Annotated in this window: 90 protein-coding genes; 45 read left to right on the forward strand and 45 right to left on the reverse strand. The window is 72.5% G+C overall.

Translation table 11 applies throughout. The features are described from left to right. Positions 1-1130: hypothetical protein (locus Aau02nite_RS21485; protein WP_212990410.1), on the reverse strand; the 1130-nt coding region annotated here is incomplete at its 3' end. A gap of 55 nt (positions 1131-1185) precedes the next feature. Continuing rightward, positions 1186-1638: an SRPBCC family protein gene (locus Aau02nite_RS21490; protein WP_212990325.1), complete on the reverse strand. Its 453-nt coding sequence runs from the start codon at positions 1636-1638 to the stop codon at positions 1186-1188. A 295-nt stretch (positions 1639-1933) separates the two neighbouring features. On the opposite strand from Aau02nite_RS21490, the gene Aau02nite_RS21495 reads away from it, so the two are divergent. Further along, entirely contained in the window at positions 1934-3619 is a 1686-nt protein-coding gene (locus Aau02nite_RS21495; protein WP_212990326.1) for a sensor histidine kinase, read from the forward strand. A gap of 7 nt (positions 3620-3626) precedes the next feature. Continuing rightward, positions 3627-4295, forward strand: a complete 669-nt coding sequence (locus Aau02nite_RS21500) for a response regulator transcription factor (protein WP_023359837.1) — start codon at positions 3627-3629, stop codon at positions 4293-4295. 528 nt (positions 4296-4823) lie between these two features. Here Aau02nite_RS21500 and Aau02nite_RS46575 read toward each other — a convergent pair. The 6 genes from Aau02nite_RS46575 to Aau02nite_RS21530 form a co-directional block, all read right to left on the reverse strand. Continuing rightward, positions 4824-5585 carry a TlpA family protein disulfide reductase gene (locus tag Aau02nite_RS46575; protein ID WP_246595335.1) on the reverse strand — a complete coding sequence of 254 codons (762 nt, stop codon included), beginning with the start codon at positions 5583-5585 and terminating at the stop codon, positions 4824-4826. Between the two features lie 42 nt (positions 5586-5627). Beyond that, complete coding sequence (locus Aau02nite_RS21510; RefSeq protein WP_212990327.1) at positions 5628-7643, reverse strand: ABC transporter ATP-binding protein; 2016 nt, start codon at positions 7641-7643, stop codon at positions 5628-5630. 79 nt (positions 7644-7722) lie between these two features. After that, entirely contained in the window at positions 7723-8871 is a 1149-nt protein-coding gene (locus tag Aau02nite_RS21515) for a glycosyltransferase family 4 protein (RefSeq protein ID WP_212990328.1), read from the reverse strand. Further along, the gene (locus Aau02nite_RS21520) at positions 8871-10127 is read right to left on the reverse strand and encodes a M48 family metallopeptidase (protein WP_212990329.1); all 1257 of its coding nucleotides are present in this window, start codon (positions 10125-10127) and stop codon (positions 8871-8873) included. The genes Aau02nite_RS21515 and Aau02nite_RS21520 overlap by 1 nt, the downstream gene beginning before the upstream one ends. 21 nt (positions 10128-10148) lie before the next feature. Beyond that, entirely contained in the window at positions 10149-10370 is a 222-nt protein-coding gene (locus tag Aau02nite_RS21525) for a hypothetical protein (RefSeq protein WP_212990330.1), read from the reverse strand. Positions 10371-10477: 107 nt separating this feature from the next. Further along, positions 10478-12127 carry an NYN domain-containing protein gene (locus Aau02nite_RS21530; RefSeq protein ID WP_307857931.1) on the reverse strand — a complete coding sequence of 550 codons (1650 nt, stop codon included), beginning with the start codon at positions 12125-12127 and terminating at the stop codon, positions 10478-10480. Between the two features lie 103 nt (positions 12128-12230). Between Aau02nite_RS21530 and Aau02nite_RS21535 the strand changes: the two genes are divergently transcribed. The 5 genes from Aau02nite_RS21535 to Aau02nite_RS21555 all read left to right on the forward strand — a co-directional run bounded on the left by Aau02nite_RS21535 (position 12231) and on the right by Aau02nite_RS21555 (position 17682). After that, on the forward strand, positions 12231-14030 hold the full coding sequence (locus Aau02nite_RS21535) for a DEDD exonuclease domain-containing protein (RefSeq protein WP_212990331.1): 1800 nt from the start codon (positions 12231-12233) through the stop codon (positions 14028-14030). Positions 14031-14139: 109 nt separating this feature from the next. After that, complete coding sequence (locus Aau02nite_RS21540) at positions 14140-15933, forward strand: RelA/SpoT family protein (RefSeq protein ID WP_212990332.1); 1794 nt, start codon at positions 14140-14142, stop codon at positions 15931-15933. Between the two features lie 54 nt (positions 15934-15987). Beyond that, positions 15988-16503 carry an NUDIX domain-containing protein gene (locus tag Aau02nite_RS21545; protein WP_212990333.1) on the forward strand — a complete coding sequence of 172 codons (516 nt, stop codon included), beginning with the start codon at positions 15988-15990 and terminating at the stop codon, positions 16501-16503. Next, positions 16500-17330: a nucleotidyltransferase family protein gene (locus Aau02nite_RS21550; protein WP_212990334.1), complete on the forward strand. Its 831-nt coding sequence runs from the start codon at positions 16500-16502 to the stop codon at positions 17328-17330. The genes Aau02nite_RS21545 and Aau02nite_RS21550 overlap by 4 nt, the downstream gene beginning before the upstream one ends. A gap of 64 nt (positions 17331-17394) precedes the next feature. Then, on the forward strand, positions 17395-17682 hold the full coding sequence (locus tag Aau02nite_RS21555) for an Lrp/AsnC family transcriptional regulator (protein ID WP_212990335.1): 288 nt from the start codon (positions 17395-17397) through the stop codon (positions 17680-17682). A gap of 253 nt (positions 17683-17935) precedes the next feature. On the opposite strand, the gene qcrB is transcribed toward Aau02nite_RS21555, so the two are convergent. The 4 genes from qcrB to ctaE are packed head-to-tail and all read right to left on the reverse strand — an operon-like array spanning position 17936 to position 22158. Then, complete coding sequence (gene qcrB, locus Aau02nite_RS21560) at positions 17936-19555, reverse strand: cytochrome bc1 complex cytochrome b subunit (protein ID WP_212990336.1); 1620 nt, start codon at positions 19553-19555, stop codon at positions 17936-17938. Beyond that, the gene (qcrA, locus tag Aau02nite_RS21565) at positions 19552-20670 is read right to left on the reverse strand and encodes a cytochrome bc1 complex Rieske iron-sulfur subunit (RefSeq protein ID WP_212990337.1); all 1119 of its coding nucleotides are present in this window, start codon (positions 20668-20670) and stop codon (positions 19552-19554) included. The genes qcrB and qcrA overlap by 4 nt, the downstream gene beginning before the upstream one ends. Next, complete coding sequence (qcrC, locus tag Aau02nite_RS21570; protein ID WP_212990338.1) at positions 20667-21515, reverse strand: cytochrome bc1 complex diheme cytochrome c subunit; 849 nt, start codon at positions 21513-21515, stop codon at positions 20667-20669. Before qcrC ends, qcrA begins: the two co-directional genes overlap by 4 nt. A 46-nt stretch (positions 21516-21561) precedes the next feature. After that, entirely contained in the window at positions 21562-22158 is a 597-nt protein-coding gene (ctaE, locus tag Aau02nite_RS21575; protein WP_212990339.1) for an aa3-type cytochrome oxidase subunit III, read from the reverse strand. Between the two features lie 124 nt (positions 22159-22282). Between ctaE and Aau02nite_RS21580 the strand changes: the two genes are divergently transcribed. From Aau02nite_RS21580 to Aau02nite_RS21595, 4 genes are all read left to right on the forward strand, one after another. After that, on the forward strand, positions 22283-23284 hold the full coding sequence (locus Aau02nite_RS21580; RefSeq protein ID WP_212990402.1) for a cytochrome c oxidase assembly protein: 1002 nt from the start codon (positions 22283-22285) through the stop codon (positions 23282-23284). Between the two features lie 51 nt (positions 23285-23335). Then, entirely contained in the window at positions 23336-23782 is a 447-nt protein-coding gene (locus tag Aau02nite_RS21585) for a hypothetical protein (protein ID WP_212990340.1), read from the forward strand. Between the two features lie 82 nt (positions 23783-23864). Continuing rightward, on the forward strand, positions 23865-24929 hold the full coding sequence (gene trpD, locus Aau02nite_RS21590; RefSeq protein WP_212990341.1) for an anthranilate phosphoribosyltransferase: 1065 nt from the start codon (positions 23865-23867) through the stop codon (positions 24927-24929). 133 nt (positions 24930-25062) lie between these two features. Beyond that, positions 25063-25269 (forward strand): hypothetical protein, encoded by a 207-nt coding sequence (locus Aau02nite_RS21595; protein ID WP_212990342.1) that lies wholly within the window; start codon positions 25063-25065, stop codon positions 25267-25269. A gap of 102 nt (positions 25270-25371) precedes the next feature. Here the strand turns inward: Aau02nite_RS21595 and Aau02nite_RS21600 are convergent, their stop codons facing one another. Together Aau02nite_RS21600 and ctaC are read right to left on the reverse strand one after the other, a co-directional pair. Further along, complete coding sequence (locus tag Aau02nite_RS21600) at positions 25372-25797, reverse strand: cytochrome c oxidase subunit 4 (RefSeq protein WP_212990343.1); 426 nt, start codon at positions 25795-25797, stop codon at positions 25372-25374. A gap of 9 nt (positions 25798-25806) precedes the next feature. Beyond that, positions 25807-26670, reverse strand: a complete 864-nt coding sequence (gene ctaC, locus Aau02nite_RS21605) for an aa3-type cytochrome oxidase subunit II (protein ID WP_212990344.1) — start codon at positions 26668-26670, stop codon at positions 25807-25809. Between the two features lie 238 nt (positions 26671-26908). Between ctaC and Aau02nite_RS21610 the strand changes: the two genes are divergently transcribed. Next, entirely contained in the window at positions 26909-28057 is a 1149-nt protein-coding gene (locus Aau02nite_RS21610; protein WP_212990345.1) for a cysteine desulfurase family protein, read from the forward strand. Further along, positions 28054-28266, forward strand: coding sequence for a sulfurtransferase TusA family protein (locus Aau02nite_RS21615; RefSeq protein ID WP_212990346.1), 213 nt, complete (start codon positions 28054-28056; stop codon positions 28264-28266). The genes Aau02nite_RS21610 and Aau02nite_RS21615 overlap by 4 nt, the downstream gene beginning before the upstream one ends. Here Aau02nite_RS21615 and Aau02nite_RS21620 read toward each other — a convergent pair. The 4 genes from Aau02nite_RS21620 to Aau02nite_RS21635 all read right to left on the reverse strand — a co-directional run bounded on the left by Aau02nite_RS21620 (position 28242) and on the right by Aau02nite_RS21635 (position 31467). Further along, on the reverse strand, positions 28242-28754 hold the full coding sequence (locus Aau02nite_RS21620) for a P-loop nucleotide/nucleoside kinase family protein (protein ID WP_212990347.1): 513 nt from the start codon (positions 28752-28754) through the stop codon (positions 28242-28244). The two genes, Aau02nite_RS21615 and Aau02nite_RS21620, sit on opposite strands and share 25 nt — an antisense overlap. Before the next feature lie 5 nt (positions 28755-28759). Continuing rightward, positions 28760-29746, reverse strand: a complete 987-nt coding sequence (locus tag Aau02nite_RS21625; protein ID WP_212990348.1) for a carbohydrate kinase family protein — start codon at positions 29744-29746, stop codon at positions 28760-28762. Positions 29747-29878: 132 nt separating this feature from the next. Then, a complete protein-coding gene (erpA, locus tag Aau02nite_RS21630) occupies positions 29879-30253 on the reverse strand; it encodes an iron-sulfur cluster insertion protein ErpA (RefSeq protein ID WP_212990349.1) in 375 nt (124 codons plus the stop codon). 101 nt (positions 30254-30354) lie between these two features. Beyond that, positions 30355-31467 carry a glycerate kinase family protein gene (locus tag Aau02nite_RS21635; RefSeq protein WP_212990350.1) on the reverse strand — a complete coding sequence of 371 codons (1113 nt, stop codon included), beginning with the start codon at positions 31465-31467 and terminating at the stop codon, positions 30355-30357. Between the two features lie 49 nt (positions 31468-31516). On the opposite strand from Aau02nite_RS21635, the gene Aau02nite_RS21640 reads away from it, so the two are divergent. The 4 genes from Aau02nite_RS21640 to Aau02nite_RS21655 all read left to right on the forward strand — a co-directional run bounded on the left by Aau02nite_RS21640 (position 31517) and on the right by Aau02nite_RS21655 (position 35186). Further along, on the forward strand, positions 31517-31666 hold the full coding sequence (locus tag Aau02nite_RS21640) for a hypothetical protein (protein WP_212990411.1): 150 nt from the start codon (positions 31517-31519) through the stop codon (positions 31664-31666). 61 nt (positions 31667-31727) lie between these two features. After that, a complete protein-coding gene (gene nadA / locus Aau02nite_RS21645) occupies positions 31728-32897 on the forward strand; it encodes a quinolinate synthase NadA (protein WP_212990351.1) in 1170 nt (389 codons plus the stop codon). Between the two features lie 217 nt (positions 32898-33114). After that, a complete protein-coding gene (gene murA, locus Aau02nite_RS21650) occupies positions 33115-34470 on the forward strand; it encodes a UDP-N-acetylglucosamine 1-carboxyvinyltransferase (RefSeq protein ID WP_212990352.1) in 1356 nt (451 codons plus the stop codon). 80 nt (positions 34471-34550) lie between these two features. Beyond that, positions 34551-35186, forward strand: coding sequence for a DUF3043 domain-containing protein (locus Aau02nite_RS21655; RefSeq protein ID WP_212990353.1), 636 nt, complete (start codon positions 34551-34553; stop codon positions 35184-35186). Positions 35187-35400: 214 nt separating this feature from the next. Here the strand turns inward: Aau02nite_RS21655 and Aau02nite_RS21660 are convergent, their stop codons facing one another. Together Aau02nite_RS21660 and Aau02nite_RS21665 are read right to left on the reverse strand one after the other, a co-directional pair. Further along, complete coding sequence (locus tag Aau02nite_RS21660; RefSeq protein ID WP_212990354.1) at positions 35401-35709, reverse strand: AzlD domain-containing protein; 309 nt, start codon at positions 35707-35709, stop codon at positions 35401-35403. Further along, entirely contained in the window at positions 35703-36464 is a 762-nt protein-coding gene (locus tag Aau02nite_RS21665; RefSeq protein WP_212990355.1) for an AzlC family ABC transporter permease, read from the reverse strand. Before Aau02nite_RS21665 ends, Aau02nite_RS21660 begins: the two co-directional genes overlap by 7 nt. A 66-nt stretch (positions 36465-36530) precedes the next feature. Here Aau02nite_RS21665 and Aau02nite_RS21670 point away from each other — a divergent pair, with 66 nt between their 5' ends. After that, positions 36531-37088: a helix-turn-helix domain-containing protein gene (locus Aau02nite_RS21670; RefSeq protein WP_212990356.1), complete on the forward strand. Its 558-nt coding sequence runs from the start codon at positions 36531-36533 to the stop codon at positions 37086-37088. On the opposite strand, the gene Aau02nite_RS21675 is transcribed toward Aau02nite_RS21670, so the two are convergent. Genes Aau02nite_RS21675 through Aau02nite_RS21685 form a run of 3 tightly spaced genes read right to left on the reverse strand, consistent with a single transcriptional unit; the run spans position 37085 to position 39702 of the window. Further along, positions 37085-38038: an ABC transporter ATP-binding protein gene (locus Aau02nite_RS21675; RefSeq protein WP_212990357.1), complete on the reverse strand. Its 954-nt coding sequence runs from the start codon at positions 38036-38038 to the stop codon at positions 37085-37087. The two genes, Aau02nite_RS21670 and Aau02nite_RS21675, sit on opposite strands and share 4 nt — an antisense overlap. Before the next feature lie 10 nt (positions 38039-38048). Further along, on the reverse strand, positions 38049-38849 hold the full coding sequence (locus Aau02nite_RS21680; RefSeq protein WP_212990358.1) for an ABC transporter permease: 801 nt from the start codon (positions 38847-38849) through the stop codon (positions 38049-38051). Continuing rightward, positions 38842-39702 (reverse strand): ABC transporter permease, encoded by an 861-nt coding sequence (locus Aau02nite_RS21685; protein ID WP_212990359.1) that lies wholly within the window; start codon positions 39700-39702, stop codon positions 38842-38844. Before Aau02nite_RS21685 ends, Aau02nite_RS21680 begins: the two co-directional genes overlap by 8 nt. 2541 nt (positions 39703-42243) lie before the next feature. Here Aau02nite_RS21685 and Aau02nite_RS21690 point away from each other — a divergent pair. Together Aau02nite_RS21690 and Aau02nite_RS21695 are read left to right on the forward strand one after the other, a co-directional pair. After that, a complete protein-coding gene (locus tag Aau02nite_RS21690; protein ID WP_212990360.1) occupies positions 42244-45624 on the forward strand; it encodes a WG repeat-containing protein in 3381 nt (1126 codons plus the stop codon). A 21-nt stretch (positions 45625-45645) separates the two neighbouring features. After that, positions 45646-46644, forward strand: a complete 999-nt coding sequence (locus tag Aau02nite_RS21695; RefSeq protein WP_212990361.1) for an aldo/keto reductase family protein — start codon at positions 45646-45648, stop codon at positions 46642-46644. Positions 46645-46686: 42 nt separating this feature from the next. Here Aau02nite_RS21695 and Aau02nite_RS21700 read toward each other — a convergent pair whose 3' ends face one another. After that, the gene (locus Aau02nite_RS21700) at positions 46687-47514 is read right to left on the reverse strand and encodes a site-2 protease family protein (protein WP_212990362.1); all 828 of its coding nucleotides are present in this window, start codon (positions 47512-47514) and stop codon (positions 46687-46689) included. Beyond that, positions 47511-47708: a hypothetical protein gene (locus tag Aau02nite_RS21705; RefSeq protein WP_106126848.1), complete on the reverse strand. Its 198-nt coding sequence runs from the start codon at positions 47706-47708 to the stop codon at positions 47511-47513. The genes Aau02nite_RS21700 and Aau02nite_RS21705 overlap by 4 nt, the downstream gene beginning before the upstream one ends. A gap of 138 nt (positions 47709-47846) precedes the next feature. Here Aau02nite_RS21705 and Aau02nite_RS21710 point away from each other — a divergent pair, with 138 nt between their 5' ends. Together Aau02nite_RS21710 and cobS are read left to right on the forward strand one after the other, a co-directional pair. Continuing rightward, a complete protein-coding gene (locus Aau02nite_RS21710; RefSeq protein WP_212990363.1) occupies positions 47847-49793 on the forward strand; it encodes a bifunctional adenosylcobinamide kinase/adenosylcobinamide-phosphate guanylyltransferase in 1947 nt (648 codons plus the stop codon). Positions 49794-49884: 91 nt separating this feature from the next. Continuing rightward, positions 49885-50607 (forward strand): adenosylcobinamide-GDP ribazoletransferase, encoded by a 723-nt coding sequence (gene cobS, locus Aau02nite_RS21715; protein ID WP_212990403.1) that lies wholly within the window; start codon positions 49885-49887, stop codon positions 50605-50607. Positions 50608-50616: 9 nt separating this feature from the next. On the opposite strand, the gene gcvT is transcribed toward cobS, so the two are convergent. After that, entirely contained in the window at positions 50617-51720 is a 1104-nt protein-coding gene (gene gcvT, locus Aau02nite_RS21720; RefSeq protein WP_246595336.1) for a glycine cleavage system aminomethyltransferase GcvT, read from the reverse strand. A gap of 141 nt (positions 51721-51861) precedes the next feature. On the opposite strand from gcvT, the gene Aau02nite_RS21725 reads away from it, so the two are divergent. Next, positions 51862-53412: a leucyl aminopeptidase gene (locus Aau02nite_RS21725; RefSeq protein WP_212990365.1), complete on the forward strand. Its 1551-nt coding sequence runs from the start codon at positions 51862-51864 to the stop codon at positions 53410-53412. A 20-nt stretch (positions 53413-53432) separates the two neighbouring features. Here Aau02nite_RS21725 and Aau02nite_RS21730 read toward each other — a convergent pair whose 3' ends face one another. Beyond that, entirely contained in the window at positions 53433-53756 is a 324-nt protein-coding gene (locus Aau02nite_RS21730) for a hypothetical protein (protein WP_212990366.1), read from the reverse strand. A 163-nt stretch (positions 53757-53919) separates the two neighbouring features. Here Aau02nite_RS21730 and lpdA point away from each other — a divergent pair, with 163 nt between their 5' ends. The 6 genes from lpdA to Aau02nite_RS21760 all read left to right on the forward strand — a co-directional run bounded on the left by lpdA (position 53920) and on the right by Aau02nite_RS21760 (position 60944). Beyond that, complete coding sequence (lpdA, locus tag Aau02nite_RS21735) at positions 53920-55305, forward strand: dihydrolipoyl dehydrogenase (protein WP_212990367.1); 1386 nt, start codon at positions 53920-53922, stop codon at positions 55303-55305. A 44-nt stretch (positions 55306-55349) separates the two neighbouring features. Next, positions 55350-57242: a 2-oxoglutarate dehydrogenase, E2 component, dihydrolipoamide succinyltransferase gene (gene sucB / locus Aau02nite_RS21740; RefSeq protein ID WP_212990368.1), complete on the forward strand. Its 1893-nt coding sequence runs from the start codon at positions 55350-55352 to the stop codon at positions 57240-57242. Positions 57243-57323: 81 nt separating this feature from the next. Next, the gene (locus tag Aau02nite_RS21745; protein WP_212990369.1) at positions 57324-58247 is read left to right on the forward strand and encodes a TIGR01777 family oxidoreductase; all 924 of its coding nucleotides are present in this window, start codon (positions 57324-57326) and stop codon (positions 58245-58247) included. Positions 58248-58273: 26 nt separating this feature from the next. Further along, positions 58274-60136 (forward strand): DUF6311 domain-containing protein, encoded by a 1863-nt coding sequence (locus Aau02nite_RS21750; protein ID WP_212990370.1) that lies wholly within the window; start codon positions 58274-58276, stop codon positions 60134-60136. 17 nt (positions 60137-60153) lie between these two features. Then, entirely contained in the window at positions 60154-60783 is a 630-nt protein-coding gene (gene lipB / locus Aau02nite_RS21755) for a lipoyl(octanoyl) transferase LipB (RefSeq protein WP_212990371.1), read from the forward strand. Next, on the forward strand, positions 60780-60944 hold the full coding sequence (locus Aau02nite_RS21760) for a peptide ABC transporter substrate-binding protein (protein WP_212990372.1): 165 nt from the start codon (positions 60780-60782) through the stop codon (positions 60942-60944). Before lipB ends, Aau02nite_RS21760 begins: the two co-directional genes overlap by 4 nt. 66 nt (positions 60945-61010) lie before the next feature. Here Aau02nite_RS21760 and aspS read toward each other — a convergent pair whose 3' ends face one another. Next, positions 61011-62324: an aspartate--tRNA(Asn) ligase gene (gene aspS / locus Aau02nite_RS21765; RefSeq protein ID WP_212990373.1), complete on the reverse strand. Its 1314-nt coding sequence runs from the start codon at positions 62322-62324 to the stop codon at positions 61011-61013. 380 nt (positions 62325-62704) lie between these two features. On the opposite strand from aspS, the gene lipA reads away from it, so the two are divergent. The 3 genes from lipA to Aau02nite_RS21780 all read left to right on the forward strand — a co-directional run bounded on the left by lipA (position 62705) and on the right by Aau02nite_RS21780 (position 64981). Then, the gene (gene lipA / locus Aau02nite_RS21770) at positions 62705-63601 is read left to right on the forward strand and encodes a lipoyl synthase (protein ID WP_212990404.1); all 897 of its coding nucleotides are present in this window, start codon (positions 62705-62707) and stop codon (positions 63599-63601) included. Between the two features lie 79 nt (positions 63602-63680). Next, positions 63681-64175 (forward strand): SigE family RNA polymerase sigma factor, encoded by a 495-nt coding sequence (locus tag Aau02nite_RS21775; RefSeq protein ID WP_212990374.1) that lies wholly within the window; start codon positions 63681-63683, stop codon positions 64173-64175. After that, a complete protein-coding gene (locus Aau02nite_RS21780) occupies positions 64172-64981 on the forward strand; it encodes a hypothetical protein (RefSeq protein WP_212990375.1) in 810 nt (269 codons plus the stop codon). Before Aau02nite_RS21775 ends, Aau02nite_RS21780 begins: the two co-directional genes overlap by 4 nt. Positions 64982-64984: 3 nt before the next feature. Here Aau02nite_RS21780 and Aau02nite_RS47705 read toward each other — a convergent pair whose 3' ends face one another. Together Aau02nite_RS47705 and Aau02nite_RS21790 are read right to left on the reverse strand one after the other, a co-directional pair. Then, entirely contained in the window at positions 64985-67081 is a 2097-nt protein-coding gene (locus Aau02nite_RS47705) for an RNA polymerase sigma factor (RefSeq protein ID WP_212990376.1), read from the reverse strand. After that, the gene (locus Aau02nite_RS21790) at positions 67078-67401 is read right to left on the reverse strand and encodes a YciI family protein (protein ID WP_212990377.1); all 324 of its coding nucleotides are present in this window, start codon (positions 67399-67401) and stop codon (positions 67078-67080) included. Before Aau02nite_RS21790 ends, Aau02nite_RS47705 begins: the two co-directional genes overlap by 4 nt. A 147-nt stretch (positions 67402-67548) precedes the next feature. Here Aau02nite_RS21790 and Aau02nite_RS21795 point away from each other — a divergent pair, with 147 nt between their 5' ends. Then, the gene (locus tag Aau02nite_RS21795; protein ID WP_212990378.1) at positions 67549-68181 is read left to right on the forward strand and encodes a DUF998 domain-containing protein; all 633 of its coding nucleotides are present in this window, start codon (positions 67549-67551) and stop codon (positions 68179-68181) included. Positions 68182-68185: 4 nt separating this feature from the next. Here Aau02nite_RS21795 and Aau02nite_RS21800 read toward each other — a convergent pair whose 3' ends face one another. Together Aau02nite_RS21800 and Aau02nite_RS21805 are read right to left on the reverse strand one after the other, a co-directional pair. Continuing rightward, positions 68186-71044 (reverse strand): helix-turn-helix transcriptional regulator, encoded by a 2859-nt coding sequence (locus tag Aau02nite_RS21800; protein ID WP_246595337.1) that lies wholly within the window; start codon positions 71042-71044, stop codon positions 68186-68188. A gap of 53 nt (positions 71045-71097) precedes the next feature. Beyond that, positions 71098-71280, reverse strand: a complete 183-nt coding sequence (locus Aau02nite_RS21805) for a hypothetical protein (protein WP_212990379.1) — start codon at positions 71278-71280, stop codon at positions 71098-71100. A gap of 156 nt (positions 71281-71436) precedes the next feature. Between Aau02nite_RS21805 and Aau02nite_RS21810 the strand changes: the two genes are divergently transcribed. From Aau02nite_RS21810 to Aau02nite_RS21825, 4 genes are all read left to right on the forward strand, one after another. Then, positions 71437-72129: a DUF4191 domain-containing protein gene (locus Aau02nite_RS21810; RefSeq protein ID WP_212990380.1), complete on the forward strand. Its 693-nt coding sequence runs from the start codon at positions 71437-71439 to the stop codon at positions 72127-72129. A 50-nt stretch (positions 72130-72179) separates the two neighbouring features. Beyond that, on the forward strand, positions 72180-72695 hold the full coding sequence (locus Aau02nite_RS21815) for a P-loop NTPase family protein (protein WP_246595338.1): 516 nt from the start codon (positions 72180-72182) through the stop codon (positions 72693-72695). Positions 72696-72700: 5 nt separating this feature from the next. Next, entirely contained in the window at positions 72701-73096 is a 396-nt protein-coding gene (locus Aau02nite_RS21820; RefSeq protein ID WP_212990381.1) for a hypothetical protein, read from the forward strand. A 95-nt stretch (positions 73097-73191) separates the two neighbouring features. Continuing rightward, positions 73192-73494, forward strand: coding sequence for a hypothetical protein (locus Aau02nite_RS21825; RefSeq protein ID WP_212990382.1), 303 nt, complete (start codon positions 73192-73194; stop codon positions 73492-73494). A 6-nt stretch (positions 73495-73500) separates the two neighbouring features. On the opposite strand, the gene Aau02nite_RS21830 is transcribed toward Aau02nite_RS21825, so the two are convergent. Continuing rightward, a complete protein-coding gene (locus tag Aau02nite_RS21830) occupies positions 73501-74088 on the reverse strand; it encodes a hypothetical protein (protein WP_212990383.1) in 588 nt (195 codons plus the stop codon). Between the two features lie 73 nt (positions 74089-74161). Here Aau02nite_RS21830 and Aau02nite_RS21835 point away from each other — a divergent pair, with 73 nt between their 5' ends. From Aau02nite_RS21835 to Aau02nite_RS46585, 5 genes are all read left to right on the forward strand, one after another. Continuing rightward, positions 74162-74359, forward strand: a complete 198-nt coding sequence (locus Aau02nite_RS21835; protein WP_212990384.1) for a hypothetical protein — start codon at positions 74162-74164, stop codon at positions 74357-74359. Positions 74360-74411: 52 nt separating this feature from the next. Next, entirely contained in the window at positions 74412-74660 is a 249-nt protein-coding gene (locus Aau02nite_RS21840; RefSeq protein WP_212990385.1) for a hypothetical protein, read from the forward strand. Between the two features lie 550 nt (positions 74661-75210). Next, positions 75211-75525, forward strand: a complete 315-nt coding sequence (locus Aau02nite_RS21845; RefSeq protein WP_212990386.1) for a hypothetical protein — start codon at positions 75211-75213, stop codon at positions 75523-75525. 417 nt (positions 75526-75942) lie between these two features. Next, positions 75943-76371 carry a hypothetical protein gene (locus Aau02nite_RS21850; protein ID WP_246595339.1) on the forward strand — a complete coding sequence of 143 codons (429 nt, stop codon included), beginning with the start codon at positions 75943-75945 and terminating at the stop codon, positions 76369-76371. Between the two features lie 196 nt (positions 76372-76567). Then, the gene (locus Aau02nite_RS46585; RefSeq protein ID WP_246595340.1) at positions 76568-76720 is read left to right on the forward strand and encodes a hypothetical protein; all 153 of its coding nucleotides are present in this window, start codon (positions 76568-76570) and stop codon (positions 76718-76720) included. A gap of 71 nt (positions 76721-76791) precedes the next feature. Here Aau02nite_RS46585 and glnA read toward each other — a convergent pair whose 3' ends face one another. Next, the gene (gene glnA, locus Aau02nite_RS21860) at positions 76792-78216 is read right to left on the reverse strand and encodes a type I glutamate--ammonia ligase (RefSeq protein WP_212990387.1); all 1425 of its coding nucleotides are present in this window, start codon (positions 78214-78216) and stop codon (positions 76792-76794) included. A 233-nt stretch (positions 78217-78449) separates the two neighbouring features. Here glnA and Aau02nite_RS21865 point away from each other — a divergent pair, with 233 nt between their 5' ends. Further along, positions 78450-78872, forward strand: coding sequence for an RDD family protein (locus Aau02nite_RS21865; RefSeq protein ID WP_212990388.1), 423 nt, complete (start codon positions 78450-78452; stop codon positions 78870-78872). A 19-nt stretch (positions 78873-78891) separates the two neighbouring features. Here Aau02nite_RS21865 and Aau02nite_RS21870 read toward each other — a convergent pair whose 3' ends face one another. Then, positions 78892-79566, reverse strand: a complete 675-nt coding sequence (locus Aau02nite_RS21870) for a pentapeptide repeat-containing protein (protein ID WP_212990389.1) — start codon at positions 79564-79566, stop codon at positions 78892-78894. Between the two features lie 56 nt (positions 79567-79622). Here Aau02nite_RS21870 and Aau02nite_RS21875 point away from each other — a divergent pair, with 56 nt between their 5' ends. Further along, on the forward strand, positions 79623-82706 hold the full coding sequence (locus Aau02nite_RS21875) for an AfsR/SARP family transcriptional regulator (protein ID WP_212990390.1): 3084 nt from the start codon (positions 79623-79625) through the stop codon (positions 82704-82706). 1 nt (position 82707) lies between these two features. Here the strand turns inward: Aau02nite_RS21875 and Aau02nite_RS21880 are convergent, their stop codons facing one another. The 10 genes from Aau02nite_RS21880 to Aau02nite_RS21925 all read right to left on the reverse strand — a co-directional run bounded on the left by Aau02nite_RS21880 (position 82708) and on the right by Aau02nite_RS21925 (position 97044). After that, positions 82708-84843, reverse strand: a complete 2136-nt coding sequence (locus tag Aau02nite_RS21880) for an esterase-like activity of phytase family protein (protein ID WP_212990391.1) — start codon at positions 84841-84843, stop codon at positions 82708-82710. A 62-nt stretch (positions 84844-84905) separates the two neighbouring features. After that, positions 84906-86111, reverse strand: coding sequence for a glycosyltransferase 87 family protein (locus Aau02nite_RS21885; RefSeq protein ID WP_246595341.1), 1206 nt, complete (start codon positions 86109-86111; stop codon positions 84906-84908). Beyond that, entirely contained in the window at positions 86108-87475 is a 1368-nt protein-coding gene (mptB, locus tag Aau02nite_RS21890; protein ID WP_246595342.1) for a polyprenol phosphomannose-dependent alpha 1,6 mannosyltransferase MptB, read from the reverse strand. The genes Aau02nite_RS21885 and mptB (Aau02nite_RS21890) overlap by 4 nt, the downstream gene beginning before the upstream one ends. After that, positions 87472-88890, reverse strand: a complete 1419-nt coding sequence (gene mptB, locus Aau02nite_RS21895) for a polyprenol phosphomannose-dependent alpha 1,6 mannosyltransferase MptB (RefSeq protein ID WP_212990392.1) — start codon at positions 88888-88890, stop codon at positions 87472-87474. The genes mptB (Aau02nite_RS21890) and mptB (Aau02nite_RS21895) overlap by 4 nt, the downstream gene beginning before the upstream one ends. A 66-nt stretch (positions 88891-88956) precedes the next feature. Continuing rightward, positions 88957-90555, reverse strand: a complete 1599-nt coding sequence (locus Aau02nite_RS21900) for a hypothetical protein (RefSeq protein ID WP_212990393.1) — start codon at positions 90553-90555, stop codon at positions 88957-88959. Continuing rightward, entirely contained in the window at positions 90548-93583 is a 3036-nt protein-coding gene (locus Aau02nite_RS21905) for a bifunctional [glutamine synthetase] adenylyltransferase/[glutamine synthetase]-adenylyl-L-tyrosine phosphorylase (protein ID WP_212990394.1), read from the reverse strand. Before Aau02nite_RS21905 ends, Aau02nite_RS21900 begins: the two co-directional genes overlap by 8 nt. A 91-nt stretch (positions 93584-93674) precedes the next feature. Further along, positions 93675-94460, reverse strand: coding sequence for a type 1 glutamine amidotransferase (locus tag Aau02nite_RS21910; protein WP_212990395.1), 786 nt, complete (start codon positions 94458-94460; stop codon positions 93675-93677). Positions 94461-94582: 122 nt separating this feature from the next. Then, positions 94583-95029: a GNAT family N-acetyltransferase gene (locus tag Aau02nite_RS21915; protein WP_212990396.1), complete on the reverse strand. Its 447-nt coding sequence runs from the start codon at positions 95027-95029 to the stop codon at positions 94583-94585. A gap of 153 nt (positions 95030-95182) precedes the next feature. Then, entirely contained in the window at positions 95183-95608 is a 426-nt protein-coding gene (locus Aau02nite_RS21920) for a DUF350 domain-containing protein (RefSeq protein ID WP_212990397.1), read from the reverse strand. Between the two features lie 83 nt (positions 95609-95691). After that, positions 95692-97044, reverse strand: a complete 1353-nt coding sequence (locus Aau02nite_RS21925; RefSeq protein WP_212990398.1) for a glutamine synthetase family protein — start codon at positions 97042-97044, stop codon at positions 95692-95694. Positions 97045-97178: 134 nt separating this feature from the next. On the opposite strand from Aau02nite_RS21925, the gene Aau02nite_RS21930 reads away from it, so the two are divergent. Beyond that, on the forward strand, positions 97179-98965 hold a 1787-nt coding region (locus tag Aau02nite_RS21930; protein WP_212990399.1), incomplete at its 3' end, for an NAD+ synthase.

The following is a 98965-nucleotide window of genomic DNA, read 5'->3' on the forward strand; positions in this document are numbered from 1 at the left end:
CCTGTTCCGGGACCGGTCGCGTCGGTCTGGGTGGCCGCCTGGTCGGCCGCTGCCCGGGTTGTCGGGTCCTGCGGGGCTGCTGCTCGTGCTGCCGGCCGGGGGCGGGAGGTGCGGGTGGCGGCTGTCCACGGGTCGTCGCCCTCGCGGACCTCGTAGCCGGGCGGGGTGGCGCCGGCCGGCGCGCTCCTGCGGGTGGCCGCCGACCACGCCTGGTCCGGCGTCGTCGTCGGGCGCGGCGGCGGCTTGCGGTGGGCCGACGTGCCGGTCGTGCCGGTCACGGTGGAGAAGGCCCGGAGCAGACCCGCCACCCCGCTGGCGAAGTCACCCGCCCCGGTCGCCAGGCGTTCCGCCTGCTCGGGAGTCGGGTTGCGCACCCCGGCGATCGCCCGGCAGATCGGGCAGACACAACACTCCGCACTGCCCGTGGACCAGCCCCCGAACCGCGTGACACCCGCCCACAACTGCCGCCCGGCGGCCTGCCGCGCCTGCGCACCCAGCGAGTCGAGCGTGTGCTGATAAGCTTCACGCCAGTCGAAACCCAGCTGATCACCACCGAATCCCCCGGCACCGCGGCCCTCTGCGCCCTCCGGACCGGAACTCCACCAGCCGGCGCTCCGCGGATCCCCGCCTCCTGGACCAGCGCCTTGCGGCTCGCTGCCGCCCCGCGCACCCGCACTCTGCGATCCGTGTCCGCGCTCGGCCGCGCCCGGCGCACCGGCCTCCGGCGCGCCGGTGGCAGATAGATCATCGGCACCGGAACCGGCTTCCCGCCGGTCGGCGGCATACTCGCTGCCCGCTCCCCGCCAACCAGCGGCACGCTCTTCCCCCGCGCCCGAGCGAGCTCCCCGCCCACCCGCGGCACGCTCGCCGCCCGAGCCGGCCTCGCGCCGGTCGGTGGGATTGTCGGGGTCGGTGGGTTCGCTCGGCGGGGCCGGTGGGTTGTCCGGGGTGCCGCCCAGGAACTGGTCCATCAGGCCGGAGAGCTTGTCGGTCAGGCCGGTCAGGCCGGTCGCAGCGGCCGGGTCGCGGTCCTTCGGCGGGCCACCCAGGCCCGCCTGGGACGCCATGGCGAGCACCGTCGCGACCAGCTTCTCGGCCTCCTGGCGTGCCGTTCCTGTGGGCTCTGCCATGTCCTGCTCCCCTGCTCGCGGCCGCGTGTGCGGCGCGGCCGGACGTGCTGCCCGGCTACGCCTTGGCGAGGCTCTCGACGCGGCGCTTGAGCTCCTTCAGCGCCGTGTCCATGATCATTTTCTCGGCCTTGCGGCGGAACATGCCGAGCATGCCGATGGAGAGCTCCACCTCCAGCATGTACGTCACTGTCGTGGTTCCGTCGCCGTTGTCGGCCAGGTCATACGAGCCGTTCAGGGTGCGCTGCATCTTCGAGGGGGCGACCAGGTGCCACTCGATGCGCGACAGGTCCTCCGCGTACGCGTAGTCCAGCGTGTAGTCGTCGGCGAGCGGTCCCGCGTCGATGACGAACCGGACCTGGGCGGCGTACCCGTCCTCGTACTCCTCGAGCACCTCGACCTGTTTCATCGCGTCCGCCCACTCGGGGTAGCGCGGAAAATCGCAGATCACCGCGGCCACCTGAGCGAGGGGCGCATGGACCTGGATCGACTGCGTCGAGGTGTCCGCCATGGCTCGCAGGCTACCCGGTACGAGCCCGCATCCGGGCCACCGGGCACCGCCCGGCGCGGACCCGTTCCGGCCCGCCGCGGACCCCTCGGCCGCCCCGCGGCCCGGCGCCGGACCGCCGGGCCCGGCCACACCGGTCTGCCCCATGCAATCAGGCCGTTCTCGGCGGGAGCGACGGTCCGGGCCATGCACGGACCTACGACCGGAACCTCTTGATCCTGCTCCTGACCTTGCGGGCACCGATCTCCGCCGGGTCGCGGATGCGCTGCTGTCAGGGGGTACGGCTACGATCCGTCACGTGCCAGCCTCAGCCAGCGTCCCCGCGCGCGTCCATCCGCTCGCGGTGGCGGCCCGCCTCATCGTGCTCGCCCTGGTCGCGGCGCTCACGCTCATCGCCACCCGGGATCCCGGTCAGCTCCGCTGGATCGCGTTGCTGCTGGTCGCAGCCCTGCCGGCGTTCTTCGCCCCGGACCACCGGATCGCCGCGCCGATCGGGCGCTTCGCCGAGGCCGCGGTCGTCGGCCTGGCCGCCGGGTCCGTCGCCGTGGCTGCGAACGGGACCATCGCCGCCGGCTTCGGCGCCGAGGCGATCCTGCCGTACCTCGTCGTTCCGCTGCTCACCGCCGGGCTGCAACGCCGGGCCACCGAGGGCGCCGCGCTGCTGGGGGTCGCGACCGTCGCGATGGTCGCCGGCGGGCTCGTGGTCGGCGACGGCGACACGGTCATCCTGCAACCCGGCTATCTCGCCGCGTGCGGGCAGTGGCTGGTCCTGGGCGCGATCATCACCTTCGCGGCCGACACCATGCGCCAGCTCATGACCCCGGTGGAGAACAAACCGCAGCCGTACGCGGAAGCGACCCGCCTGCTGACCCAGCTGCGCAGCGTCGCCCGGTCGCTGCCCGGCGCCACGCTCGACCCCGGCGGCATCTCCGAGCATCTGCTGGAGGAGCTCCGCCAGGTCGCCCCCGGTCACCGCGCCGCCGTGCTGTCCGCCAGCGGTGGCGGGCGGCTGGTCGTGCTGGCGCAGACCGGCGCCGAACGGGTCGACTGGGAGGTCACCCTCGACGCCGACTCGGCGATCGCCGACGCGTGGGCCTCGCAGCAGCCGCAGACCGCTTCGCGCTCGCAGGCCCGGTCGCATCAGGGCGGGGACGCCTCGTCGCTGGTCGTGCCGCTGGTCGCCGGGGTGCGCACGATCGGCCTGGTGATCCTCGAGGCCGACGTGCCCAGCGCGTACCCGTCGGCGGTCGTCGCCCAGGTCACCGAGGTGACCGGCCCGGCCGCGCTGCGGCTGGAGGCCGCGCTGCTCTTCGACGACGTGCGGTCGCTGGCGACCAATGAGGAGCGTCAGCGGCTGGCCCGGGAGATCCACGACGGGGTGGCGCAGGAGCTGGTCATGGTCGGGTACGGCATCGACAACGCCCAGGCGACCCTGCCCGAGGGCGCCGACGAGACGGCCGAGGAGCTGCGCACGCTGCGCGGCGAGGTCACCCGGGTGATCACCGAGCTGCGGCTGAGCCTGTTCGAGCTGCGTTCCGAGGTGGATCGCAACGGCGGCCTGGCCGCGGCCATCGCCGAGTACGCCCGCACCCTGGGCACGTCGGCCGGGCTGCGGGTGCACTTCACGTTCGACGAGTCCACCGCCCGGCTGCCCGCCGCGACGGAGGCCGAGCTGCTGCGCATCGCCCAGGAGGCGATCACCAACGCCCGCAAGCACGCCGGCGCGTCCAATCTGTGGGTCACGTGCACCGTCGACCCGCCGTACGCGCAGATCGAGGTCACCGACGACGGCAAGGGATTCGCCGATGACCGCCCGGACGGCCGCTACGGCCTTGCGATCATGGCCGAGAGGGCGGAACGTATCCGGGGCCGACTGGAGATCCGGCCGCGACACCCCAGCGGGACAACCGTTGCGGTAGTGCTCGGAACCTCCGCTCGGCGCGATAGCGTGCGGGATAGCGTTTCCGCACCAGAAGGGGAGTAACCCGAGCATGTCGACCAGTCCGATGCCGACGACCCGCACCAAGGTGCTGCTCGTCGACGATCACGACCTGATCCGTAAGGGGCTGCGGCACGCGTTCGAGCGGGACCGGCAGTTCGAGGTCGTCGGTGAGGCGGCCACGGCCGCCGAAGCAGTCCGGCAGGCCGGTGCTTTGCAGCCCGACGTGGTCATCATGGACCTGCGGCTGCCCGACGGCAGCGGCCTCGAGGCCACCCGCGCGCTGCGCAAGAACAACGCCAACATGGGCATCGTGGTGCTCACCATGTACGCGGGCGACGACCAGCTCTTCGGCGCGCTCGAGGCCGGGGCCAGCGCATTCGTGCCCAAAACGGCCCCCGCCGACGAGGTGGTGGCGGCCGCGCGGCACGCCGCCTCGGCACCGAGCGCCTTCACCGCGGCGGACCTCGCCGAGGCCATGAAGCGGCGCCTGGCGCCGTCGGGTCCGCAGCTCTCGCCCCGCGAGGGACAGGTGCTGCGCCTGCTGGCCGACGGTATGAGCGTCGCCGGCATCGCCAAGCAGCTGTTCGTCAGCGAGTCCACGGCCAAGACCCACATCTCGAAACTGTACGAGAAGCTGGGCGCGGCGAACCGGGCCCAGGCGCTGATGACGGCGCTGCGGCTGGGTCTGCTCGAGGCTCCGGACGCTCCCAAGTTCTGATCTGCTCACGGCATCCGCCCGTCACCCTCGCTGAGGGTGGCGGGCGGATCTGTCTTTCCGGGCATGGAAGTGGCATCTTGGGCGTTTCCGGGCGCTACTTATTTTCAGCCCTATCGAGCTAGGGCGGCTTCACCGGGGTGGGCGATATGTCTACTCAATTGATGGGTGGAGTGGTGGGGGTTCGGCGTGGGGTCGGATGGGGCCGGTGCGTTGCTACGGGACGGCCGGGTCGCGCTGGACGGTGGCGGGCCGGGCGGATGCGCTCGGGTTGGGCCTCCCGCGGAGGGCGACGCGCCGGGCGGTGACGACCATGTTCAGCATCAGGCACGGCCGGCGGTCAGCCGACGGGCGGCGAGGTAGGCCCCCGAGGCGCGGCGCGACGAGGAAGCGGTAAAGCAGGGCGTACGGCCCACGGCGCGGATCAGCGGCGGTGAGGGCGAGCCGCTGGCGACCCGGTGAGTCCCATCACCGCCGTGGAGGTACAGATTCCCAGGTCAGGACGCATGGCCGGGGATCGGGTCGGCCACTTCAGGCGGCGGGGAGCAGTTCGCCGAGCACGGCGATGAGTTGCGCCTTCCCCGGTACGCCGGTGGCGCGCTTGGCGACCCGGCCTTCGGCGTCCAGGACCAGCAGCGTGGGGGTACGCCAGATGCCCAGCGCGCGAACCGCGTCCAGGTGGCTCTCGGCGTCCACCTCGACGTGCCGCACGCCGGGGAGCAGGTCGGCGACCTCGCCGCTGACCCGCCGGACGGCCCGGCACGGCGCGCAGAAGGCCGACGAGAACTGCAGCAGCGTGGCCTGGGCGGGCTCGACCCCCAGTTGCGCCAGCAGGGCAGGATCGATCCACTGACCGGCGGCCCCGGCATCCGCGGCCCCGATCTCCCCCGCCCCAACGTCACGCCCACCCGAGCCGTCATTCCCAGGCGGAACAGCGCCACGCCCACCCGAGCCGGCCTCACGCCCAGAAGAGCCGGCATCGGGCCCACCCGAGCCGGCATCGAGCTCAGAAGAATCAGCGTCGCGCCCACCCGAGCCGGCCTCACGCCCAGAAGAGCTGGCGACATGGCCCGCCGCCACGCCTGCGGCCGACCGCTCAGCAGCCGCCCCCGGCGCAGCCGGGCCCGATCCCCCATCGACCACCGTGGCAAAAGCCGTCGTGCCCGGCGCGACCGAGCCCGCCACCGGACCCGCCGCCGGGACGAACCGGCCATCGGTCCGGCGCCGCCACAACCCGGCCACCGTGCCCAGCACGAGCACCGCCGCGACGACGATCAGCCCGGTGGTCTCCATGCCGCCAACTCTGGCACGCCCGGCACTCGGCCGCGATGTGACCTACGACGCCGACTGGTACGCACTCGCCTGCAACGAGAACAGCTGCGCGTAGATCCCCTCGGCCGCCATCAGCGTCTCGTGGTCGCCCTCCTCCACCACCGCGCCGTGGTCCAGGACGAAGATCCGGTCCGCTTCCCGGACGCTGGCCATCCGGTGGGTGATCAGCACGACGGTACGGCCCGCGGCCAGCTCCCGGAGCCGCTGGTAGACGTCGTGCTCGGCGCGGGCGTCGAGGTTCGCGGTCGGTTCGTCGCAGATCAGCAGCGGGGCGTCGCGGTAGAACGCCCGGCTGACCGCGAGCCGCTGCCACTGCCCGCCGGAGAGGTCGGCGCCGTCGGTGAAGTGCCGGGACAGCAGCGTGTCGTACTGGCGGGCGAGTTCCATCACGAAGTCGTGGGCGTCGCCGGCCCGGGCCGCGCCGAGCACCCGTTCCGGTTCGACGCTGTGGTCGTACCGTCCGATGGTGATGTTGGCCCGCGCGGAGAGCGGCCACCGGGTGGGTTCCTGCATGACGACCGCGACCTGGCCGCGGACGGTCTCCGGGTCGTAGCGGGTCAGGTCGACGCCGTCCCAGGTGATGCTGCCGCTCTGCGGCTGGAAGAGCCCGGCCAGCAGGCCGGCCAGCGTGGACTTGCCCGACCCGTTCTCGCCGACCAGCGCGACGATCTCGCCGCGGCGCAGCGTCATACTGACGTCGCGGACAGCCGGGCGTTCGGCGTCGGGATAGCTGAACGTGACGCCGTCGAGCCGGATGTCGCGGGACAGCGCCGGCACGGCGGCGCCGGAGGTCGATTCGGTACGGGTCAGGGACAGGTCACAGAATCCCTGGAAGTCGGCGAAGTACAGGCCCTGCTCGAAGACCCGGTTGGCGCTGTGCGCGAGCTCGGTGAGCTTGCCGATCCCCATGCTGATCGCGTACGCGGCCGCGCCGCCGACCGCCAGCTCCATCCGTCCGGTCCACAGCAGCCAGAGCAGCGTGACGTAGGTGAGCCCGGTGGCCACGCTGCTCAGCGCGGTGCCGGCCAGGTTGGTGCGGACCTGCCGGGTGGTGATCCGGATCTCCTCGTTGGTGGAGACGGCCAGCAGCCGCCGCACCTCGGCCAGCAGGTACTCCCGCACGGTGAACGCGCGCAGCTCGGGCGCGGGCTCGCGGGCGGCGAGCAGCTCGGCGAGCATCCGCTGACGCCGCCAGACAGCGATGAGCCGCAGCATCCGCCGGTACCGCAGCCGGGCGGAGCGCACGGCCGCCCACCCGATCGGCAGCACGGCCAGCACGAGCAGCGGCAACAGGACCGGGTGCAGCACCGCGAGCACACCCGCCGCCGCGGCCAGGCCGATCAGGTTGGTGCCGAGCTCGATGGCCCGGTCGACGAGCTGCTGAGCGGCGTCGATGCCCCGGTCCCGGGCCCGTTCCATGGCGTCGCGCCAGCCGGGGTCGTCGAAGGTGGACAGGTCGACGCGGGTGGTCAGATCGAGCAGCCGCATCTGGGCGGCCTGCGAGACCTTGGGAGACAGCCGGCCGTTGGCCGCCGCACCGGCCGAGGTGAGCACGCTGCGGACGACGGCCGAGCCGACGAGCAGGAGCAACGAGGGTACGGCGGCCCGTACGCGTTCGGGCGTCGGCCCGTCCCGCAGCAGCCCGTCGAAGACACCGACGACGCTGATGAGCCCCACCGCGCTGGCCACTCCCGCGGAGAGCTGGAGCGCCACCACGGCGATGGTCGTCCGGCGGCTCGCCTGCCAGGCCAGCGACCAGGCGGACCGCAACAGCCGGGGCAGCCGCCGGAGCATCCGCAGGAACGTGGTGTTGGCGGCCTCTTCGGTGCTGGTCAGCCAGTACGGCAGCGCGAGCTCAGCATCGTCGGACCACTCACCGTCCCCACCGGAGTCCTGCCCGACGTTCGGCACCCGCCCGTCACCGGGCCCGGCTCCCCCGGGCCCCGGCGCGGCCGGTTCGGTCTCCTCCTTCGGCGGGTCCTGCTGCTGGATGGCGTCCTGCCGGATGGCGTCCTGCATCGACGGCTCCCGTCCCGTGGGCTCTCAGCCGTTCCTACGCCCACCGAACGCACTGTGTCCATCCGTATACCAGGAGTGATTACTCATTCACGCCACTTCGGGCACCCCGCTCCAGCAGCTCGGTCAGCTGAGCCGCCTTGGTCTCCCAGCGCCATTCCTGCTCCACCCAGGCCCGGCCGGCCGCGCCCATCGCCCGGGCCCGCGCCGGGTCGGCCAGCAGCTCCGCCAGCCGGCCGGCGATCGCCGGCACGTCGCTGCCGCCGACCACATAGCCCGTCTCGCCCTCGCGGACCGCGTCCGGCGCTCCCCCGGAGTCACCGGCCAGCACGGGCAGGCCGGTCGCCGAAGCCTCCAGGTAGACGATGCCGAGCCCTTCCACGTCCAGGCCGGCGTTGCGGGTGCGGCACGGCATCGCGAACACGTCGCCGGCCGCGTAGTGCTCCGGCAACTCCTCCCAGCGGACCGAGCCGGTGAACACCACGTCCGGCTCGACGCCCTCGGCCCGGGCGAGGGCCTGCAGCTTGTCGCGGTACGGCCCGCCGCTCACGATCAGCAGGGCCGCGCCCGGGACCCGGCGGCGGATCGTGGGCAGCGCGCGAATCAGCGTGTCCTGGCCCTTGCGCGGGACCAGCCGCGACACACAGACGATGACCGGCCGGTCGCCGAGACCGTGCCGGGCACGCACCTGCGCCCCGTCCACCCCCGGGTGGTACGCGTCGACGTCCACCCCCGGCGTCAGGCGCTCCAGCGCGGTCAGCCCGTGCAGCGCCCGGTCCAGGCGCACCCGCTGGTACTCCGTCAGGTACGTGATCACGTCGTTGCCCCGGGCGATACGGCGCAGCAGCTGACGCGCCCCGGGCAGCGCGGCCCAGCCGATCTCGTGGCCGTGGGTCAGCGACACCGCCCGCTCGATGCCCGCCCGCCGGCGCAGCCCGTCCGCGAGCAGCCCCAGCGGGGCACCCGCCCCGAACCAGACGCTGTCGCAGCCGTGCGACCGGGCGATCTCGGCGGCCCGCCGGGCGACGGCCGGGGTCGGCAGCAGCACCCCGGTCTCCTCGCGGACGACCTCGAAGGGCTGCTCGGCGTCGAAGGCCCCCGCGCCCTTCCAGGTGGACGCGTAGGCCACCACCGAACCGGGCGGCCGGCGCACGGCGAGGTTGTGCACGAACTGCTGGATGCCACCCGGGCGCGGCGGGAAGTCGTTGGTGATCAGCAGCGTGCGGCCCATCAGCGTTCCCCGCGGGCGTACGCGCGGGCGGCGGCCATCCGCTCCACCGTGGACGGGTGCGAGGCGAACATGACGTACTCCCAGGTCGGCGGGTCGGGGTCGGAGAGGTTCACGGAGCCGAGCCGGCGTTGCATCGCCTCGAACGTCGCCGCGTCGCCGGTCAGCTCGAGAGCGTGCGCGTCGGCCCGGGCCTCGATGCGCCGCGAGATCAGCGCCTGGGCGGGCCCGCCCACCAGCCCGGCCAGGCTCACCAGGGCCAGCAACAAGGCGATCGTGCGCGGCTCGCCCATCGACTCCGTGCCGGCCAGCCGCAGCAGCCAGCCCAGCGAGCCGAGCAGATACAGCGCGATCACCGCCGCCGCGGCGCCCAGCGCGCCGATGATCGTGCCGGTCAGCACGTCGCCGCGCTCGGCGTGGCCCAGCTCGTGGGCGGTCACCGAGACGACCTCTTCGGGCGTGGCCTCGGTGAGCATCGTGTCGTAGACGACGATCCGCCGGGTCGGCCCGAAGCCCGACACGTACGCGTTCACCGCGCGGGTGCGGCGGGAGGCGTCGGCGACCAGGACATCGCGCACCGGCACGCCGTCGCGGGCGGCCAGGCTCATCAGCTCGGTGCGCAGCGGCCCCTGGGCCATCGGGGTGAACTTGTTGAAGATGGGCTCGACCAGCACCGGCAGCACGAAGGACAGGAGCACCACCAGCGCCGCCGCGCCGGCCGCCCCGAACGCCCACCACCAGCGCGGGGCGAGCCGGGTCACGGTGAAGAAACCGAGCAGGGCCAGCCCGCCGATGACCGCGCCGACCGCATAGGACTTGGCCAGGTCGACGGCCCACGGGCCCCAGGTCTGGGTGGAGATGCCGTAGCGGACCACGACGGTGTGCCGCCAGGCCGCGAACGGCAGGGTGAGCACCTCCACCACGAGCACGATCACGAGACCGCCGAGGACGGCCTGGGCGATCCAGTGGTCACCGAACGGGCGCCCGGCCAGCGACACCAGGCGCGCGCCCAGCGGCGTGAGCCCGAGCACGAGCGCCGCCAGGATGCTGACCGCCATGGCGCCGTACGAGCCCGGGCGCAGGTCGGCGTGGAAGGCGCGGGCCCGCTGCACCTGGTCGCCGGGCAGGCCGCGCAGGGCGTCGAGCTGGTCGGCCCGGGGCGCCGGCGGCCGGTGCCACGGAATGACCACCGCCGCGTACGCGATCAGCGCCACGACGAGCACACCGAGCGCGCACGCCGCCCAGAGCCGGGGAGTCATCGGGCCATCCTAGAGAGCTGATCACGCCACGTGGCGGCGGCGCGGAAAGAGCGGGACGGAGACCGGCGGATCCGGGGTCTCCAGCAGCTCCACCTCGAAGCCGGCCAGCTCGAACGTCTCGATCGCCCGCAACTCGCCGGGGGTCAGGTCGGCGATGCCGTCGGGAGTGTCGTACAACGTGCTGACCAGGCATCCGTTGCATTCATCGGTCCGCTCGGCGCAGCGCCCGCAGTCGATGATCATCATTTCCTCCGCATCGTGGGGGGTGCGGCCCGCGCAGGGGGAAGTAGAGCTGTCGCGGACCGACCACCATCGGTGACAGTCACGCTAAGGAAGGGGTATGACAAAAATCAGGTGCGGGCGAGCCGGCGCAGAAGTGAGTCGGCTCCCATCGGGTACGCGCCGTGCCGGCGTACCCCGTCGGCGACCTCGCGGTCCGACGAGATGACTACCAGCGGCCGGCCAGCCGGCTCGGCCCGCACGAGCTGGCGGATGAGCTCGTCGGCGGTGTCGCCCTTGTGCGAGAAGAGCACGCGGACACCGCGCGGGGCCGGCGGCAGCCCGTGCACCCGCTCGGCGCCGTCGAAGACGACCGTGACCTCGTCGCCGGTCTGCGCGGCGATCCCGCCGAGCCCGGTGATCAGGCGCTTGCGCTGCTGCTCGAGCGACATCTCGGCGAAGCCGCGCTTGGTGACGTTGTAGCCGTCCACGATCAGGTGCGCCCGGGGCAGCGCCAGCAGCTGATCCAGCCGGCCGGGGTCGTCGGTGTCCTGGGCGCGCGGGCGGGACCGTTCCAGCGCACCGGGCCGGTCCGCCGCGGTGTCCGCCACGAAGTCGGCCGGGAGCTTGTCGGTCGGGCCCAGGGCCAGCTCACGCCGCAGCCCGGACGCCGCCTGCCCGATCGTCTCGAGCAGCAGCCAGAGGCGGGTCTCGTCGGCGGCCCGGGCGTCCTTGGCGCTCTGCTTGCCGGAGGCAGCCGCCGCCTCGGCCTCGGCGAGCCGGGTCTTCAGCCGCCGTACCTCGGCCTCGTGATCGGCCGTCACCTTGGCCTGCCGGCCCTTCTCGGTGGCCAGCAGGTCGGCGGCCCGCTTGTGGGCCGCCTGGGTCTCGCGCAGCGCGCGGGAGGTGGAACGGGCCTCCTCGCGCAGCTGGCCGAGCTCCTCACGGACCCGGGCCAGCTCGTCGCGCAGCTTGTCGGCCTCGACCTTGGCGACCGCCCGGTCGTGCTCGGCGCGGGCGGCGCGCAGCTCGGCGTCGCGGATCTGGCCGGCGATGGCGGCGACGTCGGCCTCGGCGCGGACCGACTCCCCGGCGGCCTCGATCAGCTCGCGCCAGCCCTCCGGCCTGGCCAGATAGGCCAGGGCGGCGACCTCGACGGGGTCGGCGGCGGCGGGCGCCATCCCGCCGGCCACGGCAGCGCCCAGGTCGCCGGCGTCGGTGACGATGCGGCCGCTGATCCGCTGCCGGAACAGCGGGTCGGCGGCGAGCTGGGCGGCGATGGCGGGCCCGCCGAGGCGGGCCCGGCGGTTCGGGGCGAAACGGGCGACCCGGCGCAGCGGTACGGGCGTCTCGTCGGCCGGCAGCCCGGTCAGCGCGGCCGCGGCGAGCACGGTGATCCGCTGCCGGACGGCCTCGGGCAGGGTGGGCTCAGGTCCGTGATCCTCGTCCGACCCGTCGGCGGAACCGGGCTCGGCATCACACCCGGCGGCCGGCTCGCGTCCCGCGGCAGCGCCGAGGTCAGCGCCCAGGTCGTGATCGACGTCGCCGGCGACGCCCGGGCCGGCATCAGCGCCCGGGCCGAGGTCCGCACCCGGGGCAAGGTCCGCGGACGGGTCGAGGCCCTGGTCAGAGACGTGGGAAGCGTCGGCGCCGGCCGCGTCGGACACGTCCGGGCCGCGGCTGTGCCCGGCGCCGTCGTCGCCGGCCGCGTCCGGAGCACCGTCAGTCCCACGAGCCGCCTCCTCGAAGGGGCGGTCGTCGAACGGCGGCGGCGCGGACATTTCTCTATTCTCCCACCGTGGGCAGCGGAAAAGCTTGCGGTAGCAAGTGATCTTTTCCCGCCGCGGCCGGAGTTTGTCATACCCCCTCTCTAAATTGCCCGTCGTGGCACAACCGGCATACGTGCAGGGCACTCTGGACACCCTCCTGAGCGCCGACGGCTCCGTCGATCCGGCGGCGCTGTCCCTGCGGGACACGACCTTCGTCGTGCTCGACCTGGAGACGACCGGCGGGGCGCCGGACGGCGGCGGCATCACCGAGATCGGCGCGGTCAAGGTGCGCGCCGGCGAGGAGCTGGGCGTGCTCGGCACCCTGGTCAACCCCGGTGAGCGCATCCCGCCGTTCATCACCGTGCTGACCGGCATCACCGAGGCGATGCTGGCCCCGGCGCCGCCGATCGAGGCGGTGCTGCCGAGCCTGCTGGAGTTCCTGCGCGGGGCCGTCCTGGTCGCGCACAACGCGCCGTACGACGTCGGTTTCCTCAAGGCCGCCTGCGCCCGGCACGGGCACCCCTGGCCGCAGGTGCGGGTGCTCGACACCGCGGCGCTGGCCCGCCGGGCCCTGACCAAGGACGAGGTGCCCAACCGCAAGCTCGGCACCCTCGCCCAGTTCTTCCGGGCCGCCGTCCAGCCCACCCACCGGGCCCTGGACGACGCCCGGGCCACGGTCGACGTGCTGCACGGGCTGATCGAGCGGCTGGGCAGCTACAAGGTGCACACCCTGGGTGACGCCATCGAGTTCGCCAAGGCGGTCACCCCGACCCAGCGGCGCCAGCGGCACCTCGCCGACGGCCTGCCGCACGTCCCGGGGGTCTACGTCTTCCGCGCCGCCGACGAGCGCCCGCTCTACGTCGGCACCTCGGTCGACATCGCGACCCGGGTGCGCAGCTACTTCACGGCCAGTGAGAAGCGGGCCCGGATGTCGGAGATGATCGGCGCGGCGGTCCGGGTGGAGGCGGTGGAGTGCGCCCACTCGCTGGAGGCCGAGGTGCGCGAGCTGCGGCTCATCGCGGCCCACGCGCCGCCGTACAACCGCAGGTCGAAGTATCCCGAGCGGGTCGTCTGGCTGAAGCTGACCGCGGAGGCGTACCCCCGCCTGTCCGTGGTCCGGTCGCTGGCCGACGACGACGCGGCCTATCTCGGCCCGTTCTCCTCGCGCCGCACCGCCGAGCTGGCCGCCGCCGGGGTCTACGACGCCGTGCCGCTGCGCCAGTGCACCCACAAGCTCTCGGTCAAGACCCGCACGCCGGCCTGCGCGCTGGCCGAGCTGGGCCGGTGCCCGGCACCCTGCGAGCACGAGATCACCCCGGAGGAGTACGCCCACCGAGCCGCCCTGCCGTTCCGCACGGCCACCTACGGCGACCCGCAGCCGCTGGTGGACGCCCTGCTGGCCCGCATCGAGGCGCTGTCCGACCGGCAGCGCTACGAGGAGGCGGCGGTGATCAGATCCCGGCTCGTGGCGCTGTTGCGCGCCACCGTCCGGATGCAACGCCTCGGCGCGCTCACCGGTATCAGCGAGCTGGTGGCGGCCCGGCGCAACGACGCGTACGGGTGGGAGATCGTCGTGGTCCGGCACGGCCGGCTCGCCGCCGCGGCGACCTCACCGCCCCGGCTGCATCCCCGGCCGACCCTGGACATGGCCCGCGCCACCGCCGAGACGGTCCTGACAGGACCGGGTCCGGTTCCGGCCGCCTCCGCCGAGGAGACCGAGCGGATTCTCGCCTGGCTGGAACGCCCCGACACCCGGCTGGTGGAAACTTCTGGCGACTGGGTGTCACCGGCGCGTGGCGCTGCGCGCTTCACTACGCTGCTCACCAGGGCGGAAGCCGCGGCGTCGAGAAGAGACTCGTCCGTTCGCTCATCGGTAACTGACCGTTCGGATGACGCTCGCTCGCTTAGGCTGTAAGGAACACGGCGCACGAAGCCGTGAAAATCGGTGGGATCCGTGCGTACCGTTCGGGGTAAGTGGAGCGGGCCGGGCAGATCGTGCGGTAGATCGGTGAGGGGGTGTCCGAGTGGACGTCGACGCCGGCCACGGCGCCGCCCTTGGACGTGCCCTGTCTCCAGCACCGACGGAGATCCCGCTTTCGCGCCGGCTGCGCTCGTTCCTCAGTTTTCAGGGCAACGACGACGACCCCGTCACCACGCTCACCCGCACCCACCGCCACATCCACCCCTCCGCCGACGCGGGCGTGCTGCGCCGCAGCTACGCCGTCGCGGAGAACATGCACCGGGGCCAGTTCCGCAAGAGCGGCGACCCGTACATCACGCACCCGCTCGCGGTCGCGCAGATCTGCGCCGAGCTCGGCATGGACACCACGACCCTGGTCGCCGCGCTGCTGCACGACACGGTCGAAGACACCAGCTACACGCTGGAGACGCTGCACGGCGACTTCGGCCCCGAGGTGACCCACCTGGTCGACGGCGTGACGAAGTTCGACAAGGCGTTCTACGGCAAGGTCGCCGAGGCCGAGACGATCCGCAAGATGATCGTGGCCGCCGGCAAGGACGTCCGGGTGCTGGTGATCAAGCTGGCCGACCGCCTGCACAACATGCGTACCCTCGACGCCCGCTCCCCTGCCTCCCGGGCCCGGATCGCGACCGCGACCCTCGACGTACTGGTCCCGCTCTGCGACCGCCTCGGCATCCAGGCCCTCAAGCGCGACCTCGACGACGTGGTGCTCTACCACCTGGAGCCGGAGTCCTACGCCCGCATCGACGAGCACGTGAAGAACCGCCCGGGCTGGGCCGAGTACCTCGACGACGTCAAGGCCAAGGCCCAGGTCGCGCTGCGCCGCTCGCGGGTGGACGCCAAGGTCATGCCCCGCCCCCGGCACTACTACTCGATCTGGAAGGACACCGTCGCCGGCGGCCATGCGGTCCCGCTGGACCTGCCCCGCATCGCGGTGATCGTCGACGGGCCCGAGACCGACTGTTACGCGGCGCTCGGCGCGATCCACGGCCAGTGGCGCCCGGTCGCCGGCCGCTTCAAGGACTTCATCGCCTCCCCGAAGAACAACCTCTACCGCTCGCTGCACACCACGGTGACCGGCCCCGAGGGCCGCCTGGTCGAGGTGCTGATCCGCACGGTCTCGATGCACCGCTGCGCCGAGTACGGCGTCGCCACCGGCTACCGCTACCCCAAGTCGACCGAGGGCGCCGAGGCCGCGGGCGCCGACCAGCTGACCTGGCTCAAGCGGGTGCTGGACTGGCAGGAGGACACCACCGACGCCGGGCAGTTCCTCGCCTCGCTGCGCTGCGACCTCGCCGAGGGCCAGATCCAGGTGTTCGCCCACGGCAACACGTTCGACCTGCCCGCCGGCTCGACCCCGGTCGACCTGGCGTACGAGCTGAGCGCCGACAAGGGCGACGAGACGCTGGCCGCGACCATCAACGGCCGGCTGGCCCCGCTGAGCTCGCCCCTGCACGACGGCGACGTGGTGGAGATCTTCACCGAGACCGACGGCCCCGTCGAGGTGGAACGGGGCACGGCGCCGCGCGGCCCCCGCAAGGAATGGCTCGGCTTCGTGAAGTCGACCCAGGCGCAGATGCAGATCAACCGCTACTTCGCCGAGGAGAATTCGCCCGGCATCAGCATCGCCGACAAGGTCCGGCTGGGCCGCGCGACGATCGGGCTCACCCTGCGCAAGCACGACCGGGGCCTGGCCAGCGAGGTCCCGCTGCGCCGGCTGGCCGAGGAGCTCGGCTATCCCGACCTGGAGACCATGCTGGTGGCGGTCACCGAGCGCAATCTGGAGCCCGACCAGGTGGTCGAGCAGCTCATCGCCCTGGTCGACCACCCCGACTGAGCCCCGTCGACCACCCCGGCTGAGCCCATCGCGCCCGGCCGATAGCCTGGCGGGGTGAATATCCACCGGCGGTTGCGTGGCGTCGCGTACCAGACGTTCTACCGGCTGCCGCACCCCGTGCGCCGCCGCATCGTCCGCCTGGTCGTCCCGAAGTACCTCGTCGGCGCCGTCACGATCATCCGCGACTCCGAGGCACCGGAGCCCGGCCGGTTGCTGCTGCTGCGCCAGCCGCCCGGTCGCAGCTGGGGCCTGCCGGCCGGCCTGCTGAAGAAGGCGGAGGCCCCGGCGGTGGGCGCGGCCCGGGAGCTGTCCGAGGAGTCGGGCGTGGTCATCGCCCCGGAGGACCTGGTCCCGGCGGTGCCGAACGCGATCGTGCACGCCAAGGGCTGGGTGGACACGATCTTCATGGGCTCGGTGCCGGCGTCGACCACGCCGCTGGTGGTGGACGGCGGGGAGGTCCTGGAGGCGGGCTGGTTCCCGCTGGACGACCTGCCCCGGCTGACCCCGAACACGGCTATCGTCCTCGGCGTCTACGGCATGGGCCCGCACGCGGCCCACAGCCCGTCATGACGCCGGCGTTCGCCGCGGTGGTGCTGGCAGCCGGCGAGGGCCAGCGGCTGCGCCCGCTGACCGAGCTGCTGCCCAAGGCCCTCTGCCCGGTCGGCAACGTCGCCCTGCTGGACCGGGCGCTGGCCCGGATCGGCGGTCTGGGCCTGAGCGGACCGTCCGAGGTGGCCGTCAACGCCGCGTACCTCGCCGGTCAGGTCGTCACCCACACCGGCGACCGCGCGCACCTGTCCGTGGAGCCTGACGGCCCGCTGGGCACGTCCGGCGGCCTGGGCCGCCTCCGGGACTGGATCGACGGCCGGGGCGCGCTGGTCGGCAACGCGGACGCCTACCTGGCGGACCCGCGGCGCGAGCCCGGCAAGGACATCGCGGCGCTGCTGGAGGGCTGGAGCGGCGAGACGGTACGGATGCTGACCCGTCCCCTGCCCCCGGGCACGACCGGCGGCTTCAGCGGCCACCGGTTCGCCGGTTTCTCGCTGCTGCCGTGGCGCTACCTCCGCGACCTCACCGACCAGCCGTCCGACCTGGTCCGTACCGTCTGGCGCCCGGCTGAGGCGGCCGGCGAGCTGGAGCTGGTCACCTACGACGGCGTCTACATCGACACCGGCACCCCGGCGGACTATCTGGCGGCGAACCTGCACGCTGCGGCCGGCCTGACCGATCCCACGGCCACGCTGACCGGCCGGGCGAGCGAGTCGGTGATCGGCGCCCACGCCGAGGTCCACGGCAGCGTCACCCGCTGCGTGATCTGGCCGGGCGCGACGGTACGCGAGGGCGAGTCGCTGCGGGACGTCGTCCGGGCCGGCAAAGACCTCACCGTCCCCGCCTGACCGCCGGCCGCCCCGTGGATAGCATGAACAGACTCATCCGCCTCACCGCCGAGGAGACGACAGCGTGAACACCGCGATCGTGCACATCGAGTGCGCCACCGACTCCATCCCGGAGGTCGCCGAGGCGCTCGCCGCGCTGCCCGGCGTCAGCGAGGTCTACTCGGTGGCCGGCAACGTCGACCTGATCGCGATCGTCCGGGTCGCCCGGTTCGACGAGATCGCCGAGGTCATCGCGGGACGGATCTCCAAGACCCCGGGCGTGCTCAACACGGAGTCGCACATCGCCTTCCGCGCCTACTCCAAGCACGACCTCGAGGACGCCTTCGCCATCGGCCTCCCCGACGCCGACTGATCACCGCCCGGCCGCCGAGCACCGCCGGCAGCGGTCTGAGCACCGTCCAGGCGCCCGCCTCTACACCCCGCACAAGGCCATCCGCCGGGTCACCGACCACCTCATCGACCATCTGGCCGAGATCGAGGCCCGCGTCGCCGGGGAGCCGACGATCCCGGACGCCTGGCACGCCTCGGCCACCACCGTGGGCAGCCTGCGCACATGAAGAAGGGGACCCCGTGGGGTCCCCTTCGCCGTGCTGTGCACCAAGCGACTAGCGGCCGGAGGTGATCTCCTCGCGCTCCTCGCGGGCGGTCACCGGCGGCATGCCCGGCGACACCGGCGCCTCGGCCGGCTTCTCGACCGGGAAGAAGAAGCCCTTCACCGCGGGCGCCAGGGCGCCGAGGCGGTTCATCTTCTTCGGGACGACCCAGCCCGCGTAGTCCAGCGGCAGCGGGTGGCCGTGGTCGTCGACCGGGCCGAGCGGCTGGTGGACTTCGTAGAAGCGGCCGTCGGGAGCCCGCTTGATGATGCCGGTCTCCACGCCGTGGGCCAGGACCTCGCGGTCGTGCTGCTGCAGGCCCAGGCAGATCCGTACGGCCAGCCAGTAGGCCAGCGGCGGGAGGATCACCAGGCCGATGCGGCCGCCCCAGGTCATCGCGTTCAGGCTGATGTGGAACTTGTCGGCGATGACGTCGTTGCCGCCGGAGATGGTGGCGATGACGAAGAACGTGAAGGCCATCGCGCCGACGCCGGTGCGCTCGGGTGCGTCCCGCGGGCGCTGGAGCAGGTGATGGGACTTGTTGTCCTTCATCCGCCGGGCCTCGATGAAGGGGTACATCATCGGGACCGTGAACAGCGCGCCCAGGCCGACCACGGCCGGCCAGAACAGCGGCGGGATCACGTAGCCTTCGCCGATCGGAAGGGTGATCTCCCAGGCCGGCATGAGGCGGACCAGGCCGTCCATGAACATGACGTACCAGTCGGGCTGGCTCGCCGAGGAGACCTCGGAGGCCCGGTACGGCCCGAACAGCCAGATCGGGTTGATCTGGAACAGGCCGGCCATCAGCGAGATGACACCGAAGACGGCCATGAAGAAGCCGCCCTGCTTGAGCGCGTACCGCGGGAACATGCGCTCGCCGACGACGTTCGAGTTGGTCCGGCCGGGGCCGGGCCACTGGGTGTGCTTCTGCTTGAAGACCAGGCCCAGGTGCACGCTGATCAGCGCCAGCAGACCGCCCGGGATGAGCAGCACGTGGGCGATGTAGAAGCGGCCGATGATCAGCTCGCCGGGGAACTCGCCACCGAAGATCGACGCCGAGACCCAGGTGCCGACGACCGGGATGGACAGCATGATCGCCGAGGCGATGCGCAGGCCGGTACCGGACAGGCCGTCGTCCGGCAGGGAGTAGCCGGTGAAGCCGGCCAGGAAGCCCAGCAGGAACAGCGCGATGCCGATGATCCAGTTGGCCTCACGCGGCTTGCGGAACGCGCCGGTGAAGAAGACGCGCGCCATGTGCACGATCATGGAGGCCATGAAGAGCAGGGCCGCCCAGTGGTGCATCTGGCGCATGAACAGACCACCGCGAACCTCGAACGACAGGTCCAGCGATGACGCGTACGCGGTCGACATCTCGGTGCCGCGCAGTGCCGGGTAGGCACCGTCGTACGCGATCTCCTTCATCGACGGGTCGAAGAACAGGGTCAGGAAGACGCCACTGAGCAGCAGGACGATGAACGAGAAGAGCGCGATCTCGCCGAGCAGGAAGGACCAGTGGTCGGGGAACACCTTGTTGAGCAGGCCGCGAAGGGGGGTGGCGACCTGCAGACGCTCGTCGAGACCCTTGGCTGTCTTACCCGGTACGGCTGCTAGATCGAATTTCCGGCGCTTCATGGCCGCTCCCAGAAGTCTGGCCCTACGGCCTCTCGATAGTCCGACGTTGCCACGAAGTAGCCTTCCTCGTCCACCGTGATGGGCAGCTGGGGCAGGCGGCGGCTCGCGGGACCGAAGATCGGCCTGGCGTTTTCCGTGATCAGGAACTGCGACTGGTGGCACGGGCAGAGGAGCCTGTTGGTCTGCTGCTCGTACAGGCTGGCGGGGCAGCCGGCGTGGGTGCAGATCTTCGAGTATGCGACGTAGTTACCCCACATCGCACCCTTGTTCTTGGCATCGCCGTCGGTCGCGGCGCGGGCCGCTGCGGCGTCACCGGCGCGCAGGTGGATGAGCAGAGTGGGCGAGTCGGCGTACTGGTTGGTCGCGCCGTGCGGGATGCCCGGGAAGACCGTGATCTGGCCGCCGACGCTCACGTCCTCGGGCCGGATCGGCGTGCCGTCCTCGCGGGTCAGCCGGACCAGCTTGCCTTCGTTGGGCACCGGGTCGAAGCCGGTGCGGAACAACGGCGGGTCCTGGCCGTGGTCCGGCTTGTGCGGGCTGCGGATCAGGCCGCCGACCAGCGGGGCCACCGCGGCCAGGGCGATCGGGGTCAGGCCCAGCGCGACCGCGCCCTTGAGCAGCGGCCGGCGCTGGATGGCCAGCTCGTCGGCCGTGAACAGCATCGTCTGGCCGGCGATCTGCCGGTCCTCGTCGGTCGACATCGCCTCGTGGCGGTCCTGGATCGAGACCTCGTGCGGCAGCAGCTTCTTGGCCCAGGTCAGGATGGCGAAGCCGATGGCCAGCAGCGCCAGGCCCAGGGAGATGCCGAGCACCGGCGTGTAGTAGTCGCTGGTGGTGTGACCCAGCTCGTACTCCCACGGCCAGAAGATGTACGCGATCAGGAAGACGAAGCCGAGCAGGCCGGCGAGCAGGAACAGCAGGGCGACCGAGCGCTCGATGCGCTTCTCCGCGCGGGTGTTCGGGCCGGGGAACTGCGACTCGTACGTGACGATCTCGATGTCGTCCCGCCGGGCGCCCTCGCGCACGATCTCGAAGCGCGACAGCCGCGGGTCGCTGAGGTCCAGCGGCTCCTCGCCGGCCCCGTGGGCGCCGTGCGGTTCCTTGACAACGGTCATGACTTCCCCGCAATCCACAGCGCCGCGAAGACCAGGATCGTGATGCCGACGATGAAGATCGCCACGCCCTCGGTGACCGGGCCGTAGCGGCCGAGGTTGAACAGGCCGCCCGGGTCCTTGTCCTCCTGCAGCTGCATCTTGACGTACGTGATGATCTCGCGCTTCTGCTCCGGGGTCAGCTGGTTGTCCCCGAACACCGGCATGTTCTGCGGGCCGGTGAGCATGGCCGCGTAGATCTCCTCGGTCGTCGCGTCGTGCAGGCTCGGCGCGTACTTGCCCGAGGACAACGCACCGCCGCCGCCGCCGAAGCCGTGGCACGAGGTGCAGTTGATCCGGAACAGCTCGCCACCGGCGGCCAGGGCCTCGGGGTTCTCCTCGAGGCTCATGGTCAGGTCGCCGGACGGGATCTCCGGGCCACCACCCAGCTCCTGGATGTACTGCCCCATCTGCTTGGTCTGCGCCTTGTCGAACTGCGGCGGCTTCTGCTCGGCCTGGGCCTCCTGACGGGTCATCGGCATGCGGCCGGTGCCCACCTGGAATTCGACCGAGGCCGCGCCGACGCCGATGAGGCTCGGCCCGCGGCCCTCGACACCCTCGGCGTTGCGGCCGTGGCACGAGATGCAGCTGTTGTCGAAGAGCGCCTTGCCCTCCTGCGCGGACGCGGAGAGCTGAGGGGTGTCCTCGGCGAACGCGCCCGGGGCGAAGGCGGTGTAGACGCCTCCGGCCAGCGCGAGCGCGGCGAGCATGCGCGCCGCCGCGCCGAGGCGCCGCCGCATCCGGCTCGGTGCCGACCGCCGCCGGTTGAACACCCGGAAGCGCCGGCCGGCGGGGGTGTCAGAAGTCATGGGTTGTGTCCTCTGGGTTTTGACCTTGAAACTCACGGGCGGGCGGCTACTGCAGCCAATAGATCATGGCGAACAGCGCGATCCACACGACGTCGACGAAGTGCCAGTAGTACGACACCACGATCGCCGACGTGGCCTGCGCCGGCGTGAACCGGCCCATGGTGGTGCGGATCATGTAGACGATGAAGGCGATCAGACCGCCCGTGACGTGCAGACCGTGGAACCCGGTCGTCAGGTAGAACATCGAGCCGTAGCCGTCGCTGTTGAGCTTGATGCCCTCGTGGACCAGCGTGCGGTACTCGAATGCCTGGCCGAGCACGAAGATCAGGCCCATGACGAAGGTGACGGTGAACCAGCGTCGCAGCGCGAAGACGTCACCCTTCTCCGCCGCGAAGACACCGAGCTGGCACGTGACCGAGGAGAGCACCAGGATCACCGTGAAGGTGGTGGCGTAGGGGATGTTGAGCGCTTCGGTGTGCTCCTCCCACAACTCCGGGGCGGCGGCACGGATCGAGAAATACATGGCGAACAAGGCCGCGAAGAACATGAGTTCACTGGAGAGCCACACGATGGTCCCCACGCTGACCATGTTGGGTCGGGTCAGCGAGTGGATCCGGCTCTTGTCGATGGCTGCCGCTGTCACGGGCTCATTATTGCCCCGCGATCACTTCAACATGTCGCGGGGGGCCTATTCCGTGGTGTGTTCGCGCCCCGTGCGCCGGTGACGGTCGGTCGGGGCCTAGCCTCGAAGGGTGCAGCCAGTCGAAATGCCCACGCTCGCGGCGGCCCCGGGGGATACTGTGCCCCCGCCGTTCAGCGTCGCCGAGATCTTCTCCCAGATCCGGCTGACCAGCCTGCTCGCGCTGTTCCTGGTCATCGCCGGTGCCGTCTACCTCTACGGCGTGCACCGCCTGCGGCAGCGCGGCGACCACTGGCCGCCCGGGCGCACGGTCGCCTTCCTGGCCGGCGGGCTGGGCTCGATCGCCGCGGTGACCGTGACCGGCATCGAGGCATATGACACAAGCCTGCTCAGTGTGCACATGGTGCAACACATGGTGCTGTCCATGGTGGGCCCGATCTTCCTGGCCCTCGGCGCCCCGGTGACACTGGCCCTGCGCACGCTGCCTGCGGCCAACCGCAGGGTGCTGCTGGCGGTGTTGCACAGCCGGGTCGCCCGGGTGCTGACCTTCCCGCTGGTCGCCTTCGGGATCTTCGTGGCCAACCCGTTCGTCCTCTACTTCACCGGGCTCTACCGGGCCACCCTCGAGCACGCCTGGCTGCACGAGTTCATCCACGTGCACTTCATCGTCACCGGCTGCCTGTTCTTCTGGCCGCTGCTGGGCCTGGACCCGCTGCCCAACCGCTGGCCGTACCCGGCCCGCGCGCTGCTCATGGTGCTGTCCGTGCCGTTCCACACGGTGCTCGGGCTGACCATCATGCAGAGCCGGACCCTGCTCGGCGGGGACTGGTACCCCAACCTGGGCCTGGACTGGTCGAACCCGTGGAACGACCAGGTGGTGGCGGGCGGCATCCTGTGGGCCGGCGGCGAGATCGTCAGCGTCACGATGCTGGGCATCCTGGTGCTGCAGTGGATCCGGCAGTCCGAGCGCGAGGCCAAGCGGATCGACCGGGCCCTGGACCGCGCGGAGGCCCAGGACCAGCGGCGCGCGGGCCCGGCGCCGGACGAGCCGGCCGGGGCGGCCACGGCGGCGGCGACCAAGATCACAGAGCCGGCCCCGACGGTACGACCACAGCCGGACGCGCGCTGACCGGTTCGGTACCATCAGCGGGCACCTACGAGCGTGGGAACCGGGGCACACATGAGCGACGACAACAAGCCGCAGCCGGACAAGTACACCGTCCTGCTGTACAGCGACGACCCAGCGGTGCGCGACCGGATCAGGCTGGCGATCGGCGTCCGCCCCGCCGCCGACCTCTCCGTGGAGTTCGTCGACGCCTCCACCTGGGAGGACTGTCGCAACCTGCTGGACGACTACGAGATCGACCTGATGGTCCTCGACGGCGAGGCGGCCCCGGCCGGCGGTCTGGGCATCGCCCGCCAGACCAAGGACGAGTACGCCGACCCGCCGCCCACCTGCGTGGTCATCGCCCGTGCGGCCGACCGCTGGCTGGCCGCGTTCGCCCAGGTCGACGCCACCCTGGTGCACCCGCTCGACCCGGTGACCACCGGTCAGACCATCGCCGGCATGCTCCGCGGCCGCCGCAACGGCGTGATCCCGCTGGGCACCATGGGCAAGCTGGGCTGACTCCCCCCGTCCAACCACCCCACCGCCACCCTTGACCGGACTGAAGGCGAGCCGGCCTCCCTCCCCCGAAGGAGTGCCCCGCATGGGAGCACCGACCTGGCCGAACCTGCTGAGCACCCTGCTGCGCTCGGAGGAGCTCTCGGCCCGGGACACCGCCTGGGCCATGGGCGAGATCATGGCCGGCAACGCGACCCCGGTGCAGGTCGCCGGCTTCGCGGTGGCGCTGCGGGCCAAGGGTGAAACCCCCGGCGAGTTGACCGGGCTGGTCGGGGCCATGCTGGCCAACGCCACCGTGGTCGAGCTGAGCGAGGACGTCCGCGCGGACGCCGTCGACGTGGTGGGCACCGGCGGGGACCGGGCCCACACGGTGAACATCTCCACGATGGCCGCGATCATCACGGCCGCGGCCGGGGTCAAGGTCGTCAAGCACGGCAACCGCGCGGCCTCGTCCGCCTGCGGCACCGCCGACCTGCTGGAGTTCTTCGGCATCCCGCTGGACCTGGGCCCCGAGGGGGTCAAGCGCACGGTCGCCGAGGCCGGGATCGGCTTCTGCCTCGCCGCCCGCTACCACCCCGGCATGCGGCACGCCGCCGTGACCCGGCGCGAACTGGGCCACCCGACGTTCTTCAACGTGCTCGGCCCGCTGACCAACCCGGCCCGGCCGCACGCGGCCGCGGTCGGCTGCTTCGACCAGCGGATGGCCCCGGTGATGGCCGAGGTCTTCGCCCGCCGTGGCGACTCCGCGCTGGTCATGCGCGGCGAGGACGGCCTGGACGAGTTCACCACGGCGGCGCCGACCCGGATCTGGACGGTCAAGGACGGGTCGGTGACCGAGTCCGTGGTCGACGCGGTCGACTTCGGACTGCCCCGCAGCAACCCGGGTGACCTGCGCGGCGGCGACGCGGCGTTCAACGCCGACGCGGCGGTGCGCACGTTCGCCGGCGAGAAGGGGCCGATCCGCGACGCGGTTCTGCTCAACGCGGCGGCGGCGTTCGCGGCCCACGCGGGCTTCCCGGGCACGTTCGCCGACACGATGCGCGCCGGGATCGCCCGGGCCGCGGAGACGGTGGACTCGGGGGCGGCGACGGCGCTGCTGGGCCGCTGGGTCGAGGCCGCCAAGGCGGCGAAGGCCGCCGAGTCCGCCTGACGCGGAGGACCGGGCGGCGGGCGGACAATATTTTCCTGACACGCCGCACCGGGTTCCTGACCTGCGCGACGGCCCGTGACAACGTTCGAAGGACATTCGGGTAATTCCACCTTCCGGCGAAGAGGAGCCACCCGTGCGAGATCGAGAACTGCGCTGCGTCATCTGCAACACCGAGATGCCGTTCGAGACACCACCCTGCGCCGACGGCCATGCCGAGGAGTGCCCCGAGCTGCTCTGCACGCGCTGCGGCGCGGCGGAGATCGTCGCCCCGGTCACCTTCCGCGTGCTGTTGTCCGCGGGCGGGTCCCGAGTGGCCCCCCAGCAGCGCCGGGCAGCCTGACCCATACCCGGCTGACCCCGCGCCCCGGTGCGGGCGGCACAGGCAAGCAGAAGGCCCGCATCCCTCAGGGATGCGGGCCTTCTGAACGTTGCTGCGTCCGGATCAGTGCTCGGCCGGGTGCCGGGTGCCGGAGTAGTACTCGAACAGCAGGCCGCACGACGCGAAGATCACCAGGATCATGCCCAGGGCGACCAGCCACCACTGCCAGAACACCAGGCCCAGGCCGGCGACCGACGCGGCCAGGGCCAGGCCGAACGGCCAGTAGCTGCCCGGGCTGAAGAAGCCGACCTCGCCGGCGCCCTCGGCGATCTCGCCGTCCTCGCGGTCCTCCGGGCGCAGGTCGATGCGCCGGGCCACGAACCAGAAGAAGCCGCCGCACATCGAGCAGAGCAGGCCGGAGAGGATCAGGGCGATGAAGCCGATCCACTCGAGCTGGCCCACCTCGCCGTAGGTGTAGGCGCCGTAGACGGCGGCCGCGCCGAACAGGAAGACGGCAACGCCGGCGAAGATCTTGTATTCGGTCTTCAACTCTGGTCCCTACTTCCCCGCCGCGGTGTTGCCGGACTGGTTCCACGACTGTCCGGTCCGGCGGGTGTCGAATGGCTGCGTGGTGACGGCGAAGCGCTCGTCGCCGGTGAAGCCGATGGCACCCATCGCGTCCTGGGTGGAACCGCCGGCCTGCTTCGCGGCGAGGAACTGGTCGAACTTCTCCGGGGAGACGACGACCAGCTCGAACTGCATGAAGGCGTGGTACGTCCCGCAGAGCTCGGCGCAGCGACCGACGTAGCGGCCCTCACGGTCGAGGGTCACCTCGAAGGTGTTGCGCACGTTGCCCGGGAACACGTCCCGCTTGAACAGCATCTCCGGCACCCAGAACGAGTGGATGACGTCGCGGCTGGTCTCCTCGAAGCGGATCTTCTTGCCCGTGGGCAGGACCAGCAGCGGGATGACGTCGCTCGAGCCGAGGTTGGACGCGACCGTCCTGGCCTCCGCCCCGGGCGCGTCGCGGTAGTTGAACTGCCAGTTCCACTTGAACGCGACGACCTCGACGGTCATGTCCGGCTTGGCCGACAACTTGTCCACGTCGGTCTGCACGATCGCCGTGTAGTAGAAGAGCACCGCGACGATCAGCACCGGGGTCACCGTGTACAGGACCTCGAGCGGCATGTTGAACCGGGTCTGCACGGGCAGGGTGTCGCCACGCTTGCGGTACCGGATGATGCACCAGAAGATCAGGCCCCAGACGAAGAACCCGACGACCAGTGCCGCGATCGTCGACGCGATCCACAGGTCGTACATCTTGTGGGCCTGCAGACTGATGCCGTGCTGGGGCCAGCCGAACCCGCCGAAGGCGCTTCCGACGCTGTCCACGGAACAGCCCGACAGCAGGGCCAGCAGCATGGCACCACCGACACCGAGCCCGGCGAGCCGTACGACACGCGGCCGTGCGACCGAACTCCTTGAGACCACCTGCTCCTGCCTCCCTAGAGCACCGCCCGGTGCGAAATCCGGACACCGGCGGCAAGGTGTCACCGACGGTCGCACACTACTCGACCTGGCCCTGCCACCCGCTGACCGGGGGTCGGATCTGCGGCGTACCCGCGAAACGACTGATCATGTGGACGATACCGTTCGGAAGGTGGAATTCATTGCCGATCCCGCCGGTGCGCCCGCCTACCTGGACGCGGCCAGCGCCGCACCCCCGCATCCCGTCGCGCGGCAGGCGCTGCTCGCCGCCCTGGCGGACGGCTGGGCCGATCCGGACCGCCTCTACGCCGCCGGCCGGCGGGCCCAGCAGCTGCGCGAGGCGGCGCAGGGCAGCGTCGCCGACTCGCTGGGGGTACGGCAGGACGAGGTGTCCTTCCTGTCCTCGGGTACGGCCGCGGTGCACGCCGCTGTCCTGGGCGGACTCGCCGGCCGGGCCCGGGCCGGCCGGACGCTGGTCCACTCGGCGATCGAGCACTCGGCGGTGCTGCACGCCGCGGCCCAGGCCGGCGACGCGGTGCCGGTCGGGGTCGACCTGGCCGGCCGGCTCGACCTCGACGCCTGGCGCTCCGAGGTCGGTGCGCCCGGAGTGGCCCTGGCCGGCCTGATCAGTGCCAGCCACGAGGTCGGCACCGTGCAGCCGGTGGCCGCCGCCGCGGAGGTCTGCGCGGAGCACGGCGTGCCGCTGTTCGTGGACGCGGCGCAGTCGATCGGGCGGGTGCCGGTGCCGCCGGGCTGGTCGCTGCTGACGGCCAGCGCGCACAAGTGGGGTGGTCCGCCGGGGGTCGGTGTGCTGGTGGTGCGCAAGGGGGTGCGGTGGCTCTCGCCGTACCCGGGTGATGATCGTCACCGGCCGCGGCCGGTCGGCGCGCTCGATCTGCCGGCCGTCGTCGCGGCCGCGGCCTCGCTGCGGGCCGTGCTGGTCGAGGCGCAGACCGAGGCCGTGCGGCTCACCGGGCTCGTCGAGCGGATCCGCGCGACCGTCGCGGCCACCGTGCCCGACGTCGAGGTGGTCGGCGATCCGGTGCAGCGGCTGCCGCACCTGGTCACCTTCTCCTGCCTGTACGTCGACGGCGAGGCCCTGCTGCACGCGCTGGACCGCCACGGCTTCGCCGTCTCCTCCGGCTCGTCGTGCACCGCCTCCACGCTGCGGCCCAGTCACGTGCTGGAGGCGATGGGCGTGCTCAGCCACGGCAACGTCCGGGTGTCGCTGCACCGCGGGACCACCGAGGATGAGGTGGACCGCTTCCTGGCGGTCCTGCCCGGGGTGGTCGCCGGGCTCCGGGCGGAGGCGGGGATGTGATCGAGGTGGACTCGCGAGGGCGGCGCTGTCCCCTGCCGATCATCGATCTGGCCAGACGGCTGCCCACGGTGGCGGTCGGCGAGGTCGTGCGGGTGCTGGCGGACGACCCGGCGGCGGCCAACGACATCCCGGCCTGGTGCCGGATGAAGGCCCAGGAGTATCTGGGCAGCCCGGCGCCGGACGTCTACGAGGTGCGCAGGCTCAGGTAGTCGACGACCGGGCCCACTGGCTCCTCGGCCAGGAAAGTGTCGACCACCAGGCGCGGACCCAGGTACGGCTCGTACTCCGCCTGGCGCTCCAGCACGCGCACCCAGTCCGGGATCCCATCGTGCGCGCGAGCGGCGAAGCGGCTCTCGACCCGGCGGCGGTGCTCGGCATCGTCGCCGCAGACCACCTCGACGACCCGCAGCGGGACGTCGAGGCGCTCGGCGAGTTCCACCCAGTGCTGCCGGGCCGCCTTCACCGGGTTCACCGCGTCGATGATCACGTGGTGCCCCATCCGGAGCTGGACCTCCGCAAGCGCCGCCACCACCCCGTACGCGGCATAGCCGGGCCGGGGTTCGGTGACGTCGTACGCCCGCATGGTGAAGTCGACGGTGTCGACCGCCAGCACGGCGGCCGGCAGCACCGCCCCCACCCGCTCGGCGAGCGTGCTCTTGCCCACGCCCGGCAGGCCGGCGAAGACGGCTAGCACCATCGCTTCTACTGGACCGTGGCGGGCAGGTGTGGCTGGACGTCGGCGGCGGCCTCGTCGCCGTAGGAGTCGGCGAGGCGCTTGAGGAAGAAGTCCGGCTTGATGTCGTACTCCTGCGGGCCGACCGTCTCCAGCACGAGCGCGGCGACCAGCGAGCCCACCTGCGCGGCCCGCTCGAGGCCGACGCCCCAGCCCAGGGCGGCGAAGAAGCCGGCCCGGAAGCCGTCGCCGACGCCGGTCGGGTCGTCCGCGATGACGTCGCGGGCGACCGGCACGTGGATCCGCTCCAGGCCGCGGCCGGTGATCTCGACGCCGTCCTTGCCGAGGGTGGTGACCCTGATCTTGACCTGCTCCAGGACCTGCTCGCCGGTGAGGCCGGCCTTGGTCTCCAGCAGCGACCGCTCGTAGTCGTTGGTCAGCAGGTACTCCGCGCCGGTGATCAGCGTCAGCACGTCGCTGCCGTCCATCCGGGCGAGCTGCTGCGACGGGTCGGCGGCGAACGCGAAGCCGCGGGCCCGGCACTCCTGCGAGTGGCGGATCATCGCGGCCGGGTCGTTGGCGCTGATCAGCACCAGGTCGAGGCCGCCGACCCGGGCGGCGACCGGCGCCAGCTCGATGTTGCGGGCCTCGCTCATCGCGCCGGCGTAGAACGACGCGATCTGGTTCAGGTCGTCGTCGGTGGTGCAGACGAAGCGGGCCGTGTGCGCGACCTCGCTGACGTGCACCGAGTCGCAGTCGACCCCGTGCCGCTCGAGCCAGGACCGGTAGTCGGCGAAGTCGGCACCGACCGCACCGAGCAGGATCGGGCGCAGGCCGAGCTTGCCCAGGCCGTAGGCGATGTTCGACGCCACGCCGCCGCGCCGCACGACCAGGTCGTCGACCAGGAACGAGAGCGAGACCTTGTGCAGCTGGTCGGCGATCAGCTGCTCGGCGAACTTGCCGGGGAAGTGCATCAGGTGGTCGGTGGCGATCGAGCCGGTAACGGCGATCTTCATGTCGGCCCTCGAGGTCGGGTGCGATTACCGGGTGAGCCTACCGGCCGTCGGCCCGCGGGACATCCGGGCGTCATCTGCCGGACATGGTCGAGGGCCGCTCCCGGTCACGGGAACGGCCCTCGGCGCTGCGGATCAGTGGAACGAGTCGCCGCAGGCGCAGGAGTTCTGCGCGTTCGGGTTGTCGATGGTGAAGCCCTGGGCGTCGATGCGGTCGGCGAAGTCGATCGTGGCACCCGCCAGGTACGGCGAGCTCATCCGGTCGACGACGACCTCGACACCGTCGAACTCCGCCACGATGTCGCCGTCCAGCGACCGCTCGTCGAAGAAGAGCTGGTAGCGCAGGCCGGAGCAGCCACCGGGCTGCACGGCGATACGCAGGCGCAGGTCATCGCGACCTTCCTGCGCGATGAGACGCTTGACATTGGCGGCCGCGACGTCGGTCAAGATGACGCCGGTCGGCGCGGCCTTGGTGGCCTCGGTCGACTCGGTGTGCGCTTCAGTGGTCACGTTGCGGTTCTCCTGCCGGTCCGGTGATGTGCCGTACCCGCCAACGCTAACGCTGTCCGGTCTTATTCCCAATCGCTGGGGCCGAGATGTCGAACACCTGGTCATCTGCTCCATTGCCGGGCGAGCGCGGCGGCGACCTCGCGCAGGCCCCGGGCCGGCTCGGCCAGTGCCTGTTGCTCCGAACCGAAGTGCTCGATCAGGGCGTACGTCTCGGTCACCCCGGCACTGGCGGCCTCGCGGTGACCGGTCTCGTTGCGCCCGGCGATGACCACGCAGGGCAGGCCCCGGTCGCGCGCGCCGTTGGCGATGCCGGCGGCGACCTTGCCCCGCAGCGACTGGTGGTCGAACGAGCCCTCGCCGGTGATCACCAGGTCGGCCGCGTCGAGCTGCTCCTCCAGCCCGATCAGGCTGGTCACCAGGCCGATCCCGGAGACGACCCGGCCGCCGAGGGCGAGCAGGGCGGCGCCGATCCCGCCGGCCGCGCCACCGCCGGGCAGGGTGCGCAGATTCTCGACGCCGAACGCCTGCTCCAGGACGCCCGCGAAGTGGTCCAGCGCCGCGTCCAGCCGGAGCACGTCCTCGCGGGTGGCGCCCTTCTGCGGGCCGTAGACGTTGCTGGCCCCGTGCAGGCCGACCAGCGGGTTGTCGACGTCGGTGGCGGCCACCAGGCGGACCTGGCGCAGCTGGGGCGCGCCGGCGAGCGCGGTCGCGGTGATCAGCGGCGCTCCCCCGTACGGCAGGGCGTAGCCGCTCACGTCGACCGGGCCGGCACCCAGCGCGGCGAGCATCCCGGCGCCGGCGTCGTTGACCGCCGAACCGCCGAGCCCGACGACCACCTCGGCGGCACCCGCCTCTACTGCGGCGGCGAGCAGCAGGCCCAGCCCGTACGAGGTCGCGGCGTTGACGTCCCGCTCCTGCCTGGTCAGCAGGTGCAGGCCGCAGGCCTGGGCGCTCTCGACGTACGCCGTGCTTCCCACCAGCAGCACCTCACCGCGGGCCGGGCGCCCCAGCGGGTCGACGGTGTCCACGGCGAGCCGGCGGCCGCCGAGCGCGGTGCCGAGCACCTCGACGAAGCCGGGGCCGCCGTCGGACAGCGGGCGCAGCACGGTCTCGTCGTCCGGGGCGGTCTCGTGCCAGCCCCCGGCCACCGCGGTGGCGACCTCGGAGGCGGTCAGCGTGCCGGCGAACTTGTCGGGGCAGATCAATACGCGCACGGGGAGAAAGTACAGGCATCACACAGGTTGGGGTGTCACGCTCGGTGGCATGGCCACTCTCATGCAGCGACTGCAGATGTTCCTGCGCAGCCCGAAGGGGCAGAAGATCGTCCAGCAGGGTCAGCGCCAGCTGGCCAAGCCGGAGAACCAGGAGAAGCTCCGCCGGCTCGCGACGAAGTTCCAGGGCCGTCGGCGCTGAGTGCCCTAGGACACTCCTTCGCCGGCCGACGGCGCGGCAACCTTGTGGAAACATGGATCTCGTGACGTCGACCTGGACCGAACCTGCGAACACCGCCACGGCCCTGCTGCTGCTCGGCCGTGGCACCGATCCCGCCAGCGAGCGCGGCGTGGACTGCCCCGGCGATCTGCCGGCGCCCAGCGACCCCGATCTGGTCGCCCGGGCCACGGCAGCCAAGGCCGCGCTCGGCGAGCGGGTCTTCGTGCTGGGCCACCACTACCAGCGTGACGAGGTCATCCAGTTCGCCGACGTCACCGGCGACTCGTTCAAGCTCGCCCGCGAGGCCGCGGCCCGCCCCGACGCCGAGTTCATCGTCTTCTGCGGCGTGCACTTCATGGCCGAGAGCGCGGACATCCTGACCGGCCCGGGCCAGCAGGTCATCCTGCCCGACCTGGCCGCCGGCTGCTCGATGGCCGACATGGCCGTGCTGGGCCAGGTGGAGACCGCCTGGGAGCAGTTCACCGACCTCGGCATCGCCGACGACGTCGTCCCAGTGACCTACATGAACTCTTCCGCCGACATCAAGGGCTTCGTCGGGCGCAACAACGGCGTGGTCTGCACCTCGTCCAACGCCAAGCGCGCTCTGGACTGGGCGTTCGAGCAGGGGCAGCAGGTCTTCTTCCTGCCCGACCAGCACCTGGGCCGCAACACGGCGGTGCTGGAGATGGGCTTCGACCTCGACGACTGCGTGCTCTACGACCCGCACAAGCCCCACGGCGGCCTCACCCCCGAGCAGCTGCGCGACGCCAAGATGATCCTCTGGCGCGGACACTGCTCGGTGCACGGCCGGTTCACCATCGACAGCGTGCGCGAGGTGCGCGAGCGGGTGCCGGGCGTCCGCGTGCTGGTCCACCCGGAGTGCCGGCACGACGTGGTCCGCGCGGCCGACGAGGTCGGCTCGACGGAATACATCATCCGGGCCCTGGACGCGGCGCCCGCCGGTTCGGCCTGGGCGGTCGGCACCGAGCTCAATCTGGTCCGCCGGATGGCCCTGGCGCACCCGGACAAGCACATCACGTTCCTGGACCGGACGGTCTGCTACTGCTCGACCATGAACCGCATCGATCTGCCGCACCTCGTGTGGGCGCTCGAGGAGCTCGTGGCGGGCCGCGTGCCCAACCGCATCACCGTCGACGAGGACACCGCGAAGTACGCGCGGGTGGCCCTCGATCAGATGCTGGCACTGCCGTAAATTCTCACCCTGGGTAACCGTCGATGAGCCGTACGCACGGCTGCACCTTTTTGTTGCCTTAATCATCAGCAATTCGTGCCGCCTTGGGCGTTGTGATGATTTCTGCTCTGGTCACGCAGGGCTATGCTGCCCGGGCGGCAGCCGCCCGGTCCCCCACCGTCGGCTGCACCCCTGTTCGCATCCGGGCGCGCTGACGCGCCCGCCTCTGGAGGTTGCGTTGACCGACGACGTCCTGGCCGTACACGGCGGTACGCCGCTGCACGGACAGATCCGGGTCCGTGGCGCCAAGAACCTGGTTTCCAAGGCCATGGTGGCCGCCCTGCTGGGCGAGTCGCCGAGCCGGCTCTTCGACGTGCCGCGCATCCGCGACGTGGAGGTCGTACGCGGCCTGCTCGGCCTGCACGGTGTGAAGGTCACCGACGGCGCCGACGACGGCGAGCTGGTCATGGACCCCACCAACGTGGAGAGCGCCAGCAGCGACGAGATCAACGTGCACGCCGGGTCGAGCCGGATCCCGATCCTGTTCTGCGGTCCGCTGCTGCACCGGCTCGGGCACGCGTTCATCCCGGACCTGGGTGGCTGCCACATCGGCCCGCGGCCGATCGACTTCCACATCCAGGCGCTGCGGCAGTTCGGCGCGGTCGTCGACAAGACGCCCGAGGGCATGCACCTGACGGCCCCCCACGGACTGCACGGCACCAAGCTGGAGCTGCCGTACCCGAGCGTGGGCGCCACCGAGCAGGTGCTGCTCACGGCGGTGCGCGCCGAGGGCGTCACCGAGCTGCGCAACGCGGCCATCGAGCCGGAGATCATGGACCTGATCTGCGTCCTGCAGAAGATGGGCGCCATCATCACCGTGCACACCGACCGGGTCATCGAGATCCTCGGCGTGCCCCGGCTGCACGGCTACAACCACAAGCCGATCCCGGACCGGATCGAGGCCGCGAGCTGGGCCGCCGCCGCGCTCGCCACCCGCGGCGAGATCGAGGTGCTGGGCGCGCAGCAGGCCGACATGATGACGTTCCTCAACGTCTTCCGCTCGATCGGCGGCGAGTTCGAGATCACCGACGCCCGGGTCGGCCGCACCGGCGTGACCGGCGTCGAGGGCGGCATCCGGTTCTGGCACCCGGGCGGCGAGCTCAACGCCGTGGCGCTGGAGACCGACGTGCACCCCGGCTTCATGACCGACTGGCAGCAGCCGCTGGTCGTGGCGCTGACCCAGGCCCGCGGGCTGTCGATCATGCACGAGACGGTCTACGAGCAGCGCCTGGGCTACACCGAGGCGCTGAACACCATGGGCGCGACCATCCAGGTCTACCGCGACTGCCTCGGTGGCACCCCGTGCCGCTTCGGCCGGCGCAACTTCAAGCACTCCGCGGTCATCGCCGGCCCCAGCAAGCTGCACGCGGCCGACCTGGTCATCCCCGACCTGCGGGCGGGCTTCAGCCACCTGATCGCCGCGCTGGCCGCCGAGGGCACCTCCCGGGTGTACGGCGTCGACCTGATCAACCGCGGCTACGAGGACTTCGAGGGCAAGCTGGCCGCCCTCGGCGCGCTGGTCGAACGCATCTGATCTCCCCGCTCCAGGAAACCGCGCCGGCTCTCCGCCGGCGCGGTTTCGGGTTTGTGGGGGCTCTTGGCTACGCTGCGGGGGTGTCCTCGCTGTTTCGCCGAAAGTCCACCGACCTCGTGTCCGACGCCACCGCCACGGTGACCGACGAGCCCGGGCAGTCGGCCGCGCCCAAGCCCAAGGCCTACACGCCCTCGAAGAAGGAACTCGGCGTCGCGACGCCGAAGCGCACCAACGCGCAGCGCCGGCACGACACGGCGCAGGCCCCGGCCAACCGGCGCGAGGCCTACAAGCAGATGCGCGAGCGTCAGAAGCTCGAGCGCGCCGAGGCGTCGGCGGGCATGCGCGCCGGCGACGAGCGCTACCTGCTGGCCCGCGACCGCGGCCCGGAGCGCGCCCTGGTCCGCAACATCGTCGACGCCAAGCGCACCGCCGGCACCTGGTTCTTCGCCGGCGCGATCATCGTCTTCGTCGGCTCGACGGGCGCGATGCCCCCGGTGGTCCAGATCGGCGCGAACCTGCTCTGGGCGATCCTGGCGATCGCGGTGCTCGTCGACAGCGTGCTGATCGCCCGCAAGGTGAAGAAGCTGGTCTCGGAGCGCTTCCCGGACACGACGCAGCGGATCGGGTCGCTCTACCTCTACGGGATCATGCGCGGGCTGACCTTCCGCCGCATGCGCGTCCCGAAGCCTCAGGTGGAGTTGGGCGACAAAGTCTGATCATCCAGATCAAGGTCAGGAGCTGGATGTCGTGCCTGGTTGCAGGGTGCTGACCGTCGCTCCCGCCGAGACCGGGCGAGGGTGACCAATCGCCTGGCGGCTCATGGGCGGCCACCCTCACCCTGCCAGGTCCGTGCTGGGTGAAACCCAGCTCCACGTGCTCGATGCGGTGCCGGCCTCCCGCAACCGGTCCACCCCCACCCGCCTCGTCGGGTTACTCGATGCCGGCCAGGCGGAGCAGGGCGGCGGTGGCGGCTGCGGCGAGGACGACCACGACGAAGGGTGCTCGGCGCCAGGCCAGCAGGGCGCCGACCAGCACGCCGGCCGGGCGGGCGATGCCGGCGAAGCCGGTGCCCTCCATCAGGGCGGCGGTGGTCGCGAGCGCTGCCAGCAGGGCTGATGCGGCCATCGGGAGCAGGCGCTGGAGCTGGTCGGAGAGTTCGAGGCGGTCGCGCAGCAGCACGCCGGCCAGGCGCATCGTGTAGGTGCCCACGGCCAGGGTCAGGATCGCCGCGATCAGCATGACGCCTCCTCGGACTCGGTGCGCCGGTCGTCCTCGGCTTCGGGCCGGGTCCCGCTCGTCTTGGTGGGGCTCTCGCTCGTCTTGATTCGGCGGCGAGGGCGGAATACCGCGGCAAGGCCCAGGAGGGCGCACAGGACCGGGAGGCCCGCCGGCAGGACCGGGGTCAGGGCCACTGCCACCGCCGCGCCCAGCAGCGCCACCAGGCGGGTGTCGCGGTCGCGCAGGGACGGCAGGATCAGGGCGATGAGGCCGGCCGGGAAGGCCGCGTCCAGGCCCAGTGCCGCCGGGTCGCCGGTGGCGCCGCCCAGCCACACCCCCAGGGCCGTGCCCGTGTTCCACGAGGTGAACAGCGTGATGCCGATCAGCCAGTAGGTGCGCCGGCGCCGTACCGGGTCCGGCTCGGCCAGGGTGAACGCGACCACCTCGTCGGTCATCAGGTGGCTGCCGATCAGCCGGTCACGCCAGCGAGGGCCGACCGTCGCCGAGACCGCCAGGCCGAACGGCAGGTGGCGGGCATTGAGCAGCAGGCCGGCGAAGACCGCGGCGATCGGGTTGCCCGCCGCGATCAGGCCCACCGCCAGGAACTGGGCGCCGCCCGCGAAGACCGCCGTCGACATCAGGAACGGGACCCAGGTCGGCAGCCCGTACGCGATCGCGATGGCGCCGAACGACGCACCCACCGCGATCATCGCCGCCGCGATGGCGGCCGCGTCGCGCAGCAGCGCCCGGTCCGGCGTTCGGGATGGCGTACGCATGGTTCAGAATAATGAACGAACCGCCCTGCGTTCGTCAAACCGAACGACTCGATCGACGGAGTGAACATGTCACACCCCACTCCCCCGCTCGCCACCATCGCCGCAGCCCTGCGCCGCGAGCGCGAGCGGGTCGGCATCTCCCTGGCCGAGCTGGCCCGCCGGGCCGGGCTGGCCAAGTCGACGCTCTCCCAGCTCGAGTCGGGCACCGGCAACCCCAGCGTGGAGACGCTGTGGTCGCTCGGGGTGGCGCTCGGCGTGCCGTTCAGCCGGCTGGTCGAGCCGCCCGCCCCGCTGATCCGCGTGGTCCGGGCCGGCGAGGGGCCGCGGCTGCAGTCCGACCACGCCGACTTCTTCGCCACCCTGCTCGCCGCCGGCGCCGCCCACGCGCGGCGTGACCTCTACGTCATGGAGCTGGAGCCGGGCGGCTCCCGGCAGGCCGACGCGCACCTGCCGGGCAGCGTCGAGCACCTGGTCGTAGCCGCGGGCCGGCTGCGGGTCGGGCCGGCGCAGGAGGAGATCGAGCTCGGCCCCGGCGACTACGTGACCTTCCCCGGCGACATCCCGCACAGCTACCAGGCCCTGGAGCCGGGCACCTGGGCGGTGCTGGTGATGGAGCACCGCTAGGACGCGTACAGGCGGGCCACCACGTCCTCGATGTCCGGCTCGACCAGGGACAGGTCCCGCAGCGACGACAGGGCCGCCAGCCGGGCCACCACCGGCCCGGCCTCGTCCGAGAGCAGGTCGAACGAGGCGCGGTGCCCGTCGGCCTCGAGGGAGACGAGCGTGGCGCCGTCGACCGTGAAGCCGCTCGGCAGCGGCGCGTCGAGGTCCACGACCAGGCGGCGGCGGGAACCGTACCGGGTGTGCAGGGCCTCGATCGTGCCGTCGTGCACGACTCGGCCGTGGTCGATCACCACCAGCCGCCGGCACAGCCGCTCGATGTCGGCCAGGTCGTGCGTGGTCAGCACCAGGGTCACGTCGCCGGTGGCGCCCAGCTCGGCCAGGAACGAGCGCACCGCCTGCTTGCTCACCACGTCCAGGCCGATCGTCGGTTCGTCCAGGAACAGCACCTCGGGCCCGTGCAGCAGCGCCGCGGTGAGGTCCCCGCGCATGCGCTGGCCGAGCGACAGCTGCCGTACCGGGGTGTCCAGGAAGCCGTCGAGGTCCAGCAGGCCGACACAGCGCCGCAGCCTGGCGGCATGCTCCTGGGCCGGCACCCGGTAGATGTGGCGCAGCAGGCTGAACGACTCGCGCAGCGGCAGATCCCACCAGAGCTGTGAACGCTGGCCGAAGACCACGCCGATGCGCAGCGCCAGCCGGGTGCGCTGCGGCACCGGGGTCAGCCCGCACACCGACACCGTCCCGGCCGAGGGCGTCAGCACGCCGGTCAGCATCTTCAGCGTGGTGGACTTGCCGGCGCCGTTCGGGCCGATGTAGCCGACCATCTCGCCGCGCTCGATCCGCAGGTCGATGCCGTCGACCGCGGCCACCGTGCGTTTCGTGCGGCGCAGGCGGCCGGCGCGGACCCGTACCGTGAAGTCCTTGCGCAGGCCGTCCATCCGGATGACCGTCACGATCTCCCCCTCATGATCCGGTGCTGCGGTAGTGCCGGATGCCGGACCGCCAGACCAGCGCGGCGATGCCCGCCACGGCCAGCGCGACCAGCGGCGAGACGTAACCGGTCCAGCCGGGCAGACCGAGCGGGTCGGCGCGGCCCAGCAGCGCCAGCGCCGGCTGGTAGGACACGAAGGCGAAACCCAGGCCGTACGCGAAAACGGCCCGGAACCAGCCCGCGTAGACCGGCACCGGGTACGAGGTGAAGTCACGCCCGCCGTAGGTGAACGCGTTGCCGAGCTGTCCCGAGTCCACCCACCAGAACGCCAGGCTGGCGCTGAGCACGAAGATCGCGGCGAAGAACACCGCCCCGGCGACCGGCACCACGAAGGCCAGCGTCACCCGCGCCGGAGTCCAGTCGATGTCGTTGAGCCCCAGGGCCACCACGAGCACCACGACGGCCAGCGCGAGCCGCAGCGCCTTGCGCAGCGGCAGGTCCATGAACACGAGCTGGCCCAGGGCGCCCAGGGGCCGGATCAGCACGGTGTCCAGCATCCCGGTCCGCACGTACGAGGTCAGCCGGTCGATGTTGCCGACCACGAAGTCGGCCAGATTGAAGGCGCAGGAGGAGAGGCTGACCATGAGAACGGCCTCGGGGAGCGTGAAGCCGGCGATGGTCGGGGTGGCCCGGAAGATCACCAGGACGGCGAGCACGTCGAGCGCCGTACCCCCGATGTTGGTGATCATCTCGACCACGAACGACGCCCGGTACGCCATCATCGACCGCCACTGCCCGCCCAGCAGGGCCGCGTACGCCCGCAGCTCAGCCACCCTGAGCCACCAGCCGGCGCTCGGCGCGGCGCTGCACCAGCGCACACAGCGCCAGCAGCACCACCGCCCAGCAGGCCTGCAGCCCGACCAGGCCGGCCTGCACCGGGGTGGAGTCCCGCTCGACAAGCACGTCCAGCGGCGTCTGCAGGAAGCCGGGGAACGGGGTGGCCACCCACAGGGTGACCGCCAGCCAGTCGGGCAGGAAGCGCAGCGGGAAGTAGAGCCCGGCCAGCAGACCGGCGGCCAGCGTCCACAGCACGATCGGCCCGCGCGCATCGTGCAGCCAGTACGCGGTGGCGTTGACCAGGAACCGCACACCCATGCTGCCGATCACCGCGAGCAGCACGGACACCGCGAACAGCGGCACGGTGAACGGGCGGCCGGGCACGTACGGATCGAAGAAGACGAAGCCGGCAACCAACGGCGGCACGAACCGGAAGAGCAGCGCGTGCAGGGCCCGGCCCAGGTCGGGAGCCAGATAGCTGATCACCGGGTGCACCGGGCGCAGCAGATCGGCCGTCACGTCACCGCTGCGGATCCGGTCGGCCAGTTCCGTCCACCCCCAGAGCGCGACTACGCTGAGCAACCCCTGTCCCACCCACACGAAAGTGGTCAGCTGGGCGGCGTCGTAGCCGCCGGGCCGGCCGCCGACCGCACCCGCCGCCACGGCGAGCAGCACGTAACAGCGGAGGAACCCGAAGACGGTGTTGGTGAACGATCCGGCTATCGTCGCCTGCCGGTAGGTGAGGTACCTCCGGAAACCCGACCATGCGAGCGCTCCGAAAGTCGCGGCAGTGTCCCGGAACGGACGGCGCGGAGAGATCTGAGGCACCCTGGCGTCGAGCCGGTCCACGCCGTTAATCTCCTTCCACAACCCCCGCAGCGGAGCCGGGCGACTGTACCCGGTGCACCGCCCTGCCACCGAGCTATTTCCGACAAGGTGGATAATCGTCGTGACGGAGCGTAACCAGCCATCCGGCGCCCACAGGGCTGCCCGATGAACGGTTGGAGCTCGCACTCCGGCGCGGACCGCTGGGACGACGAACCCGCCTGGGTGTACGAGATCACCTGGGAATGGGAACCCCTGCCCGGCCAGCGCTACCCGGGCGACCCGGGTCGCCGCCGGGCCGTGCACCACCCTGTCTACGACGCCTCCCGGGCCGCCGAAGCAGCGTCGGAATGGGACGCCGACTTCCGCGCCATCGCCCAGGCCTCCGGCCCACCGGCGCCGTCACCGTCGCCGTCTTCGGGTGGCCCGTCGACGGCCCGCCCGGTGTCACCGGCGGCCGGGCGCGCCACGGTCGGCCGTCCGCCGCAGCCGCCACCGTCGTGGACCGGCCCCGAGGAGCAGGGGTACGCCGCACCGGCGGGCCGGACACCGTACGTAGCCGGCTCGTCGTCGTCGCCCCCGCCGCCGGGACCGTCCTGGAACAGGCCGGTGCCGCTGCCGGAACGCCTGCCGGAGGCGGAACGCCGGCATCAGCGGCCGTCAGCGGAACGGCCGCAGTCCGCGCCGCCGCTGTACGGGGAGGCGCCGCGGGCTTCGTATCCGGCGGCGCGGCCCGCTTCGCCGGATACTCGCCGGCCTCCTTCGCCGGACGCCCGACCAGCTCCTTCCTCGGATGCTCGCCACGCTCCTCCACAGGAAGCGCGGCAGGTCTCGCAGGATGCTCGTCGTCCTGATCAGCAGCGGCCGGACCCGCGGTTCCAGGACTCGCGATACCAGGGTGGTCAGCAGGGAACGGGTTCCGCCGCGGACACCCGTTTTCCGGACGGACGGTCCTACGACTCCCGGTCGGCTGGTGCACGCCCGGGGCCGGACCCTCGATCGGCGGACCCTCGATCGGCGGACGCTCGCCGCCCCGACCAGCACCAGACGGCCGCGCCGCAGGACGGCCGTTACCCGGGACAAGCCTCCCCGAGCGGTCAACCACGTCCGGAGTCGCGCCCGGCTCCGGCGCGGCCGGGTGGGGATGCCTACGTTCCGTACCGGATCGGCCCGGCCTCGCAGTCCCCGTCGCGGCCCGCCCAGGAACCACCGCGGCCCGGGACAGAACAGCAGTCCTCGCCGCGGCAGGGGGACGAACAGCTCTACGGCCAGCGGGGGAAGCCGGCGGCCCAGCAGCCGGCCCGGCCGGTCAGTCACGAAACGCCGCCCTACCAGGGACCCGGTGCCACTACGCCCGTGGCTCCTTATCCGGCGCCGCGTCCGGTCCCGCCCGATCGGGCCTGGGCATCCCCGGTTGATCCCCGGCCCGAGACGCCGCTGGGACCCCAAGCTGAGCAGCGAGACCCCCGGTCGGTGGCGCCCCGCTCGGCACCACCGGCGCCCCGGCGCCCGGCGCACAGTGCGGAACCGCCGACAGATCCGCGTTTCCCGGCGCCGCTGCGGGCTGTCCCAGCTCCGGAGACCGCCCAGCCGAGGGTGACGCCACCGGCTGCGCGCCCAGCTGCCTACGCAGCGCCACCGGCCACGCCGACACCCGCCGCGCCCACCACGTTCACGACACCGCCGGCGCCGCATTCAGCGCCCCCGGTGCACTCCGCGCCACCCGTGCACTCCGCACCGCCGGTCCACTCCGCACCGCCGGTCCACTCCGCACCGCCGGTCCACTCCGCACCGCCGGTCCACTCCGCACCGTCCGTGCACTCCGCTCCACTGGCCGCGCCACCGCCTGCGGTGCCTGCCGCCTTCGCGACACCGCCGACGCACTCCGCGCCGCATGGTCATTCCGCGCCGCCCGTGCACTCCGCGCCACCTGCACAATCGATGCCGCCGGGCATGCCGGCGCCTCCCCCGCCTGCCGCCTTTGCCACACCGCCAGCGCAACCAGCGCCGCCGGTGCGTTCTGTGCCGCCTGCGCACTCCACGCCATCGGCACAACCCACCCCACCCGTGCACTCGGCGCCGCCGGTCCACTCCGGGCCGCCGGCGCAGCCCGCGCGGCCTGAGGCGGGTCGTCCGGCTTCGGAGTCTGGGGCGCCTTCCGCATATGCCGCGCCGCCGGCCGTGTCGGCTCCGCCCGCTGGGCAGCAGCAGGCGCCGCCGGTTGTCCGGCCGACGTCCGCGCAGCCCGCGCACTACCGTCCGGCTCCGCCGACCCAGCCCTACGAGCCCCAGCCGCGGCACGCCCCGCCGCCGCCACCGACGCCCACCCCGGCGGACGAACGGCAAGCACTGCGGCCTCCTTACGGAGTGCCCGTCGAGGCGGCCCCCGTCGAGTCCACCGGCTCGCGACCGACCGGTCAGCCTGATGTGGGCGGCCCGGCCGCGTCCGATCTCGAGACCACCCGGCCGATCCCGCCCTTCAGGGCAGCTGCGCCGGACACCGCGGTTCGTCCCGAGCCGGCGCGTGAGACCGCTGCGGAGACGCAGCCGGTCAGCGAAGACTCCGTGGGATCCGCCGAGATCACGGCGATCACCCCGGTACCGGCTGAGCCCGACCCGGTTGTCGAGGAGGAAGAAGCCGCGGAGGAGCCGCACGGTCTCGGCTGGCTGCTGTCGATGAGCGGACTCGGCGCGGTGACCCCCGAACCGGAACCGGTCACCCCCGACCCGACCGACCTGGTCATCGACACCGCCCCGGTCAGCGGCGTGCCGACCGACGACACCTTGGCCGGCGGCGCTCCTGCCACCGGTGCTCCGACCAGCGGCGCACCAGCCAGCACGACCCCGGTCAGCGGTGGCCCGATCGCCGACGCGGCGCCCACTGACGGTCCGGTCAGCGGCGCGCCGGTCAGCTCGCTGCCGACCAGCGGTGCCGCCGTCAAGCAGGACTGGTTCTCGCCGACCACAGAGACGCGCATGGTGAGGCCGAAGGCCCCGGAGGTCTCTCCGGAGGACCGGACACCGGCGGAGGAACACCCGACCGCTTACGCGGCACCGCCCGACGCGCCGGGTCCTGACACGGCAGCCCCGGATGCAGAAACTCTGGACGTGGCCGGGCCAGACCTGCCGGACGCGGCAGCGCCCGACACGGCAGCCCCAAACCCGGCAGCCCCAGACCCGGCAGCGCCCGCCCTGGCGGCCGCGGACCAGCCAGCGCCCGCCCTGGCAGCCTCGGACCTGGCGACACCCGACATGCCGGCCTCGGACCTGGCGACACCCGACATGCCAGCCTCGGACCTGGCGGCACCCGACCCGGCAGCACCCGGTGTCGCCGATCGCGGTGTCGTCAGTCCCGACCTGCCCGAGTCAGACCCGGCTGAGGCCGACAATCCGGACCCGGAGCAGCCACACCCCACCGAAGACCCCGCCGCCGGCCATGAGTTCCGCGGCGCCATCCCGGCTGACGTCGAACCGGCCGATGGCGAATCCGCCGACGTCGAGCCCATCGACGCGGTGTCGACCATCGTCGAATCGGTCGATGCGGAGCCGGTCGTGGTGGAACCCGCGATCTCCGAACCGGTCGACACCGACTGGACCGACATCGAACCGGCCGACCGGCAGCCTGCCTCCGCGGAGCCGGCAGCATCTCGGCCGGCCGACGCAGAGCCGGCCGACGCAGAGCCGGCCGACGCAGAGCCGGCCGACCTGCAGTCGACCAACCCAGAGGTCACCGCCCCACAGCCAGCCGACGCCGAACCGGTCGAGGCCGAACTGGTCGAAGGCGAACTGGTCGAAGGCGAACTGGTCGAGGCCGAACTGGTCGATCCTGGACCGGTCGACGCGGAGCCCTTCGCCGCAGACGTCGTTGATGCGGAAATCGTCGACTCCGCCCCGAGCGATGCCGAGCCGGTGCAGGTCGTCGAGCCGACCGAGGACGAGCGCTTCGCCGCGTCGCCGGATCAGGCTGAGCGGATCGCTGCCGAGCCGGTCGAGGACCAGCGAGTCACCGCTGAGCCGATCGAGGACCAGCGAGTCACCGCCGAGCCGATCGAGGACCAGCGAGTCACCGCCGAGCCGATCGAGGACGAGCAGCTTGCTCCCGAACTGGTCGAGGGCCAGCAGAACGGTGCCGAGCTGACCGATACCTCGCCGGTCCGGACCGAGGATGACGCGACCGAGCCGGTCGATGCGCCTCAGGCCCCCATCGAAACGGTCGATGCCGAGCTGGTCGATCCGCTGCCGGACCAGACCGGAGCAGCGCCCGCCGAACCGATCCAGGCTGAGATCGAAGACCCGCAGCCGGCGGATCCGGTCCGGGCCGAGCTGGTCGACGCGGAGCCCGCGATCACCGACCCGGAAACCGCGGCGGCCGCAAAGCTGATCGACACCGCACCGGCCGACCCCACCGCCCCCGACCCCACCGAAGCCCCGCCCTCCGATAGCCAGGCCGTCGAGAACCCGGCCCCCGAGAACCAGGCCGTCGAGACCGAGTCGGCAGAGCGGACCGCACCCGCCGCCCCGCGGGAACGGCCCGCTCCCCCGCGTACCGGAATGGGCGCTCTCCGGACGCCCAGCATGCAGCTGCCGACGCTCAGCGTCCCCCCGCCTCCACTGCCCGGCCTCGAACCCGAGCGGCGCCGCGCCGACCCCGAGCAGATCCTGGCCGCGTACCCCTGGAAGATCGATCCGGTCACCCTGCGGGAGACCGTCGACGACCCCGAGCCGCTCCTGGCCGTCCGGGATCGGCTCACCGACCGGCTGGAGTACGCCGAGCGGGACACCGTCTGCGCCGGTCTGCTGAGTCTGCGTGCCGTCGTCTCGCGGGTGCTCGGTGACCTCGGGCGGGCCCTGGCCGATGCGCGGGAGGGGCTGCGGCATGCCGAGGCCACCGGTGAGCTGCGGCGGATCGCGCTCGTGCAGGCCCGGCTGGCCCATGTGCAGCAGTGGCGGGGCGATTACGCCGAGGCCGACCGGCTGTTCGAGGAGGCCAACTCCGTCGAGCTGCCCGATCTGTTGCGGGCCGAGTTGCATGTGCAGGCCGGCAAGTCCTGTTACGAGCAGGGGCGTTATCTCGAGGCCTGCAACCAGTTCGAGGCCGCGCTGGAGTTGCGGCGGGTCGAGGATCCCGGGCTGGTCGCCCGGACCGGGGACGCGCTCGACGCCGTCATGGCCCGGGTGCGCGAGGCCGGCTGGGGACCTTACCCTCGCTCGCGCGAGGAGATTCTGCAGCGTAGTGAGCCGCCGCATCCGGCTCTGGACTACGACTCCGGGTGGCAGGGGTACGCCGACAGCAACGGCGAGGTCGTCATCCCCGAGCGTTACGCCGAGGCCCAGCCGTTCCACGAGGGCGTGGCCTGGGTACGCCGTCCCGGCACCGCCGCCTGGGAGCTGATCGACGAGACCGGCGCCCTGGTCATCGACGCGTCCAGCGGGTACGTGCAGGTCGGCCGGTTCGCCGACGGGCTGGCCTGGGTGTCGCGGGATCCGGCCGGCGGCTGGTTCGCCGTCGACTGGCACAACCGGGTCATCGTGCCCGGCGGGTTCGAGGACGTACGGCCGTTCCGGCACGGGCTCGCCGTGGTGCGCCGGGGCGGGTGGGGTGCCATCGACCGGCACGGGCGCATCGTGGTGCAGCTGAAGTATCAGCGGTTCGCGACCGAGCTGACCGCCGGCGGGCCCGTCGAGGGTTTCACCGGCGACGGGCTGGCCGTGATCGACGCCGGGGACCGGCTCGGCGTCGTCGACCGCACCGGGCAGTTGCGGGTGGCGCCGGTGCACGCCCGGCTGCTCATCCATCCGATGGCGTTCGTCGTCGGGGACCGGGACGGGCGCTGGGGTGCGCTGGACCGCGAGGGGGATCCGGTCCTCGAGGTGAGCCGGGCCCGGCCCGCGGATGTGGTGGACGAGATAGAGCGGCTGCTCTCCGGTACCCGGCCGGTTCTGTAAGGGGCCGGTAGGGTCCCAGGCATGGAGTTCCGTCACCTCGGCCGTTCCGGCCTACTCATCAGCGAGATCGCGTACGGCAACTGGATCACCCACGGCTCCCAGGTCGAGGAGGAGGCCGCCGCCGCGTGCGTGCGGGCCGCCCTCGACGTGGGCATCACCACGTTCGACACCGCCGACGTGTACGCCGGCACCCGCGCGGAGGAGGTGCTGGGCCGCGCGCTCAAGGGCGAGCGCCGCGAGGGCCTGGAGATCTTCACCAAGGTCTACTGGCCGACCGGCCCGGGCCCGAACGACCGCAGCCTGTCCCGCAAGCACATCATGGAGTCGATCAACGGCTCGCTGCGCCGCCTGCAGGTGGACTACGTCGACCTGTACCAGGCGCACCGCTACGACTACACGACCCCGCTCGAGGAGACGATGCAGGCGTTCGCCGACATCGTGCACTCCGGCAAGGCCCTCTACATCGGGGTGTCGGAGTGGACCGCGACGGAGATCCGCGCCGGCTGGGAGCTGGCCCAGGATCTGAAGATCCAGCTGGTCTCCAATCAGCCGCAGTATTCCGCGCTGTGGCGGGTCATCGAGGCCGAGGTGGTGCCCACCTCGATCGAGCTGGGCATCGGCCAGGTGGTCTTCTCGCCGATCGCGCAGGGCGTGCTGACCGGCAAGTACGAGCCGGGCAAGCAGCCGCCGGCGGGCTCGCGGGCCACCGACGACAAGTCGGGCGCCGAGTTCATCTCGCGCTGGATGAGCGACGAGGTGCTGACCGCGGTGCAGCAGCTCAAGCCGCTCGCCGAGCAGGCCGGCCTGTCGCTGGCCCAGCTCGCGGTGGCCTGGGTGCTGCAGAACGAGAACGTCTCGGCGGCGATCATCGGCGCGTCGCGCCCGGAGCAGGTCCACGACAACGCCAAGGCGTCGGGCGTGAAGCTCGACAGCGACCTGATGAAGGCGATCGACGAGGTCCTGTCGCCGGTCACCGAGCGGGACCCGGCCAAGACGGTCAGCCCCGCGAAGCGTCCCTGATCCGTTCCGCCCGGCGTCCCCGCGCGGGACGCCGGGCGGGCATCAGAGCGACTGCCAGAAGCGCATGTAGGCGAGGCCGACCTCGCCCATGCTGTCCGGCACGCCGATGAGCCCGGCGAGCCAGCTCACCAGCGTGAAGAACCAGACGTTGATCTGCGACTGCCAGAGCAGGACGAAGAGCAGGATGAAGCCGTACGGCGCGAACAGGTTGAAAGCGCGCTGGTAGGGCGGGCTGAGCCAGGGCTGGACGACGTTGCCGCCGTCCAGGCCGGGCACCGGCAGCAGGTTCAGCAGGCTCGCGGTGACCTGCAGGAACGCCAGCGCGGCCAGCGCCACCCAGAAGTCGCCGTGGCTGCCGCCGATGGTGAAGCCGCCGGAGCCGTCGCTGAGCAGCACCACGTCGCTGCCCGCGCCGAACAGGAACGGCACGGCCAGAATCAGCGCGAACAGCACGTTGGTGGCCGGGCCGGCCGCGCTGATCAGCGACTCCTTGACCTTGCTGCGGATGTGCGCGTGGTCCACCCACACCGCCCCGCCGGGCAGGCCGATGCCGCCGAGCACCACCGCGACCAGCGGCAGCACGATGGACAGCACCGGGTGGGTGTACTTCAGCGGGTTCAGCCGCAGGTAGCCGCGGTCGGCCACGCCACGGTCGCCGGCGAAGTACGCGACGACCGCGTGGGCGTACTCGTGCAGGCACAGCGAGAGCACCCAGCCCGACACGATCAGCAGGAAGACGTCGAAGCGGACGTTGCCGTAGCCGGTCCACGCCATCCAGCCGGCCACCACCGTGACCGCCAGGATCCCGACGAAGACCGGGCTGGGTACGAAGGCGCTCTTCGGGGCGCCGCGTGAGACCTGGTAGTTCACTCGGCCGGCAGCAGACTCATCTTGTAGTCGACCCGGTCGTCCTCGACCAGGGTGACCTGGGTGACCCCGGCGGCCGCCAGCTCACGCCACGCCTGGCCGATCCACGACTCGGCGTCGGCCTGGCTGCTGAACGTCTCGGCCGGGCCGGCGACCGGCTGTCCGTCGACGCCCTCGTACCGCCAACTCCACGGCATTCCGCCGCCTCCCTCAGGTGTCGATCCGTGCTCCTGTTCCCACCCTACGGTGTGCACGGCGGTACGCCCGGTACGCCCGGGCCCATCGAAGCCGGGTCGCCCCGCATGATCGCGGCGGGCGGCCCTAAAGTACGGGGCATGTCTGCTGACGGGTGGAGTTCGGTCCTGGTGCTCGGCGGGATCCGGTCCGGCAAGTCCGCGTTCGCCGAGGCGCTGGTCGCCGGGGCCGCGTCGGTCCGTTATGTCGCCACGGCCGTCGGCGGCGAGGACGATCCGGAGTGGCGGGCCCGCATCGAGTCCCATCAGCGCCGCCGCCCGCAGTCCTGGACCACGGAGGAGACCGGCGCGGACCCGGCGCGGCTGGCCACCCTGCTCACCGAGGCCAAGCCGGACGACACGCTGCTCGTGGACGACCTGGGCGGCTGGGTGGCGGCGCTGCTCGACCCCGCCCAGCAGCCCAACGACGACCTGGCCACCGTGACGGCCCTGGCCGAGGCGGTGCGCTCGTGCGCCGCCCGGCTGGTGCTGGTCAGCCCTGAGGTGGGCCTGTCGCTGGTGCCGGCCACGCCGATCGGCCGGGCGTTCGCGGATGCGCTGGGTACGGCCAACCAGGCCCTGGCCGGCGCCTGTGACCGGGTCGCGTTCGTCGTCGCCGGCCGCCCGACCTGGCTCAAGACCGGGCCGGACGCGCCCGCGATCGTCACGGACCTGCAGGCCGAGAACGCCGAGACGCAGGCGTCGCCGCTGGCCGTCGACGAGGTCGCCATGCACGACGCGATGACCGCGGCGACGCCGGCCGCCGGCACGCCCGTGATCACCCCCACGGACTCTCCCGGCACCGCCGCCGACACGCCCGGGACCGGCTCGGAGTCGCCCTCGGCCGAGGAGGCTGTGGCCGCGCACCGGGCCCGCACCGCGAACGCCGGCGAAGGCGCCCTGCACGCACCGACCATGGTGCTGCCGCTGGTCGCCAGTGGCGCGGTCATCGAGGCGGGCATGGACCTGCCCCTGCCGGACAGTGACGCGGGCCCGGACGCCCGGGACCGGCTGACCGGGGTCGACCTGCCCGGCGCGGGCATCGGCTCGCTGCTCGAGGCGGTCGAGTTCGCCGCCGCCACCCAGGGCACCGCGACCCCGCGGGCCTGGGGCCCGGTCCGGGTGCTGCTGATCGACGGCCGGCACGGTGGCGGCGCGTCCGCCGGCGGCGACGAGCAGGACGCCACCCGCCGGGCCGACGAGGCCGAAGCCGGCGAGGGCGCACTCGCCCGCCTGGCGTCGACCGCGGACGCCGACATCGTGGTGGTCCGCACACCCGCCTCCGGGGCCATGGAGGACGGCCCGGTGCTGGACGCCGAGGCCGTCGACGCGGCCCTGCGGCAGGGCTGGGCGCTGGCCGACGCGGCCGGCGAGGCGGGCCGGGAGGCGGTCATCCTGGCGTCCTGCGGCGTGGGCACGGAAACCGCGGCGACCGCGGTGCTGGCCGCGACCACCGGCGCCGAACCGGTGGCGATCCTGCCGCGGGTGCTGGTGCCCGGCGGCTTCTACGACGACGCGGCGTGGATGGTGCGCTGCGCGGCCGTGCGCGACGCGATGCACCGCATCCGGCAGGAGCCGCGCGGCGCCAAGGACGTCCTGGCCCAGCTCGGCGGAGCCGACCTGGCCGTGGCCACCGGCGCGCTGCTGGGCGCGGCCGCCCGGCGGATGCCGGTGCTGCTGGACGGGCCGCTGGGCATCGCGGCCGGGCTGGTGGCCCGCGACCTGGCCAGCCAGGCCCGGCACTGGTGCCTGCTGCCCGACGCGGGCACCCAGGCGCTGGTCCGGCAGGGCGCCGACGTGCTCGGGGTGACCCCGGTCGTGCAGCTGGGCATGGACCTCGGCGAGGGGGCGAACGCGCTGGCCGTGCTGCCGCTGCTGCGCTCGGCACTCACCCTGGCGGGCGCGCTGCCGGTGCACCCGGCACTGCTGGCCGGACACGGCGACGCCGGCCTGACCGCCGACGAGCCGGACGGGGACGACGAGGACGGGGACGACGAGCAGGACTTCACCGAGCCGGAGCCGCACGGCCCCGGCCCGGCCAGTGCCTGACGATCCCCGACCGGCGCGGGACGAGCCGGCGGACGCCGAGCCGGCGCGGGCTGAACCGGCGCGGGACGAGCCGGCCGGGGGCCGGCTGCCGATGGTGGACGGCCTGCGTCTGGCGCTGACCACCCTCACGGTCCTGCCCGTCGGCACCGGCCGCATCGACCGCCGCAGCGCCGCCGTCGCGATGAGCGTCGCTCCCCTGGTCGGCGCCCTGCTCGGCGCCCTCCTGGCCGCCCTCTTCGTCCTGCTGGGCCAGGGCCTGCTCGCCGCCACGGTGACCGTAGCCGCGAGCGCCCTGCTCACCCGGGGTCTGCACCTGGACGGCCTGGCCGACACGGCCGACGCGCTGGGCTCCTACCGCCGGGGCGACGCCGCCCTGGAGATCATGAAGAAGTCCGACATCGGCCCGTTCGGTGTCGCGGCCATCGCGCTGACCCTGCTGATCCAGGCCGCCGCGCTGACCGGGCTGACGCCGTGGGCGATCGTCGCGGCCTGGGCGGCCGGCCGGCTCGGCGTCACCCTGGCCTGCCGCCGCGGGGTGCCGTCCGCGCGGCCCGAGGGTCTGGGTGCGCTGGTCGCCGCGACCGTGCCGGTGCCGGTGGTGGTCCTGGCCACGGCCGCCGTCGCGGCCGGGGCGGTGTGGGCGGTGCCGGGCCGTCCGTGGCAGGGGCCGCTCGCCGTCGCCGGCGCGCTGCTGGTGACGGTCCTGCTGGTGCGCCATGCGGTACGCCGGTTCGGCGGCATCACCGGCGACGTGATCGGCGCCGCCGTGGAGGTGGCCACCACGGTGACGCTGATCGGCCTGGCCGTGCGCTGAGTCGTACGGTCACCGCACCGAGGTCTGCACGAACGGCGGCTTCACGATCTTCGCCTCGGTGCGGCGGCCCCGGATGTCGATCTCGACCAGGTCCCCCTCGGCCAGCCCGGCGGACGTGTCGAGCAGGGCCAGCGCGATGCCGATCTTCTTCGTGGGCGAGAACGTGCCGCTGGTCACCTCGCCGACGAGCGCGTCCCCGGCGTACACCTGCATGTGACCCCGCGGGATGCCGCGGCCGGTCAGTTCCAGGCCGCGCAGCAGCCGGCGCGGGCCCGCCGCTTTCTCGGCGACCAGCGCCTCGCGGCCCCAGAACGCGGGCTTGGACCAGCCGACCGCCCAGCCGGACCGGGCCTGCACCGGGGTGATCTCCAGCGACAGCTCCTGGCCGTGCAGCGGGTAGCCCATCTCGGTGCGCAGCGTGTCGCGGGCGCCGAGCCCGCACGGGCGCACACCCGCCTCGACCAGCGCGTCCCAGACCGTGACCGCGTCGTCCCAGGGCACGACCAGCTCGTAGCCCTGCTCGCCGGTGTACCCGGTGCGGCAGACGATCAGGTCGACGCCGTCGATCCGGGCCGGGTTGAACGACATGTAGTCGTGGCCGGTCGGCAGGCCCAGCTTGGTGACCGTCTCGGCGGAGTGCGGGCCCTGCACGGCAAGGACCGCGTAGCTGCGGTGCTCGTCGGTGACCGTGATCCCCTCGGGCGCCGCGGCGGCGAGCCGGCGGACCACCTCGGCCGTGTTGGCGGCGTTCGGGATCAGGAAGACCTCGTCCGGGCCGATCAGGTACGCGATCAGGTCGTCCACCACGCCGCCGGTCGCGTCGTCGCAGCACAGCGTGTACTGCGCCTTGCCGGGGGCGATGCGGCCGAGGTCGTTGCTGAGGCAGGAGTTCACGAAGTCCGCCGCGCCGGGGCCGGTGACCCGGGCCTTGCCCAGGTGCGACACGTCGAACACGCCGACGGCCTCACGGACGGCGGTGTGCTCGCGCAGGACGCCACCACCGGCGTACTCCAGGGGCATCTGCCAGCCGCCGAAGGCGGCGAACTTGGCGCCGAGCGCGACGTGGCGCTCGTGCAGAGGCGAACGGAGCAGGGGTGCGGCCTCGGTCGACATGAGTGGCAACTTACCGGTGACCTCGCATGTGGTTAGCATCGGCGGGACACCATCACCGATCGGCGCGACCCGCGCCGGGGTGACCACACCGCCGGGGCGGCCCACGAGGGGGCTCCGGCCCCTCATCGTCGCGGAGCCCGAGTGACCCACCCCGCCCCCTCTCTCACCCTGGTCGACAACGACCCCGCCGAACTGGCCGTCGATGCGATCGTCATCGGGCTGCACAGTCAGCCGGACGAGGGTGGCGCGCTGCTGCCGGCCGCCGGCGCGGAGAGCATCGCCGCCGCGTTCGACGGCAAGCTGACCTCGACCCTGGCTCTGCTCGGCGCCACCGGCGCCCCGGGCGAGGTGACCAAGCTGGCCACCCTGGGCACGATCGCGGCGCCGCTGGTCATCGCGGTCGGTCTGGGCGACGAGCCGTCCGGTTCCGCGCCCGCCACCGAGACGCTGCGGCGAGGCACGGGCGCCGCGGTGCGCGCGCTCGCCGGCAGCGGGACGGTCGCGCTGGCGCTGCCGGTGCCCGACGACACGGACGCGCCGGGTGTGCTGCGGGCGATCCTCGAGGGTGCGCTGCTCGGGTCGTACCGTTTCGCCGGTTACAAGACCAAGCCGCAGCCGTCCCGCCGTGACCCGGTCAAGGCCCTGCAGGTCACCGTGCCGGACGCCGCCGACGCGGCGGCCCTGGCCGAGGTGGCCCGGGCCGAGGTGGTCGCCAGGGTCGTCCGGCTCACCCGCGACTGGGTCAACACCGCGCCGAACGAGCTGCGCCCGCCGCAGTTCGCCGACGCCGTGGTCGCCGCGGCCGAGGGCACCGGCCTCGAGGTCGAGGTGCTCGACTTCGACGCGCTCAAGGCCGGTGGCTACGGCGGCATCGTCGCCGTCGGTCAGGGCTCCGAGGCGCCGCCGCGCCTGGTCAAGCTCAGCTACACGCCGGAGGGCGTGACCGATCCGAAGCGGGTCGCGCTGGTCGGCAAGGGCATCACCTTCGACACCGGCGGCATCAGCATCAAGCCGACCGCCGGCATGTGGGAGATGAAGTCGGACATGGCCGGCGCTGCCGCGGTCGGCGCGGCCCTGCTGGCCGTGGCCGCGCTCAAGCCGGCGGTCGCGGTGACCGGCTACCTGGCCATGGCGGAGAACATGCCCTCCGGTACGGCGTACCGGCCGGGCGACGTCATCACCATGTTCAGCGGCAAGCGGGTCGAGGTGCTCAACACCGACGCCGAGGGCCGGATGGTGCTCGCCGACGCGATCGCCCGGGCCTGCGCCGACGGCACCGACTACGTCTTCGAGACCTCGACGCTGACCGGCGGTCAGGTGATCGCGCTGGGCAAGCGGATCGCCGGGGTGATGGGCTCGCCGGAGACCTGCGAGCGGGTCAAGGTGGCCGGGGAGTCCGTCGGCGAGCCGGCCTGGCCGATGCCGCTGCCGGACGACGTGCGCAAGGGCATGGATTCGGAGATCGCCGACATCAGCCAGGTCAACGCGAGCATGGACCGGGCCGGGCACATGCTGCAGGGCGGCGTCTTCCTGCGCGAGTTCGTCGCCGAGGGCGTCGAGTGGGCGCACATCGACATCGCCGGGCCGTCGTACCACACGGGCGAGCCGAACGGTTACTGGACCAAGGGCGGCACCGGGGTGCCGGTGCGCACGCTGCTGGCGCTGGTCGACGACGTGGCCGCCAACGGCTGAGCGGCGGGCGCCGCCCGGCCCTACGAGGCCGGGCGGCGCTTCTGGCGCTCGTTGTAGTCGCGCATCCGCTGCGGGTAGCCCATCAGCCGGATGTCGTAGATCGGCATCGCCAGCTGGTGGGCGAAGCGCCGGGCCCCCTCCGGGGAGTCGACGCGCCGGCGGGTCCACTCACCGTCGTGGGCCACGAGCAGCAGCGTGGTCTCGGTCACTGTCGTCTTGGGCTCGATGAAACCCTCCACCCCGCGGCGGGACCGGGCGAACTCGGCAAGGTGCTCGAAATCGGCACGGTCGGCCGGCCGGCCGCTGCCACGGGACGGCTCTTTCCGCCGCCGGAACCAAGCCACGCCGCGCTCCTCACGTTCGACTGCGGCCAGGGTACGTCCTCACCCCGTGTCGTTGGGCACCTGACTACATCGATCGTTGCGGGAAGTGACAAGATGGCCAGGACAGCTGTGACCGTTTCCACCATGTGACCCATGGGGAGACGTACGCGATCTGGGAGTAGACGTGAGCCAGCCTGGCGGAACCTTCGACATCGTGATCCTCGGTGCCGGCAGCGGCGGTTACGCCGCGGCTCTGCGCGCGGCCGAGCTGAACCTGTCGGTGGCACTGATCGACAAGGCCGAGCTGGGCGGCACCTGCCTGCACCGCGGCTGCATCCCGACCAAGGCGCTGCTGCACGCGGCCGAGGTCGCCGACCAGACCCGCGAGAGCGAGCAGTTCGGCGTCAAGGCCGACCTGGTCGGCATCGACATGGCCGGGGTGAACGCGTACAAGGACGGCGTCGTCGGCCGGCTCTACAAGGGCCTGCAGGGCCTGATGAAGCAGCCCAACATCACCCTGGTCCAGGGCGCCGGCAAGCTGGTCGCCCAGGACACCGTCGAGGTCGACGGCAAGAAGTACACCGGCCGCAACGTCATCCTGGCCACCGGCTCCTACTCCCGCTCGCTGCCCGGCCTCGAGGTCGACGGCAAGCGCGTGCTGACCAGCGAGCACGCCCTCAAGCTGGACCGCGTGCCGAGTTCCGCGATCGTGCTGGGCGGCGGCGTCATCGGCGTCGAGTTCGCCAGCGTCTGGAAGTCCTTCGGCGCCGACGTGACCATCCTGGAGGCGCTGCCCCGGCTGGTCGCCGCCGAGGACGAGGAGATCTCCAAGACCCTTGAGCGGGCGTTCCGCAAGCGGAAGATCAACTTCAAGGTCGGCAAGCCGTTCGAGAAGGTCGAGCACACCGAGAACGGCGTCAAGGCGACCCTGGCCGGCGGCGAGACCGTCGAGGCCGAGATCCTGCTGGTCGCGGTAGGCCGCGGCCCGACGACCAAGGACCTGGGGTACGAGCAGCAGGGCATCACGCTCGACCGGGGCTTCGTGATCACCAACGAGCGGCTGCACACCGGCGTCGGCAACATCTACGCGGTCGGCGACATCGTGCCCGGCCTCCAGCTCGCGCACCGTGGCTTCCAGCAGGGCATCTTCGTCGCCGAGGAGATCGCCGGCAAGAACCCGGCGGTCATCGACGAGAACGGCATCCCCCGGGTCACCTACTCCGACCCCGAGATCGCCTCCGTCGGCCTGACCGAGGCCCGCGCCAAGGAGCAGTACGGCGCCGACAAGGTCACGTCGTACAACTACAACCTCGGTGGCAACGGCAAGAGCCAGATCCTCAAGACCGCGGGCTTCGTGAAGCTGGTCCGGGTCAACGACGGCCCGGTCGTCGGCGTGCACATGGTCGGCGCGCGGATGGGCGAGCTCGTCGGGGAGGCGCAGCTGATCTACAACTGGGAAGCTTTCCCGGAGGAGGTCGCTCAGCTGGTGCACGCCCACCCGACGCAGAACGAGGCGCTCGGCGAGGCGTTCCTCGCCCTGGCGGGCAAGCCTCTGCACGCGCACAGCTGATACGTCGATCACGCCAAGAAGAGCGGTTTAAGGAGTTCTGAGAGATGCCGGTATCGGTCACCATGCCGCGGCTCGGTGAGAGCGTCACCGAGGGCACCGTCACGCGCTGGCTCAAGCAGGAGGGCGAGCGGGTCGAGGCCGACGAGCCGCTGCTCGAGGTCTCCACCGACAAGGTCGACACGGAGATCCCGTCGCCGGCCGCCGGGGTGCTCTCGCGCATCGTCGTCGGCGAGGACGAGACGGCCGACGTCGGCAGCGAGCTCGCGATCATCGCGGGTGACGGCGAGGACGCGGGCTCGTCCGCCCCGGCCCCGGCCGAGGACGCCCAGCAGGCCGCACCCGCCGCTGAGCCCGAGGCCGAGCCGGAGCCCGAGCCGGAGCCCGAGCCCGCCGCGCTCGACACCCCGTCGACGGAGAAGCCCGTCGAGGAGGAGACTCCCGCGCCGCAGACCGCCGCCCCCACCGGCGGCTCCGAGGGCACGGCCGTCAAGATGCCCGCGCTCGGCGAGAGCGTCACCGAGGGCACCGTCACCCGCTGGCTCAAGCAGGTCGGCGACACCATCGAGGTCGACGAGCCGCTGCTCGAGGTCTCCACCGACAAGGTCGACACGGAGATCCCGTCGCCGGTCGCCGGCACGGTCCTGGAGATCAAGGTCCCTGAGGACGAGACCGCCGACGTCGGCGCCGAGCTGGCCATCATCGGCACCCCGGGCAGCGCGCCCGCCGCGGCACCGGCACCGTCCGCGCCGGCCCCGCAGCAGGCCGAGGCCCCCGAGGCGGAGGCGCCCAAGGCGGAGGCCCCGAAGCCCGCGCCGCAGCAGCAGTCCGCGCCGCTGGTCGAGTCCAAGCCCGCCCCGGAGCAGGCCGGCGAGTCGTACGCCGGCCCGTCGCCCGAGGTCGAGGCCGGTCAGCCCGCCGCCCCCGCACCCGCCGCGCCAGCGCAGTCCAGCGCCCCGGCCGCCGAGTCGGTCAAGGCCAACGGGGCCGGCGACGCCGGTTACGTGACCCCGCTGGTCCGCAAGCTCGCCGCCGAGAAGGGGGTCGACCTGTCGTCGATCACCGGCACCGGCGTCGGCGGCCGGATCCGCAAGCAGGACGTCATCGAGGCCGCGGACAAGGCCGCCGCAGCCGCGGCTAAGCCCGCCTCTCGGGAGACCTCTGCCGCACCGGCCGCGGCTCCAGCCGCCGCCAAGCCCGCGCCGAGCCCGCTGCGGGGCCGCACCGAGAAGCTGACCCGCACCCGCGCGACGATCGCCCGCCGCATGGTCGAGTCGCTGCAGATCTCGGCCCAGCTGACCACGGTGGTCGAGGTCGACGTCACCAAGATCGCCAACCTGCGGAACAAGGCCAAGGCCGACTTCCTGGCCAAGAACGGCGCGAAGCTGACCTTCCTGCCGTTCCTGGCCCTGGCCGCGGTCGAGGCCCTGCGTCAGCACCCGGTGGTCAACTCGTCCATCGACCAGGAGGCCGGCACGGTCACCTACCACGACGGCGAGCACCTCGGCATCGCGGTGGACACCCCGAAGGGCCTGATCGTCCCGGTCATCCGCGACGCCGGCGACCTCAACCTGGCCGGCCTGGCCAAGCGGATCGCCGACGTGGCCGAGCGCACCCGGAACAACAAGATCAGCCCGGACGAGATCTCCGGCGGCACCTTCACGCTGACCAACACGGGCAGCCGCGGTGCGCTCTTCGACACGCCGATCATCAACCAGCCGCAGGTCGGCATCCTCGGCACCGGTGCGGTCGTCAAGCGCGCCGTGGTCGTCGAGGACCCCAACCTCGGTGAGCTGATCGTGCCGCGCTCGATGATCTACCTGGCGCTCAGCTACGACCACCGGATCGTGGACGGCGCGGACGCCGCCCGGTTCCTGGTGACGATGAAGGAGCGCCTCGAGGCCGGTCAGTTCGAGGGCGACCTGGGGCTCACCGCCTGACCGCGGACAGAACATGAAGAAGGGGCGCTTTTGCGCCCCTTCTTTGTTTTGAGCGGGTTCAACTTCGGGAATGATGGAGATATGCGGATTCTCCTGGCCGGCGCGTCCGGTTTCCTCGGCACCCGGCTCGCCGAGCGGCTGCGCGCCGCCGGCCACGACGTCACCCGGCTCGTCCGGCACCCCGCCCAGGCCGCCGACGAGGCCACCTGGAAGCCGTCCTCCGGCCAGCTCGACCAGGCGGTGGTCGCGGGGGCCGGCGCGGTGATCAACCTGGCCGGGGCCGGCGTCGGGGACAAGCGCTGGAACGCCCGCTACAAGAGCCTGATCCGCAGCAGCCGGGTGGACACGGCCGGCACGATCGCCCACGCGATCAGGAATCTGCCGGCCGCCGACCGCCCCCGCGTGCTGCTGCAGTCCTCCGCCGTCGGCTGGTACGGCGACACCGGCGACCGCGCGGTCACCGAGGAGGCCCCGGCCGGCACCGGCTTCCTGGCCGACGTGTGCCGGGTCTGGGAGGCCGCGGCCCGTCCCGCCGAGGACGCCGGCACCCGGGTCGCCCTGCTGCGCACCGGCCTCCCACTGGATGAGAACGGCGGATTGCTCAAACCGCAGATGATGCCGTTCCGGATGGGCGCCGGGGCCAAGCTCGGCGGCGGCAAGCAGTGGGTCCCCTGGATCGGCCTGGCCGACTGGCTCGGTGCCGTCGACTTCCTGCTGGAGCGCGACGATCTGGCCGGCCCGGTCAACCTGGTCGGCCCCGAGCCGGTCACCAACGCCACGTTTACCCAGGTCCTCGGCAAGGTGCTGAACCGGCCGGCGGTGCTGCAAGTGCCGGGGATCGCCCTGCAGGTCGCCCTGGGCGAGTTCGCCCACGAGGCGCTGCGCAGTCAGCGGGTGCTGCCGGGGGTCCTGCGGAAGGCGGGCTTCACCTTCACCCAGCCGACTCTGGAGACGGCGCTGCGGGCCGCGATCGATCAGCAATCGAGTACGGCGGGCAGGCCGTAGCGCCGAAGCTTGCTAACCTGCGCCTGGTGTCCGTCGTCGCCGCAGCCCCGTCAGAGCCCGCCGATCCGCCGGTCGAGTCCCCGACCCGCCGCGGCGGCCGTTCCTGGCGCCCTCATCTGATCGTCGCCGTGGTCGCCCTGGCGCTCGCCGTCTGGGTGACCAACGGGCTGTGGCGCGACCCGGCCGGGCACGTCATCGCCAAGAACGCGGGCGATCAGGCCTTCTTCGAGTGGCTGCTGGGCTACGGCGTCTACCTGCTGGGCCACGGCGCCGATCCGTTCTTCACCGACCTGATGAACACCCCGGTCGGCGTTAACCTGGCCGCCAACACCTCCATCACCGTCTACATCGTCCTGTTCTCACCGCTGACCGTCCTGGCCGGCCCCGAGATCAGCTTCGCGACGATCCTCACCCTGAACCTCGCCGCCGCGGCCTTCACCTGGTATCTGTTCCTGCGCCGCTACCTGGTGCGCCAGCCGGCCGCCGCGGCCCTGGGCGGACTGTTCTGCGGTTTCGCGCCCGGCTTCATCTCGCACGCCAACGGCCACCTGAACTGGACGGCCGGCTGGATCCCGCCGCTGGTGCTGTGGTGGGTGCTCAAGCTGCCCGAGCCGCGCCGCTGGCTGCGGCACGGCCTGATCCTCGGCGTGCTGGTGGCGGTCGGCTTCTCCATCGCCGCCGAGGGGCTGTTCTTCACCGCGCTGGCGACCGGGGTGTTCCTGGTGACCCGGTCGCTGATGCCGCACAGCCGGGCGGCGGCCCGCGCCGCGCTGCCGACCGTGCTGGCCGGGCTGGGCGTGACGGCCGCGGTCGCCGGGATCCTGCTGGCGTACCCGCTCTACATGCACTTCGCCGGGCCGCAGACCTTCAAGGGCACCGGTTTCAATCAGGCCCACTACGCCGAGGACATCGGCGCCTACCTCGGGTATCCGACCCGCTCGCTGGCCGGCTGGCTGGGGCTGGGCAGCGATCTGGCGCCGAACCCGACCGAGGAGACGTCGTTCTTCGGCCTGCCGCTGATCGTGCTGGCCGTGGCGTGCCTGGTGACGCTGCGCCGGCACGCGCGCCCCGGCCGGTTCGACACCCTGATCGGGCTCTACACGGTGGGTGCCGTCTTCCTGCTGCTGTCCCTGGGGCCGCAGCTCAAGTTCTTCAAGGACACCACCGAGATCAAGCTGCCGTACGCGGCCCTGATCGACCTGCCGCTGTTCGACTCCGCCCTGCCCGGCCGCTTCGCCCTGGTGGTGGCCTGCGTCATCGGCGTGCTGCTGGCGCTGGCCGCGGACCGCCTGCTGACCGACCCGGTGCCGCCGGTGCGCGAGCGCGCCCAGTGGGCCGCCGCCTTCGCGGTCGCGCTGGTGCCGCTGTTCCCGATGCCGGTGCTGACCGGCGAACGCGCACCCGAGCCCGCGTTCATCGCCGACGGCATCTGGAAGGAGTACGTGAGCGACGGCGGGGTGCTGACCGCGCTGCCGTTCGCGACCACCGACACCGCGGACGGGCAGCGCTGGCAGGCGTACACGATGGCCCGCGGCGGCAAGCAGTTCCGGATCCCGGACGGCTACTTCCTCGGCCCCGGCGGCCCGGAGGGGGTCGGGCAGATCGGTGCCAGCCCCCGGCAGACCGACTGGAAGTTCCTGCGCGCCGCCCTGTACGGCGAGATCGTCCCGATCGGCGACTACGACCGCGAGCAGACCCGCAACGACCTGGCCTATTGGAAGGTCGAGGCGGTGTTCCTGGCGCCGCAGGTGACCGGCTCGCAGGGCCCGGTGTTCCGGGCCGCGCTGGAGATGACCGCCACCGACCTGTTCGGCGAGCCGGAACGCGTCGGCGGCGTGCTGCTGTGGCGCATCCGCCCGGGCATCGACCCGGTGGCCCGCGGAAACTGACGGACTAGGCTGGCAGCGTGACGACTTCTACGTTGCAGGTGCTGCGTCCCGGGCTGGTCGACTACCGCGAGGCCTGGGAGACCCAGCGCCGGCTGCACGACGCCGTGGTGGCCGGCACCCAGCCGGACACGATCCTGCTGCTCGAGCATCCCAGCGTCTTCACCGCCGGCAAGCGCACCGAGCCGATGGACCGCCCGCTGGACGGCACCCCGGTGGTCGACGTCGACCGCGGCGGCAAGATCACCTGGCACGGCCCGGGCCAGCTCGTCGGCTACCCGATCGTCAAGCTCGCCGACCCGATCGACGTGGTCGCCTACGTCCGCCGCGTCGAGCAGCTGCTGATCGACGTGTGCGCGGAGTTCGGCGTCACCACGGACCGGGTCGAGGGCCGCAGCGGCGCCTGGGTGCGCGCCGACGAGCGCGGCCCGGACCGCAAGATCGCCGCGATCGGCATCCGGGTGGCCCGCGGGGTCACCCAGCACGGCTTCGCCATCAACGGCGACTGCGACCTGAGCAACTTCGACCGTTTCGTGCCGTGCGGCATCCGCGACGCGGGCGTCACGTCGCTGAGCGCGGAGCTGGGCCGGCCGGTGACGGTCGACGACCTGCTGCCGGTCGTCGAACGCCACCTGCCGGCTCTGCTTTGAGCCCCTACCGCGACCCGCGCGACAAGCGGGTCTTCGTGCCGAAGCAGGGCGGCGGGCTCGCGCTGAACTTCGGCCATCCGGTCGCCTGGTGGATCCTGGTCTGCACCACGATCGTCCCGCTGATCATCGTGGTCGGCGTGACGATCGCCGTCCTGGTCTGACGCCCGGTTCCGGGACCGGGCGCGCCGACCCGGCCGGTGCCGCCCGCGGCCCCGCGTTGCCGGCGGTCACGGCGTGACCCGGTGCCGGTCGCGGGGAAAAGCGGTGACCTCGCGGACGTTCGCGGCGCCGGTCAGCCGGGCCACGAAACGTTCCAGGCCGATCGCGAAGCCGCCGTGCGGTGGCATCCCGTACCGGAAACCGTCGAGATAGCCCCGGTAGGCCCCCGTCGGCTCCCCCCGCGCGGCCAGCGCGGCCTCGTAGTCGGCGTAGCGGTGCAGCCGCTGGCCGCCGGTGACCAGCTCGAGCCCGCGGAACAGCAGGTCGAAGCTGTTCGACCAGACCGGGTCGGACGGCTGCGGATGGGTGTAGAACGGCCGCTTGCGCATCGGATAACCGGTCACGAAGACGAACTCGGACCCGTGCTCGCGCAGCGCCCACTCCCCCAGCGCCCGCTCGTGCGCCGGGGCCAGGTCGGGCTCGTCCGCCGGCGCACCCACGATCCGCAATGCCTCCGCGAAGTGCAGCGCCGGGATCTCCGCCGGCACCTTCGGCACGGCGGCCCCGGTCCGCTCGGCCACCGTGGCCGTCATCGCCGCCACCACCTCGGTGAGCACGGCCATCACGTCGCGGTGGTCGGCGATGAAGCCCAGCTCCGCGTCCAGCGACGTGTACTGGGCCAGGTGCCGGGCCGTGTCGTGCGGCTCGGCCCGGAACACCGGCCCGACCTCGTAGACCCGCTCGAACACCCCGACCATCAGCTGCTTGTAGAACTGCGGCGACTGGGCCAGGTAGGCGGGCCGGCCGAAGTAGTCCAGCGCGAAGACGTTCGCCCCGGACTCCCCGTCCGACCGCCCCGCCACCACCCCTGACCGGACTGAAGACTCACTGGTCGATGCCACGATCTTCGGCGTGTGGATCTCGACGAAGCGGCGCTGCTCCAGCGCGGCCCGGAAGCCCGCGGCCGCGGCGGCCGCGATCCGCAGGGCACCGGCCCGGCCCGGATGCCGCAACGACAGGGCGGCCTGGTCGAGCTGGGTGGGCAGGGCCGCGGTCAGGGCGGGCCGGTGCAGATCAAAAGGCAACGGTACGGACACAGCGTTCAGGACCCGCAGCAGTGCGGGAGCGGTGAGCTCGACCCCGGCCGGCGCGGCCGGGTTGGCGGTGACAGTGCCGGTCAGCTCGACCACGGACTCCTCGCCCAGCGTCTCGATCCGGGCCCGCAGCTCGGGCTCGGTGACGACGACCTGGGTGAGCCCGGCGGCGTCCCGGACGATCAGGAACGCCACGGACTTGAGCAGCCGGCGGCGGTGGACCCAGCCGGCGACCGTGACGGTCTCGCCGGTGTGCCGGGCCAGTTCGGTGGAGAGGATGCGTTGCACGGCTTTTACCTCCTCGGTGACTGCAACGCGGCCCCAGGGAGGTGTGGGCGAGCGGGATCCTCGCGGTGCCACCACACCTTCACGCCTCGATCAGGCGCCTCTTGTCGTACCCGGCTCGGGAGTGTCTTCACGCCCCGGCACCGGGCCACCGTCACAGCTCGTGGTGGCTCTCTCGGCCGATGGGATCGGGGCGCTACTCGGTTCCGTCATCACCGTGGACGGGACCTTAACAACGCCCGGACGACCGGCAAACCGGGTTTCCCCGGCACGCGTGAGAGCACTCACAGAAACTGCTGTGTGAGCCTCACCGCCCCCGCAACGGTTGATCTTGCTTTCGGCGTAACCTCAGCCTTGTGACTATTGCTCCCGAGGGCCGCCGCATGCTGCGCATCGAGGCGCGCAACGCCGAAACTCCCATCGAGCGCAAGCCGCCGTGGATCAAAGTCAAAGCCAAGATGGGCCCGGAGTACACGCACATGCGTGGCCTCGTGCAGAAAGAGGGCCTGCACACGGTCTGCCAGGAGGCCGGCTGCCCCAACATCTACGAATGTTGGGAGGACCGCGAGGCGACCTTCCTCATCGGCGGTGACCAGTGCACCCGCCGCTGCGACTTCTGCCAGATCGACACCGGAAAGCCGGCCGAGTTCGACGCCGACGAGCCGCGCCGGGTGGGCGAGTCGGTCGCCACAATGGGCCTGAAGTACGCGACGGTCACCGGCGTGGCCCGCGACGACCTCCCGGACGGCGGCGCCTGGCTCTATGCCGAGACTGTCCGCCAGATCCACAAGCTGCAGCCCGGCTGCGGCGTCGAGCTGCTGATCCCCGACTTCAACGCGGAGCCCGACCAGCTCGCCGAGGTCTTCGGCGCGGCGCCCGAGGTCCTCGCGCACAACGTCGAGACGGTCCCCCGCATCTTCAAGCGCATCCGCCCCGGCTTCCGCTACGAGCGCTCCCTCGACGTGATCACCCAGGCCCGCGCGGCCGGCCTGGTCACCAAGAGCAACCTGATCCTGGGCATGGGCGAGGAACGCGCCGAGGTCTCCCAGGCCCTGCGCGACCTGCACGCGGCCGGCTGCGAGCTGATCACCATCACGCAGTATCTGCGCCCCACCCCCCGCCACCACCCGGTGGAGCGCTGGGTGAAGCCGGAGGAGTTCGTCGAGCTGAACGCGGAGGCCGAGGAGATCGGCTTCGCCGGCGTGATGAGCGGTCCCCTGGTCCGCTCCTCCTACCGCGCCGGCCGCCTCTACCAGCAGGCCCTCGCCGCCCGCGGCTGAGCCCTCGGCCGCCCGCTGATGCAGCGGATGCGCCGCCCCGATGCGTCTCTTGAGGTGAGGCGGATCGAGGGGGTCACGGGTGAGCTTCGAGGAGTACGTCACCGAGCAGGGCCACTCCCTGCTCCGGCTGGCGTATGTGCTGACCGGTGACGCCCACCGCGCCGAAGATCTGACGCAGACCGCTCTCACCGACGCGTACCGGCAGTGGCGGAAGGTCGCCGCCGCCCGCCAGCCCGACGCCTACGTGCGCCGGATACTGGTCAACGCCCACCTGAACTGGCACCGGCGGCGTTCGTCGACCGAACGACCGACCGACCTGGCCGGCTGGGAACCGGCGGGCACAGCCGACCCGGCCGACGGGGTCGCCGACCGCGACCAGCTGCGCCAGGTGCTGGCCACCCTCGCTCCCCGCGCCCGGACCGCGCTCGTCCTGCGCTACTACGCCGACCTCGACGACGCCGGCATCGCCGAGGCGATGGGAGTGACCGTCAGCGCCGTCCGGGCGACCACCTCCAGGGCGCTGGCCACCCTGCGCGCCAGCGGCGTCGCGGCTGCCCTGAAGGAGACGTCATGACCGACCAGCTGGAACGCGAGCTGCGGCTGCTGTTCGCCGAGGACGCCGACCGGGCGCCCGCCGCCCTGTCCCCCGCCGCGCTTGCCGCCCTCACTGCCCTCGCCCCGCCGCCCTCTCCCACCACGCCCCCCACCTTCACCGCGTCCCCCTCCCCCTCTCTCACCGCGCCGCTCACTTTCACCGCACCGCCCGCGCCCGCCGAACCGCCCGCACTCGCCGCGCTCCCTGCCGAGGGGCGACGGGTGCGCCGGTGGCGCCGGTCGCGGATCGCCTGGGGTGCGGGAAGCCTGGTGGCCGCATCGATGGCAGCCGTCGTGGGCGCGGGCGCGCTGACCAGCTCACCACCCGACGACCGGACCACCGCGCCCCCGGCCGCCCACCCGTCGGCTGACCGGCGGACCGGTGCCCTGCCCGGCGCCCCCGGCGGCTCCTGCGCCCTCGCCTACTCACCGAGAGAGGTGGCCCGCCGCGCGTTCGCCTTCGACGGCACCGTGACCGCCATCGGGACCGGCCACATCGACCGGCCGGACAGCGTCCGCAACCAGGCAGGCGTGACGTTCACCGTGCACGAATGGTTCGCCGGCGGCTCCGGCGCCACCGTCGCCGTCGACATGCCCCCACCCGACGGCTACTCCGTCTCGATGGGATACGGGCCCCCCGCCTACGGGATCGGAACCCGCCTGCTGGTCAGCGGCGAGTACGACAGGGACGGCTCCACCGTGGCCGACGCCAAGGTCTGGACCTGCGACTTCACCCGCTACTACGACGAAAGCACCGCGGACAGCTGGCGAGCGGCGACGCGCTGAGGGTCAGCGCGGCCTGAGCATGCGCAGAGTGGCGCCGGTGGCCTGCTTGAAGAGGTATTCCGCGCGCTCGTAGGAGAGCCGGCCGCGGCCGGTGTCCGGGCAACGGTCGGCCTCCGCCGGCATCCGTCCCGGGCCCGGGCGGCGGTCCGCCAGGAACAGCGGTCCCCGCGTCCGGCCCGCCAGCAGCTCGGGCAGCAGCCGTGCCGTGCCCGCCCGCCAGCTCACCCGACCGGCGCCGCCGCGGGCCCGGCGGTCGTCCAGATCAAGATCCTCGACATTCAGCCCAAGCACCGCCCGGACACCGGCGCCGGACTCGTGCAACAGCCGCCACAGGGTGCGCTCCCGCACCGCCACGTCGGCGCGCTCCCACAGCCGATCCAGATCCGGGCCGGCAAGCGCCGCGATCCGACCCCCGGTCTCCGGCCTCCGCCTGAGCCCACCCGCGAAAACCCCGGCATCCCCCAATCCCGCCGCACCCCCAGCTGCACGACCCGCCACGACTCCGGCATTCCCGGTCGCCGAAGCCGGCGCGAGACCACCAGCCGCTGCGCCGAAAGGCCGCTCCCCACCCGGCCCGGACGCCCACGCGCTGAACGAGCGGATCGCCGCCACATGCCGATTCCACGTCCGAGGCGCCGCATCCCCCCAGGCCACAACACAGGCCCGGCTCACCAGATCCGGCGTCAGCGACGACAGTGGCAAGCCTTCCCCCACCGCCCGGCCCAGCCGCGTCAGCGTCTGACCGTAGGACCGCAGCGTCGCCGGATCGAGATCGTCGCGGGCCAGGAAGGCCGCGCTCGCCTCCCCCACCGTGCGGCCGGCGGGCTCCGGCACCGTGATCTCCGCGGCCCGGCGGCGCAGGAAAGCACTCTCGGCGGCGTTGCGCGCCAGCCCCGCGGCCCGCTCGAACTCCCGGCGCGCCTCCGCCGCCCGGCCTGCCCGCAGCAGCAGGTCACCCCGCACTCCCGGCAGCAGGTGGTAGTCGCGCAACGCCGGGTCGGCCAGCAACGCGTCGGCCACCTCCAGCCCGGCCTCGGGTCCCGCCGCCATGCCGATCGCCACTGCCCGGTTCAGCTGGACGATCGGCGTCGGCAGCAGCCGGGCGAGAGCGCCGTAGAGGGCCGCGATCTGCGCCCAGTCGGTGTCGGCCGCCGTGCGGGCCTGGGCGTGACAGACGGCGATCGCCGCCTGCAGGACGTACGGTCCCGGCGTACCCCCGATCTCGCGGGCCCGGAGCATCGCGGTGAAGCCGCGCCGGATCAGCAGCTGATCCCAGCGGCCGCGGTTCTGCTCGTGCAGCTGGACCGGTTCGCCGGCCGGGCCGGTGCGCGCCGCCGAGCGGGACGCCTGGATCTCCATCAGCGCGACCAGGCCGTGCACCTCGGCCTCCTGCGGCGCGAGCTCCGCGAGCAGACGGCCCAGCCGCAGCGCGTCCAGGCACAGAGCCGGGCGGATCAGGTCGTCGCCCGAGCTCGCCGAGTAGCCCTCGTTGAAGATCAGGTAGACGACCTCCAGGACCGACGACAGCCGTGCGGCCAGGTCGTCCGCCTCCGGCAGAGCGAACGGCACCCCGGCCTCGGCCAGGGTGCGTTTCGCCGTCGCGATCCGGCGGGCCACGACCGGCTCGGTGACCAGGAACGCGCGGGCGATCTCGGCGGCGGTCAGGCCGCCGACCACCCGCAGGGTCAGCGCGACCCGCTGCTCGGTGGGCAGCAGCGGGTGGCAGGAGATGAACATCAGCCGCAGCACGTCGTCGCGTTCCGCCGCGGGCTCCGGCGGCTGGTCCTGCTCGCGGGCGTACTGCTCGGCCTTGCGGTCGTGCCGGCGGGAGCGACGGATGTGGTCGACGGCCCGGCGTTTGGCGATCGCCGTCAGCCAGGCGCCGGGATTTTCCGGTACGCCGGCAGCCGGCCACTGTTCGAGGGCGGCGACGAGCGCGTCCTGGGCCAGTTCCTCGGCCAGCCCGACGTCGTGCACGACGCGCATGAGCGCCGCCACGATCCGGGCCGACTCCAGTTTGACGACCGCGTCGATGCGGGCGTGCACGTCGGTCACCGCCGGCCCGGTGGCCGGGCCGGCGGCGGTCGGCGGGTCGGTCACGGGCCGAAGACCTGCTGGATGACGCTCTCCCCGTCACCGACGATGCGGCGGAAGCGGCGGGTCAGTTCGATGGCCTCCTCGCGGGACCGGACCTCCACCAGGGCGAAGCCGGCCACTGCCTCCTTGGCCTCGGTGAACGGGCCGTCGGTCACCGTGATCTCGTCGCCCACCGAGGTGACCCGGACACCGCCCGGCTCCAGACCCCCGGTGGCCAGCAGGACCCCGGCGGCGGTCAGCTCCTCGATGAACTTGCCCATCTCGGCGTACAGGGTCTCGTCGGCGGACTGCTCGGTGGGCCGGGTCGTCATCAGGTAGCGCATGTCCTGCTCCGTTCTCGGTGGTCGCGTTGTCGTGTGCACCAACGTCGACCAACGGATCTGACAGGTAATGGAACCATTCCCTGTCACATCGCGGAACCGACGTAGCGGCAGAACGGCAGCTTACGAAGCCACAGAGAGGCTCAGACCATGACCGCGATCGCCGCCCGTACCGTGTCCCGCACCCGTGCCCTGCTCACCTGCGCCGCCGTCGGCGGGCCGCTGTGGGCGGCCGTCGCTCTGGCCCAGGCCGCGACCCGGGACGGCTTCGACCTGACGCGGCATCCGCTCAGCATGCTCAGCAACGGCTCGCTCGGCTGGTTGCAGATCACCAATTTCGTCGTCGCCGGCGCGCTCACCATGATCGGGGCGGCCGGGCTGCGGCGGGCGCTGCCGAGCAGGTGGCTGCCCCGGCTGGTCGCGGCGAACGGGGCCGGCATGATCGCCGCCGGCATCTTCACCATGGACCCGGCGGACGGCTTCCCGGCCGGCACGCCGGCCGGGATGCCCGCGACGCTGAGCTGGCCCGGTTACGGCCACATGGCCGCGGGCACGGTCGCCTTCGCCGCGTCGATCGCCGCTTGTTACGTGCTGGCCCGGCACTTCAGCCGCGCGGGACAGCGCGCCGCCGCGGTCGGGTCCGCGGTGGCCGGCACGGCGCTGCTGGCCGGCAACCTGTGGGCGATGAGCGGCGGCGCCGCGGGATCCCTGACCCTGGCCATCGGCGCGATCACCGCGACGCTCTGGGTCTCCGGAGTCGCGGCGTGGCTGGCCCGGCGCTGAGCCGTCAGTCGTCGAGCAGTCCCAGGCGGTGCGCGACCGCGGCGGCCTCGCCGCGGCTCGCCACCGCCAGCTTCGCGATGATCCGGGAGACGTGCACGCTGGCCGTCTTCGGCGAGATGTAGAGCTGCTTGGCGATGCCGCTGTTGCTGAGCCCTTCGGCCACCAGCCGCAGCACCTCCCGTTCCCGGTCGGTCAGCGTCTCCGTACCCGTGGCGGCCGGATGCGCCGCCGAGCGCAACCCGATCCGGCGGGCCAGGGTGTCCGCCGCCTCCGTCAGCGGCCCGGCGCCCAGCGCGCCCGCCACCGCCGCCACCTCCTCGACCGCTGCTCCAGCACCCGGGCGGTCACCGGCTCCGGCCGCCGCCGTGGCCAGCCCCAGCAGCGCCTCGGCCAACGGATACCGCTGACCGTCGGCCCGCCACGCGGCCACCGCCTCCCGCCACAGCTGCGGCCGGCCGGTCAGCGTCGCGGCGACCTGCGTCGCGTACGCGCGGTCGGCGGGATAGCGCTGCGGTATCGCCCCGGCGAGCTGCCGGATCCGGGTGGCCAGCTCGTCGTCGGCCGACTCGACCGCGGCGGCGGCCGCGACGGCGAGCAAGGGCCAGCCGTAGCGCGGGCGATCGGCCAGCGTCGGCTCGTCCACCGCCGTGCGCGCCGCCGCCACCGCCCCCGCCGGGTCGCCGGTGTGCCGCGCGAGCCGGATGCGCAGCTCCAGCAGGGACAGCTTGTTCTCCCGGTGCAGGAACGGGCGGCCGAGGAACGCGATGGCCCGGTGGGCCAGCGGCTCGGCGCCCTCGTGTCCGCGGGCCAGGCGCAGCGCGGCGCGCAGCCGCATCCACGGCAGCGCGAGCGTGCCCGGCGGATCCAGCCGGGCCGCCTCCGCGCACCGGGCGTCCGCCTCGTCCCAGCGGCCCAGCGCCATCAGCGCCTCGGCGTGGTTCGCCAGCAGGAACACCCCGGTGGTGCGGTGCACCCCGACCCGGTCCGCGTACGGCACGCCCTCGGCCGCCGTGGTCGCGGACTCCTCGTAGCGGCCCAGCTCGAACAGGGTGTCGGAGACGTTCACCAGGGCACGGGCGAGGTTGGGCAGGTCGCCGGTCTCCCGGGCGCGCACCGCGGCGGCCTGCATCGCGGGCAGCGCCTCCACCGCCGACAACCGGCCGCCGCACACCTGGCCGTACGTGATGGTCGCGGACACCTGGGCGGACACGTCGCCGATCTGACGGGCGGCGGCCATGGCCTCCTCGGCCACCCGGCCGGCCTCCTCGTCGTCGACCCCACCGAGCGCGTACGCGACGTCGGCGATCAGCGTCACCCGTTCCTGCGACGGCGGCGCCGCACCCAGCAGGCGGTACGCCTCCCGGGCCTCGGCCGCGCCGTCGCTGGTGCCCGCGTTGTAGAGCAGCTTGCTGCGGCGCACGAGCAGCCGCGCCGCCCGCAACGGCTCGGCCCCGGCGTCCAGGTCGGCCAGCGCCGCCTTGGTCAGCTTGAGGGCGCGCTGGTGGTCCCCGGCGTCGATGGCGACCAGGCCGGTCTCCTCGAGCAGGTCGAGGTGGCTGGCGCCGAGCAGCTGCGCTGCCTCGGGGACCTGCTCCCACAGCTCCAGGACCCGCTCCAGCAGCCGGGCCTGCTCCGCGTACGCGTACCGCCGGCCGGCCGCCTGCGCCGCGCGACGGGCGGCGACCAGGGCCTTGGGGTGGTCGTGGGCCGCGTACCAGTGATGGGCGATCTCCGCCGGGGCGCGGCCCATCGCGACCAGGTGCGGCTCGGCCTCGACCACCTCGGCGTAGCGCGCGTGCAGCCGGGCGTGCTCCCCCGGCAGCAGGTCGTCGTGGACGGCCTCGCGCACCAGGGCGTGCCGGAACTCGTAGCCGCCGTCCGCGTCGAAGACGATCAGCTGGGCCGCGACGACGGCGCGCAGCGCGGACTCCAGGTCGGCCTCGTCGATGCCGGCAACCCGGCTGAGCAGCTCGTGACCGAACGTGGTGCCGCCGACCGCGGCCACCCGCAGCACCCGCTGGGCGGCGTCGCTGAGCTGGTCGACCCGGGTCAGCAACAGGTCGCGCAGGCTGTGCGGGATGTCGCAGCAGGTCGGGTCGGCGGACGCGGCGAACTGCTCGATGAAGAACGGGTTGCCCTGGGCGCGCTCGTGGACGGCGTCGACCGTGCGCGGCTCCGGCTCGGCGCCCAGCAGGTGGGTCAGCATCTCGGCGGTGCCGTCCCGGTCGAGGCGGTCCAGGTCGGCGCGCTGCACGCCGCGTACCCGGTCCAGCTCGGCCAGGAACGGCCGCAGCGGATGGCCGCGGTGCAGTTCATCGGTCCGGTACGTGGCCAGCAGCAGCACGTGCGGCAGCCGGGCCGAGCGGATCAGGAAGCCGATCAGGTCCCGGGTCGAGCGGTCGGCCCAGTGCAGATCCTCGATCACCAGCACCAGCGGCTGACGCTCGGAGATCCGGTCGAACAGCGCCGCGACCAGCTCGAACAGGTAGCCGCGGCGGGCCTCACCGACAGCGTCCGGTGGCGGCGGGCCCAGCTCGGGCAGCAGTCGCGCGAAGTCCTGCTCCCGCCCGTCGAGCACCTCGGGGCCGTCGGTGTGCACCAGCCGGCGCAGCGCGGCCGCAATCGGCGCGAAGGGCAGGCCCTCCTCGCCCAGCTCCAGGCACTGGCCGGTGAGCACGCGGGCGCCCTCCGCGGTGGCCACCCGGCAGAACTCCTCCACCAGGCGGGTCTTGCCGACGCCCGCCTCGCCGCCGACCAGCACGGTCGACGGCTCGGCGTTGCGGGTGCGCTTCAGGGCGTCGCGCAGCGCGGCGAGATCGGCCTCCCGGCCGACCAGGAACTCACTGCTGGCTTGCGCCGTCACGCCGTCGAGCATGTCACGCCACGGGCCCGGCGCGCCTGCCCCGAAGAGCACGGTCACGACGACGCGGACGCTCGCCCGTGCGGGGGCCGGCGGGTCGGCCAATGCCACCGGGAGCGGCGGTGCCGGCCCGCGGCGACCTCGTGGGCGAGGTGATCAGCGGCGGCGGCGCTGCGCCACTCCCGGGAGCGCTGGCGGTGCAGGTCGAGCTGGAATTCGGGGTCACTGAGCGGGAACATCACAACTCCTCGCGATCGGTCGTCCTTGCTGTCCTCGACTCTTCGCGTGAAGGTGGCGGCCCCGCATGGGGAAGGTGCCCCATATCCGCCGCCGGGCCTCCTCAGCTACGGGTCCTGGGCGAGTAAGGCACCCGGCTGACCACTACACTTTCGGGTATGGCAAAACCCCAGGAGAAGGTGTCGTTCTTCGAGCGCCTGAAGCAGATCGGCCAGGTGTTCGCGTTCACGGCGCGGCAGGACAAGTGGTTCGTCCCGCTGATCGTCGCGGCGGTGCTGATCCCGCTGGCCGTGACCGTGCTGCTCGTCCTCCTGGGCCTGGGCTGGATCTGGATCCCGATCGGCATCATGGTCACCCTGCTGGCCGCGCTGATCGTGCTCAACCTGCGGTCGAACACCGCGATGATGAACGCGGCCGAGGGCCAGCCCGGCGCCGCGGCCTCGATCATGGAGAACATGCGCGGCGACTGGCGGGTCCGCCCGGCGGCCAGCTCCACCACCCAGTTCGACATGGTGCACATCGTGATCGGCCGCCCCGGTGTGATCCTGCTGGGCGAGGGCCAGCCGCAGCGCGTCCGCAACCTGATGGGCCAGGAGAAGCGCCGCCTGTCCAAGGTCATCGGCAGCGCCCCGATGTACGACTACATGATCGGCCCGAACGAGGGCGAGCTGTCGATCCGCAAGCTCCGCACGACGGTGATGAAGCTGCCCCGCAACCTGACCGGCAAGGACGTCAACGCCCTGGACAAGCGCCTGGGCGCGCTGATGGCCCGCCCGCAGATGCCCAAGGGCGCGATCCCGAAGAACATGCGCCCGGGCGGCAAGGGCATGCGCCAGCCGCGCCCCCGCTGACCCTGCTCACCGCCGCGGATCCGCTGCCGGCGCGTCCGCAGCGGATCCTGGTGGCCGGCACCTCCGGGTCCGGCAAGACCACCCTGGCGGCCCGGATCGCCACGCTGCTGCGGATCCCGCACACGGAGATCGACGGCCTGTACCACGGCCCGGACTGGACGCCCCGGCCGAGCTTCGAGGCCGACGTGCACCGGGTGACCGCCGCGCCGGCCTGGGTCGTGGAATGGCAGTACCGCGAGGTGCGCGCCCGCCTGGTGGAGCGGGCCGACCTGCTGGTGTGGCTGGATCTCCCCCGCACCCTGGTGATGCGCCAGGTCATCCGCCGCACGGTGCTCCGCCGCCTGCGCCGCGAACAGCTGTGGAACGGCAACGTCGAAGCGCCACTGTGGACGATCCTCACGACGAAGGACCACATCGTGCGGTGGGCCTGGCAGACGCACGGCAAGACGGCGGCCAAGGTGCTGACGCTGACGCGCGAACGCCCCGGCCTCACCGTGGTCCGCCTGCGCAGCCGCGCGGAGGTCGAGCAGTGGCTGCGGGGACCGTTGCGGCAGGCCCTACGCTGACGGCCATGATCTTCAGGCCGAGTCAGACATGGCAGCGCCGGGTGGCCGAGCAGGAGGCGGCGGTCGCGGCGGGGACGCTCCCCCGGGACCAGGCGTACGCCGCCGAGCTGTGGCCGGCCGAGGCGACTGCGGCTGTCGACGTGGTGCTGACGGCGTACGCCCAGGAGATCGCCGGCCTGCCGGCTGTCACGGAGGAGGCCGCCTGGGCCGCCGTGGAGCGGGTGGTGCTCGCCCTCAACGCCGTCGACGAAGAGCAGGCCGTCATCGAAACCGGCGAGCGCGAGGAACTCTGCGAGTACATCGACGCGGTCCTGACGGAGTCGGGCGTCGACGTCACGGCGCTGACCGCCACCCGGAACCTGCACCGCAGCGAACTCACCGACGGCTGGCGCGACTGGTGAGCAAGTACTTCCAGCACGAATCTTGAACGGCTGCTCCGGCTCAGCGAGGAGCTTGCCCGCTCGATGCCACGCTGAGGGTTTGGCATACTCGCCCGATGCCGCACATGCTGTCGCCGGATGCCGCACGATTCGAGATTCGTGACGGCGTACCCGTGCTGGCCCTCGCCGTCGACGTGCCCGCCGACGCCGCGGCCGGCGAATGGTCCCTCATGAACCGGGTCACGCTGGTCGTCGTGGACGGGCCGGGGGACGAAGGATTCCTGCTGCCGCGCATGACGGCCGAGGGCGACACCGCGCCGGAGGGCTGGGATGCGGCTGTCGATCGGGCGGGCGGCAGCCAGGTCATACTGGGAGCGGACGGCGGCGCTCCGGCGGTCTTCGCTCGCAGCATCGGCTGACGGCTCTCAGTAGTACAGCGGCTGACTTCCCTCGGGGTCGGCCGGAACGACATCAAGCTGCGGGTCGCCGACGAGGATGTCAACGGCCGCCCGCTCAGCGCCGATCCCGGCCCAGTGCGGATCCACATCACCCGCGAAACACCAACGCCGATCGGCCGGCCAGACGAACGCCGGCGGCGCGACGGGCTGCCCACCGCCGAAGTCGGTCTCCCAGTGATCGACGTCGCGCAGCGCGCCCCGGAACAGGACGTAGCGACGGTGCTCCAGCTCGACCAACGGGCCGTGTAGCGCGTCCGCGGGCAGCAGGATGTCGGAGTACCCCTCCCAGACGCAGAAGTAGCACTCCTGCGCGGTGGCCGTGAACGACGCCAGCCGGTGCAGCGCCCGCCGCGCCTGCGCAATGTCCGACGGATGATCGTCGGAAAGGCCGGCATCGGCTTCTTCCTGGCCGGGCGCAGTGGGGTCCGGAAGGTAACGGAGCCGGGCGTACGCCTCGAAGCCCGCCGGCCCGAACGTGATCAGTTGCTGGTCGGCCGTCCGCGACCCGACAAGCCAACCCGCAGGAGTCGTGTCCGGACAGTAGTTGAATCTCATCGTCACTGCTCCAACCAGTTACGTTGCCGCCACCGCCCACTACGTCAGCAAGCATCAACGAAGACCAAGATCATTGGACGCCTCAGGCGCCAATCTGCTCCCCTGCGGCAACGAAACCTTCGCCGCCGCCCTCGGCTTCGCCCTGACCGCCGACGAGGAGGTCCGCTGGATCAGCGTGGGCCTGCGCTGCCTGACCGACGGCACCCTCGGCGTCTACACCGACTGGAAGATCGACTACACCCCCAGCGCCCACCTGATCACCGGCGCATGAGCTGATTTGCTCGAGAACGGAGTGTGTAGCGGGCATCACGTACTGTGAGCGCATGACACTCATGGTCTTCCTGGCAGGCATCGCCGTAGCGATCGCCTCAGTCGCCGGCTACGTCTCCTGGCGCGACCGGCGTGGCCGGGGATCGTTCGTCGACCCGTCCGTCAGCCGCGACGCTCTCGTCCAGGCGGACCGGCAAGCCGTCCGGGCCCGCTTGGCGTACGCGGAAATGCCCGTCACCGACTTCCTGCCCCTCGGCAGGGATTTCTCGCAGGCCAACCGCTCCGGAACACCCGGCGCCTGAAACAGCCGAAGCTGGGGAACGGGATTGCGGCTGCTCAAGTACGGGCGTTGATCGCGGTCGCGAGCGAGCTGCGGCTGATCGCCGACGCCATGGGCAGGAAGCGATCAGAGGTAGTCGGCTTCGCCCTGCCGGGCCGCGCCCGGGTGGTGACGGTGGAGCGCTCTGCCGAACGAATGACCTTCGCCACCCGGGCGCGGTCTGGTCGCTTCCGGTGTGCGTCGGGAGTCCAGCGGCGGCCGGCATCCCGGAGCTGCCCGGGTCCAGGGCGGGTAGCCCCGGCCGCTGGAGGCCTTCTCCGGGTTGCAGGGCCGGACGCCCTACCCGCCGGAAGCGGGGTACCCCTGACCGTGAATTCCATTGTCGAAGATCTGCTGCAACGCCCGACGGCGCCGTTGCTCCGCCGTGCGCGGTTGTCGTACCCCCCGCCTAGGGTTCGGTGCGCATATGTCGCGCTGAGAACTGAAGGTGGGAATCGACCGCACGGAGGCGGCTACCGCGCCGGCCTGGACAGACTGGTCGCACCTACAAGGAGCTAATCGAAGATCCGATTGTGGACAACAAGGAACAGCGGCTCGGAACTCGTTCCCTTGATCTAATGGAAAGCCCGGGGTTCTCACCGAGTGCCAATAAACTGATCGACTCGACGCTCTTCGCTGGGGAAGTACCATGCAGCATGATGAACATGATCGTGCCGATGCCAAGCGAGGAAATCTTCACCTACGTTGCGGCAATCGTCCACTTCTCGGAGAACGGAAGTACGTGGACCGTAAGTGATTCCCTGTCTCGAAGTCAGCCATCAGACTTTCAGGACCTACCTGAATCTGATGAGTCGGCACAGGTAATCAAAGCGATCGAAAATTGCTGAATGGCCTGCGCGCGTAGTGCTCAGCCAGTTCCAGTCCCGCCGCTAGCATCTGGGCCCTCGGGTTTCGTCATGCGCCCAGCATGCTGGACCGCGTACCACGAAGCGAGGCGTTGAGTGAACTGGTACAGGTACTGTCAACTGATACCGTCGACTCGTAAGGCATCGAACAACCGTACGACAAGCCTGACGCCTGGATCGACACTCGGCAGGTTTCCCCACGCCGCCGTGTCTTTGACAGCAACGCTGACAGCAACCGGCATGGACGAGACGGACTAGAGCCGGGCGGCAGCGGACGACCTTCCGAGGTGGCAGCCGTAGCTGGACGGCGCGCCCAGGCCTTACAAGCGAAGGGTCGATGCCTGATTCAAGGTTGCGTACTGTCGGGCATCCGATCGAAGGTCTTCACTGTCGGCGTTCGTGTCTGTACTGTCCGTCTACGTGGCATCTCGAAAATCCACAGCGCTGTGGCGCTACTGGGGCTTGATTCCCTTCGCCATCATCATCATCTCGGTGGGTACCGCAAGCGGCCTTGGCCCAGGCACGTACCTCATCCTCATCGGCCTTCTGATGTTCTACGTGCTGTTCCAGGCGCCTGTTTGGTGCGGAGCTGTCAACCGCACCAGGAGCAACGGTCCTGTTGACTATTGCCGCAACAATTCGTCAGGCCTCCTGCTCGGGTGCAGCCGGGTGCGTCAGCACAAGATGCAGAAGCTCAAGAGCTTGTGGTGGACCGCGAGGTGGCGCGAGAACACTAAGGGGTTGTGGGTCGGCCCTCCGGCGAAGCTTGCGACGCTTACCGGGCTGATCGGCACCGTTACAGGCGTCTTCGGCATGTTCAAGGGCTGAGTGACTAACTGGGTGACAAATCAGGGCCTACCAAGCCGGACGTGCATGGACGTTGGCGGACTGTTCCCCCGCTCATAACCGGTCGAGTTGCGGTTGTACGCCAGACCTGAGTGGGGTTGCCGTCGCGGTGGGGCTTCCACGGCCTGCGGCACTACTACGCGACGCTGCTGATCCATGCGGGTGCGAGCGTCAAACGGTGCAGCTGGCGCTCGGGCACTCGACGCCGACGATCACGCTGAACGAGTACGTGCATGAGTGGCCGGATGTGCTGGACCGCACCCGCGCGCTAGTCAACAGCGCTCTGGGGAAGGCGGAAGCGGCGGCCACGCCGGCTGTGGGCCGGGCATGACCGCCGCTTCGTGAGCTGTCGTCCGCGTCCCCGGCTAGAACCGGAGCCGCAGGTCAACGGGCTACATCAGGTCAGACGTTGTAGTACATCTCGAACTCGTGCGGGGTCGGGCGGAGGCGGACCGGGTCGATCTCGTTGACGCGCTTGTAGTCGATCCACGTCGAGATCAGGTCGTCGGTGAAGACGCCGCCCGCGGTCAGGAACTCGTGGTCGTTCTCCAGGGACTGCAGGACCGCGTCCAGGGAGCCCGGGACCTGCTTGACGCTGCCCCACTCCTCCGGGGGCAGGTCGTACAGGTCCTTGTCGATCGGGGCCGGGGGCTCGATCTTGTTCTTGATGCCGTCGAGGCCGGCCATCATCTGGGCCGAGAAGCTCAGGTACGGGTTCGACGACGGGTCCGGCACGCGGAACTCGACGCGCTTGGCCTTCGGATTGCTGCCCGTCACCGGGATGCGGGTGCAGGCCGAGCGGTTGCGCTGCGAGTAGACCAGGTTGACCGGGGCCTCGTAGCCGGGCACCAGACGACGGTACGAGTTGACCGTCGGGTTGGTGAACGCCAGCAGCGACGGCGCGTGGTGCAGCAGGCCGCCGATGTACCAGCGGGCCATGTCGGACAGGCCCGCGTAGCCGGTCTCGTCGTAGAACAGCGGCTCGCCGCCCAGCCACAGGGACTGGTGGGTGTGCATGCCCGAGCCGTTGTCACCGAAGAGCGGCTTCGGCATGAACGTCGCCGTCTTGCCGTGCTCCCAGGCGGTGTTCTTGATGATGTACTTGAACATCTGCATCTGGTCGCCGGCGTGCAGCAGCGTCGAGAACTTGTAGTTGATCTCGGCCTGGCCCGCGGTGCCGACCTCGTGGTGCGAACGCTCCACGGTGAAGCCGACGTCGATCAGGCGGCGCACCATGGAGTCGCGCAGGTCGGAGTAGTGGTCGATCGGTGAGACCGGGAAGTAGCCGCCCTTGTACGCGGTCTTGTAGCCGCGGTTGCCGCCCTCCTCGTCCTTGCCGGAGTTCCAGGCGCCCTCGATCGAGTCGATGTAGTAGAACGCCTGGTTGGCGGCGGTCTCGTGACGGATCGAGTCGAAGATGTAGAACTCGGCCTCGGCGCCGAAGTACGCGGTGTCGGCGATGCCGCTGGACGCGAGGTAGGTCTCGGCCTTCTTCGCCACGTTGCGCGGGTCACGCGAGTAGGCCTCCCGCGTGAACGGGTCGTGGATGAAGAAGTTCAGGGCCAGCGTCTTCTGGATGCGGAACGGGTCGACGAAGGCCGTCGTCACGTCCGGCAGCAGCATCATGTCGGACTCGTGGATGGCCTGGAACCCGCGGATCGAGGATCCGTCGAAGGCGAGGCCGTCGGTCACGACACTGTCGTCGAACGATTCCACCGGCATGTTGAAGTGCTGCATCACGCCGGGAAGGTCACAGAACCGTACGTCGACGAACTTGACGTCCTCGTCTTTGAGGTATCGCAGGAGTTCCTCGGGATTGGCGAACACACGTCCTCCTGGCACATGATTTTCGAACCGGGGCGGCGTGAGCCGCCACGAGGCTAGGCTGTCGCGACGCTATGGCCCCGTAGTTGCCCAGGCGTATCCCTATTGTTTCCGCCGTGTTACGGAGCCGGATAGCTGTCTGACGGAGCCGAAGACCATCGACGACCCTACCGCCGGTGACCCGTCGCCGGGGGCGGAAATGCCGCAACCGTACGCCCGCGACTAGTCTCGACCCCGTGGCGACAAGCGCGAACGGATCACCCACCCCGCCCGAGAAGGCGGGGGCTCTCGACCTGTCGAAGCTGCAGCCCGCCGAGTTCGGCCGCCGCTTCGCCGCGCTGCTCATCGACTGGGCGCTGTGCCTGGTCATCGCCAGTTTCTACGCCGATCCGCGGGTCGTGGCCTGGCCGCCCGTGCTGGTGCTGATCCTGTTCAACGCGCTGTTCATCGGCCTGTTCGGACAGACTCTGGGAATGTCGCTGGCCCGGATCCGCGCGGTGTCCGCGGCCGACGGCGGTGCCATCGGCATCCCGCGCGGCCTGCTGCGCGGCGTCCTGCTGGCCCTGCTGGTCCCCGCGATCATCATGGACGCCCAGCGCCGCGGCCTGCACGACCGCGCCGCCGGCTCCATCGTCGTGGCCCTGCCCAAGAGTCCGTAGCACCGGGAGAAAGCCCTGGTCAGTCCTCGGAGTCGACCTTGATGCCGAGGCCGCCGGCCAGGGTGTAGCTCAGCGCCGGCAGGTCGTCCGGGTGCACGATCGCGCCGCGCCAGCTGCCGATCCCGGCGATGCCGTCCAGCCCGCAACGCCGGAACCGGGTGCCGTCCATGGTGGCGTGGTGGAACTGGGCGCCGGTCAGGTCACACCCGGTGAAACGGGCGCCCCGCAGGTCGGCGTTGGTGAAGTCGGCCCCGGTCAGGTTGCAGCCGGTGAAGCGCACGCTGTCGAAGCCGGTGAAGCGCCAGCCGGACAGGTCCAGCCGGCACTGCTCGAAGGTCACCTCACCGAGCCGGCCGTTGGTCACGCTGAACCCGGTCATCCGCGACTCGTCGAAGGTCACCCGGCAGACGGCCCCGCCGTCGGCGCGCACGTTGGCCCAGTTCGAGACCTGCACTACGCAGTCGGTCATGGTGAGCTGGGCCAGCACCGAGGAGGACAGGTCCGCCCCGCGGAACCGGCACTGGGCGAACTCCACCGACTCCGCCTCCCGCCCGGACAGGTCGTGGCCGTCGAAGGCGACGGTGCGGAAAGCGACCTCCGGCTCGAGCTCCTGCCGGGGCTCGTCGAGGGCGGCGGGCACGGCCGGCTTGCGGGGTGCGCTCTGACGGATCGGGCTACGGCGGGCGACAGGCATCCGGCAACCCTAGGCTTGCCGGAACCGGGTCGCGGACGGGGAGCAGAATCGACGGGGTGGACATCGCGGTGCTCGGCCCGGTCGAGCTGCGGGCCGACACCGGTACGGCGGTGCCGGTTGCGGGCGCGCGTCTGCGTACCCTGCTGATCCTGCTCGCCCTCGACGCCGGCCGCGCCGTCTCCACCGACCGCCTGATCGACGGGTTGTGGGGGGCCGATCCGCCCGGCAGCGCCGCCGGGGCGCTGCAGGCGCTGGTCTCCCGGCTGCGCCGCGCCGCTCCCGGGCTGGCCGTCGCCGTCACGCCGTCCGGCTACCGCCTGGACCTCGACCGGGACGACGTCGACGCGCACCGCTTCGCGCGGCTGGTGGCGCAGGGCCGGCCGGAGGAGGCGTTGGCGCTGTGGCGGGGCCCGACGGAGTTCCCCGACGTGGCGCGGGCTGAGGCCGTACGCCTCGATGAGCTCCGTTTGACGGCCCGGCTGCAGCGGGCCGAGGCCCGGTTGCGGGCCGGCGGCGACGCCGGCCTGATCGGCGAGTTGGAGTCGCTCGCCGTGGCCCATCCGCTGCACGAGCCGCTGGCCGGACTGCTCATGCGCGCGCTGACCGCGGCCGGTCATCCCGGGCGCGCCCTGACCGTCTTCGAGCGGATCCGGGCCGAGCTGGCCGACGCCCTGGGCGCCGACCCGTCGGCGGAGCTCGCCGCGCTGCACGTGGAGACGCTGCGCGGGCAGCGCCGGCGGGTCCGGGGCAACCTGCCCGCGGAGGTGAGCAGCTTCGTGGGCCGCGAGGCGGACCTGCGGGCGGTACGCGAGCTGGTGGCCGCGCACCGGCTGGTCACCCTGATCGGTCCCGGCGGCAGCGGCAAGACCCGGCTCTCCGTGGAGGCCGGGCAGACCCTCACCGCCGGCCACCCGGACGGCGTGTGGCGCGTCGAGCTGGCGCCGCTCACCGACCCCGCCGAGGTGCCGCAGGCCATCCTGACGGCGCTGCAGCTGCGCGGCCAGTTCGTGATCAGCCTGCCCGGTGGGGCTCCCGCCGGCGACGCGGTGCCGCCGCTGACCCGGCTGACGGACGCGCTCGCCGGCAAGGAGCTGCTGCTCATCCTGGACAACTGCGAGCACCTCATCGCCGCCTCGGCCGAGGTCGCCGACGCCGTGCTGCGGGGTGCGCCGGGGCTGCGGATGCTCGCCACCAGCCGCGAGCCGCTGGGCATCGCGGGTGAGCAGCTGTGGCCGGTCGAGCCGCTCGCCCTGCCGCCGACGGACGTGCAGGCGGCGAGCTATCCGGCCGTACGCCTGCTGCTGGACCGGGCGGTCGCGGCCCGGCCCGGTTTCACGCTCGACGCCCGGACCATCGGTCCGGTGGTCCGGATCTGCCGGGCGCTGGACGGCATGCCGCTGGCCATCGAGCTGGCCGCCGCCCGGCTGCGCACGCTGCCGGTGGACCTGCTGGCCGACCGTCTGGCCGACCGGTTCCGGCTGCTCACCAACGGCAGCCGCACCGCGCTGCCCCGGCACCAGACGCTGCGGGCGGTCGTGGACTGGAGCTGGGATCTGCTCGACGACGACGAGCGGGCGCTGTGGCGGCGCTTCGCCTACTTCCACGGCGGGGCCGACGTGACCGCGGTGGAGCAGGTCTGCGGCGCGGACGTCGACCTGCTCGGCGCGCTGGTCGACAAGTCGCTGCTGGTGCTGGCCGGGGACCGCTACCGGATGCTGGAGACCATTCGCGAGTACGGCCTGGAACGCCTGGCCGAGGCCGGGGAGACCGAGCAGCTGCGCGTCGCCCACGCCCGTTACCTGCTGGCGCTGGCCGGCACCGCGGAGCCGGAGCTGCGCCGGCGTGATCAGCTCAGCTGGCTGCACCGGCTCAGCACCGAGCACGACAACCTGCACGCGGCGGTCCGGGCCGCGATCGAGGCCGGGGACGCGCGGACCGCGACGGCGCTGACCGCCCGGCTGGGCTGGTACTGGTGGCTGCGCGGGCACCGGGCCGAGGGGTGCAGGCTCGCCCGGGACGTGCTCACCCTGACCGGGGAGACGGACCCGGAGGACCGGGCGCTGGCGTACGCGTACTCGGCCCTGAACGGGCTGGAGGGCGCCGCGCCGATGGACGAGGTCAAGGGGTGGTTCCAGGCTGCCGGGCGGGAGGGCGCCGGTCCGCAGGCCGCGCATCCCGTGCTGAGGTTGCTGCGCCCGCTGTCGCTGATCTTCTCCCCGGGCGGCCGGCAGCGCAGCTTCGAGCTGGTCGAGGCGCTGTTCACCGACCCCGACCCGTGGCTGCGGTCCATCGCCCGGATGGTCGTCGCGCAGCTGCGGCTCAACTTCGGGCAGGATCCCGGCGCCGCCCGGGCCGAGCTGCGCGAGGCCCTCGACGGGTTCCGGGCGATCGGCGACCGCTGGGGTGTCGGCTTCACGCTCAGCGCGCTCGGCGACATGGCCGCGGCGCAGGGCGAGTTCGAGGACGCGGTGACCTGGCAGCGCGAGGCCCTGGCGCTGGTCCGCGAGATCGGCATCCGGGAGGACCTGCCGCAGCTCGAGATGAAGCTGGCCCATCAGCTGTGGCTGTCCGGCGACCGCGCGGAGGCGCGCCGGATGCTCAAGCGGGCCCGGGAGACGGCCGAGGAGGTCGGGCTGTCCGAGGTGCTGGCGTCGGTCGAGTACGGCTACGCCACGATCGCCCGCGAGGAGGGCTCACTGGACGAGGCCCGCGAGCGGATGGCCCGGACGGCGGAACTCATCGACAACTCCACGCACGCCCCGCAGTTCCGCGCGATGACCCGCTCGACGCGGGCGCTGATCGAGGGTGCCGCCGGTGACCTGGCCGCCGCGCACGACCTGCACCGGGGTGCGGTGGAGATCGCGGCGAAGTCGAGGGACGCGCCGGTGATGGCCCACGTCCTGGTCGGGGTGGCCGACTACGCCGTCCGGATCGGGGACCCGGCCCGGGCCGCGATGCTGCTCGGCGCGGCGGACGCGGTCCGGGGCGCACCGGACCGGTCGATGCCGGACACCGAGCGGCTCACGGTGCTGGCCCGCGCCGCCCTGGGCGACGCGGGCTACCACCAGGCCTACAGTTCGGGCACCTCGGTCACCATGGCGACCGCTGTCGAGGCCACCGGCCTGCTCCCGGGCACCTGAGTCAGAACAGGCGGCCGAGGCGCAGGAAGACCGTCTCGCCGGTGGCGTCGTCGACGGCGTCGTTGTCGGTCACCGCGTACGCCTGGCCGTTGCCCGCGACCGCGAGCCCTTCGACCTTGTCCTGCACCCAACCGTGGTCGGCCCGCAGCGCCGGCAGCAGGTCCCTGACCAGCCGCTTGCCGACGACCGGCACGCCGGTCCAGGTCCGCGGCACGTCGAAGCGGTAGATCTTCTTGATCGCGGCGGCCGGGCCCCGCTGGTTGTCCCGCTCGACCACCGCGAAGGTGTCGTGGTCGACGGCGACCAGCTCCGACAGCCCGGTCCAGCCGGCCGGCGCCACGTCCAGCGGGTACGCCAGCCAGGACCACACACCGTCGCGGTAGCGGCCGATCCGCGCGGTGGTCTCGCCCTTGAGCGGGCGCTGCACCGCGACCCACACGTCAGCGCCGGTGACGGCGATGCCCTCCAGGCCGTTCGTGGTCACCGCGGCGGCCACCTCCGGCGGCAACGGGATCTCCTGCTGGACGGCGCCGCGCGCGTCCAGCCGTACGAGAAGGTCGGGTCTGGTGGCGGAACCCTCGACGGCCAGCCAGTAGCCGCCGTCCGTCCGGGCGGCGACGCCCTCGGCGTCGTAGCCGGCCGCCGTGCCGTCCTTCGTCACGGTGAGCTCGCGGACGACGGCCGCGGGCCGCGCGGCCACGTCGATGGTGAGCAGCCGGGTCGGGCTGTACGCGCTGTCGGTCACCGAGACCAGCTGCCGCGGCCGGCCGGGCACCGCGGAGAGCCCGGACAGCGTGCCCCACGGGATGTCGCGCCGCGAGACCACCGACGGGAACAGCGACGGGCCGGCCCCGTAGATCTGGACGGTGCCGCGGATGCCCTCCTCCGGAAGCTCCTCCTCGCTGGAGACGACGATCAGGTCCCGCGACGGCACGGCCACGACCCCCTCGGGGCCGTTGGTCGTGGGCAGCAACTGCCGGAACTTCGGCGCCGAGGGCCGCGAGACGTCGTAGACCGCGGTGAAGTTGCCGCGTTCGGCGTTGACGAAGACGTACGGGACACCGTGGAACCGGCCGAACGCCACGTTCTCCGGCTCGATGCCCTTGGCGTCGGAACGCTTGTCGGGGTAGAGCCCGTGCGCGACGGCGAGGTGCTCGAGCGAGTTGCCGGCGTCCCAGACCACCGCGCCGCGCCGGTCGAAGATCGTCCAGCCGCGGGACCCGCCCTGGTAGTCGCCCTCGTTGGCGGTGGCGAACAGCTCGTCGGAGAGCCAGGTGACGCCGTCGGGCTCCCGCGCGGCGGTGATCGAGCCGGTGCGGCTGATCCGGTCGTCGTCCTCGGTGTCCACCCCCGTAACGGTGACCGTGCCGGCGCTGAAGTGCCGGACCACCTGGCGGCGGGGCAGCGACACGATCGCCAGGTGGTTGTTCTCCTGGAGGCTGACGACCGCCTCGTCGCGGGAGTTGATGCTGACGTACTCGGGCTCCGGGTCGCCCGGCGCGACCTGGGCCAGTCCGGTCAGCGCGACCCGGCTGACCGCCCACGTGCGGGTGTCGATCACGGCCAGGTGGCCGCCCGGCGCCTGCGGCAGCGCCCCGTCGGCGACGTCCTCGTCGCGCTGGTTCTCGATCGCGACGGCGAGGTAGCGGCCGCTGGGCGCGACGGCCACCGAGTCGGGCTGGCCGCCGAGCTCCAGCGTGCGCACGATCGCCCGGGTGCGGGCGTCGACCACGAGCAGCCGGCCCGACGGGTCCGTGAAGCTCGCGCTCGTGTCGACCGCGGCCAGCAGCAGGTTCCCGAGGTGGGCGACCGAGGTCGGCTCGCCCGGCACGGCCAGGGTGCCGGTGGGCCGGGGCCGGGCCGGATCGGTGATGTCCACGAAGCCGAGCCGCCGGCCCGGGCTGTCGGTGTAGACGACCGTGCGGCCGTCCCCGGTGACGGTGGAGATCTCGGCGGCGGCGGTGTCGGCGACGCCCGAGTTCAGGTAGACGGGCACGGTGGCGAGCCGCTGGAAGCTCAGCGGTTGGCGCTGCGGGTGCGCGACCGCCGTCGCGGGCGGCGCGGCGACCGCGGCGAGGGCCACGATGCTGCCCAGGGCCACAGCTTTTCCGGTACGGCGTAACGGTGTTGCGGGCATGAGGTGTCTCCGGGTGAGAGCGGGTCGCGCGTCCCGCTCTGCCTACGGGCACCCTCCGACCCTCAGGTGGCCACCCGGGAAACGTCCGGTGACTCCGCCTTGCCGATCGGCTCGGCATCGGGCACTTCGGCGGCCGGCGACGCGCGCAGCGGCATCCAGATCAGCAGGGCCAGGCTGAACCAGACGTAGAGGTTGCTGCCGATGATCGCGAGCGGCGGGCGGGGCCCGCTCTCCCAGGCCCAGGTGAGCCGGGACGTCAGCACGACGTACGCGGCCCCGCCCAGCCACAGGGAGCGCCGGTCACGGCGGGCGGACAGGCCGGCGTCGAGGCAGCGGACGATCGCCGGCAGCAGCCACACGCAGTGGTGCACCCAGGTGACCGGGCTGATCAGGCAGCCCAGCAGACCGGTCAGGGCGAGGCCGCCCAGATAGTCCCCGGCCCGGGCGGCGGCGCGGACCCGCCAGGCCCAGAACGCCAGGGTGGCCAGCACGCAGACCAGCCAGACCCGGGCCTCCACGGTGTCCAGCGGCAGCCGGGCCAGCAGGCCGCGCAGCGACTGGTTGGACAGATACTCAAGGTTGCCGACCCGGTTGGTGTCCCACAGGGCGGCGGTCCAGAACTCGCGGGACTCGTCCGGGAAGAGGCCGGCGGCGACCAGGGTCACGGCGGTGGCCGCGGCGATCGACGTACCGGCCGCCCGCCAGCGCCCGGTGACCAGCAGATAGAGGATGAAGACGCCCGGGGTCAGCTTCACGGCGGTGGCCAGTCCGATGCCCACCCCGCCCCACTTGCGCCCGCGGGCCACCCCGAAGAGCACGTCCCCGGCCACGACCGCCAGCAGCACGGTGTTGACCTGCCCGAAGCCGAACGTCTCGCGGACCGGCTCGAAGCACAGCGCGAGCGCCACCGCGATGCTGCCGGCCAGCCAGGGCGTCCAGCGGGAGCGCCGGATGATCGGCCCGGCCAGCCACCAGGTCACGAAGGCGGTGCTGGCCACTGTCGCCGCGCCCGCGATCACCAGGACCAGCCCGAACGGCAGGTACGCCATCGGCACCATGACCAGACCGGCGAACGGCGGGTAGGTGAAGCCGTACGGGGTGCCGTCCTCCAGCCAGTCGTAGACCATGCCGTCGTCGCGGAACCAGTACCGCACGGCGCCGGAGTAGACCCGCGAGTCGAAGAAGAAGTGCAGTTCGGCGCTCCACCACAGGACACCGGCGGAGACGAGGGCCGCGAGGGCGGCGAAGATCCAGGCCCGGCGCGTCACGCGGACACTCTACGGTGGCGCAGGCGGCGGGCCTGCCGGACGGCCAGCACGACCAGGACGGCGGTGACGACCAGCGCACCGGGCACGCGGGTGAACAGCGACCAGTTGTAGCCGGCCGGCAGGGTCAGCGTGGCCGCGAGCGCGCTCAGGCCCAGCACCCAGCGCCGTTCCGCGGTGGTGGCGGCCAGCACGGCGAGGGGCCAGAACGCGTACCAGGGGTGGAAGACAGGCGCGCAGAGCACCGTCACGCCCAGCGCCCAGCCGGCGCCCGGGAGCGCTCCGCCGTCGCGGGCCCGCCACCACAGCACGGGCAGCAGCACCACCAGCAGCAGCACGCCGAGGACGCGGGTCGCTCCCACGGCGTCCACCCCGGTGACGGTCTGCACGGTCAGTCCGACGGCGGTCGACGGCGACGTCCACGCCACGGTGTCGCCGCTGCGCAGCAGTCCCGCGATCCAGCCCAGGCCGCGCCCGGAGACCAGGGACACCAGGCCCACGGCGCCGGCGGCACCGGCGGCGATCAGGGCCGCGGGCCGCCACAGGGCCCGTACCGGCGAGGACGGTGGCACCGCCGCGAGGACGGCGAAAGGCAGCACGACGACCGCGGTGGCTTTGACCGCCACGGCCAGGCCCAGCGCCACCCCGGCCGCGACCAGCAGCGCCGGGGACGGACGGGCGGCGACCAGGGCCAGCCCCACCACCAGCAGACCCACCATCAGCGCGTCGTTGTGGGCGCCGGAGACCAGGTGGATCAGCACCAGCGGACAGGCCAGCACCGTCCACACCGCGCGGGCCGGGTCGATGCCCGCGCGCCGGGCCAGCACCGGCAGCCCGGCCGCGACCAGGCCCAGCCCGGCCAGGGCGATGACCCGCAGCCCGGCGATCACCCCGGCCAGCGAATCGCCGAGGGCGACGGCCCAGCCCGCCAGCAGCAGGAAGAGCGGACCGTAGGGCGCCGGCGAGGTGCGCCAGGTGGTCGACACGGAACCCAGCCACGGGCAGCCGAAATCCTGCACGCCCCCGGCATACGGGTCGCCCCCGGCGTGCTGGACGAAACCCTGGCAGGCGTACGAGTAGACGTCCTCACTGCCCAGCGGCAGCATCGGCAGCACCGGCAGCATCCACAGCCCCGCGGTGACCAGCGCCCACCGCGTCGACGGCACCCGGTGGCGCCCGAACCACCAAGCGCACAGCAACGCCGCCAGGCCGAGCACCCAGCACAGCGGCAGCAGCACGCCCTCGCGCCCGGCGAGCATCGTGCCGGGCGTGACCGTGGTCCCCCGGGCGAACGGCGAACCGCCGAGGTAGGCGGCCGCCGCGACCAGCACGCTCCCGGCCAGCCCGCCCCACCTGATCAGCCTCACGCCGCGGTCACCAGTTCCCTCCCGCGCAGCCAGGTCACGCTGCGGTACGCGACCCAGCCGATCAGGACGATCATCGCGAACGACATCGGCACGCCCAGCGGCCGGAACACCCCGGTGCCCTCGGGCAGGATGGTGGCCATCGCGAAGACCACCGTCCCGGCCAGCCACCGGGCCCGTGCGGTGCCGACCGCGAACAACGCCAGCGGCCAGATCAGGTACCAGGGCTGGGTGATCGGCGCGAAGAAGATCACCGCGAGCAGCGCCAGCCCAGCTCCGACCAGCGGATCGCGGTCCCGGGAACGCCACAGGATCACCAGCAGGGACACCCCGAGCAGCACCAGCGCCACCGCGCGCACCGCCGGCACGACCCCGAGGTCGGCGCCGAACCAGCGGCCGGCCGCCTCGACGGCCAGACCCACGGCGGTCGGCGGGGACGACCAGTTCACCGACTCCCCCGCGCCGGACAGCGCGGTCAGCCAGCCCAGGCCCAGCCCCGAGGCGAACGAGCCGGCCACCAGCACGGCGAGCGCGGCACCGACGACCGCTCCCCCGCGCTTGATCAGCCCGGCCCAGCCCGCGGCCCGCAGTCCACCGACGGCGAGCAGCGCCGCGAACGGCAGCACCACCCCGATCGTGATCTTGATGGAGATGGCCAGGCCGAGCAGGGCCCCGCCGATCAGCAGGGTGGTCCAGCTCTTGACCGGCGCTGCCAGCACCGCGAGACCGGCGACCATGAACGCCACCGTGAGCGCGTCGTTGTGGCCGCCGCCGATCAGGTGCACCGGCACCAGCGGGCAGCAGAGCACCAGCCACAGCGCCCGGTCGACGGGCGCGCCGACGCGCCGCGCCAGCACGGGCAGGCAGGCGGCGATCGCGACGACGCCCAGCACGGCGAGGACCCGGAAGGAGATCAGGGCGGCCAGCTGCGAACCGAACGCGGCGGCCAGCCCGGCCAGGACGAGAAAGACCGGGCCGTACGGGGTGGGCGTGTCGCGCCAGACCACGGAGACCGAGTCCAGCCAGGGACAGGGCTGGGCCGAGACCCCGACCAGGTACGGGTTGAAGCCGGCGTGCACCAGGGCGCCCTGGCAGGCGTTCGCGTACATGTCCCGGCTGGCCAGCGGCGGCACGACCAGCAGCGGGGCGGACCAGAGGGCGGCGGTGACCAGGATCCACCGAGGGGTGAGCTGCAGGCGGCGGCCGTACCACCAGGCGACGCAGAGGGCGGTCAGGCCGGCGAACCACAGCAGCAGGATGAGGGCGCCGGCCGGCTCGCGCAGCACGCTGACCACGTTCACGTTGCGGCGGATGAAGGGCGCGGCGCCGTAGAGGAACGCGTCCACCGCGCAGCACACGGCACCGAAGAAGCCCAGCCAGCGCAGGAACGCGGGGCGGGCCAGCAGCCCTGAGATCATGACAACGGCCTCGTGCGGACCCCTCGTGACCGTGGCATGCGCGTCAGCGTACCCATCGGCTTGCGCTCAGCACGCCGGTCCGGGCCGCAGCGAGCTGGTGAGCCGGAACTCACCCGGGGTGGTGACGCGCAGCTCCGTCCAGCCCTCCGGTCCGGGGGCCAGGCAGGCTCCCGGGCCGCGCACGCTGAGCCAGCGCGACCAGTGCACCCGGACCAGCACGTCGGCGCGCGCCGGGACGCGCACGGTGACGCCGCCGCGGTCGCTGCGCGCGAGCTCGGCCGGCACCGACACCAGCGGCTGCGCGTCGGTGACCTCGTAGAGGCGCCAGGTGTCGTTCTGCCACACCGGGCGCAGCTCCGGCAATCCGGCGAGGACCAGGGCGGACTCGGTGCGGGCGTACCGGTCGGGCACCGAGCCGGGGGCGATGGCGACGTAGGTGACGGCGTTGGCGCGCAGCCAGGTCACGTAGTCCTGCGGGGACAGGACGTCGCGGTAGAACAGGGCGTTGCGGTCCGTGTCGACCTGGCGTTCCCAGCCGCGGGCCAGCGGGACCTGCGCGGCGGCGTACACGGACTCCCAGTGGTCCCGCAGCGGGACCACCTCGACCCGGCCCGGTTCCCGCCGGGCCAGCTCCTCGACCAGCGGCCGATGGAACGACGGGCGCGACTCGGGCGACCCCGCGCGGCCCAGGTCACCGGTGACCACGAACGGCTGCCACCAGAAGACGGCCACGAGCAGCAGGGCCGGCCGGACCCGCCCGAACCCGACCAGGGCGGCCAGCACCGGGATCGTGAACAACATGGGCAGCCGCAGCGCGTTGGAACCGATCGGGCTGGGCAGATAGAACGCACCGAGCAGCAGGACGACGGTCAGCGCCGCCCCGATCCGCACGGCGAGCCAGCGCGGCGGAACGACCACGGCGACCAGCACGGCGAGCGCGACATGGATCTTCATGGACTCGGCGGTGAAAGGTTGCCGGCCGCCGTTGCCGAAGAGCAGGGCCATGGGGGCCAGCGCCAGCACCGGGCCCAGGCAGAGGGCCAGCGCCTGCGGCCAGTGGGCGTCCGGGCGCCACGACCGGAAGCCGGCCCGGACCGGGCCGGTGAGCAGCAGGGCCGCGCCCGCCAGGCCGGCGAAGAGGCCGGCGACAGGGCTGGCCCAGGTGGCCAGGGCGCCCAGTCCGAAGACGGCAACGATCCGCCCGCGCCTCCGCCATCCCGATCCGGCGTCGGCTGCGGCGCACAGGGCGGCCAGGGCGAGGGCCAGGCCCACCGCGAAGGTGATCCGGCCGCTGGCCAGGTTGGCCGCGAAGACCAGCACGCCGAGCAGGGCACCCGCCAGCGGCCGCCGCACCCCGGTGCGCCACAGCAGCCACCCGAAGAGGACCGAGGCGGCCACCGCCGCCAGCGCCCCGAGCACGCGCATCCCGATCAGTGATCCCAGCGGCGCCGTCAGCAGGCTGTAGCCGAACTGGCCGACCCCGCCGTACCAGCCGAAGTCGACCGGCGCCCAGCCGTGGGCGGCGAAGAACTCCGCGCGGGCCTGCTGCGCGGCCAGGTCAGTGCCCATGGCCGGGGCCAGCAGGAACGCGACCGCCAGCGCCACGGCGGCGCCGAGCGTCGGCGCCAGCACCCTCAGGAGCCCGCGCCGGTGCTCCTCATGCATCGAGGACGCGCTCCATCGCCGCCCGCGAACGCCGGGTCATGCGCAGGTACCGGTCCACGAACTCACCCGGGTCGCCGCCGCCGAGCAGCAGCACCACCCCGGCCAGTTCCACGCCGTGGCGCGGGAGCTGGTCGGTCGGGCGGCCCCGGACCAGGGTGAGCGCATTGCGGACCTGGGCCGCCAGCGTCCAGCCCGCGGTCATCGCCGCCGCGTCCACCTTGTCGATCAGCTTCGCCCGCAGCTCGGCGGAGAGCGCCTCCAGGGTGCGGGTCATCCGCAACGCGGGCAGCGCGTACCCGTGGCGCAGCTGCAGCAGCTGCACCGCCCACTCGACGTCGGCGAGGCCGCCCCGGCCGAGCTTGGTGTGCGTGTTCGGGTCCGCTCCGCGGGGCAGCCGCTCGGTCTCCACCCGCGCCTTGATCCGCCGGATCTCGATGACCTGCTCGCGGGTCAGGCCCCCGCTGGGATAGCGCATCCCGTCGGCGAGCTGCTCGAACTCGCGGCCCAGTTCCGCGTCGCCGGCCACGAACCGGGCCCGCAGCAACGCCTGCGACTCCCACACCTTCGACCAGCGGGCGTAGTACTGCGCGTAGGCGTTGAGGCTGCGCACCAGCGGGCCCTGGCGGCCCTCAGGGCGCAGGTCGGCGTCGACACCGAGCGGCGGGTCGGGCGCCGGGGCCCCGAGGGTACGGCGCATCTCCTCGGCGATGGCGTGGGCCGAGGCGCTGGCCTGACCGTCGGACATGCCCTCCGGCGGGGCGTAGACGAACAGCACGTCGGCGTCGGAGGGGTAGCTCAGCTCGTACCCGCCGAGCCGGCCCATGCCGATCACCGCGAACCGCAGTCCCTCCGGGCCGGGATGCACCCGCCGGGCGGCGTGCAGCGCCGCGCCCAGCGTCGCGTCGGCGACGTCGGAGAGGGCGATGCCGATCGCGTGCACGTCCAGCGGCTGCGCCGGGGCCAGCTCGCCGGCCCGGCTCAGGATGTCGGCGCAGGCCAGCCGGAACAACTCGCGGCGGCGCAGAGCCCGGACAGCGGTGATGGCCTTGGTCGCGTCGGTGGTGTCGGCGGCCAGATGCCGGTCCGCGGCGGCGATGAACCCGTCGCGCAGCACGTCGCGGGGGCGCGGCTGCAGCTCGGCGTCGTCGGCGAGCAGCCGCAGCGCCTCCGGGTCGCGGGTGAGCAGATCGGTGGCGTACCGCGACAGGCTCAGCACCCGGGCCAGCCGGCGCGCGACCGGGCCGCCGTCGCGCAGCAGGCGCAGATACCAGGGGGTGGTGCCCAGCTTCTCCGAGACGTGCCGGTAGCTGAGCAGGCCGCGGTCGGGCTCGGGCGAGTCCGCGAAGTCCTGCAGCAGCATCGGCAGCAGGGTGCGCTGGATCGCCGCCGTACGGCTGACCCCGCCGGTCAGCGACTGCAGGTGGCGCAGCGCCCCGGCCGGGTCGGCGAAGCCCAGGATCTCCAGGCGGCGCCCGGCCGACTCGGGTGTCATCCGCAGCGCCTCGGCCGGCACCCGGGCGACCGCCTCCAGCAGCGGCTGGTAGAGCAGCTTGGCGTGCAGCCGGCGGACGTGCGCGGCGTGGCCCACCCAGTCGGACCGGAACGCCTCGACCGCGTCGCGCCCGGCCAGCGCCTTGTAGCCCAGGGCGGCGGCGAGCCAGCGCAGCGCCTTCGGGTCGTCCGGCACGGTGTGCGTCCGCCGCAGGTTCTGCAACTGCAGCCGATGCTCGACGCTGCGCAGGAAGCGGTAGCCGCGCAGCAGCGTCTCGCCGTCCTCGCGGCCCACGTACCCGCCCGCCACCAGCGCGCGCAGCGCGGCCAGGGTGCCGGGCTCGCGCAGCGTCTCGTCGATCCGGCCGTGCACGAGCTGGAGCAGCTGCACGGCGAACTCGATGTCGCGCAGGCCACCGGGGCCGCGCTTGATCTCGCGCTCGACCTCGCGGGCGGGCACGTTGTCGATGATCTTGCGGCGCATGTCCCGGACGTCCTCGACCGCCTCGGGACGCTCGGCCGCGTGCCAGACCAGCGGGGCCAGGTCGTCGATCCACTCCGCCGCCAGGTCCAGGTCACCGGCCGCCGGACGGGCCTTGAGCAGCGCCTGGAACTCCCAGGTGCGGGCCCAGCGGCGGTAGTACGCCTGGTGGCTGGCCAGGGTGCGGACCAGCGGGCCACGGTTGCCCTCCGGGCGCAGCGCGGCGTCGACCGGCCAGGCCACGTGTCCGCACACCTCGATGAGCCGGGCCGCGACGGCGGTGCCCGCGCTGAGGTCCTCGTCACCGGCGGCCACGAAGATGACGTCCACGTCGGACACGTAGTTGAGCTCGTAGCCGCCGCACTTGCCCATCGCGACGACCGCCAGGCGGGGCGGGGCGGTGCCCGCGGGCAGCCCGGCGAGCGCGATCGCGTACGCCGCCGCGAGGGTCTCGTCGGCCAGCCGGGACAACGCGGCCATGGTCGGCTCGAGGCCCCGCCCGCCGGTCAGGTCGGCGGCGACGATACGCAGCAGCGCCATCCGGTACGCGGTGCGCAGCAGCGGGACGGTCGGCGGGCCCTCCCCCGTCGAGTCGCCGAACTCCAGGTGCCCCTCCGCGTTCGGCGGCAGGCCGGTCTTGCCGGTGGCCAGCACCCGCCACTGGTCCGGGTTGGCGACCAGGTGGTCACCCAGTGCGGACGAGGCGCCGAGCACCGCGACCAGCCGGCGCCGCAGGCCCGCGTCGGAGTAGACGGCGTGCAGTACGGCGTCGGCCGCCGGGCTGTCGGAGATCTCCTCGCCGGGCCCGGTCACCGGACCGCCGCTGCCGCGCTGGGCCGCCCGGGCCACCGCGTCGACCATGCGGTGCAGCTGGCGCAGGGCGAGGGTGGGATCCGCGGCCCGGGACAGGGCGTGGATCAGCTCACCGGCGTCCCCGTCGACCGGGGCCTGCGCCTCGGCGTCCCACAGCCGCAGCCCGCCGGGGCCGAGCAGGTCGGCGGCGCGGGTGCCGTTGTCGGCGAAGCCGTACCGGGCCAGCCGGCTGGGCCTGGTCATGCGGCGCCCTCCTTCGGCATGCCCTTCCGGCCCTCGCCTGCGATGCCGTCGTTCGCCGCAGCCTGGTGCCGCTCGGTGCAGGCGGTCATGCCTACTGCCCCAGCAGCGGGAGGGTGCGGATCGTGCCGGGATTGGGGATGTCGGCGTCGGGGAGGGTGCCGAGGGCCAGCGCGGCGAACCGGGCCGCGAACGGCTGCCAGACCTCCTCGACGTCGGGCAGGATCTCGGCCGTGGCGGCCACGACCGCCTCGGCGTCGTAGCCGAGCTCGTCGAGCGCCGCCACGTCGGTGCGGGTCCAGTCGGCGATCATGCCGGCGTCGCACTCGATGTGGAACTGCAGGCCCCAGGCCCGGTCACCGAGCCGGAACGCCTGGTGCGGGTAGCGCGACGAGGCGGCCAGCAGCACCGCGCCGATGGGCAGCTCGGTGATCTCGTCGCTGTGCCACTGCACCACGTCGGGCAGCAGCGGCACGTACTTGAACAGCGGGTCGCCGTCCGCGGCGTCGCGCCGGCCGACCAGGCCGGGCCCGATCTCCGGTCCGGACGTGCTGCGCTCGACCAGGCCGCCGTGCGCCGTCGCGAGCAACTGCCCGCCGAGGCAGACCCCGAGCGTGGGGACGTGGTGGCGGACCGCCTTGCGCAGCAATCCCTCCACGGCGGGGAACCAGGGTGCACCGGGATCGCCGGCGGCGTTCGGATAGGCGCTCTGGTCGCCGCCGAGCACGACCAGGGCCACGTGCTCGTCCAGCGTCCCGGGCAGCGGGTCGCCCAGATGCGGGCGCACGACGGTCAGCTCCAGGCCGGCCTCGGTGAGCCACTCACCCAGCCTGCGGAGGTCGTCGGACGGATCGTTCTCGATTACCAGCGCTGTACCCACGCTCCGAGGCTATCGGGTGGGGCCGGCGCCGGCCCCCGGCCCACCCGTTCCCGTGGCTCACGGAAGAACTTGCCTGGGTTTTCCGCCGCGGGTGGGTCAGCCCTCGTGCCGGGCCGCGGTGATCACGATCTCGTCCAGCGGGCCACGACCTCGTCGTCCTCCAGCTCACCGGTCTCGACGAAGCCCAGCGAGGCGTAGAGCGCCCGGGCGGCCTCGTTGGCGGGCGAGTAGCTGAGCGCGACGTTCGGGCAGTCCGGGTCGGCGGCCAGCCGCTCCACCAGCGCGCCGATCATGGCCCGGCCGATCCCGGTGCGCTGCCGCGCGGCGTCGACCACGACCCCGCCGATCCACCGGCTGCGGTCGTCGTCGATCCCCCACATGCAGAAGCCGACGACCTCCCCGTCGCGCACGGCGGCCAGCGGCTGCCAGGTGTCGCCGTAGTTGCACAGGCAGAGGTAGTAGGTGACGGCATTGACGAACTCGCGCTGGCCGGGATGCACGGTGAGGGCGGCGCAGGCCCGCCAGTTGGCCGCGGTGACCGGCTCGATGGTGATGTCCACGCCGGGCATCCTCGCCGACGACGGCCGGCCGGGCGACCGGTTTCAGCCCAGGGTCAGCTGCGTCACCGGGCCGGCGGCCGCACCCCCGGCCCGGTCACGCGATGCCGGCGGTCGAGCCCCCGGCCCGGCCCGGCAATACCGGCGGCCGAGCCCCCGGCGCGGTCAGGCGATGCAGGCGCAGACGATCAGCGCCGCACCGAAGTGCGAGGCCGCGCTGACCATGGCACCCGGGTGCCGGTCCGGGGTGCAGATGACCTCGCCCAGCTTGCCGGGGGTCATCCAGTCCAGCACCAGGAACGCCATGGCCATCACGGCGATGCCCAGCAGGCCGAAGATCACCGTGGACGCGAGGCCCCGGCCGAACTCGTCGTAGCTGGTGAAGATCGCCGTGAAGACGATCAGGGCGATGCCGAGCTGATTCGCCGAGAGCAGCAGGGCGGCGTTCGGGTTGCGGTCCACCCAGATCAGGTCGCGCAGCTTGCCCGGGGTCAGCAGGTCGACCAGCAGAAAGCCGACAGCCATCAGCCCGATACCGACCAGGCCGAACACAATGCTGCGCCCAGCACCCTCAAGCAGATCTTCCAGCACGGCTTCTCCCTCGTCACGACGTCAGAGGGCACCGTATCGGACCAGCGCACCCCGGTGATCCACCGCCGGGCCGATTGTGGATATCAGAGGGCCCCGAGATACCGCTGACGCTCGTACGGCGTCACCTCACGACGGTACTGCTCCCACTCCTGACGCTTGTTGCGCAGGAAGAAGTCGAAGACGTGCTCGCCCAGCACCTCGGGGATCAGCTCCGACTTGGCCATCACGTCGATCGCCTCGGCCAGGTTCTCCGGCAGGGCGTCGTAGCCGGCCGCCTTGCGCTCGGCCGGCGACATCGACCAGACGTCGTCCTCCGCGCCCGGCGGCAGCTCGTAGCCCTCCTCGATGCCCTTGAGCCCGGCCCCGAGCATGACCGCGAAGGCCAGGTACGGGTTGGTCGCCGAGTCCAGCGAGCGGACCTCGACCCGGGCCGAGTTCGGCTTGCCGAAGGCGGGCACCCGCACCAGCGCCGAACGGTTCAGCGCGCCCCAGCTCACGAACGCCGGCGACTCGGTGATCCGGTCGGGCAGCTGCATGGGGAACAGCCGCTTGTAGGAGTTGACCCACTGGTTGGTGACCGCGGTGTACTCGCGGGCGTGCACGAGCAGGCCGGCGATGAACGCGCGGGCCGTCTTCGACAGCTTCAGCGGGTCGTCACCGTCGTGGAAGGCGTTGCGCTCGCCCTCGAACAGCGACAGGTGGGTGTGCATGCCGCTGCCGGGCTGGTCCGTGTACGGCTTCGGCATGAACGTCGCGCGGACCCCCTGGGAGAGCGCGACCTCCTTGACGACGTGCCGGAACGTCATGATGTTGTCGGCGGTGGTCAGCGCGTCCGCGTACCGCAGGTCGATCTCCTGCTGGCCGGGGGCGACCTCGTGGTGGCTGAACTCGACGGAGATGCCGATCCGCTCCAGCGCGAGCACGGCCTGACGCCGGAAGTCGCGGGCGACCGAGTGCGTGGTGTGGTCGAAGTAGCCACCGCCGTCCACCGGGACCGGCACCGAGCCGTCCAGCGGGCCGTCCTGCACGAGGAAGAACTCGACCTCGGGGTGGGTGTAGAAGGTGAAGCCCTTCTCGGCCGCCTTGGCCAGCATCCGGCGCAGCACGTGCCGCGGGTCGGCCCAGGCGGCGCTGCCGTCGGGCAGCAGGATGTCGCAGAACATCCGGGCGCTCTCGCCGCTGGCGCCACCCTCGAACGGGAAGACCTGGAACGTGGTCGGGTCGGGCATGGCGACCATGTCGGACTCGGAGACCCGGGCGAAGCCCTCGATGGCCGAGCCGTCGATGCCGATGCCCTCCTCGAAGGCGGACTCCAGCTCCGCGGGCGCCACCGACACGCTCTTCAGCGTGCCGAGCACGTCGGTGAACCAAAGCCGGACAAAACGGATGTCGCGCTCTTCGAGCGTACGAAGCACGAACTCCTGCTGTCGGTCCACGTCAACCCCTCGTACTTGCCGGCGCCCAGTCTCTCCCGGTCCCGTTACGCCGAGATTACGCTGACCATGGCTCACAGCCTGCCCCGGGTGAGGCCCGCTACGTGCGTAGCCGGCGCTGGGGAAGAATACCGGTCATGCCTTCGTTGCGCGTCGCTCTCGCCCAGGTGAACTCCACCGTCGGGGACATCCCCGGCAACGCCGCGGCCGTCCGGCACTGGTCCCGGGTGGCCGCCGGCGCCGGGGCGCAGCTGGTGGCCTTTCCCGAGATGATGCTCACCGGCTATCCCATCGAGGACCTGGTCTTCCGGGACTCGTTCGTGCGGGCGTCGCGGGCTGCGCTGCGTACCCTCGCCACCGACCTGGCCGCCGACGGCCTGGGCGACGTCGCCGTGGTCGTGGGTTACGTCGACGCCGACGGCCCCGCGCCGACCAGCGCCGACGCCGTGCCCGGCAGCGGCCGGCGCGACGCGTCCGCGCTGCTGTTCGGCGGCGGGATCGCCGCGACGTACTTCAAGCACCACCTGCCCAACTACGGCGTCTTCGACGAGGACCGCTACTTCGAGCCGGGCGACTCGCTGACGGTCGTGCGCCTCGGCGGCGTCGACGTCGGGCTCACCGTCTGCGAGGACCTGTGGCAGGCCGGCGGGCCGTTCACCGCCGCCCGGCGGGCCGGGGTCGGGCTGGTCGTGAACATCAACGCCTCGCCGTACGAGCTGAACAAGGACGACATCCGGCTGCCGCTGGTCAAGCGCCGGGCGGCCGAGGCGGGCGCGACGATCGCGTACGTGAACATGGTCGGCGGCCAGGACGAGCTGGTCTTCGACGGCGACTCGATGATGGTCACCGCCGCCGGCGAACTGCTCACCCGGGCCGGGCAGTTCACCACCGAGCTGCTGGTCCACGACCTGGAGCTGCCGGAGGCGGACGCGGTCGAGAACGAGCCCGGACCGGCCCCCGCCGCCGAGGCGCCCCGCGTCGAGGAACGCACGGACGACGCCATGGGCATCACCCGCGTCACCGTCGCCGCACCGCTGCGCCCGCTCACCGACGGCCCGGCGGTCGGCGGCATCGCCGAGCGGGTCAACGACGAGGCGGAGATCTGGTCGGCGCTGACCCTGGGCCTGCGCGACTACGTGGAGAAGAACGGCTTCAGCTCGGTCGTACTGGGCCTGTCCGGCGGCATCGACTCGGCGGTGGTCGCCGCGATCGCCGTCGACGCCCTCGGCCCGCAGCGAGTGGTGGGCATCTCGATGCCCAGCGGCTACTCCTCCGCCCACTCCCGCGACGACGCCGCCGACCTGGCCAAGCGCACCGGCCTGGACTACCGCAGCGAGCCGATCCAGCCGATGGTCGACGCCTTCCTGGCCAACATGTCGCTCTCCGGTCTGGCGGTGGAGAACCTGCAGGCACGGGTCCGCGGCGTCATCCTGATGGCGCTGTCGAACCAGGAGGGTCACCTGGTGCTGACGACCGGCAACAAGAGCGAGCTGGCGGTCGGCTACTCGACGCTCTACGGCGACTCGGTCGGCGGCTTCAACCCGCTCAAGGACGTACCGAAGACGATGGTGTGGAAGCTGGCCCGCTGGCGCAACACCCGGGCCGGCTCGCCCATCCCCGAGAACTCGATCGCCAAGCCGCCCAGCGCGGAGCTGCGCCCGGGCCAGGTGGACAGCGACTCGCTGCCCGACTACGACCTGCTGGACGCCATCCTGGCCGGCTACATCGACGGCGACCAGGGCCGCGACGACCTGATCGCGGCGGGCCACGACGCCGCCCTGGTGGACCGGGTGCTGCGCATGGTCGACCTGGCCGAGTACAAGCGCCGGCAGTCCGCGCCGGGCACCAAGATCTCCATCAAGGCCTTCGGCCGCGACCGCCGCCTGCCGATCACCAACCGCTTCCGCGAAGGCTTGCCGGAGCG

The organism is Actinoplanes auranticolor (genome assembly GCF_018332655.1).
In the GTDB taxonomy this organism is placed as follows: Bacteria; Actinomycetota; Actinomycetes; order Mycobacteriales; family Micromonosporaceae; genus Actinoplanes; species Actinoplanes auranticolor.

What these genes read in the sequence shown, in the direction of transcription:
- mptB (WP_212990392.1), bottom strand. Translation starts at nt 88,890, where the DNA reads ATGATCTCAGGGCTGCTGGCCCGCCCCGCGTTCCTGCGCTGGCTGGGC.
- Aau02nite_RS21825 (WP_212990382.1), top strand. Translation starts at nt 73,192, where the DNA reads ATGCCGCACATGCTGTCGCCGGATGCCGCACGATTCGAGATTCGTGAC.
- Aau02nite_RS21620 (WP_212990347.1), bottom strand. Translation starts at nt 28,754, where the DNA reads ATGGTGCTAGCCGTCTTCGCCGGCCTGCCGGGCGTGGGCAAGAGCACG.
- Aau02nite_RS21790 (WP_212990377.1), bottom strand. Translation starts at nt 67,401, where the DNA reads ATGCGCTACCTGATGACGACCCGGCCCACCGAGCAGTCCGCCGACGAG.
- Aau02nite_RS21915 (WP_212990396.1), bottom strand. Translation starts at nt 95,029, where the DNA reads ATGCCCGGCGTGGACATCACCATCGAGCCGGTCACCGCGGCCAACTGG.
- qcrA (WP_212990337.1), bottom strand. Translation starts at nt 20,670, where the DNA reads ATGACCGTTGTCAAGGAACCGCACGGCGCCCACGGGGCCGGCGAGGAG.
- Aau02nite_RS21515 (WP_212990328.1), bottom strand. Translation starts at nt 8,871, where the DNA reads ATGGGCCGCACGCTGCTGATCACCAACGACTTCCCGCCGCGCCCGGGT.
- Aau02nite_RS21510 (WP_212990327.1), bottom strand. Translation starts at nt 7,643, where the DNA reads ATGCAGGACGCCATCCGGCAGGACGCCATCCAGCAGCAGGACCCGCCG.
- Aau02nite_RS21795 (WP_212990378.1), top strand. Translation starts at nt 67,549, where the DNA reads ATGACCGCGATCGCCGCCCGTACCGTGTCCCGCACCCGTGCCCTGCTC.
- Aau02nite_RS21780 (WP_212990375.1), top strand. Translation starts at nt 64,172, where the DNA reads ATGACCGACCAGCTGGAACGCGAGCTGCGGCTGCTGTTCGCCGAGGAC.
- Aau02nite_RS21585 (WP_212990340.1), top strand. Translation starts at nt 23,336, where the DNA reads ATGAGCGACGACAACAAGCCGCAGCCGGACAAGTACACCGTCCTGCTG.
- Aau02nite_RS21670 (WP_212990356.1), top strand. Translation starts at nt 36,531, where the DNA reads ATGTCACACCCCACTCCCCCGCTCGCCACCATCGCCGCAGCCCTGCGC.
- Aau02nite_RS21580 (WP_212990402.1), top strand. Translation starts at nt 22,283, where the DNA reads ATGCCCACGCTCGCGGCGGCCCCGGGGGATACTGTGCCCCCGCCGTTC.
- Aau02nite_RS21870 (WP_212990389.1), bottom strand. Translation starts at nt 79,566, where the DNA reads ATGCCTGTCGCCCGCCGTAGCCCGATCCGTCAGAGCGCACCCCGCAAG.
- cobS (WP_212990403.1), top strand. Translation starts at nt 49,885, where the DNA reads ATGGTGGACGGCCTGCGTCTGGCGCTGACCACCCTCACGGTCCTGCCC.
- qcrB (WP_212990336.1), bottom strand. Translation starts at nt 19,555, where the DNA reads ATGAAGCGCCGGAAATTCGATCTAGCAGCCGTACCGGGTAAGACAGCC.
- Aau02nite_RS21905 (WP_212990394.1), bottom strand. Translation starts at nt 93,583, where the DNA reads ATGACCAGGCCCAGCCGGCTGGCCCGGTACGGCTTCGCCGACAACGGC.
- Aau02nite_RS21810 (WP_212990380.1), top strand. Translation starts at nt 71,437, where the DNA reads ATGGCAAAACCCCAGGAGAAGGTGTCGTTCTTCGAGCGCCTGAAGCAG.
- Aau02nite_RS46575 (WP_246595335.1), bottom strand. Translation starts at nt 5,585, where the DNA reads ATGGAGACCACCGGGCTGATCGTCGTCGCGGCGGTGCTCGTGCTGGGC.
- Aau02nite_RS21840 (WP_212990385.1), top strand. Translation starts at nt 74,412, where the DNA reads ATGACACTCATGGTCTTCCTGGCAGGCATCGCCGTAGCGATCGCCTCA.
- Aau02nite_RS21640 (WP_212990411.1), top strand. Translation starts at nt 31,517, where the DNA reads ATGGCCACTCTCATGCAGCGACTGCAGATGTTCCTGCGCAGCCCGAAG.
- Aau02nite_RS21830 (WP_212990383.1), bottom strand. Translation starts at nt 74,088, where the DNA reads ATGAGATTCAACTACTGTCCGGACACGACTCCTGCGGGTTGGCTTGTC.
- sucB (WP_212990368.1), top strand. Translation starts at nt 55,350, where the DNA reads ATGCCGGTATCGGTCACCATGCCGCGGCTCGGTGAGAGCGTCACCGAG.
- Aau02nite_RS21525 (WP_212990330.1), bottom strand. Translation starts at nt 10,370, where the DNA reads ATGATCATCGACTGCGGGCGCTGCGCCGAGCGGACCGATGAATGCAAC.
- gcvT (WP_246595336.1), bottom strand. Translation starts at nt 51,720, where the DNA reads ATGTCGACCGAGGCCGCACCCCTGCTCCGTTCGCCTCTGCACGAGCGC.
- ctaC (WP_212990344.1), bottom strand. Translation starts at nt 26,670, where the DNA reads ATGCTGCTGGCCCTGCTGTCGGGCTGTTCCGTGGACAGCGTCGGAAGC.
- Aau02nite_RS21745 (WP_212990369.1), top strand. Translation starts at nt 57,324, where the DNA reads ATGCGGATTCTCCTGGCCGGCGCGTCCGGTTTCCTCGGCACCCGGCTC.
- Aau02nite_RS21820 (WP_212990381.1), top strand. Translation starts at nt 72,701, where the DNA reads ATGATCTTCAGGCCGAGTCAGACATGGCAGCGCCGGGTGGCCGAGCAG.
- lipA (WP_212990404.1), top strand. Translation starts at nt 62,705, where the DNA reads ATGCTGCGCATCGAGGCGCGCAACGCCGAAACTCCCATCGAGCGCAAG.
- Aau02nite_RS21705 (WP_106126848.1), bottom strand. Translation starts at nt 47,708, where the DNA reads ATGCCGTGGAGTTGGCGGTACGAGGGCGTCGACGGACAGCCGGTCGCC.
- trpD (WP_212990341.1), top strand. Translation starts at nt 23,865, where the DNA reads ATGGGAGCACCGACCTGGCCGAACCTGCTGAGCACCCTGCTGCGCTCG.
- Aau02nite_RS21500 (WP_023359837.1), top strand. Translation starts at nt 3,627, where the DNA reads ATGTCGACCAGTCCGATGCCGACGACCCGCACCAAGGTGCTGCTCGTC.
- Aau02nite_RS21490 (WP_212990325.1), bottom strand. Translation starts at nt 1,638, where the DNA reads ATGGCGGACACCTCGACGCAGTCGATCCAGGTCCATGCGCCCCTCGCT.
- Aau02nite_RS21695 (WP_212990361.1), top strand. Translation starts at nt 45,646, where the DNA reads ATGGAGTTCCGTCACCTCGGCCGTTCCGGCCTACTCATCAGCGAGATC.
- Aau02nite_RS21880 (WP_212990391.1), bottom strand. Translation starts at nt 84,843, where the DNA reads ATGCCCGCAACACCGTTACGCCGTACCGGAAAAGCTGTGGCCCTGGGC.
- Aau02nite_RS21660 (WP_212990354.1), bottom strand. Translation starts at nt 35,709, where the DNA reads ATGCTGATCGCGGCGATCCTGACCCTGGCCGTGGGCACCTACACGATG.
- Aau02nite_RS21710 (WP_212990363.1), top strand. Translation starts at nt 47,847, where the DNA reads ATGTCTGCTGACGGGTGGAGTTCGGTCCTGGTGCTCGGCGGGATCCGG.
- Aau02nite_RS21665 (WP_212990355.1), bottom strand. Translation starts at nt 36,464, where the DNA reads ATGCGTACGCCATCCCGAACGCCGGACCGGGCGCTGCTGCGCGACGCG.
- Aau02nite_RS21805 (WP_212990379.1), bottom strand. Translation starts at nt 71,280, where the DNA reads ATGTTCCCGCTCAGTGACCCCGAATTCCAGCTCGACCTGCACCGCCAG.
- Aau02nite_RS21625 (WP_212990348.1), bottom strand. Translation starts at nt 29,746, where the DNA reads ATGAAGATCGCCGTTACCGGCTCGATCGCCACCGACCACCTGATGCAC.
- qcrC (WP_212990338.1), bottom strand. Translation starts at nt 21,515, where the DNA reads ATGACTTCTGACACCCCCGCCGGCCGGCGCTTCCGGGTGTTCAACCGG.
- Aau02nite_RS21550 (WP_212990334.1), top strand. Translation starts at nt 16,500, where the DNA reads ATGACGCCGGCGTTCGCCGCGGTGGTGCTGGCAGCCGGCGAGGGCCAG.
- Aau02nite_RS21530 (WP_307857931.1), bottom strand. Translation starts at nt 12,127, where the DNA reads ATGTCCGCGCCGCCGCCGTTCGACGACCGCCCCTTCGAGGAGGCGGCT.
- Aau02nite_RS21900 (WP_212990393.1), bottom strand. Translation starts at nt 90,555, where the DNA reads ATGCATGAGGAGCACCGGCGCGGGCTCCTGAGGGTGCTGGCGCCGACG.
- Aau02nite_RS21520 (WP_212990329.1), bottom strand. Translation starts at nt 10,127, where the DNA reads ATGACTCCCCGGCTCTGGGCGGCGTGCGCGCTCGGTGTGCTCGTCGTG.